The 115,343-nt window shown below is 45.6% G+C and carries 123 protein-coding genes and 1 pseudogene (2 of these 124 running past the window's edge); 32 read left to right on the top strand and 92 right to left on the bottom strand.

Annotated features, from left to right (window positions below; genetic code table 11):
• From ACINLD_RS03630 to ACINLD_RS03600, 7 genes are all read right to left on the bottom strand, one after another.
• Positions 1-1,000 carry the 5' portion of a stage V sporulation protein D gene (locus tag ACINLD_RS03630; protein ID WP_026586864.1) on the bottom strand. The gene continues 962 nt to the left of window position 1, outside the view, so the window shows 1,000 of its 1,962 coding nt (coding positions 1-1,000); its start codon is at positions 998-1,000; the stop codon falls past the left edge of the window.
• A 137-nt stretch (positions 1,001-1,137) separates the two neighbouring features.
• Positions 1,138-3,282 carry a penicillin-binding protein gene (locus ACINLD_RS03625; protein ID WP_026586863.1) on the bottom strand — a complete coding sequence of 715 codons (2,145 nt, stop codon included), beginning with the start codon at positions 3,280-3,282 and terminating at the stop codon, positions 1,138-1,140.
• 8 nt (positions 3,283-3,290) lie between these two features.
• Positions 3,291-3,644: a cell division protein FtsL gene (gene ftsL / locus ACINLD_RS03620; protein WP_026586862.1), complete on the bottom strand. Its 354-nt coding sequence runs from the start codon at positions 3,642-3,644 to the stop codon at positions 3,291-3,293.
• A gap of 31 nt (positions 3,645-3,675) precedes the next feature.
• On the bottom strand, positions 3,676-4,614 hold the full coding sequence (gene rsmH / locus ACINLD_RS03615) for a 16S rRNA (cytosine(1402)-N(4))-methyltransferase RsmH (protein ID WP_026586861.1): 939 nt from the start codon (positions 4,612-4,614) through the stop codon (positions 3,676-3,678).
• Between the two features lie 63 nt (positions 4,615-4,677).
• Positions 4,678-5,109 carry a division/cell wall cluster transcriptional repressor MraZ gene (gene mraZ, locus ACINLD_RS03610; RefSeq protein WP_026586860.1) on the bottom strand — a complete coding sequence of 144 codons (432 nt, stop codon included), beginning with the start codon at positions 5,107-5,109 and terminating at the stop codon, positions 4,678-4,680.
• A gap of 125 nt (positions 5,110-5,234) precedes the next feature.
• On the bottom strand, positions 5,235-6,851 hold the full coding sequence (bshC, locus tag ACINLD_RS03605) for a bacillithiol biosynthesis cysteine-adding enzyme BshC (RefSeq protein ID WP_409444706.1): 1,617 nt from the start codon (positions 6,849-6,851) through the stop codon (positions 5,235-5,237).
• An 84-nt stretch (positions 6,852-6,935) separates the two neighbouring features.
• Positions 6,936-7,817, bottom strand: a complete 882-nt coding sequence (locus ACINLD_RS03600) for a 2-dehydropantoate 2-reductase (protein ID WP_277692739.1) — start codon at positions 7,815-7,817, stop codon at positions 6,936-6,938.
• Between the two features lie 184 nt (positions 7,818-8,001).
• Between ACINLD_RS03600 and ACINLD_RS03595 the strand changes: the two genes are divergently transcribed.
• Positions 8,002-8,481, top strand: coding sequence for an N-acetyltransferase (locus ACINLD_RS03595; RefSeq protein WP_026586857.1), 480 nt, complete (start codon positions 8,002-8,004; stop codon positions 8,479-8,481).
• Positions 8,482-8,519: 38 nt separating this feature from the next.
• Here the strand turns inward: ACINLD_RS03595 and gerR are convergent, their stop codons facing one another.
• From gerR to ACINLD_RS03580, 3 genes are all read right to left on the bottom strand, one after another.
• Positions 8,520-9,125, bottom strand: coding sequence for a sporulation-specific transcriptional regulator GerR (gene gerR / locus ACINLD_RS03590; protein WP_026586856.1), 606 nt, complete (start codon positions 9,123-9,125; stop codon positions 8,520-8,522).
• 153 nt (positions 9,126-9,278) lie between these two features.
• A complete protein-coding gene (rpmF, locus tag ACINLD_RS03585) occupies positions 9,279-9,452 on the bottom strand; it encodes a 50S ribosomal protein L32 (RefSeq protein WP_003181522.1) in 174 nt (57 codons plus the stop codon).
• Between the two features lie 23 nt (positions 9,453-9,475).
• Complete coding sequence (locus ACINLD_RS03580; protein ID WP_026586855.1) at positions 9,476-9,991, bottom strand: YceD family protein; 516 nt, start codon at positions 9,989-9,991, stop codon at positions 9,476-9,478.
• Between the two features lie 216 nt (positions 9,992-10,207).
• Between ACINLD_RS03580 and ACINLD_RS03575 the strand changes: the two genes are divergently transcribed.
• Complete coding sequence (locus tag ACINLD_RS03575; RefSeq protein ID WP_026586854.1) at positions 10,208-11,455, top strand: nucleotidyltransferase; 1,248 nt, start codon at positions 10,208-10,210, stop codon at positions 11,453-11,455.
• 12 nt (positions 11,456-11,467) lie between these two features.
• Here ACINLD_RS03575 and ACINLD_RS03570 read toward each other — a convergent pair whose 3' ends face one another.
• Entirely contained in the window at positions 11,468-12,490 is a 1,023-nt protein-coding gene (locus tag ACINLD_RS03570) for a SepM family pheromone-processing serine protease (RefSeq protein ID WP_409444707.1), read from the bottom strand.
• Positions 12,491-12,728: 238 nt separating this feature from the next.
• On the opposite strand from ACINLD_RS03570, the gene ylbJ reads away from it, so the two are divergent.
• A complete protein-coding gene (ylbJ, locus tag ACINLD_RS03565; protein WP_026586852.1) occupies positions 12,729-13,949 on the top strand; it encodes a sporulation integral membrane protein YlbJ in 1,221 nt (406 codons plus the stop codon).
• Positions 13,950-13,967: 18 nt separating this feature from the next.
• Here the strand turns inward: ylbJ and coaD are convergent, their stop codons facing one another.
• The 9 genes from coaD to ACINLD_RS03520 form a co-directional block, all read right to left on the bottom strand.
• Complete coding sequence (coaD, locus tag ACINLD_RS03560) at positions 13,968-14,453, bottom strand: pantetheine-phosphate adenylyltransferase (protein ID WP_026586851.1); 486 nt, start codon at positions 14,451-14,453, stop codon at positions 13,968-13,970.
• A complete protein-coding gene (gene rsmD / locus ACINLD_RS03555) occupies positions 14,446-15,012 on the bottom strand; it encodes a 16S rRNA (guanine(966)-N(2))-methyltransferase RsmD (protein WP_026586850.1) in 567 nt (188 codons plus the stop codon). Before rsmD ends, coaD begins: the two co-directional genes overlap by 8 nt.
• A 41-nt stretch (positions 15,013-15,053) precedes the next feature.
• Positions 15,054-15,188 (bottom strand): hypothetical protein, encoded by a 135-nt coding sequence (locus tag ACINLD_RS03550; RefSeq protein WP_256860424.1) that lies wholly within the window; start codon positions 15,186-15,188, stop codon positions 15,054-15,056.
• A gap of 109 nt (positions 15,189-15,297) precedes the next feature.
• Positions 15,298-15,570 (bottom strand): YlbG family protein, encoded by a 273-nt coding sequence (locus ACINLD_RS03545; RefSeq protein WP_026586849.1) that lies wholly within the window; start codon positions 15,568-15,570, stop codon positions 15,298-15,300.
• A gap of 68 nt (positions 15,571-15,638) precedes the next feature.
• The gene (locus tag ACINLD_RS03540) at positions 15,639-16,088 is read right to left on the bottom strand and encodes a YlbF family regulator (RefSeq protein ID WP_026586848.1); all 450 of its coding nucleotides are present in this window, start codon (positions 16,086-16,088) and stop codon (positions 15,639-15,641) included.
• Positions 16,089-16,384: 296 nt separating this feature from the next.
• Positions 16,385-16,624 carry a YlbE-like family protein gene (locus tag ACINLD_RS03535; RefSeq protein WP_026586847.1) on the bottom strand — a complete coding sequence of 80 codons (240 nt, stop codon included), beginning with the start codon at positions 16,622-16,624 and terminating at the stop codon, positions 16,385-16,387.
• 14 nt (positions 16,625-16,638) lie between these two features.
• Positions 16,639-17,037: a YlbD family protein gene (locus ACINLD_RS03530; RefSeq protein WP_026586846.1), complete on the bottom strand. Its 399-nt coding sequence runs from the start codon at positions 17,035-17,037 to the stop codon at positions 16,639-16,641.
• Positions 17,038-17,327: 290 nt separating this feature from the next.
• Positions 17,328-18,371, bottom strand: coding sequence for a CAP domain-containing protein (locus ACINLD_RS03525; RefSeq protein WP_026586845.1), 1,044 nt, complete (start codon positions 18,369-18,371; stop codon positions 17,328-17,330).
• Positions 18,372-18,518: 147 nt separating this feature from the next.
• Entirely contained in the window at positions 18,519-18,965 is a 447-nt protein-coding gene (locus tag ACINLD_RS03520; protein ID WP_026586844.1) for a CBS domain-containing protein, read from the bottom strand.
• 172 nt (positions 18,966-19,137) lie between these two features.
• On the opposite strand from ACINLD_RS03520, the gene ACINLD_RS03515 reads away from it, so the two are divergent.
• Positions 19,138-19,497, top strand: a complete 360-nt coding sequence (locus ACINLD_RS03515; protein WP_026586843.1) for a YugN family protein — start codon at positions 19,138-19,140, stop codon at positions 19,495-19,497.
• A 53-nt stretch (positions 19,498-19,550) separates the two neighbouring features.
• On the opposite strand, the gene ctaG is transcribed toward ACINLD_RS03515, so the two are convergent.
• The 6 genes from ctaG to cyoE all read right to left on the bottom strand — a co-directional run bounded on the left by ctaG (position 19,551) and on the right by cyoE (position 25,592).
• Positions 19,551-20,444: a cytochrome c oxidase assembly factor CtaG gene (gene ctaG / locus ACINLD_RS03510; RefSeq protein ID WP_410206912.1), complete on the bottom strand. Its 894-nt coding sequence runs from the start codon at positions 20,442-20,444 to the stop codon at positions 19,551-19,553.
• A gap of 22 nt (positions 20,445-20,466) precedes the next feature.
• Complete coding sequence (gene ctaF, locus ACINLD_RS03505; protein ID WP_026586841.1) at positions 20,467-20,796, bottom strand: cytochrome c oxidase subunit IVB; 330 nt, start codon at positions 20,794-20,796, stop codon at positions 20,467-20,469.
• 1 nt (position 20,797) lies between these two features.
• Entirely contained in the window at positions 20,798-21,421 is a 624-nt protein-coding gene (gene ctaE / locus ACINLD_RS03500; RefSeq protein ID WP_026586840.1) for a cytochrome c oxidase subunit III, read from the bottom strand.
• Positions 21,421-23,289, bottom strand: coding sequence for a cytochrome c oxidase subunit I (gene ctaD / locus ACINLD_RS03495; protein ID WP_077736883.1), 1,869 nt, complete (start codon positions 23,287-23,289; stop codon positions 21,421-21,423). The genes ctaE and ctaD overlap by 1 nt, the downstream gene beginning before the upstream one ends.
• Before the next feature lie 32 nt (positions 23,290-23,321).
• Positions 23,322-24,389: a cytochrome c oxidase subunit II gene (coxB, locus tag ACINLD_RS03490; RefSeq protein ID WP_277692734.1), complete on the bottom strand. Its 1,068-nt coding sequence runs from the start codon at positions 24,387-24,389 to the stop codon at positions 23,322-23,324.
• 276 nt (positions 24,390-24,665) lie between these two features.
• A complete protein-coding gene (gene cyoE / locus ACINLD_RS03485; RefSeq protein WP_077736885.1) occupies positions 24,666-25,592 on the bottom strand; it encodes a heme o synthase in 927 nt (308 codons plus the stop codon).
• 399 nt (positions 25,593-25,991) lie between these two features.
• Here cyoE and ACINLD_RS03480 point away from each other — a divergent pair, with 399 nt between their 5' ends.
• Complete coding sequence (locus tag ACINLD_RS03480; RefSeq protein WP_026586837.1) at positions 25,992-26,906, top strand: COX15/CtaA family protein; 915 nt, start codon at positions 25,992-25,994, stop codon at positions 26,904-26,906.
• A gap of 76 nt (positions 26,907-26,982) precedes the next feature.
• Here the strand turns inward: ACINLD_RS03480 and pyc are convergent, their stop codons facing one another.
• The 4 genes from pyc to glsA all read right to left on the bottom strand — a co-directional run bounded on the left by pyc (position 26,983) and on the right by glsA (position 33,385).
• Positions 26,983-30,429: a pyruvate carboxylase gene (gene pyc, locus ACINLD_RS03475; RefSeq protein WP_277692733.1), complete on the bottom strand. Its 3,447-nt coding sequence runs from the start codon at positions 30,427-30,429 to the stop codon at positions 26,983-26,985.
• A gap of 78 nt (positions 30,430-30,507) precedes the next feature.
• Positions 30,508-31,719: an FtsW/RodA/SpoVE family cell cycle protein gene (locus ACINLD_RS03470; RefSeq protein ID WP_026586835.1), complete on the bottom strand. Its 1,212-nt coding sequence runs from the start codon at positions 31,717-31,719 to the stop codon at positions 30,508-30,510.
• Positions 31,720-32,055: 336 nt separating this feature from the next.
• Positions 32,056-32,337, bottom strand: a complete 282-nt coding sequence (locus tag ACINLD_RS03465; protein ID WP_003181465.1) for a YlaN family protein — start codon at positions 32,335-32,337, stop codon at positions 32,056-32,058.
• A gap of 118 nt (positions 32,338-32,455) precedes the next feature.
• Positions 32,456-33,385, bottom strand: a complete 930-nt coding sequence (glsA, locus tag ACINLD_RS03460) for a glutaminase A (protein ID WP_026586834.1) — start codon at positions 33,383-33,385, stop codon at positions 32,456-32,458.
• Between the two features lie 117 nt (positions 33,386-33,502).
• Between glsA and ACINLD_RS03455 the strand changes: the two genes are divergently transcribed.
• On the top strand, positions 33,503-33,985 hold the full coding sequence (locus ACINLD_RS03455) for a hypothetical protein (RefSeq protein ID WP_026586833.1): 483 nt from the start codon (positions 33,503-33,505) through the stop codon (positions 33,983-33,985).
• A gap of 80 nt (positions 33,986-34,065) precedes the next feature.
• Here ACINLD_RS03455 and ACINLD_RS03450 read toward each other — a convergent pair whose 3' ends face one another.
• Complete coding sequence (locus ACINLD_RS03450) at positions 34,066-35,394, bottom strand: PhoH family protein (protein ID WP_026586832.1); 1,329 nt, start codon at positions 35,392-35,394, stop codon at positions 34,066-34,068.
• A 154-nt stretch (positions 35,395-35,548) separates the two neighbouring features.
• Here ACINLD_RS03450 and ACINLD_RS03445 point away from each other — a divergent pair, with 154 nt between their 5' ends.
• The 4 genes from ACINLD_RS03445 to ACINLD_RS03430 all read left to right on the top strand — a co-directional run bounded on the left by ACINLD_RS03445 (position 35,549) and on the right by ACINLD_RS03430 (position 38,699).
• Positions 35,549-36,160 carry a YhcN/YlaJ family sporulation lipoprotein gene (locus ACINLD_RS03445; RefSeq protein ID WP_026586831.1) on the top strand — a complete coding sequence of 204 codons (612 nt, stop codon included), beginning with the start codon at positions 35,549-35,551 and terminating at the stop codon, positions 36,158-36,160.
• A 125-nt stretch (positions 36,161-36,285) separates the two neighbouring features.
• A complete protein-coding gene (locus tag ACINLD_RS03440; RefSeq protein WP_035428057.1) occupies positions 36,286-36,492 on the top strand; it encodes a YlaI family protein in 207 nt (68 codons plus the stop codon).
• A 141-nt stretch (positions 36,493-36,633) separates the two neighbouring features.
• Entirely contained in the window at positions 36,634-38,130 is a 1,497-nt protein-coding gene (locus ACINLD_RS03435; RefSeq protein ID WP_026586829.1) for a monooxygenase, read from the top strand.
• Positions 38,131-38,201: 71 nt separating this feature from the next.
• Positions 38,202-38,699 carry a MarR family transcriptional regulator gene (locus tag ACINLD_RS03430; protein WP_026586828.1) on the top strand — a complete coding sequence of 166 codons (498 nt, stop codon included), beginning with the start codon at positions 38,202-38,204 and terminating at the stop codon, positions 38,697-38,699.
• A 246-nt stretch (positions 38,700-38,945) separates the two neighbouring features.
• Here ACINLD_RS03430 and ACINLD_RS03425 read toward each other — a convergent pair whose 3' ends face one another.
• Positions 38,946-39,263, bottom strand: coding sequence for a YlaH-like family protein (locus tag ACINLD_RS03425; protein WP_026586827.1), 318 nt, complete (start codon positions 39,261-39,263; stop codon positions 38,946-38,948).
• A 56-nt stretch (positions 39,264-39,319) separates the two neighbouring features.
• Positions 39,320-41,158, bottom strand: a complete 1,839-nt coding sequence (gene typA / locus ACINLD_RS03420; RefSeq protein ID WP_026586826.1) for a translational GTPase TypA — start codon at positions 41,156-41,158, stop codon at positions 39,320-39,322.
• 157 nt (positions 41,159-41,315) lie between these two features.
• On the opposite strand from typA, the gene ACINLD_RS03415 reads away from it, so the two are divergent.
• On the top strand, positions 41,316-41,501 hold the full coding sequence (locus tag ACINLD_RS03415; RefSeq protein ID WP_026586825.1) for a YlaF family protein: 186 nt from the start codon (positions 41,316-41,318) through the stop codon (positions 41,499-41,501).
• 439 nt (positions 41,502-41,940) lie between these two features.
• Here the strand turns inward: ACINLD_RS03415 and ACINLD_RS03410 are convergent, their stop codons facing one another.
• Positions 41,941-42,495 (bottom strand): MFS transporter, encoded by a 555-nt coding sequence (locus ACINLD_RS03410; protein ID WP_277692907.1) that lies wholly within the window; start codon positions 42,493-42,495, stop codon positions 41,941-41,943.
• Between ACINLD_RS03410 and ACINLD_RS03405 the strand changes: the two genes are divergently transcribed.
• Positions 42,431-42,967, top strand: a complete 537-nt coding sequence (locus ACINLD_RS03405; RefSeq protein WP_077736888.1) for an ROK family protein — start codon at positions 42,431-42,433, stop codon at positions 42,965-42,967. The two genes, ACINLD_RS03410 and ACINLD_RS03405, sit on opposite strands and share 65 nt — an antisense overlap.
• 713 nt (positions 42,968-43,680) lie before the next feature.
• On the opposite strand, the gene ACINLD_RS03400 is transcribed toward ACINLD_RS03405, so the two are convergent.
• The 4 genes from ACINLD_RS03400 to ACINLD_RS03385 all read right to left on the bottom strand — a co-directional run bounded on the left by ACINLD_RS03400 (position 43,681) and on the right by ACINLD_RS03385 (position 45,678).
• Complete coding sequence (locus ACINLD_RS03400; RefSeq protein WP_077736889.1) at positions 43,681-43,896, bottom strand: hypothetical protein; 216 nt, start codon at positions 43,894-43,896, stop codon at positions 43,681-43,683.
• 206 nt (positions 43,897-44,102) lie between these two features.
• Positions 44,103-44,567 carry a GNAT family N-acetyltransferase gene (locus tag ACINLD_RS03395; RefSeq protein WP_077736890.1) on the bottom strand — a complete coding sequence of 155 codons (465 nt, stop codon included), beginning with the start codon at positions 44,565-44,567 and terminating at the stop codon, positions 44,103-44,105.
• Entirely contained in the window at positions 44,560-45,354 is a 795-nt protein-coding gene (locus ACINLD_RS03390; RefSeq protein WP_026586821.1) for an inositol monophosphatase family protein, read from the bottom strand. Before ACINLD_RS03390 ends, ACINLD_RS03395 begins: the two co-directional genes overlap by 8 nt.
• A 135-nt stretch (positions 45,355-45,489) precedes the next feature.
• The gene (locus tag ACINLD_RS03385) at positions 45,490-45,678 is read right to left on the bottom strand and encodes a hypothetical protein (RefSeq protein WP_026586820.1); all 189 of its coding nucleotides are present in this window, start codon (positions 45,676-45,678) and stop codon (positions 45,490-45,492) included.
• Between the two features lie 245 nt (positions 45,679-45,923).
• On the opposite strand from ACINLD_RS03385, the gene ACINLD_RS03380 reads away from it, so the two are divergent.
• Entirely contained in the window at positions 45,924-46,565 is a 642-nt protein-coding gene (locus ACINLD_RS03380) for a YktB family protein (protein ID WP_026586819.1), read from the top strand.
• A gap of 25 nt (positions 46,566-46,590) precedes the next feature.
• Here ACINLD_RS03380 and ACINLD_RS03375 read toward each other — a convergent pair whose 3' ends face one another.
• Complete coding sequence (locus tag ACINLD_RS03375) at positions 46,591-46,863, bottom strand: UPF0223 family protein (RefSeq protein WP_026586818.1); 273 nt, start codon at positions 46,861-46,863, stop codon at positions 46,591-46,593.
• 230 nt (positions 46,864-47,093) lie between these two features.
• Here ACINLD_RS03375 and ACINLD_RS03370 point away from each other — a divergent pair, with 230 nt between their 5' ends.
• Positions 47,094-48,566, top strand: a complete 1,473-nt coding sequence (locus tag ACINLD_RS03370) for an aminotransferase class I/II-fold pyridoxal phosphate-dependent enzyme (RefSeq protein ID WP_026586817.1) — start codon at positions 47,094-47,096, stop codon at positions 48,564-48,566.
• A 43-nt stretch (positions 48,567-48,609) separates the two neighbouring features.
• Here the strand turns inward: ACINLD_RS03370 and ACINLD_RS03365 are convergent, their stop codons facing one another.
• Complete coding sequence (locus ACINLD_RS03365) at positions 48,610-48,729, bottom strand: GapA-binding peptide SR1P (protein WP_077736891.1); 120 nt, start codon at positions 48,727-48,729, stop codon at positions 48,610-48,612.
• Positions 48,730-49,290: 561 nt separating this feature from the next.
• On the opposite strand from ACINLD_RS03365, the gene ACINLD_RS03360 reads away from it, so the two are divergent.
• Entirely contained in the window at positions 49,291-49,521 is a 231-nt protein-coding gene (locus ACINLD_RS03360) for a hypothetical protein (protein ID WP_236251229.1), read from the top strand.
• A gap of 91 nt (positions 49,522-49,612) precedes the next feature.
• On the opposite strand, the gene lpdA is transcribed toward ACINLD_RS03360, so the two are convergent.
• The 5 genes from lpdA to ACINLD_RS03335 form a co-directional block, all read right to left on the bottom strand.
• Positions 49,613-51,025 (bottom strand): dihydrolipoyl dehydrogenase, encoded by a 1,413-nt coding sequence (lpdA, locus tag ACINLD_RS03355; protein WP_026586815.1) that lies wholly within the window; start codon positions 51,023-51,025, stop codon positions 49,613-49,615.
• 4 nt (positions 51,026-51,029) lie between these two features.
• Positions 51,030-52,325: a dihydrolipoamide acetyltransferase family protein gene (locus ACINLD_RS03350; RefSeq protein WP_026586814.1), complete on the bottom strand. Its 1,296-nt coding sequence runs from the start codon at positions 52,323-52,325 to the stop codon at positions 51,030-51,032.
• Positions 52,326-52,470: 145 nt separating this feature from the next.
• Positions 52,471-53,448 (bottom strand): pyruvate dehydrogenase complex E1 component subunit beta, encoded by a 978-nt coding sequence (gene pdhB, locus ACINLD_RS03345; RefSeq protein WP_026586813.1) that lies wholly within the window; start codon positions 53,446-53,448, stop codon positions 52,471-52,473.
• Between the two features lie 3 nt (positions 53,449-53,451).
• Positions 53,452-54,567, bottom strand: a complete 1,116-nt coding sequence (pdhA, locus tag ACINLD_RS03340) for a pyruvate dehydrogenase (acetyl-transferring) E1 component subunit alpha (protein WP_026586812.1) — start codon at positions 54,565-54,567, stop codon at positions 53,452-53,454.
• Between the two features lie 402 nt (positions 54,568-54,969).
• On the bottom strand, positions 54,970-55,638 hold the full coding sequence (locus tag ACINLD_RS03335) for a YkyA family protein (RefSeq protein ID WP_026586811.1): 669 nt from the start codon (positions 55,636-55,638) through the stop codon (positions 54,970-54,972).
• A 261-nt stretch (positions 55,639-55,899) separates the two neighbouring features.
• Between ACINLD_RS03335 and ACINLD_RS03330 the strand changes: the two genes are divergently transcribed.
• Positions 55,900-56,034: a YjcZ family sporulation protein gene (locus tag ACINLD_RS03330; protein ID WP_035428051.1), complete on the top strand. Its 135-nt coding sequence runs from the start codon at positions 55,900-55,902 to the stop codon at positions 56,032-56,034.
• A gap of 118 nt (positions 56,035-56,152) precedes the next feature.
• On the top strand, positions 56,153-56,707 hold the full coding sequence (def, locus tag ACINLD_RS03325; protein WP_026586810.1) for a peptide deformylase: 555 nt from the start codon (positions 56,153-56,155) through the stop codon (positions 56,705-56,707).
• Positions 56,708-56,743: 36 nt separating this feature from the next.
• Here def and ACINLD_RS03320 read toward each other — a convergent pair whose 3' ends face one another.
• A complete protein-coding gene (locus ACINLD_RS03320) occupies positions 56,744-57,517 on the bottom strand; it encodes a Cof-type HAD-IIB family hydrolase (protein WP_026586809.1) in 774 nt (257 codons plus the stop codon).
• Between the two features lie 395 nt (positions 57,518-57,912).
• Here ACINLD_RS03320 and ACINLD_RS03315 point away from each other — a divergent pair, with 395 nt between their 5' ends.
• Positions 57,913-58,122, top strand: coding sequence for a DNA-dependent RNA polymerase subunit epsilon (locus tag ACINLD_RS03315; RefSeq protein ID WP_026586808.1), 210 nt, complete (start codon positions 57,913-57,915; stop codon positions 58,120-58,122).
• Positions 58,123-58,126: 4 nt separating this feature from the next.
• Positions 58,127-59,794, top strand: coding sequence for a ribonuclease J1 (gene rnjA, locus ACINLD_RS03310; RefSeq protein ID WP_077736892.1), 1,668 nt, complete (start codon positions 58,127-58,129; stop codon positions 59,792-59,794).
• 36 nt (positions 59,795-59,830) lie between these two features.
• On the opposite strand, the gene ade is transcribed toward rnjA, so the two are convergent.
• The 4 genes from ade to ACINLD_RS03290 all read right to left on the bottom strand — a co-directional run bounded on the left by ade (position 59,831) and on the right by ACINLD_RS03290 (position 64,210).
• Positions 59,831-61,549, bottom strand: a complete 1,719-nt coding sequence (gene ade / locus ACINLD_RS03305; RefSeq protein ID WP_026586806.1) for an adenine deaminase — start codon at positions 61,547-61,549, stop codon at positions 59,831-59,833.
• A 120-nt stretch (positions 61,550-61,669) separates the two neighbouring features.
• Positions 61,670-62,332, bottom strand: a complete 663-nt coding sequence (locus ACINLD_RS03300) for a potassium channel family protein (protein ID WP_026586805.1) — start codon at positions 62,330-62,332, stop codon at positions 61,670-61,672.
• A gap of 70 nt (positions 62,333-62,402) precedes the next feature.
• Complete coding sequence (locus tag ACINLD_RS03295; RefSeq protein ID WP_051290363.1) at positions 62,403-63,734, bottom strand: ATP-binding protein; 1,332 nt, start codon at positions 63,732-63,734, stop codon at positions 62,403-62,405.
• Between the two features lie 188 nt (positions 63,735-63,922).
• On the bottom strand, positions 63,923-64,210 hold the full coding sequence (locus tag ACINLD_RS03290; protein WP_026586804.1) for an AbrB/MazE/SpoVT family DNA-binding domain-containing protein: 288 nt from the start codon (positions 64,208-64,210) through the stop codon (positions 63,923-63,925).
• A 296-nt stretch (positions 64,211-64,506) separates the two neighbouring features.
• On the opposite strand from ACINLD_RS03290, the gene mreBH reads away from it, so the two are divergent.
• The 3 genes from mreBH (at position 64,507) to ACINLD_RS03275 (ending at position 67,037) form a co-directional block, all read left to right on the top strand.
• Positions 64,507-65,514 (top strand): rod-share determining protein MreBH, encoded by a 1,008-nt coding sequence (gene mreBH, locus ACINLD_RS03285; RefSeq protein WP_026586803.1) that lies wholly within the window; start codon positions 64,507-64,509, stop codon positions 65,512-65,514.
• Positions 65,515-65,587: 73 nt separating this feature from the next.
• Positions 65,588-65,716 (top strand): protein YkpC, encoded by a 129-nt coding sequence (locus ACINLD_RS03280; protein ID WP_142246127.1) that lies wholly within the window; start codon positions 65,588-65,590, stop codon positions 65,714-65,716.
• Positions 65,717-65,804: 88 nt separating this feature from the next.
• On the top strand, positions 65,805-67,037 hold the full coding sequence (locus tag ACINLD_RS03275; protein ID WP_410206911.1) for an aminopeptidase: 1,233 nt from the start codon (positions 65,805-65,807) through the stop codon (positions 67,035-67,037).
• A gap of 166 nt (positions 67,038-67,203) precedes the next feature.
• On the opposite strand, the gene ACINLD_RS03270 is transcribed toward ACINLD_RS03275, so the two are convergent.
• Positions 67,204-67,578 (bottom strand): YybH family protein, encoded by a 375-nt coding sequence (locus ACINLD_RS03270; RefSeq protein ID WP_410206910.1) that lies wholly within the window; start codon positions 67,576-67,578, stop codon positions 67,204-67,206.
• Positions 67,579-67,633: 55 nt separating this feature from the next.
• Entirely contained in the window at positions 67,634-69,253 is a 1,620-nt protein-coding gene (locus ACINLD_RS03265) for an ABC-F family ATP-binding cassette domain-containing protein (protein WP_026586800.1), read from the bottom strand.
• Positions 69,254-69,672: 419 nt separating this feature from the next.
• On the opposite strand from ACINLD_RS03265, the gene ACINLD_RS03260 reads away from it, so the two are divergent.
• The gene (locus ACINLD_RS03260; protein WP_026586798.1) at positions 69,673-69,942 is read left to right on the top strand and encodes a hypothetical protein; all 270 of its coding nucleotides are present in this window, start codon (positions 69,673-69,675) and stop codon (positions 69,940-69,942) included.
• A gap of 37 nt (positions 69,943-69,979) precedes the next feature.
• Here ACINLD_RS03260 and lepB read toward each other — a convergent pair whose 3' ends face one another.
• From lepB to ACINLD_RS03205, 11 genes are all read right to left on the bottom strand, one after another.
• The gene (gene lepB, locus ACINLD_RS03255; RefSeq protein WP_026586797.1) at positions 69,980-70,540 is read right to left on the bottom strand and encodes a signal peptidase I; all 561 of its coding nucleotides are present in this window, start codon (positions 70,538-70,540) and stop codon (positions 69,980-69,982) included.
• A gap of 164 nt (positions 70,541-70,704) precedes the next feature.
• On the bottom strand, positions 70,705-72,597 hold the full coding sequence (locus ACINLD_RS03250; RefSeq protein WP_026586796.1) for a fructose-specific PTS transporter subunit EIIC: 1,893 nt from the start codon (positions 72,595-72,597) through the stop codon (positions 70,705-70,707).
• Between the two features lie 13 nt (positions 72,598-72,610).
• Positions 72,611-73,522, bottom strand: coding sequence for a 1-phosphofructokinase (pfkB, locus tag ACINLD_RS03245; RefSeq protein ID WP_026586795.1), 912 nt, complete (start codon positions 73,520-73,522; stop codon positions 72,611-72,613).
• A complete protein-coding gene (locus ACINLD_RS03240; protein WP_026586794.1) occupies positions 73,519-74,274 on the bottom strand; it encodes a DeoR/GlpR family DNA-binding transcription regulator in 756 nt (251 codons plus the stop codon). Before ACINLD_RS03240 ends, pfkB begins: the two co-directional genes overlap by 4 nt.
• Positions 74,275-74,556: 282 nt before the next feature.
• Complete coding sequence (locus ACINLD_RS03235) at positions 74,557-75,204, bottom strand: Yip1 family protein (protein ID WP_026586793.1); 648 nt, start codon at positions 75,202-75,204, stop codon at positions 74,557-74,559.
• A gap of 208 nt (positions 75,205-75,412) precedes the next feature.
• A complete protein-coding gene (locus ACINLD_RS03230) occupies positions 75,413-76,606 on the bottom strand; it encodes an ABC transporter permease (protein WP_026586792.1) in 1,194 nt (397 codons plus the stop codon).
• Entirely contained in the window at positions 76,603-77,292 is a 690-nt protein-coding gene (locus ACINLD_RS03225; protein ID WP_409444721.1) for an ABC transporter ATP-binding protein, read from the bottom strand. Before ACINLD_RS03225 ends, ACINLD_RS03230 begins: the two co-directional genes overlap by 4 nt.
• A complete protein-coding gene (locus ACINLD_RS03220) occupies positions 77,293-78,435 on the bottom strand; it encodes an efflux RND transporter periplasmic adaptor subunit (protein WP_410206909.1) in 1,143 nt (380 codons plus the stop codon).
• 4 nt (positions 78,436-78,439) lie between these two features.
• The gene (locus ACINLD_RS03215; RefSeq protein WP_026586789.1) at positions 78,440-79,117 is read right to left on the bottom strand and encodes a Yip1 family protein; all 678 of its coding nucleotides are present in this window, start codon (positions 79,115-79,117) and stop codon (positions 78,440-78,442) included.
• A gap of 94 nt (positions 79,118-79,211) precedes the next feature.
• Positions 79,212-81,020, bottom strand: coding sequence for an ABC transporter ATP-binding protein (locus ACINLD_RS03210; RefSeq protein WP_077736897.1), 1,809 nt, complete (start codon positions 81,018-81,020; stop codon positions 79,212-79,214).
• Between the two features lie 12 nt (positions 81,021-81,032).
• Positions 81,033-82,790, bottom strand: coding sequence for an ABC transporter ATP-binding protein (locus ACINLD_RS03205; RefSeq protein ID WP_277692725.1), 1,758 nt, complete (start codon positions 82,788-82,790; stop codon positions 81,033-81,035).
• 256 nt (positions 82,791-83,046) lie between these two features.
• Here ACINLD_RS03205 and ACINLD_RS03200 point away from each other — a divergent pair, with 256 nt between their 5' ends.
• Complete coding sequence (locus ACINLD_RS03200) at positions 83,047-83,427, top strand: hypothetical protein (protein ID WP_026586786.1); 381 nt, start codon at positions 83,047-83,049, stop codon at positions 83,425-83,427.
• 28 nt (positions 83,428-83,455) lie between these two features.
• Here the strand turns inward: ACINLD_RS03200 and moaD are convergent, their stop codons facing one another.
• The 6 genes from moaD to ACINLD_RS03170 all read right to left on the bottom strand — a co-directional run bounded on the left by moaD (position 83,456) and on the right by ACINLD_RS03170 (position 87,677).
• Positions 83,456-83,689: a molybdopterin converting factor subunit 1 gene (gene moaD, locus ACINLD_RS03195; RefSeq protein WP_026586785.1), complete on the bottom strand. Its 234-nt coding sequence runs from the start codon at positions 83,687-83,689 to the stop codon at positions 83,456-83,458.
• Positions 83,682-84,179, bottom strand: a complete 498-nt coding sequence (locus ACINLD_RS03190; RefSeq protein ID WP_026586784.1) for a molybdenum cofactor biosynthesis protein MoaE — start codon at positions 84,177-84,179, stop codon at positions 83,682-83,684. Before ACINLD_RS03190 ends, moaD begins: the two co-directional genes overlap by 8 nt.
• A complete protein-coding gene (gene mobB, locus ACINLD_RS03185; protein ID WP_026586783.1) occupies positions 84,140-84,694 on the bottom strand; it encodes a molybdopterin-guanine dinucleotide biosynthesis protein B in 555 nt (184 codons plus the stop codon). The genes ACINLD_RS03190 and mobB overlap by 40 nt, the downstream gene beginning before the upstream one ends.
• Positions 84,661-85,953: a gephyrin-like molybdotransferase Glp gene (glp, locus tag ACINLD_RS03180; RefSeq protein ID WP_277692723.1), complete on the bottom strand. Its 1,293-nt coding sequence runs from the start codon at positions 85,951-85,953 to the stop codon at positions 84,661-84,663. The genes mobB and glp overlap by 34 nt, the downstream gene beginning before the upstream one ends.
• 18 nt (positions 85,954-85,971) lie before the next feature.
• Positions 85,972-86,985, bottom strand: a complete 1,014-nt coding sequence (locus ACINLD_RS03175; RefSeq protein WP_026586781.1) for a MoeB/ThiF family adenylyltransferase — start codon at positions 86,983-86,985, stop codon at positions 85,972-85,974.
• Positions 86,986-87,089: 104 nt separating this feature from the next.
• Positions 87,090-87,677, bottom strand: a complete 588-nt coding sequence (locus tag ACINLD_RS03170; protein WP_077737234.1) for a molybdenum cofactor guanylyltransferase — start codon at positions 87,675-87,677, stop codon at positions 87,090-87,092.
• Between the two features lie 161 nt (positions 87,678-87,838).
• Here ACINLD_RS03170 and ACINLD_RS03165 point away from each other — a divergent pair, with 161 nt between their 5' ends.
• Complete coding sequence (locus tag ACINLD_RS03165) at positions 87,839-88,801, top strand: sporulation protein (RefSeq protein WP_077736902.1); 963 nt, start codon at positions 87,839-87,841, stop codon at positions 88,799-88,801.
• Positions 88,802-88,946: 145 nt separating this feature from the next.
• Here the strand turns inward: ACINLD_RS03165 and rok are convergent, their stop codons facing one another.
• The 17 genes from rok to fadH all read right to left on the bottom strand — a co-directional run bounded on the left by rok (position 88,947) and on the right by fadH (position 101,256).
• Positions 88,947-89,537, bottom strand: coding sequence for a transcriptional regulator Rok (gene rok / locus ACINLD_RS03160; RefSeq protein ID WP_026586778.1), 591 nt, complete (start codon positions 89,535-89,537; stop codon positions 88,947-88,949).
• A gap of 547 nt (positions 89,538-90,084) precedes the next feature.
• Positions 90,085-90,543: a TlpA family protein disulfide reductase gene (locus ACINLD_RS03155; protein WP_026586777.1), complete on the bottom strand. Its 459-nt coding sequence runs from the start codon at positions 90,541-90,543 to the stop codon at positions 90,085-90,087.
• 89 nt (positions 90,544-90,632) lie between these two features.
• Entirely contained in the window at positions 90,633-91,175 is a 543-nt protein-coding gene (gene ahpA, locus ACINLD_RS03150) for a biofilm-specific peroxidase AhpA (protein ID WP_026586776.1), read from the bottom strand.
• 291 nt (positions 91,176-91,466) lie between these two features.
• The gene (locus ACINLD_RS03145; RefSeq protein ID WP_026586775.1) at positions 91,467-91,712 is read right to left on the bottom strand and encodes a YkuS family protein; all 246 of its coding nucleotides are present in this window, start codon (positions 91,710-91,712) and stop codon (positions 91,467-91,469) included.
• 62 nt (positions 91,713-91,774) lie between these two features.
• Complete coding sequence (locus ACINLD_RS03140) at positions 91,775-92,899, bottom strand: N-acetyldiaminopimelate deacetylase (protein WP_077736903.1); 1,125 nt, start codon at positions 92,897-92,899, stop codon at positions 91,775-91,777.
• A gap of 67 nt (positions 92,900-92,966) precedes the next feature.
• Entirely contained in the window at positions 92,967-93,677 is a 711-nt protein-coding gene (gene dapD / locus ACINLD_RS03135) for a 2,3,4,5-tetrahydropyridine-2,6-dicarboxylate N-acetyltransferase (RefSeq protein WP_026586773.1), read from the bottom strand.
• 103 nt (positions 93,678-93,780) lie between these two features.
• Complete coding sequence (locus ACINLD_RS03130; protein WP_026586772.1) at positions 93,781-94,233, bottom strand: flavodoxin; 453 nt, start codon at positions 94,231-94,233, stop codon at positions 93,781-93,783.
• A 31-nt stretch (positions 94,234-94,264) separates the two neighbouring features.
• The gene (locus tag ACINLD_RS03125; RefSeq protein ID WP_077736904.1) at positions 94,265-95,158 is read right to left on the bottom strand and encodes a WD40/YVTN/BNR-like repeat-containing protein; all 894 of its coding nucleotides are present in this window, start codon (positions 95,156-95,158) and stop codon (positions 94,265-94,267) included.
• A complete protein-coding gene (locus tag ACINLD_RS03120; protein ID WP_026586770.1) occupies positions 95,148-95,627 on the bottom strand; it encodes a flavodoxin in 480 nt (159 codons plus the stop codon). The genes ACINLD_RS03125 and ACINLD_RS03120 overlap by 11 nt, the downstream gene beginning before the upstream one ends.
• A 134-nt stretch (positions 95,628-95,761) precedes the next feature.
• A complete protein-coding gene (locus tag ACINLD_RS03115; protein ID WP_026586769.1) occupies positions 95,762-96,637 on the bottom strand; it encodes a LysR family transcriptional regulator in 876 nt (291 codons plus the stop codon).
• 155 nt (positions 96,638-96,792) lie between these two features.
• The gene (gene cbpB / locus ACINLD_RS03110) at positions 96,793-97,236 is read right to left on the bottom strand and encodes a cyclic-di-AMP-binding protein CbpB (RefSeq protein ID WP_026586768.1); all 444 of its coding nucleotides are present in this window, start codon (positions 97,234-97,236) and stop codon (positions 96,793-96,795) included.
• A gap of 180 nt (positions 97,237-97,416) precedes the next feature.
• The gene (gene abbA, locus ACINLD_RS03105) at positions 97,417-97,596 is read right to left on the bottom strand and encodes an antirepressor AbbA (protein WP_026586767.1); all 180 of its coding nucleotides are present in this window, start codon (positions 97,594-97,596) and stop codon (positions 97,417-97,419) included.
• Positions 97,597-97,734: 138 nt separating this feature from the next.
• A complete protein-coding gene (locus tag ACINLD_RS03100) occupies positions 97,735-98,253 on the bottom strand; it encodes a ribonuclease H-like YkuK family protein (RefSeq protein WP_026586766.1) in 519 nt (172 codons plus the stop codon).
• A gap of 53 nt (positions 98,254-98,306) precedes the next feature.
• Positions 98,307-98,453, bottom strand: coding sequence for a hypothetical protein (locus tag ACINLD_RS03095; protein WP_179115733.1), 147 nt, complete (start codon positions 98,451-98,453; stop codon positions 98,307-98,309).
• A gap of 11 nt (positions 98,454-98,464) precedes the next feature.
• The gene (locus ACINLD_RS03090) at positions 98,465-98,707 is read right to left on the bottom strand and encodes a YkuJ family protein (protein ID WP_026586765.1); all 243 of its coding nucleotides are present in this window, start codon (positions 98,705-98,707) and stop codon (positions 98,465-98,467) included.
• A gap of 501 nt (positions 98,708-99,208) precedes the next feature.
• Positions 99,209-100,429: an EAL-associated domain-containing protein gene (locus tag ACINLD_RS03085; RefSeq protein WP_026586764.1), complete on the bottom strand. Its 1,221-nt coding sequence runs from the start codon at positions 100,427-100,429 to the stop codon at positions 99,209-99,211.
• 62 nt (positions 100,430-100,491) lie between these two features.
• Positions 100,492-101,256 carry a 2,4-dienoyl-CoA reductase gene (gene fadH, locus ACINLD_RS03080; RefSeq protein WP_077736906.1) on the bottom strand — a complete coding sequence of 255 codons (765 nt, stop codon included), beginning with the start codon at positions 101,254-101,256 and terminating at the stop codon, positions 100,492-100,494.
• Positions 101,257-101,403: 147 nt separating this feature from the next.
• Here fadH and ACINLD_RS03075 point away from each other — a divergent pair, with 147 nt between their 5' ends.
• The 4 genes from ACINLD_RS03075 to ACINLD_RS03060 all read left to right on the top strand — a co-directional run bounded on the left by ACINLD_RS03075 (position 101,404) and on the right by ACINLD_RS03060 (position 104,936).
• A complete protein-coding gene (locus ACINLD_RS03075) occupies positions 101,404-102,261 on the top strand; it encodes a metallophosphoesterase (protein WP_026586762.1) in 858 nt (285 codons plus the stop codon).
• A 187-nt stretch (positions 102,262-102,448) separates the two neighbouring features.
• Positions 102,449-102,946, top strand: a complete 498-nt coding sequence (locus ACINLD_RS03070; protein ID WP_026586761.1) for a L,D-transpeptidase family protein — start codon at positions 102,449-102,451, stop codon at positions 102,944-102,946.
• 86 nt (positions 102,947-103,032) lie between these two features.
• Positions 103,033-104,334, top strand: coding sequence for an MFS transporter (locus ACINLD_RS03065; protein ID WP_026586760.1), 1,302 nt, complete (start codon positions 103,033-103,035; stop codon positions 104,332-104,334).
• A gap of 140 nt (positions 104,335-104,474) precedes the next feature.
• Positions 104,475-104,936: a YkyB family protein gene (locus tag ACINLD_RS03060; protein WP_026586759.1), complete on the top strand. Its 462-nt coding sequence runs from the start codon at positions 104,475-104,477 to the stop codon at positions 104,934-104,936.
• A 38-nt stretch (positions 104,937-104,974) separates the two neighbouring features.
• Here ACINLD_RS03060 and ACINLD_RS03055 read toward each other — a convergent pair whose 3' ends face one another.
• The 3 genes from ACINLD_RS03055 to ACINLD_RS03045 all read right to left on the bottom strand — a co-directional run bounded on the left by ACINLD_RS03055 (position 104,975) and on the right by ACINLD_RS03045 (position 107,887).
• Positions 104,975-105,889: a chemotaxis protein gene (locus ACINLD_RS03055; RefSeq protein WP_026586758.1), complete on the bottom strand. Its 915-nt coding sequence runs from the start codon at positions 105,887-105,889 to the stop codon at positions 104,975-104,977.
• Between the two features lie 74 nt (positions 105,890-105,963).
• The gene (locus ACINLD_RS03050; RefSeq protein WP_026586757.1) at positions 105,964-107,283 is read right to left on the bottom strand and encodes an MFS transporter; all 1,320 of its coding nucleotides are present in this window, start codon (positions 107,281-107,283) and stop codon (positions 105,964-105,966) included.
• A gap of 76 nt (positions 107,284-107,359) precedes the next feature.
• Positions 107,360-107,887, bottom strand: a complete 528-nt coding sequence (locus tag ACINLD_RS03045) for an RDD family protein (protein WP_026586756.1) — start codon at positions 107,885-107,887, stop codon at positions 107,360-107,362.
• Positions 107,888-108,058: 171 nt separating this feature from the next.
• On the opposite strand from ACINLD_RS03045, the gene ACINLD_RS03040 reads away from it, so the two are divergent.
• The gene (locus ACINLD_RS03040) at positions 108,059-108,211 is read left to right on the top strand and encodes a hypothetical protein (protein WP_179115734.1); all 153 of its coding nucleotides are present in this window, start codon (positions 108,059-108,061) and stop codon (positions 108,209-108,211) included.
• A 197-nt stretch (positions 108,212-108,408) separates the two neighbouring features.
• A pseudogene (locus ACINLD_RS03035) lies at positions 108,409-109,628 on the top strand (aminotransferase A).
• Here ACINLD_RS03035 and ACINLD_RS03030 read toward each other — a convergent pair.
• Positions 109,609-111,420 carry a PAS domain-containing protein gene (locus tag ACINLD_RS03030; RefSeq protein ID WP_026586754.1) on the bottom strand — a complete coding sequence of 604 codons (1,812 nt, stop codon included), beginning with the start codon at positions 111,418-111,420 and terminating at the stop codon, positions 109,609-109,611. The pseudogene ACINLD_RS03035 and the gene ACINLD_RS03030 overlap by 20 nt on opposite strands.
• A 160-nt stretch (positions 111,421-111,580) precedes the next feature.
• Positions 111,581-113,692: a peptidoglycan D,D-transpeptidase FtsI family protein gene (locus tag ACINLD_RS03025; RefSeq protein ID WP_026586753.1), complete on the bottom strand. Its 2,112-nt coding sequence runs from the start codon at positions 113,690-113,692 to the stop codon at positions 111,581-111,583.
• Positions 113,693-114,034: 342 nt separating this feature from the next.
• Here ACINLD_RS03025 and ACINLD_RS03020 point away from each other — a divergent pair, with 342 nt between their 5' ends.
• Positions 114,035-114,829, top strand: a complete 795-nt coding sequence (locus ACINLD_RS03020; RefSeq protein WP_410206959.1) for a CAP domain-containing protein — start codon at positions 114,035-114,037, stop codon at positions 114,827-114,829.
• A 51-nt stretch (positions 114,830-114,880) separates the two neighbouring features.
• On the opposite strand, the gene ACINLD_RS03015 is transcribed toward ACINLD_RS03020, so the two are convergent.
• Positions 114,881-115,343, bottom strand: the 3' portion of a protein-coding gene (locus ACINLD_RS03015; RefSeq protein WP_077736909.1) for an NAD(P)-dependent oxidoreductase. The gene runs 410 nt beyond the window's last position; only the last 463 of its 873 coding nucleotides appear in the window; its start codon lies off the right edge, out of view; the stop codon is at positions 114,881-114,883.

The following is a 115,343-nucleotide window of genomic DNA, read 5'->3' as shown; positions in this document are numbered from 1 at the left end:
TCCAACATTTCAGCCTTGCGCCGTCCACTTCTACAGACCCTTTATCATAAAAATGGTCTTTCTGCAGGTTGACCTTCTCCTCCTCCAAAGCGGCCGCAAGCGTGATGATTTTAAACGTGGATCCCGGCTCATAGGTGCTCCACACAGGCAGATTCCGGTTATAGACTTTTGGATCGATTGATTGATAGTTTGCCGGATCAAAATCCGGTCTGGACACCATGGCAAGGATTTCGCCGTTCTTCGGATTCATCGCCACACCGACCATCCCGTCGGGGTTATACTTCGCTTCGGCGATGTCAAATTCCCGCTCCATGATCGTCTGCACCCTGGTATCGATCGTCAGCTTCATATCAAGGCCGTCTTTTGGCGGTGTATAGTCATCCGCCTCACCGGGCATTCTTTTTCCTTTGGCATCCGAGTAAAACTTCACATACCCTTTTTCGCCTCTGAGTTCTTCATCATAGTAGGCTTCAAGCCCGAGCAAGCCCTGGTTGTCGATCCCGGCGAAGCCGAGCACATGTGACAGATAGCTCCCGAACGGATAGTGCCTGACACTGTCTTCTGCGATATAAACGCCTTTCAAATTCAAATCTCTGACTTCCTTTGCTTTTTCGTGGGAAATTTTCCGGCCTTCGGGATTGATTCTTTCAATCGAGGTTTTCTTTGTGACGTGTTTATACGCTTTTTCTTCCGACATATTCAAGACGCTGGCGAGCAGCTTGCTCGTTTTAATCGGGTTTTCAACCTGCTTGGGGACGACCAAAACGGACGGCGCGCTTTTATTTGTCGCAAGCTTGACCCCGTTTCGGTCAAGGATTTCACCTCTTTCCGGCTCAAAAGGGAGATTCCGGCTCCAGGAGTCCTTTGCTAAATTCGTCAGTTTTTCCCCCATGACAAACTGGACGTAACCGAGCCTTGTATCGATAATCAAAAAGATGATCACACCAAAAAGCAATACAAATATTAACCGTTTTCTGACCGTTACATGAGAAACGCGCAAGAGACCGTTCACTCCTTATTTAGGCTTGTTTTATTTTTATGCCCCGGAGCATTTTAATAGAACGGCAGCGGTTTGTGTATTTTCTCACTGCTAGGACAGAAGGCTACCGGCAGCTGCCGATAGCCTTCCTTTTGACACTATGAATTTTTCAAGCCGACTTTAACGACCGTATTCGTTTTCAGTTCCTTGCCTTCCTTTACGCTCTGGCTTGTCACATAGCCCTGCCCGCTAGTTTCGATATGAATGCCGGCCATGGAACCGAAGCGGAGGGCATCTCGTTTCGACCAGCCCGTCATATCCGGCATTTTGATTTTGCCGTCTGTTTTCAGAAAGACCCGTTCATTCGGAAGAATCTCTTCACCGGCTTTCGGATACTGTTCTCTAACAGCGACCCCCTCACCGATCGTGATGGGAGCAAGGCCTTTTTCTTCGGCTTCTTTGACCGCAGATTCCTTGCGCTTTTGCGTCAAGGCAGGCATCTTGACCTGTTTTTCTTCTGTTTTTTCGTCTTCCGTTTTGCTTTCTTTCGGTGAGATATTTAAATAGAGAAGGCTATTTTTCATGACCGGTTTAAAGATTTTCGACACCGGCTCAGAGCCTGTCTCGGTCGCTTTTAGCTTGGGCTGCTGAACGGCGACATAGACGAGAAGCTCAGGGTCGTCTTTCGGCGCCATGCCCATGAAGGAGAACACGTAGTTTTCCCGGCCGGTCAAATATCTGCCGTCCTCTCCGGCAATTTGCGCCGTTCCCGTTTTTCCGGCGACGTCAAACCCTTCGATCTTATACGGCTGCCCCGTTCCTTTTTCAGATGTGACAACTTGTCGCAACAGCTTGCGCACTTCTTTTGCCGTATCCGCCGATATCGGCTGGCCGACTTGTTCAGGTTTATTTTGCAGAACCGTTTTCTTTTGATCCGGATCAACGACATGATCGATCACATACGGCTTCATCATCTTCCCGTTGTTAGCGATGGCTGTTGCGGCCTGGAGCTGCTGGATCGGTGTTACCGCAGACGCCTGTCCGTAAGCCGTCGACACTTTATCACGCTCATATTTAAAGTTGATTTTACTTGAAGCTTCGTTTGGCAGATCAATGCCTGTTTTTTCGTAAAAATGGAATTTCCTTAAATATTGGTTAAAACGGTCTGTGCCGAGCTTCTCATTGGCAAGGATGGCAAAGGCGACGTTGGAAGAACGCACGACACCTTCGTCAAATGGAATTGTTCCCCAGCCGTTTCCGTTGTTATGGTCTTTAATCGGTTTGTCTTTTTTGGAGACGGAATAGCTTCCCGATTTATATCGATCCTTTCCATTGTAAACCCCTTCTTCGATCGCCGCCGCCAAGGTGAAGATCTTCATCGTCGATCCCGGCTCGAACGGGTAGGAGACGAGGTCGTTATAATAATTGCTCACATTGCGCTTATTCGGATCAAAGCTCGGTCTTTGCCCCATCGCCAGCACTTTTCCTGTTTTTGGATCAACGACCGCCGCCATGATTTTTTTCGGTTTATACTCTTTTTGCACCGTTGTCATGCTGTCTTCCAGGAAAGCCTGAATTTTTTGGTCGATCGTCAGATACACATCGTCTCCGTTATCCGGCGCTTTGATCTTTTCATCGCTGTTCGGCAGGCGCCAGCCCGTTCTGTCGGTATCGTATGACATGTATCCATCCGTTTCCTTCAGGTATTGATCGAGCGTTTTTTCAAGACCCATCACACCTGACATGACACCCGTTTTTGCATTGACTTGGGAAAAGCCGATCAGGTTGGAAGCGAAAATTCCGTTCGGATAGTATCTCTTCGTATCGCGCTCAAAGGCGATCCCCGGAAGATCGAGCTTTTCGATTTTTTCCTTCTGGGTGTATGTCAAATCCCGTCCTGCTGATCCGAATTCGACTTGAAACGCTCCTTCTGCATCTTTGTTGAGAAGATCGAGTATTTTTCCCTCATCCATGCCGATAATCGGCGCAAGTTTTTCCGCCGTCATTTGCTTATCTTGGACATAATCGGGCTTCATCTTTTTGTTCAAAATCGCAACCAGCTTGTAAGTCGCGGTGTCTTCCGCAAGCACTTTTCCGTTTTGATCCAAAATCGACCCTCTGTGGGCTTCAATCGTCCGTTTTTTTTCATATTGCTCGTTCGCCTTTACGGCAAGCACTTCCCCGTTTACTTTTCCCGTCGCTTGAATAAATGCGAATCTTCCTAAAATGACAAAGAAAAAGAGGGCAAAACAAATACTGAGTATTGCCGCTCCTCTGTTCATAAATTTATTCTTTTTCGGCATCATTTGCATCATTCCTGTATGCTTTTTACTTTTTTGTCGCCTAAGTTAAGGCCTCTTTCACGGGCAATTTTCATGATACGGTCAGGTTCTTTCAGCTCGTCAGCCGTTTTTTCGAGGTCATCGACTTTGTTTTTTTCCGCTTCAACCTTTTTTTCGAGCTTTTGAATTTCAATATTGGTCTGATATGCCGCAAAAGCTTTGGAAATCATAAAGATTGATGCGCTGAGCACCGCCAGGGCAAAAAGGACGATCAGCACTTTCTCCCCCAATGTAATGGATGCTCTTCTTCGGATGATAACGGTTTGTTCTGCACTTTGTGTCTGTCTTTGCTGTTTGTCCACCTTATAAGCCAGATTGCTCATAGACTGATGACCTCCTTTTCATTCGTACAGCTCATTCTCGTGCTTTTTCCGCGACGCGCAGCTTCGCTGAGCGGGCACGGTTATTATGTTCAAGCTCTTCTTTTGAAGCTGTGATCGGCTTCTTGTTGACCAGTTTCAGTTTCGGTTCAAACTCCTTGGGGATCACGGGCAAGCCGTGCGGCAGTTCAGGAAGCGAAGCCATTTCTTTAAATGTCGTCTTGCAAATCCGGTCTTCCAGCGAGTGAAATGTAATGACCGATACCCTTCCGCCTGGCTTCAGCACCTCGATCGCCTGCAAAAGCGCTTCTTCAAATACTTTCAATTCATCATTCACCGCGATCCGAATCGCCTGGAAAATCCGTTTTGCCGGATGCCCGCCGCTTCTTCTCGCCGGTGCGGGAATCGCTTCTTTGATGATATCGACAAGCTGGCCTGTTGTTTCAATAGGCGATTTTTCTCTTGCCTCTTCAATCTTTCTGGCTATTTGCTTGCTGAATTTTTCTTCTCCGTATTTAAAGAAAATTTTCACGAGATCCTCATAACGCCACTCATTGACGACTTCCTTCGCCGTGAGCCGGGCCGATTGGTCCATCCTCATATCAAGAGGAGCGTCATGGTGGTAGCTGAATCCCCTTTCCGGCGTATCCAGCTGAGGAGATGAGACGCCTAAATCAAATAAAACACCGTCCACCTTCGCAATGCCGATTTCGTTTAGACGGTCTTTTAAATACCGAAAATTACTTTTGATGAAAACGACTTGTCCTTCGTATCCCGCCAGCTTTTCCTCGGCATGGCGGAGCGCGGTTTCATCCTGGTCAAAAGCGATCAATCTGCCGTCCTTTGACAGCTGGGAAAGCAAATATTCGCTGTGACCCGCACCGCCTAATGTGCAGTCTACATATGTACCGTCTTCTTTTACATTTAAACCGTCGACTGTTTCTTTTAATAGTACTGTTTTATGCTGAAACATGTTCTTATTTAGTCCCACCTTTTTCAAATGAACGAATTTAGAGAGCGACGCCGCAAAGATTCATTATATATCAAAGCCGATCATGTTTTCAGCAATTTCGGCAAATGAATCTTCCTGCTCTTCTACATATTGTTCCCAAATCTCTTTGCTCCACAATTCAATTCGATTTGAAACTCCGATGACCACACATTCCTTCTCGAGCTTCGCATAGCTTAACAGCGGCGATGCGATGTTGATCCGGCCCTGCTTGTCCAATTCGCATTCTGTGGCTCCGGAGAAAAAAAAGCGGGTGAAAGCGCGTGCGTCTTTCTTTGTGAGAGGAAGAGCTTTCAGTTTTTCCTCGATGAGCTTCCATTCGGACATCGGGTAGCCAAACAGGCACTGATCAAGCCCTCGCGTCAGAACGAACTGTTCGCCGAGGCCTTCCCTGAACTTTGCCGGGACGATCATGCGGCCTTTTGAATCAATCGTATGCTGGTATTCACCCATAAACATGATCTCGGCCCCCACTTTCCATCCTCAACTCACCACTATCCACCACTTCTCTCCACATATTCATTTTACACTGTTTTAGAACAAAAAAAAACCCTGAACTACTCAGGGTTTTTTAAAAAATTATTTCAAAGTTTGACAACTTGATGCATATTTTGAAATGAATATGGCAGTTTTTTGTATTTTTCCAAGAAATCCGGACCGTATTTATTCAAATAATACATGATATTCCAAATTCTCTCCTGCGGAGCGCCTGATGGCCTCAGACTCGTTTGAATTTTGTCAAAATCGCGCAGAATGTTGTTTTCCCTTTCTTCTATCTTTCTCAGCACCGCTTTCTCCAAGAATCCCAGCTGATCTTGAATAAAGGCGGCATTCTTCTTTAACAGCGGCTCAAGGCTCCTGTCGATTTCCAGCGCTTCTTGCACCACTGAAGAATGGATGCCTGCAATTTTGTCTTTCGCGCTTTTGACAGACGCGGTAAATTCGCTTGGCACTCTGCTTTGAAAAAACTGGTCTTTCCTTGCAAGAGCTCCCTGTTCAAGGGATTCCCGGAGTTCTATACCCCGTTCAGACAGCTTTTTTTCAATATGGCGCTCAAGAAAGGTGATTTGCAGCCTCGGTACAACAGGAGGCATTTTAAAACCCATCACCTGAAAAGCGCCCTTCAATTCTCCCCAATAATTGATTTCCCCGGGACCTGCTATAAAGGCCAATGTCGGCAGAAGGAATTCCTGCATCAGCGGCCTTGTCACGACATTATTGCTAAAGGCTTCCGGCGTTTTGTCGATCAAATCGAAAAGCTCGGACGGCGTCCATTCAAGGTCAAGTTCTTTTATGAAAAATACATCGTCCTTTTTTTCGATCAAAAACCGCTCTTCCTCATGTTCGTAAAAAAGATTGGCGTGCTGTGCCGCTCCTTCAATGATCGGCGAATAGCCCATTTCCGTCATGAGCGCCTGCTGCCGTTTGACTGACTCAGCGAGCTGATCATTGTTTTTGACCAACTGCTGAAAAAACCCGGCTTCAAGGGCTCTGATTCCCGGATCTCCGGAATTCAGCATAACCAAGCCTTCTTTTTCAAACATATCGGCGACAATGTATTCAAAAAACTCAGTAAAGGAGGATGATTGCCGTAAACATCGCCTTAAATGAGTGAGAAGCCCATTCGTGTATTCCGTCTCTTCAAAAGATGCGAAAATCCCGTTCAGCCATGTTTCGGTTTTGTCTGTGTCAAGCGGGGTGTTGGCAGCCTGGCTTTTTTTCCAGTGGGGCTGGGCCAGCTTATATTTTTTAACATGTCCGCTGTCCGATATAAATAAATGATTGATCTCTTCCAAATCATGGTCTTCTCCCGCGACCCAAAACACCGGGATGACCGGAACGTTCAGTTCTTGTTCTTTTTGCTTTGCTAAAACAAGGATCGAAATGATTTTATGTATGGTATAAAGCGGTCCTGTCAAAAGACCGGCCTGCTGTCCGCCGACAATGACGACGCTTTCGGGATCACGAAGGCGCTCAATCGCTTTGTTCATGTTTTCCGATTGAAATTTGCGATGGTAATCGAGCAGATAATCGACCAGAGCGGCGCGGTTATAAGTCCGGGATGAAAGGTCATTCAGACGGACTTTCCAATCCTCTTTCGTTAAGCCGTAATCAAAAAACGGCCCGATCACGTTGTTTCCATTTATATAGTCTCGTACAAAAGGATTTTGACTTTGTATGGAAAGTTCAGTAAGCTGCATCTTTCGAACTTCCTTTCTCCAATAAATAGTTAGCTTTCCGAAACGAGTATAGCATGTTCAGCGCTTCGGTCAAAAGATTTAGCTTCATCCCTCTTCCGCAGCCTTTATGCTGTCATATAAAAAGGTGAGGTGAGGGGCGTCGCGTCCGGTTTCTTTCGCCCGTTTCAGCAAATAGCCCATAATGGCATCCGCTTCCGTCCGCCTTCTGTTAAGGACATCCGCGAGCATCGAAGAGGTGTTCATTCCTGTCTTCCGGCAGACTGAAAGAACATTTTCCCAAGCCGTCTCCGGGTCGTCAATCGCCAAAATCCGGCTTGCCTCCTCAAACACAAGTTTCATAAATGACAAGTACATCGGCGCCTCTATCAACCTGCCGTTTTTCACCCGCAAAAGAGCTGTCAGCGGATTGATGCAGGCGTTGACAATCAATTTTCCGGCAAGCATTTGATGCCAGTCATCACACCAAGTGAAAGGAAAAGCTTCATGAACGGACGCCAGCTCTTTTTTCAGCCGGTCGGCCGAAAAGGAACGGAATGCGCTCCATTTCACAGCTCCTTTCCCCGTGTGCCGAAATGAACGGTCATCCACCCTGACGGCTCCGTGTTCAACAGCACCGACATAAATCCGGTGGGTCGTACGCCAATTTTCTAGCACTGGAATGTGGGCCATTCCATTTTGCAGAAACACGATATCAAGCGGGGCCGCTTTTTCCAACTCAGGCAAAACAGCAGCCAGCTGATGCTCTTTTACAGCCACGAAAAGAAGGTCATAGCCCGAACCGAGCTCCGCCTTGCCCATGACTTCGGCGGTCTGTTCGTTTCCGTCTTCCACTAGGCGGATTCCCTTTTCCTGAATAGCTTCAGCCTGTTCCCTCCGTCTTGTGATCACCGTCACCTGATGGCGGAAGGAAAAGTAGTATGCAAAAAGAAGGCCGATTGAACCTCCACCAACAACTCCGATTCTCAATTCTCACACCCCGGCTTTTTTCATATACTGTATATCATAGCAGAATTTTAAACAATTGACCCGTAAGTTGTTTCAAATTTTCAGATAACCATTTCCTGTCGTGATATTAGAAAATTTGTATCATTTGGATTTTTGTAAAAAAGCGTTTACAATATAAGTAGATCACTAACAAGGGGGTAACATGATGGTCAAAGTGGAACGTTTGCTGATCAACTATAAAACGCTTGAGGAATTTAAAAAGTTCAGGGAATACGGCCTTCAAGAGCTGTCCATGCTGGAAGACCTTGAAAGCAACATGATTGAAAACGACAGCAATTCACCGTTTTACGGCATCTATTACGGGGATCGGCTCGTGGCGAGAATGAGCCTGTATCAAGTAGATGGAAATTCCAACCAATACTTTGAGGAAGGTGAAGACTACCTGGAGCTTTGGAAGCTTGAAGTTCTGCCCGGATACCAGCGAAACGGATACGGGACGATGCTGGTAGAATTCGCCAAATCATACGGACTGCCGATTCGCACAAGTCCGCGTGTAAAATCATCTGATTTCTGGAGCAAAATGGGCTTTAAACCGGTAAAATACGATATGGCCCGCGACAAAGGGGAAAACCCGCTCGTTTGGCATCCAAACAGCGAAGCAAATCAAAGCTCAGAATCAGCTTAAAACAAAAAAACCGGCCGAAAAGCATAGTGGCCGGTTCTCTATTCCTCCATCCGTTCAAGATTTCCGTTCGGTTCCATTTGAAACTTCACCTTTTTATTTCTCTCATCTTCCTGAAGGACGACCATTTTTCTGGCCCGCTCCATGATTTCAATCAACGCTTTATAATCATCCTCAGTCAATTCCAGCTGTTTCTTCAGCGATTCGTTTTCGCTCCTGAGCTTTTCAACCTCCTGCTTTAATTCATTGACTTCTTCAACGAGCCGTTTTTTCTCTTCGGCGAATTCTTTCTGAGCCGGGGCTTCCTTCAGTTTTTCTAAAAAGCTGATGACATCCTCAATTGTCATGTTTTCCGTTTTGTCTCCAGATATGGTTTTGACGGAGTTCGGCAGATTGGCGGAATGGATGCCGATTTTCTTGCGGAGCTCTTTGCGCTGTTTTTTTGCCAGTTCAATTCCTGATTGATATTGCTTCCTGACAAAGGAATTCCAGCGGAAGCCGCAGGCGGCCGCTGTCCGGCTCAGCGCTTTGCCGACTTCTTCAAACGCCGAAAGCTGTGTGCCCCCTTCCCGAATATGCCTCAATACAACCTCAGCCAGCAATATATCTTCATCTTTTGTCCATGCATCCTGTCTTGTGATTGTCAAAGATATCCCCCTCCATGACTTTATGAATTTACCTCATACATATGCGGCTGATAGAGTAGATAGACTATTTTCTTTTCAGGAAATAAAAGGATGGGGGCGATTTGCATATAAAAAAACACAAGACCTGAAGTCTTGTGTTTTCATCTTGACGAATTAGTTGCTTTTTACGTCTTTTCCTTTGTATGATCCACATGCTTTGCAGACGCGGTGTGAAAGTTTCATCTCACCGCAGTTTGGGCATTCTACCATACCAGGCACTTGCAATTTAAAATGTGTACGACGAAGTCTTTTTTTCGTTTTAGAAGTTCTTCTAAAAGGTACAGCCATTATTCCCACCTCCTTAAAGAGCGTTAAGATTCATCTTCTTGTTTTAAGAGCTTCTCAAGTCCGGCAAGTCTCGGATCGATCCGATTTTTCCGGTCATCTTCTGTAATGACCTGCCAATCCTTGCCTTCTTGGGGAGCACCTTCTTCATTTTGTACAGTTTCACAAAAGATTTGCATAGGGATCTCAAGAAGGATTTCCTCTTTCACGACCGGCGTCAAGTCGATGAGATCGTCTTCCACAATATGAACGTCTTCATCTTCCATCTCATCGGTCTTATGAAATATAAACAGTTCTTTTGTTGAAATACTGAATGGATAACGAACATCAACAAGCGTTCTGGAACAAGGCAAGATCATCTCGCCCGAAATCGTGAAATCAAATGCAGCCTGCTTTGAGCGGATTTCCGCTTTTCCTTTCACCCGAACCGGCGAAATCCGGCGTATATCCGAGTTTTGAGAGAGTTCGCTTAAATCAACTGTTTCATCAAATTCAAAGTCTTTCTTCGGCATTTGATTCAGCTGATGTATCGTCCATTTCATTGTATCACCTCTAAGAGAGCAACAAACATGATTATAGCTTTCATCATGTTTTTTGTCAATATTTTTTCTTTACAGATCACACGCCCGCGTCTTTCGTTCGTTGACATCGCCCGCAACAATTCATACACTTAAAAAAACGCTGCCAAAACAGGCGTCCTAAACACATATGTGTAAATGTATCACATCTATTTCTAGAGATGCAAGAGAGGTGAAAAGATGAAAGCGGTCGGTCTTGTTGTTGAATACAATCCATTTCATAACGGACACTTATTTCATATAAAAGAGGCAAAGGCACAAACGGGAAGCGATGTGGCGGTCGCCGTCATGAGCGGCTCTTTTTTGCAGCGCGGCGAACCCGCCATCGTTTCCAAATGGGCCAGGACAAAAATGGCGCTCATGTCCCATGCTGACATTGTCGTTGAATTGCCGTACGCATTCGCCGTCCAAAAGGCGGAAACGTTTGCGGCAGGAGCTGTCTCCATCTTGAATGAATTAGGGTGCCGCTCATTGTTTTTCGGAAGTGAACACGGCGATATTGACGCGTTCATCCAAACCGTGCGATTCACCGCCGAGCATGGAGATGCGCTTGACGGGGAGGTAAAAAAGCATATTGCGGTTGGACTAAGCTACCCGGCAGCAATGGCAAAGGCTTTTCAAACTGTGGCGGAAAACAGGCCGACACTTGACCTTTCCAAACCGAACAACATTCTCGGGTTCCACTATGTCAAAACGATCTTAGAGAAGCATTTTCAAATGAAGCCTGAGACTGTCAAACGGCGCTCCTCCGGCTATCACGATTCCATTCTTCCTGAAAAAAGCCAAATCGCCAGCGCGACAAGCATCCGCAAATCAATGCTTGAAAACGGGAGCCTTGCCGAAAGCAGCTTCTATCTGCCTGAAGCATCAAAAGATGAGCTGAATGAATATCTGCGGACTTTCGGGCTCTGGCATTCGCCTGAAGATTATTTCCCTTTTTTGAAATACAGTCTGTATACGATGGATACAGAAGAATTGGCCGGGGTGTATGAGGTTGAAGAAGGTCTTGAACACCGGGTGAAAAAAGCCATTCGCAAAGCGGGCTCTTTTATGGAATATATGGAGCTTTTAAAGACGAAACGCTATACATGGACAAGGCTGCAGCGCATGAACACACATATTTTAATGAAAGTGAAAAAATCTGCTGTTCACAGCATCCTTGCCGAAAACCGGCCCGCTTATATCAGGCTGCTCGGCATGACCAAAAAAGGCCAGGCATACCTTGCGTCTCAGAAAAAAAGCTTGTGTGTCCCGCTGATCACCAAGATCGGATCTTTCACACATCCGTCCCTTCAATTGGACATCAGAGCAGGGCGGGTGTACAGCGCACCGCTGAAGGAGCCTGAACAAACGAAGCTGACAGAGCAGGAATATTCGCTTTCACCGATTAGATTTGACGAAGACAGCCGTATATTTTTGCGCAAATGAAAAACACCTTGATCAGGTGTTTTTCACTTTTATTTCCAAATATTCGATCGCATCATCCATCGTGTCGACCGGGACGATTTTCATGTCGGTGTTGATGTCTTTCGCCGTTTTGACCGCTTCTTCATAATTCGATCCTTTTTTCCCGCCTTCATTGGGTGCGAAAAAGATGTCAGCTCCCGCTTTGTCCGCGGCGACGACTTTCTGGCTGATCCCCCCGATCGGACCGACTTTGCCTTCGTCATCAATCGTTCCTGTTCCCGCGATATGATGCCCTTTTGTCTCATCCTTTTTTGTCAGCTGATTATAGATTTCCATTGACATCATCAGCCCGGCCGAAGGTCCGCCGATATTTTCAATATCAAGTTTGACCTCGGGCTTGACTTTGACATCGCGGTCTGTGATAAGAGATACGCCAAGTCCGGCCCGCTTCGGATCCTCTTTAAAGGTTTTAAGCTTCAAGTCATACGTCTTTTCTTTTTGATCCCTTTCAATAGCGACCTTCACCTGATCCCCGGCTTTTTTCGATTCGATATAGCGGACAAGGCTTTCCGCAGAGCGAAATGTTTGACCGTCCACCGCTTTGATTTTGTCTCCGACCTCAATTTTTCCTTCTGCAGGCATGCCTGAGACGACATACATGGCATAGACGCCGTTGAATGTATAGCTGACATCTTTACCCGCCCGCTTGTATGCTGCGATCATCGCATTCTCTTGGGAGTCTCTCATCATTTGCAGCTGCCTTTTCATATACTCCTCATCAGATTCCCCTTGTTGTTTGAAGTTTTCTTCGGGAAGCACTTCATGGTAAGGGCGGATCTTGGCCCACATGTATGTAATCGGATTGGCAGGACCGACTTTAACTGTCATTAAAGAAAAGCTTCCTTTTTCCGAATAGCCGCCGTCGACTTTAATTAAAGGCTTCAATTCTGTCGCCTCGCCCGGCTCAGTGATGTAATATGGCAGCTTGATAAACGAAAGGGCCGCCCCAATGATTATGATCAATAACGCGATACGGATCAATCTTCTTTTTTGCATCAATATGTAACCCTCCATCTTTTTTTAACGGCCGGCCTTTTTAACATTCACGGCTGACTCAAATACTTTCTGCGCTGCGGCTTTTAGGAGTCCGCCTGTTTTGATTCTCATAATGGTGGTCTAAAATCAGGACCAAGCTTCGTATAATGATAAAGAAGTTTTGGGCAAGCTCCAGTTTATTTTATCATGATCCAGTTTCCAATGTGTATTCACAGCCGTAACGCAAGGGGGGTTAGAAATGGACATGTCAAAGGTAAAGACGTTCATCATTGCCGTTTTGCTGCTTTTGTTTACTGCTGCCGTCATTACCCACCCGCAGGAATCATTCGACGCTTCAAAAAGCGGACTTGCCATGTGGTGGGAGGTCGTATTCCCTTCCCTTTTGCCTTTTTTTATTTTATCAGAGCTCTTAATCGGGTTTGGAATCGTCAGCTTTGTCGGGCTGCTTCTGGAGCCTTTCATGCGGCCCGTGTTCCGCGTGCCCGGTGTCGGGGGATTCGTGCTTGCCATGGGTATGGCTTCAGGCAATCCGGCCGGTGCAAAGCTGACGTCACGGCTTAGACAAGAGCGGCAGATTTCCAGGGTTGAAGCAGAGCGGCTTGCTTCATTCACCAATTCATCTAACCCGCTGTTTATTTTTGGAGCAGTCGCGGTTGGCTTTTTTCATAATCCGTCACTCGGAGTCGTTCTTGCAGCAGCGCACTATTTAGGCAACTTCGCGGTCGGACTGACGATGCGCTCCTATGGAAGAAAAGAAGAAAACCGCACCGCAAGAAAAAAGAAGCTCCCCCTGCCTTCAATTAAAGAAGCATTCAAAGCGCTTCACCAAGCCCGGCTTAAAGAAAAACGGCCGCTCGGCAAGCTGCTGAGTGATGCTGTCATTTCCTCCGTGCAAACCTTGCTGATGGTAGGCGGTTTTATCATTCTTTTTTCTGTCTTTAATAACATTCTCTCCGTCATTCATATAACGGACATTCTTTCCAAAGGCACAAGAATGATTTTGACTGCGCTTCAGTTCCCGGCTGCTTTTGACAAACCTCTATTATCGGGAGTGTTTGAGATAACGCTTGGCAGCAAACTGGTCAGCGCGACGGATGCATCATTGCTTGAAAAAGCCGTGATCGTCAGCTTCATTCTCGGATTCAGCGGTTTTTGCGTACAAGCTCAAGTGGCCGGGATTCTCGCAGAAACGGATATTCGCTTCAAACCGTTTTTTATCGCCCGCTTCCTCCAGGGCATTTATGCAGCTGTATTTGTGCTGATCTTGTGGAAGCCGCTTTATACTTCCTTCCATACGCCGGCAGAGCCCGTCTTTTCCCTGATTCCGGACGGGAAAACGGAATCTTTTTTGGCCCAGATGTTAAGCACCATGGCAGAGGCCGGACCGCTTCTGACGATCGGCACCCTTCTGCTGTATGTCATTCTTTACGCAAAAACGTGTGCACCTGCTAAAAAATGAGCAGCCGGATAAGGCCGCTCATTTTTTGGCAAACTTTTGTTCAAGCGCAGATTCGACCGCTTCCGGAACGAGCTCTGCAACAGATCCTTTGTATTTTGCCACCTCTTTGACAATGCTTGAACTTAAGAACGAGTATTGATTGTTCGTCATCATAAAAAATGTCTCAATGTCCTCGTCAAGCACTTTATTCATCGAGGTTCCCTGCATCTCATATTCAAAATCAGAGACAGCCCGCAAGCCGCGCAGGATGACATTGGCCTGCTTGCTTTTGGCATAGTCAATCAAAAGCCCCTGAAAAGATTCAACACGAACATTCTGGATATCCCGCGTGACTTCACGCAGCAGCTCACAGCGCTCTTCCACCGTAAACAGCGGCTTTTTCGCAGAGTTATTCAGAACGCATACATACACTTGATCAAACACTTTCGCCCCGCGCCTGATAATATCCAAATGTCCAAACGTCACCGGGTCGAAACTTCCGGGACATACGGCAATGTTAGCCATCCCCATTCCCTCTCTTTCTGTATATCGTTACACCTGTTAAACCGTATATTTCCTGCCTCGTCATCAGTAGTTTTCCTACGGCTTCCGGAAGTGCGACTTCCTTCGCATGCTCAGTGACAATAAACCCTGTATCGGTCAGCAAATCCGCTTCATCAATCACCGATAAAAGCGCTTCCAGTTTCTGTTCCCGATACGGCGGATCCAAAAACACCGCATCAAAGGTGATGCCCCTTTTCACCAATGCATGCAAGGCTCTTTCAGCATCGTTTCTGTAAACCTCTGCACGCTTTTCTAAACTGAGTGTTCTCAAGTTTCCTTTTACGGTTTGCACAGCTTTAAAATCCCGGTCTACAAAAATGAAGCGGTCAAAACCCCTGGACAGCGTTTCAATGCCCAACCCTCCGCTTCCAGCGTATAGATCAAGGCCGCTTCCTCCGTCAAAATACGGGCCGACCATATTAAATATGGACTCTTTAACCTTGTCAGTCGTCGGCCTTGTTGACGTTCCAGGCACCGCTTTCAAAACACGTCCCTTATACGTTCCAGAAATCACTCTCATACTTCCACCACTTTTTCTTGAAAAAAATCATCACTATCTTATCACAAAGTGTTTTTTGGCACAAACACCCAAAGTGCAAATTCATATGTATAGCGGCCGGACCTCATGGTGATAATAATAGCAACAGCATCGATTGATGTTGTTGCCAACCGCGGAGAAGACTTACGTTTCCCCATAAGTTCTTCCTCCGGTTTCTCCTCTCCCTTTGCCTTCTCCTTAAATCTTTAAGGAATAGAAGGACCCCGCAGGGTTTTTTCTGCGGGGATTTTTTTAAAATGAACCGTGTTAGATTCCTGCTTTATAGTCATATTCCTTTGCTTTGTCCAGCTTGGATTCAAATTCCATTTTCAAAAACGGCTTATAGGATAGGTCCACCTGTTTGACAAAAGAATAAGAGCGAATCTTGGCCATGATGCTCTCGGCCTCTTCCATATTGCAATACACCACCACATATTTCAGCCGTTTTGAAACGTAATGAACATTTCCGAATTTCCTGAGCATTTTCGCCTGCTTCAGCGAATGAAGCCAAACGATCAATCCTTGACGCCTGATATCCAAAATGATCACCTGCCTGTCGCTTCTATTACCTTATGTTCTATGAAAAAGACGAGACTAACAAGGTCTAGTCAGGAAACTTTACAGCCGCAGCTGCCGCCTGATCCGCAGCCGCCGCCGCAAGATGAAAGATTATCAAAATAAGGGTTCCCAGTCGGCACTTTAATATGTTTTGACACCGCCTGGCCGATCTCCACGCTGACCTCATCTAAAATGCTTTGGAGCTCGGTTTCGGCTCTTTTAAATTCGGCCACCGTATCATGCAGGTCCAGCTTCCGTTTAATATCCCTCATTTTTTTTGAAATCTCTTTATAATCAGGATGATACTTTCCAAAACGCTGTACATCCTCATATTGTTCTTTTATTTTGTTAAACAAAGCGATGATGCGCCCAGCCTCTTCATCTTCCCGGAGACGCTTGTAGCACTTTCTGTAATGTTCAGCCGCCTCTGATTGAAGAATCATGCCGGCCAACACATCTGCTTCATTTTGAATCCTGAGCGATTCCATCGTGGCATACATTGACATGCACCTCCAGCTATTAGTGTATCACAAAACAGCCGTTTTCAAAATGTATATGTCAATGCCATACTTTTTTAAATCAACCGAAGGCTTTAGAGGGGTTCATCTTGCTCGAGTCCAGTGATCTGCTCCGACTCTGAGCTCCCCTTTGGCTTCGGTTTATAGGTTGTGCAGCCCGCCAGCAGTATGCACAAACAAAAAATCAGCCAGCATTTCTTCATCTGAATCAACTCCCTCAGCCCTATCTTTTACGAATCGTGACGTTTTTATAATCACAAAAAAAGACTCAGGCTCGGTTAATCCTGAGTGCGCATCGCTTGAAACATCTGCATCATCATGTTAGCCATCTGAATCCCGTTTGAAAACTGGTTGACACGGTGGGGAATCGTTTTTTCATAAAAATTCATCATATCCAGCTGAAAGGAAGACAGATCATTCGGTCTCCGCGAAAGCCTGCGGTACCAGATCGGCTGCTCGCGGATAAACCGGCGGCGCTCCTCATCGGCGAATACAAACTCCTGTACTTCTTTGCGCATACGAATCTCCTTTGCTAATCTTTTCGGAAAGAAAACGGATGCTCGCCGCCACCATGGTTTTCCTGTTTTCCACTTCCGGCCGAAAACTGGTTGAGCAAGCTTTGCAGCGAAGAAATAGACTGGCTCATTTTATTGATCTGCTCATTCATTTGGTTAGCGTCCATCTTCTTTACAGCCTTGACCATTTTCGAAATAAAATCGTTTTTGCCGCCGTCTCCCGATGGTGTTTCTGTTGATGTTTCATGTTCTCTGTACGGCTCCCATATGTCGTCATCTTCCCCTAGCAAAACCCAGTTTTCATACACTTCCTGCCAGCTCTTTTGCTCTTTTCGAACTTCGGAAATCAGCTTAGGATGCCGTTTGATAAACCGTTTAAACTCTTCAATAGAAGATTGCGCGTTTTGATTTGCCAAGTCTACACCCCCTCCGAAAACAAGTGCCTACTATAATGTATCCGTTCCGCGCAGATTTTGTTCGCCTAAATTTTTTCTGTCATTCAAACATAAATCTCTTCCCTGGAGAGCGGCGATGTTGAACGGTGGATGCCTTCTCCCATTTTCCTGCATTCAGATACAGCAATCGGAACCGTCTTGATTTCATTTTTAACTCCATCACCCTCGGTAAACATGCCTAACTGTTAATCAGGGCCGTTGCGCTCCATTGCAAATAAGACAAGCCCGGGATACTCCCGGGCTTGTCAAGGTTATTGCCATTGTTTAATAAAGTTTTGCGTATAATATTTCTCATCCACCCCGACACCGAGATGGGTATAGTCCGCGTTCAGCAGAGCTTTTCTGTGTCCTTCGCTGTTCATCCAGCCTTCTACGGCAGCAGGCCCGTCGACATAGTTGAGCGCGATGTTTTCCCCCGCCTGTTCAAAGTTCACCTTTCCTTTTTCCAGGCGGTCTTTTAATGTTCCATCCGTTTCTGACACATGGGAAAAATATTGATGTTCCTTCATATCGCTGCTGTGGCCGTATGCAACCTTTGAAACGGCTTCATCCCAGTCCAGCCGGGAGAGGCCGCGCCTTTGTCGGATCACATTGGTCAAGTCGAAAATCTGTCTTTCGTTCGCCCTCTCAATTTTCTTCCAATCCGCTTCAGTGAGGGTTTTCGGCTCAATCAGCGCTCCTCTGTATACGACCTCATACGGCCTTTGTTTAATCAATGTCGCTGCGTCAAATGCCCTGACGCTCGACAAAGTGCCGTCAAATTTGTCCATATAAAGCTGAACATAACGGTTGCCCGCTTTCACGGTCGGCCTCGTGTTCATATCCTCTTCGGAAAACTCAAACCGGTATGAATTGCCGTCGTATTTGACATTGACATAAGGTGCAATCTGGGTCGTTTTAAAGACGTCTCTTGACGGCTGACCAATTTTAAATGGCGATACATTGATTCCGTCGCCTGTCGCAAAAAGCGTCACAGCCTTATGATTCTGAATGCCGATTTGCACATACTGCTTTTTCCCTTGATTATAGACCCACCAATCATAATCATATGCTGAAGGGTCCACTCTGTCGGGCTTTCCCAATTTCTTTTCAATCGTTTCGGATGATTTTCCGATAAATGACAGCAAACCAGACGAAGGAATGTTTAACGATTTCTCCTTTTTCGCATCATTGCTGGAAACCTGTGGCTTGTCTTCTTTGACGATCTTCTCGGGATTTGATCCGTATTGAATGAAAAGGGCGTATGAAGCTGCGACGATTAGAAGAATCACAAAAACTCTCAATACATTTTTCAAATTTTCACCTCCGGCTAATCGGTCTGTCTATCCATAAAAAGGATCCGGGTCGGTTCCGTCCAAATGGTCTTTAGTGTCATTTAAACAGAACTGACGCGAATTTTCAATGATATTACAGACTATTACCATGTGGAATCAAATATGTTTTTAATGAAGAAAATCTCCGGACCTCTCTTCATTTTCCGAAATAAACGTCAGCGCGTCCCCTGCCTGACGATTCGATTTTTCATAAGTTGAGACATCTCCGAGGGTGATGATGCCCGCCAGCGTTTTTCCGTTTGTGACCGGAATCCTTCTGATCTGATAATCTCCCATGAGGTCGACTGCTTTTTCAATTGTATCATCTTCACTTAATGTGATAAGCTCTGTTGTCATCACATTTGTCACCTTTTGTGAATTCGGTTTTTTTGCGGCTATTCCGCGCAATACCAAATCCCTGTCTGTTACGATCCCGACGAGTTCAAGATGTTCGTCAAGCACGACCGGAATCGCTCCGACATTTCCGTCTTTCATTTTCACGGCTGCCTCATATACATTGTCGAGAACGGTACAATATAAAATGTCCTTTGTCATGATGTCTTTCACACGCGTCAACAAAAAGACCTCCCTCTTGTCTTTAGACTTTGTTCATATTGTCGTCAAGCCATGCGCGATTCATACTTTTCACAAAAATATTTATATATCGCTCCTGCCAGGATTGAAAGTTTAACGCTTTCATACTATGATTGTCAGTAAAGGTAATTTTTTAAAAAGGGGGCTTTAAGGGATGAAATTTGAAGAATCCGGTATTGAAGGGCTGACTGCTGATCTTAATCGACTGGACGATATCATGGAAAATGAGGGGTTTGTCAGGGCCGGCCAATGGGATTATGAACGGGTGACCTATGACCGCAAATTTGACATGGTGGAAGGAAGATATTATCTGCGGGTTTTCGGATATGCGATTGAAGGCGATGTCGGCGCAAAACGCGCAGTGATTAAGCTGATGACGCCGCTTTTAGGAAAATATTATTATCCGCATGGGGTTGAATACGGAGAAAATGAGCATTTTCCAAAGCAGCTGCTTCAAACAAGCCGCTCTGTTTTAAAAGCCGTCAAGGAAAAAGTTTCCGCGCTCGAAGTGTAACAAGCCTTACATAAAAAGGGTACAGCCGGTTAGGGGCTGTACCCTTTTTCATCTCAATGGACCGTTGATGGAGAGTAATCTTCCAATTCTTCTTCATCCTTTGCCCTTTCCTTTTTAGCCCAGCTGAAGAAGACGATCGCCAAAAATGTTCCATACACAATTTCCTGGATAATTTTCATCACGATTGCTCCGAGCTGCTGATCTTCCAAAACCGGCATGCTGCTGAACATTTCCGGACCTGTGAGAGACATGCCGCTCAGCATATCAAGAGGTACACACAATTTCATCGCTTCCACCCAAGCGGATGGATCAGAGTATGTCGCATACAGAGGCGTACCGCTGAACATAATCAAAGCACAGGCAGGTGTGAGCAATATTCCGTCAGCCATAATGTAACCCATTTTCAAAAGTCCGTTCATTTGCGGAAGCCCCTCGATCCGATGAATCAGCGGCCACCACATGAAAAACCCGGCAATAAAAAGCAAAACCGTTACCGCCGCATGGTAAACAGCATCTGTCTTAATAAAATCAAACACAAACGGAACATGATACATCGAAAATAAGCCGTTAAACACGATAATGGCAATCAAAGGCTTTGTCAAAAACCGAAAGAGCGGTTTAACAACCGGCCGAAAAATGAATTTCTTCCATAACCATGCCGGCACCCCAAGGATGATGAGCGGCGGCACCACCAAGTATAAAATCGCCATCTGTGCCATATGTGCGCTGAACATGATATGTCCAAGCAAATCAAGCGGACTGCCTTTTGACATATAGACAAGAACCATGGCGGACAGAAACAAACTGATTTCTTTTCTTGAAGCCCGTTCGTTTTCAGATCCTAAACGAGTGACCAGAAAAAAATAAAGAGCCGTGACGACAAGGACAGCCCCTAGGAAATAGGGGCTCCAAAGCGCACGAAAACCGAAGATCTCAAGGCTGCCCATCGTGAGCATCCTCCTTTCTGAATTACAACCAGATCAGCGTCATAAAGGCCAAAACGGTAACAAACGCGACCAAAACTCCTGAATAGAGGAATAAAGAAGGCGCTTCATGCCCCCGCTGACTCATATGCATAAAATAATAGAGCTGAAACGCAACCTGAATGATCGCCAGCAGCAAAATGAACGGAACCGTAAACCATATGCCGGCATCTGAAGCCACCGTCAAAAAAGCGACAATGGTCAGACCGATCATCAAACCAAAAGAAATGAGCTGGTATTTCATGTCCTCCGCGTTTTTCTTTCTGCGGTAAGCAAGATCTGTTTTGGGGTTTCCTCTGTTTTCATTATTCACCATTCTATCCCACCATCCCCATCAAGTATACAACGGTAAAGATAAACACCCAGACAACGTCGATAAAGTGCCAGTAAAGACTCGCAACAAAAAATTTCGGGGCGTTGTACAGGCTCAAGCCGCGTCCCATGTTGCGGATCATCAATGTGATGATCCAGAGAAGCCCGAAGGTAACGTGTGCTCCGTGTGTACCGACGAGCGTGTAAAAAGCCGATCCGAGAGCGGAGCTTGTAATGGTAAAGTCATATTCGTGCACGTAATGGTTGAATTCGTAAATCTCCAGTGCAAGGAAGCCGGCGCCGAGCAAAACGGTAATTCCCAGCCAGATCTGCATCTTTTTAAAAGCGAAGTTCTTCATGTGATGCATCGCATAAACGCTCGTCAAACTGCTTGTGAGCAGGAGCATCGTCGCCGCAAACACAAGGCTGATGTCGAACATGTCGCTCGTTTTCGGCCCGCCTGCATTTGACCCTTTTAGCGCGAGATAAGTCGCGAAGAGAGACGCGAACAGTACGGTCTCTCCTCCGAGAAATAGCCAAAATCCGATAAACTTATTTTTTCCTTCTAAAGTTGCTTTTTCAGGAGAAGCCGGGAAGGTTTCAGCCGTTAATTTCTCTTCTGTATGCATTATGCCTTCACCCCTTTGTCATCGTCATCCATCAGATCTTCTTTATGAATATGGTATCCGTGATCATCAATCACAGATCTCAGGAGCATCGACAGGAATGTGATTCCCAGCCCGATCAGGATGACAGGCAGCCCCCAGGCAAACTCCGTCCGATACATAAAGCCAAACGCCGAAACAAACAGCCCAAAGGACATAATGAGAGGAAGAATCGAGCCGTTCGGCATATGAACATCCTGAAGAGGCTCGGCAGCCGTCATCGTTTGCTTGCCGGCTCTTTTCTCAATCCATAAAGCATCAAGACCCCTGACAAGCGGCAGCTGCTTAAAGTTGTATTCCGGAGGCGGAGATGAAACGGCCCATTCGAGCGTTCTTCCGTCTCCCCAAGGGTCGCTTCCGACTTTCTTCCCTTTGGCTGCCGTCACTATGATATTGAACACCAGTATAATGACAGCGGCCGCCATAAACAATGCCCCAATTGAGCTGACCAGGTTCGCCGCGTCAAGGCCCTGATTCGGCAAGTACGTGAATACGCGTCTCGGCATCCCCCACAATCCAAGCCAATGCTGGATGAAGAATGTCAGGTGGAAGCCGATGAAAAAGAGCACAAAAGTAATTTTCCCTAAAGATTCGCTGAGCATTTTGCCGAACATTTTCGGCCACCAGTAATGGGCGCCTGCCAACAGGGCCAAAACGACACCGCCAATGATGACGTAATGGAAATGGGCAACGACAAAGTACGTATCATGGAATTGATAGTCGGCAGGTGCAGCGGCCAGCATAACCCCTGTCACCCCGCCCATGACAAAAGACGGAATAAACGATACCGCATAAAGCATCGGTGTCGTGAACTTAATGCTTCCGCCCCAGGCCGTCAAAAGCCAGTTGAAGACTTTGATCCCCGTCGGAACGGCGATGGCCATCGTTGCCACTGCAAATATCGCGTTTGCCACAGGTCCGAGGCCTGTCGTAAACATGTGGTGAGCCCATACCATGAAGCCTAAAAAGCCGATCAGCACGGTCGCAAAAACCATAGATGAATAGCCAAACAGCCTTTTTCTGGAGAAAACCGGTATGATCTCTGAAAAGATTCCGAACGACGGCAAAATGAGAATATAAACTTCAGGATGACCGAAAATCCAAAACAGATGTTCCCAAATGATCGTATTACCGCCTAATTCAGGATTAAAAAAGCTTGTGCCGAACAATCTGTCAAACATCAATAGCGCAATTCCGACCGTTAAAGGAGGAAAAGCGAACAGAATGAGTGCGGAAGCCACAAACGTCGTCCATGTGAAAAGCGGCAGTCTCATATAGGTCATTCCCGGCGCCCTCATGTTAATGATCGTCGCCAAAAAGTTGATCCCCGCAATCAGTGTACCGATCCCCGATATTTGCAGACCGAGCACAAAGAAGTCGATCCCGTGCCCTTCCGAATTAAGAGAAAGCGAAGCATAAGACGTCCAGCCGGCATCGGGCGCCCCTCCCAGAAACCAGCTTAAGTTCAGGAAAATGCCGCCGAAAAAGAACAGCCAGAACCCAAGTGAATTCAAGAATGGAAATGCGACATCACGCGCTCCGATCTGCAGCGGAACAACGGCGTTCATCAAGGCAAACAGAAGCGGCATGGCCGCCAGGAAAATCATCGTTGTGCCGTGCATTGTCATAATCTCATTATAGACGCCGGCGCTTACGATATCGTTCTGCGGGAACATCAGCTGAATCCGGATCAGCATCGCTTCAATGCCTCCGAGGATAAAGAAAAACCCGCCGGCAACTAAATAAAGTATGGCAATCTTTTTATGATCGACAGTTGTTAAGTAATCCCATAATACAGCCCCAAAACCTTGCTTTTGTTTAAGCGTACTCACAATGTAACCTCCCTCATTCTCCCTTTGAAGCGTTAGTCTTCGGTTTTTAACCCCTTCAAGTATTCAGTCAGTGCATCGAGTTCCCTGTCGTTTAAATCAGGGTATGTTCCGGTCATTTTGTTGCCCGGCTTGATGCTTTCAGGGTCCTTGAGCCATGCTCTCAGGTTTTCATCGTTAAACTCCTTGACACCGGCTATTTTGGACCTTTCTCCAAAGGTCGCGAGATTCGGTGCGGTTCTAGCCGCTTCAGCCCTTTGGTCTTTCGTATCTGTCGCATGACAGCTCAGGCAGTTTTTCTGTTTGAAAACCTTTTCACCTTCGATAGCAAGGTCTGTTGTCGGCTTTGCATCATAGTTTTCCATTTTGCTCATCCACTTTTTGAAATCATCCTTCGAAACCGCTTTAACCTTAAAGTCCATCAAAGCGTGTGAAGGTCCGCAAAGCTCGGCGCACTTGCCGTAAAAATATTCCCCCGCCTTTTTGGCCCGCTCTGAATCGAACGTTAAATAAAATTCGTTTTCATTTTCAGTATTCGTATCAACTTTTCCGCCAACGGCAGGAACCCAGAATGAATGCTTGACATCGGAAGCCTTCAGTTTGAAATAAACCCGTTCATCTGTCGGCACAACCAGCTCCTGGCTTGTCACAACACCGTAGTCCGGATACTCAAATTCCCACCAGTACAGGTTTGCCCGGACATTGACGACCAGCGCTTTTTCCGGGTCTCTGTTTTTCTTATCCATCGGCTTCGTATCAGCTAAATCAAATGTTTGCGCGACAACAGGTACGACAAGGATGAGAAGAAGAAGAATCGGAATAACAGTCCATAAAATTTCTAAATTTCGGTTTCCTTCAACCTGTTTCGGAATGTGGTCTTCACCTAGACGAGACCTTCTGTATTTGACGATGACAAACACGAAGATGAAGCTTACCACGACAACGACAACCACCATGATCAGCGTGCTGAGAACCATCAGGTCATATTGCTTATCCGCCACTTCCCCAGCGGGCGTCAGCGTAGATAAAAACGGTTCTCCACACCCTGTTAAAACGAGCGCCAAAACAGCAAACAGCGAAATCAGACGCCACTTTTTAAACATTCAACCCAACCCCTTTTCAATCAATCCTTTTGGAACTTCCTGCTTAAGCTTTTATAGGACACTCATTCATCCATCTGACTCTACACTTAAAATAAAGCACTTACATTTCCTCTTTTCTTAAATAATGAGTTTTTTTACTCAAAATACCATCTATGTATGAACGTAAAGCCGCCCATATAACATAATCGAAAAATCGATAAGGCGGCTTTTACATGATTGTTGTCTGCTTGAAGTGTTAAGTGACAGCCTTCAATGTGATGAATATAGAGTTTTACTTTATCCAATTTTAAAAAGTGTAAAAACGACCATGGCCACGAAGAAGATGGTCAAGTAATTTAATGAATATACAAACATGAGTGTTGCCCACTTCATGACATCCTTGCTTCTAAATCCGATAAGGCCGCAAACGAGCCAGCCTATATTTAATACTGTTCCCAGAATGACGATCGGCAAACCTAGTCCGCCCAGGAAAAACGGCAGCGGCATCAAGCAGGCGATCCAAATGATGATTTGCCTTTTTGTGATATCAAAACCGTGTACGACAGGCAGCATCGGAATGTTTGCCGCTCTGTATTCCTCCGTTTTCTTAATCGCAAGCGCGAGAAAGTGGGGAATCTGCCAAATAAACATGATTAAAAACAGCACCCATGCCTCAACACCGATCGTGCCTTGGACAGCGGTCCACCCGATCAGAGGAGGAACGGCTCCCGAAATGCTTCCGACAATCGTATTGATCGTATAGCGGCGCTTCGACCACATCGTATAGAGAAAAACATACGTAAAAACACCGACAAATCCTACTAACGCAGCCGTCAATGTGGTCATAAGCAACATGATAAAACCGAGTGCAATCAGCAAAATGCCAAACCATAACGCCTGGGAAGGCTGGATTTTGCCAGTCACAGTCGGCCTTGTTTTCGTCCGCTGCATGAGCTGGTCAATATCGCGGTCATAGTAGTTGTTGATGACGCATGATCCCGCGATAATCAGCGAGGATCCGGCTAAAGTAAACAGCACGGTATCCAGGTTTCCTAAAAAGCTCAGGTTTGATAAATAAAAAGCGAGCCACATACCCGTAAAAGTTGTTATCAGGTTTGAGTAAACAATCCCGACTTTGATAAGGGCGAGGAAATCCTTCCACGCTGTCGTTTCTTCTATTTGTCCATTCATTGCTGTATCAGCTGTAATTCTGGATTCAGCCATAATGTTACCCCCCTTACTCAAACCTTCATCACGTGAAGAGAAGCGGTATATTCATAAAAAACCTACAACTCTATCATACAAGATTACCGGTTGGAAAAAAACAGCCTATTAAATATTAATCGACAAACCGGTTTATATTTGTGAACTTTTTATGACTTTCATTACAGATGAAGGAAATAATGTGAACAAGAGCAGAAAAACATCCTCATTCTAATATAGTTCTATCAAACGACACCAGAATAATCAAGACTTCAAATCCAAGAAAAATGTGAACGCCGTCTATTGCATTTTTGTGAACATTCATGATAATGAATTGCAGAAAGAACACCAATTCGCTTAAACTTGAAGATGGATCATTATTTTAATTAGTCAGTTTGTATTAAAAGGAGAATTAAATGTATGAATAAAGCATTAAAAGGGTTGGGAATTATTACGACCATCGCCATGCTCTTCGTGCTGATCGGCGGCGCCCTCGTCACGAAGACGGGATCCGGAATGGGATGCGGCAGGTCATGGCCGCTGTGCAACGGAAGCATATTTCCCGCCCTCAATCTGGAATCGATCATCGAATGGAGCCACAGGTTTGTCAGCGGAACATCCGGGATACTCGTGCTCGCTCTCGCCATTTGGTCCTGGAGAAAAATCGGCCATGTCAAGGAAACAAAATTTCTCGCGGTTATGTCGGTTGTCTTTCTTATTCTTCAGGCGCTGTTGGGAGCTGCCGCCGTCGTATTCGGATCCTCGGCATTAATCATGGCTCTGCACTTCGGGATTTCGCTCATTTCCTTCGCATCGGTTCTGCTTCTGACATTTCTCATTTTCGAAGCAGACAAAAGCGAAAAAGCCGAGTCTTTTTATATAGGAAAAACCATGCAGTTTCATATGATAGGAACCATTATATACACATATCTCGTTGTTTATACAGGAGCCTATGTCCGCCACACGACATCGAGCCTTGCCTGCCTTGACTTTCCGATGTGCAGCACGGCGAACGGCTGGTTTCCGTCGACCTTTCATGAATGGGTGCAGATGGGCCACAGAGCAGCAGCACTCCTTCTTTTCGCATGGATTGTCGTCGCCATGATCCACGCTGTCAGACATTATCACAATCAGAAGCGGATATTCTGGGGCTGGATCGCATCTCTGATCCTGATCACACTTCAGGCGGTGTCAGGCATTTTGGTCGTCATGACCCGGTTGGATCTGAGTTTTGCGCTTGCACACGCATTCTTTATTTCAGGTGTGTTCGGCATTTTATGCTATTTCCTGCTGCTCGTTGTCCGCTACCGCCGGCAGGCAAAAACTCAAAAATAAACGCTATGGCCCCTGCTTTCATGCAGGGGTTTTTTGATGAAAAAAGCCGCCGACAAAATGTCAGCGGCCTGAAATATCATATTTTTTTCATTTCAATGAGAAGATCACCGGTTTGAATCGCTTCTCCGTTTGCGACATGGATGCTTTCAACCGTCCCTGTAAACGGAGCCTGGACCGTCGTCTCCATTTTCATCGCTTCATTGATCATCAAATGATCGCCTTTATTGACTTTATCGCCTTTTCCGACAAGAAGCTTAATGACCGTACCCGGCATGGAAGCCGCGATATGGTTCGGGTTTGAACGGTCGGCTTTCACCTTTTGGTGAACGGACGATTTAATGCTTTCATCTTTGATGACCACTTCACGAGGCTGTCCGTTCAGTTCAAAATAGACGACCCTTGTCGCATCGGGACGAGGTTCTCCGATTGAGACAAGCTTCACGATCAGCGTTTTTCCTCGTTCAATTTCGACTTCGATTTCTTCTCCGAGCGTCATGCCGTAGAAAAAGGTCGGTGTATCGAGCACAGAGATGTCCCCGTACAGCTCCGACGTTTTAACGTACTCCGTAAAGACTTTCGGATAAAGCGCATATGCGACGACATCCTGATCAGTCAGCTCCACACCGTGGTTTTCCAAGAACTCGGCTTTCAAATCAGCGAAAGAAACCGGTTCAAGCAGCTCTCCGGGGCGGACGGTAATCGGCTCCTGCCCTTTTAAAATCAGCTTTTGCAGCTTCTCCGGGAAGCCGCCGTGCGGCTGGCCGAGATAGCCTTTGAAAAGCTCGACGACTGAATCCGGAAAATCCAGGGATTCTCCCCGTTCAAAAATATCTTTTTCAGTCAGTTTATTTTGTACCATATATAGCGCCATATCGCCAACCACTTTGGAAGACGGCGTAACTTTTACGATATCTCCAAACAGATGATTGACCCGGCTGTACATATCTTTTACTTCATTCCAGCGGTCGCCGAGGCCGACTCCTTTAGCCTGCTGCTGAAGGTTGCTGTACTGTCCGCCAGGCATTTCATGTTTATAAATTTCGGTATGAGGTGCGTTCATTCCGCTCTCAAACTCATTGTAATACTTTCTTACAGACTCCCAATATTGGGACAAAGACTCGACTGCATCGACATTTAAACGCGGACGGCGCTCATCGCCTTCAAGCGCGTGATAAAGCGAGCTTGCACTTGGCTGTGACGTTAATCCGGCCATCGAGCTGACCGCTACATCGACGATATCGACGCCAGCTTCAATCGCCTTTGCATACATATAGATTCCGTTTCCGCTCGTGTCATGCGTGTGCAGATGGATCGGGATGTCGATTGTCTCTTTCAATGCGGACACCAGTTCATAAGCCGCCTGAGGCCTCAATAGTCCGGCCATGTCTTTAATGCCGAGAATATGGGCTCCGGCCGCTTCAAGCTCTTTGGCCAGCGAAGTGTAATAGTCAAGGTTATACTTTGTTCTGTTCGGATCAAGGATGTCACCCGTGTAACAGATTGCCGCTTCAGCGAGCTTACCTGAATCGCGCACCGCGTCTATCGCAAGCGTCATGCCTTTCACCCAGTTCAGACTGTCAAAAATACGGAATACATCGATTCCGGCTGCCGCCGATTCGCTGACGAACTTTTTAATCAGATTGTCCGGGTAGTTTTTATAGCCGACAGCGTTTGATGACCTCAGGAGCATTTGAAACATCGTGTTCGGAATCTCTTTCCGCAGCTCCTCAAGCCTTTTCCAAGGGTCTTCTTTTAAGAAACGGTATGCCACGTCAAACGTAGCCCCGCCCCACATTTCGAGGCTGAACAGTTCAGGCCAGACCGCTGCTGTCGGATTGGCGATTTTCTTCAGATCATTCGTCCTCACCCTTGTGGCGAGCAATGACTGGTGGGCATCGCGGAATGTCGTATCGGTAAGAAGCACTTCTTTTTGCTCCTGAACCCATTTGACAAGACCTTCAGCTCCCCGCTCGTCAAGGATCTGTTTTGTTCCGGAGGCAATCGGCTGATCGACATCCGTTTTGATGATCTGCGGCTTGTCAAATTCAGGCTTCTTCCCTTTATCGATTCCAGGAAAGCCGTTTACCGTGACATTGCCGATGTACGTCAGCATTTTGGTGCCGCGGTCTTTTTGTTTCGGAAACACAAAAAGCTCTGGCGTTGTATCGATAAAGGATGTATCGTATTGTCCGGTCAAGAATTTTTCATGTTTGGCGACATTTTCGAGAAACGGAATGTTGGTCTTAATGCCTCTAATCCGGAATTCCTGAAGATTTCGCACCATTTTAGCCGCGGCCTGTTCGAACGTCAGCGCCCATGTTGACAGCTTCACGAGCAGTGAATCGTAGTAAGGCGTAATCACGGCCCCCTGGAAACTGTTCCCCGTATCAAGGCGAACCCCGAATCCCCCTCCGGAGCGGTAAGCCATAATTTTTCCGGTATCAGGCATGAAGTTGTTTGACGGATCTTCTGTCGTGACCCTCGACTGGATCGCATATCCGTGGAGCGTGATGGCATCCTGGTTCGGAATGCTGATCTCACTGCTTTTCAGACTGAATCCCGCGGCTATCAGAATCTGTGTCTGCACGATATCAACACCTGTCACCATTTCCGTGATGGTATGTTCAACCTGAACGCGCGGATTGACTTCAATAAAGAAAAATTCATCGTTTGCAACTAAAAATTCGACCGTTCCGGCATTGATATAATTGACGTTTTTCGCAAGCTTGACGGCGGCTTCGCAAATTTCTTCCCTGAGTGAATCGGAAAGTGAAACGCTCGGCGCTATTTCAATGACCTTTTGATGACGCCTTTGCACAGAGCAGTCCCGATCATATAAGTGCACCACATGGCCTTCTTTGTCTCCGATCACCTGAACTTCGATATGCTTCGGCTTTTCGATCAGCTTTTCAACATAGACTTCATCATTTCCAAAAGCGGCTTTCGCCTCTGATTTCGCACGGTTATAGGATTCCTGAAGCTCAGACTCTTCTCTGACAATCCGCATGCCGCGGCCTCCGCCGCCAAGGGACGCTTTAATAATGAACGGATAGCCGTATTCTTCGGCAAAGCGTTTGACATCCTCTATTCCCGCTACAGGTCCGTCGCTTCCCGGTATGACAGGGATTCCGGCTTTTTCAGCCTGCTCGCGGGCTTTGACTTTGTCTCCGAACATATCCAAGTGCTTTGAAGTCGGTCCGATAAAAATGATCCCTTCTTCTTCACAGCGCCTGGCAAACTGTATGTTTTCAGATAGAAAGCCGTATCCGGGATGGATGGCGTCAACATGGTTGCGCTTGGCAATCTCAATAATCCCTTCAATATCGAGATACGCATCGATCGGTTTTTTCCCTTCGCCGATCAAATATGCTTCATCCGCTTTATATCTGTGATATGACCCGCTGTCTTCTTTAGAATAGACCGCAACCGTGCGGATATTCAGTTCTGTACATGCGCGAAAAACGCGGATGGCGATTTCCCCTCTGTTCGCGACAAGTACTTTTTGTATAGACTGCTGTGACATGTCGTTCCCCCTTATCCGCTTGTTTTAAGTATGTATCTATTCTAAATGAATCCAGCATCACTGTACACGCTTAGTTTTTTAAAAATTTATACTTTTTTTATATTGATTTTCTTTCGTTTTTGTAGTATTAACAGGCTGTTTTCGTTTGTACCGGTCAAAATAGTCGTTGAACATGCTGATATTGACCAATATCCCCGCGCTTGCCATGAGGACAACAAGAGATGAACCTCCATAGCTGATGAATGGAAGCGTTACACCTGTCAAAGGAATCAGGCCGGAGATGCCGCCCAAGTTGATAAATGACTGAATGGCGATCATGCTCGATATTCCGATCGCCAGCAGGCTGCCGAACGGATCATCGCATTTCCTGGCAATATAAAAGCCTTTCAGGACGATGAAGCCGAGCAGCAGCACGACAAACAAGACACCAAAAATCCCGAGCTCCTCGGCGATGATCGCCATAATAAAGTCGGTGTGTGATTCAGGCAAATATCCATACTTTTGCACACTCTCGCCGAGACCGAGGCCAAACAGCCCTCCGGAACCGATCGCAAGGTAGGAATTTACGACCTGAAACCCTGAGCCTTTTGAATCTAAGAACGGGTTTTGGTAGCTTTCAAACCGGTTCATCCGCCCTTCCGTTAAAATGTCATCCAGATTTAAAAGAATCAGCGGACTGACCAGCACAAGAACAATACCTGTCAATAGGACGAGCTTAAGCAATGTTTTTCCGCTGAATCCCGAACACAGAATGATGCACAAAGCGATCAGTGCGATGATGGAAGCCGTCCCGAAATCGGGCTGAACGGCAACCAAAGCGCAAATGACGAGCGTGATGATCGCAGGGGGGGCGATTCCCGCTCCCAAGTTGTCAATATAGCTTTGTTTTTTGGCATAGACGGAAGAAAGATACAAGATGACGGTCAGCTTGACAAACTCCCCCGGCTGGATCCCGTAATCGGAAATCCTGAACCAGCTCTGGGCATTCCCGGCCACATGACCGACAACAAACAGCCCGAACAAGGCGATGACGGAAACAAGCAGTAACATCTTTTGGAATTTTTGATTGGCGAACGCCTTATACGGAAATATGGCCGCGAACAAAAAGATGACCGTTGCGAACGCCAGGAACATGAGCTGCCTGTCAAAAAAGAAATCGCTGTCCTTTCCATATCTTGTTACCGCTGTGATCATGCTTGAGCTGTATACCATGACGAGGCCGAAACCGCAGAGAAGGAATACAGCAAAGATTAGTGAATAATCATAGGATTTGAGCATTCTTTTTAACATATTATCCTCTTCCTTACTTGCCTTTCAAAATAGTTGTGATGGCTCCTTCGTTATTTTACTACACTTTCTTAAAAAGAACGAAGGATACCCTTTTATTAAAACTTCGAGCTTCCCGGAAAAGAAAAGTCCGTCTTTTTCGAATTAAAGCTTTAGTTTTTTTATCGGCTAAGTATGTGTCTTCGTTTATTCGTCATGAACAATGCTCATTCCTCCAAAAAACGTAAAATGAATGCATTGATAGTGCCGAATATAATAAAAAAAGCCTGCCGGCAGTCTGCTTTCACAGACACATCATCGACAAGCTGACTCAGGCTACAGTAGATCCTGAGTATTCATTTATTTTTTTGTAAATGCATCATGCAATGCAGACAATTCTCGCTCCAGCCTGTAAAGCAGTTCTTTTCCCTCTTCTTCGTCTACTAATCCAAGGCGGACAGCAAAGTCAATTTCACGAGAGAGTCCGAACATTTGTGTATCTAAAACCTCTTCATAAAGAGGACATTGAGGCATCGTTAAGTTGTCCATTTGCACTTGAATCAGCTTTAAAATTTTATCCGCATCACGTTTTAACAGGGCAAGTGCTTTTTCACGATGGTCGACTACAATCTCAGACGCCAAAAGTATCCCTCCGTTCCCCAGGCGAGTACCTAATTCTTTTATTTATAATAAAGCCTAAGCGGAAAAAAAGCAAGCTATTTCTGTCGTTTCACTGTATTGTTTCTGAGGCGAAAGCCTCTCAAAAAATGCTTAAGCTGTAATTCGCGGACAGAAGTTCGAGCAGCCGGATTCCGGCAATGCTGTTTCCTTTTTCATCCAAAGCCGGACCGAATATGCCGATGCCAAAGCGGTATGGGGACAGTCCCATGATTCCTCCTGACACACCGCTTTTCGCCGGTATTCCGATTTTTATCGCAAATTCTCCGCTGGCATTGTACATACCGCAAGTCACCATGAATGTTTTGCAGATTCTCGCGATATCTTTCGGAATGATCTGCTTCCCCGTTTCGGGATGCTTGCCGTTCAAGGCAAAGACACAGCCGATTTTCGCCAGGTCAAGGCTGTTCATTTCAATGGCGCATTGCTTTGTATAAACATCCATGACATCTTCGACTTCCGCCTGAAAAATGCCGTGCTCTTTCATATAGTAGCACATCGCCCGATTGACCATCGACGTTCGAAACTCCGATTCTGCGACCTTCTCGCAAATGGTAATGCCCCTGTTGTTGGCAAGCGTTTTGACAAAGCCGAGGAGATGCCCGATTTTTTCGGATGTTGTCGCTCCTTTAATCATGCTTGTCACCACTAATGCACCGGCGTTTATCATCGGATTCAGCGGCTTTCCCGGGTTGACGGTTTCAAGTTTGATGATGGAATTAAACGGGTCACCTGTCGGCTCCTGCCCCACGTAGTGAAACACTTTTTCCGGGCCGTGGTCCATCAGCACAAGAGCGAGGGACAGCACTTTTGATATACTTTGGAGCGTGAATTTTTTTTCTACATCTCCCGCCGATACACACGTCCCGTCAGTAAAATAGACAGCTGCTGACAAATCATCTTCAGATATTTCAGCCAAAGCCGGGATGTAAGATGCCACTTTCCCTTTTTCAGTTACTTTTTTTGCTTCCGCGACAAAATATTCGAGCTCCTCATTATGCCGGCAATTCACGTTCTTTCCCTCCATCCCAGGCGTCTTTTCTTTAGCTTTCCCTGCAATAGGCGCTGTTATGAGAAGTGACAATTCCAAAGAAAGCGCTTATAATTTCTGTGAGGGAGTGGTAGAGAAATGAATATCGTGACGATTACAGGGAAAGTCAAATACCCGATTACACTCGATCCAAGCGTTTGGATTTTTGATGACCGAAAATTCGAGCTGGATCAATTTTTTTCACATCTCGGAGCGGTTCCTGAGGAAACCAGCGACCTGGAGATTGACCGGGAGCGCCTGATCAGGGAGGGAGCGGTCTCACCTCCGACATTAAAATCAGAGAAAAAATATGAAAAGGAAAAGCTGCTTGACGGGACATTCGCGATCAAGCTTGAACCGTTTTTAAAAAACGCGGAAGCGTCCGACTCCGCCAGTGAGTGCGTCTTTGTCACAGAAAACGATGAGGTTTCCATCCCGATTAGCGAAGCTTACGAAGCGCTTCTCTGTTTCAGTAAAAAAGGAAAACCTCTGACGGAAGACGGGCCTGTACACGTTTATTTTGCGGACGGATCAAACCGTGCGAATCCGATTAAACATGTCAAAAAAATCCGCATCAACTAATTGAAAAAAACCCCCGCCAATCACCGGTGAACGCAGGGGACAAGCCACAAAAACCTGGACGCTATTCCAGGTTTTTTTCGTTACAGCAAATCAGCCGCAAGCCTTGCCAGTCCGGAACGCTCCCCTTTTAACAGCTTCACATTCCCGGAAATTTTTTGCTCTTTAAAGCGCTCTACAACATAAGCCAAGCCGTTATTCATCGCATCCAGGTACGGATGATCAATTTGTTCGGTATCGCCCATTAAGACGATTTTGCTCCCCTCCCCGACTCTGGTTAAAAGCGTCTTTACCTCATGCTTGGTCAGGTTTTGGGCCTCATCGATGATGATGAACTGATCAGGAATGCTTCTCCCCCGAATATATGTGAGCGCCTCAACTTGAATGGAGCCCATCCCCGCTAAAATATCGTCAAGCTCTCCCGGCTTTTTGGCGTTGAACAAATATTCCAGGTTGTCAAAAATCGGCTGCACCCAAGGCCGAAGCTTTTCTTCTTTTTCCCCCGGGAGATAGCCGATATCCTTTCCGACAGGTACAATCGGCCTTGTGACGACCAGCTTTTTAAAATGGCCCAAGTCCTCCGTCTGCAAAAGACCTGCTGCCAGGGCCAACAGCGTTTTTCCCGTTCCGGCTTTCCCGATGAGCGTCACAAGCGATATGTCTTGTCTTAAAAGAAGCTCAAGCGCCATCGTCTGCTGCACATTCCTCGATCGGATGCCCCAGACCTGTTCCTGATCAAAAATCAGCTTTTTAACGGCTTTTCCGTTTTGATCAACGATGCCGAGCGCAGAGGAAGAACCGCCGAGCGCATCCTTCATGACGACGAACTGATTGGGGCAAAGCGGCTCACGGCTGATCTCTTCAAGGGGCAAGCAGTTGTTTTCATAAAATGCATTCATCTGGTCGGCATTGATAAACAATTCGGTAAATCCGCTGTATATATCATCATGATCAACCACCCTGTCATGCAGAAAGTCTTCGGACAATAAACCGATCGCATCGGCTTTGACGCGGATCAGCATGTCTTTTGAGACAAGGATGACCGGGCGCCCGCCTTCTTTCGTTTCTTCTTCAAGGCTCAGGTTTTTCGCCACGGCCAAAATACGGTTGTCGTTTGTTTTTTCAATGAAAATTTCCTGAAGCTGCTGAAATGAGCGGTGGTTGAGCTCGATTCTGAGGCTTCCTCCGTTTGGAAGAGGCACGTTTTCATACAGCCTTCCTTTTAAACGTAAATCATCTATCAGTTTAGATACGCGCCTTGCATTCCTCCCAATTTCATCCATATAACGTTTCTTTGAATCGACTTCCTCCAATGCGACAGCGGGGATGACAACCTCATTATCCTCGAAAGAAAAGATTGAATTCGGATCCTGCAATAACACATTCGTATCTAGCACATAAATTTTACTCAATCTTTCGCCTCCTGATCAGGATTTTTAGCCTTTTATTCTTATGCGGGTTAAAAGCTGATGGAGCGCCCGCTAAAATATATGTTTTTGTGAATAAAGATAGAAGGTTAATTCAACAATAAAAATAATGAAAGCATTTCTAAGGAGGCAACCTCAAGTGCGAATTTTCTTTTTGATCTTCATTCAAACCGTTATGCTGCTTTCAGCCTGCGGCATTCAAAATAATGCTCAAAACGAGGCAAATGAACTGCCGGGCAACAAACCGATTCATGTGAAAAACACCGCCCAGGAGCCTGTGAACAGGGAAGACGGACAAGCGATTTCAAAGCGTCTCGTCAAAATCACCGAGCGTGTTCCAGGTGTCAATGACGCGACAGCCATCGTCCTCGGGAGGCTCGCCGTCGTCGGCATTGATGTCGAAGATAATTTGGAGCGCAGCAAGGTCGAATCGATCAAATACTCTGTCGCCGAAGCTTTGCAAAATGATCCTTACGGCGCAAACGCGGCCGTTGTCGCAGACCCCGACACCGTGAACCGCCTCAGGACAATAGGAAAAGAAATTCAGGCGGGCAGACCTGTGAAAGGCATCCTTGATGAGCTGGCGGCAATTGTCGGACGCGTTATGCCGGAAGTACCGAATGATGCAACAGATGATCAAAAAACAAATCCGACAAAGTCAAACAATGACCAGCTGAACGGCAACCGGCAAAAACAGCTTGAAAAAGAGCAGAATGATCAATCAAACAAACATATGAAAAACAGACAGTAAAAGCCATAAAAAGCTTGTGCCTTTACCTTTCTTGACGGCATGAGCTTTTTCCTTTGTTTCGCCTTAAGAAAATGTAATTGTACCTTTCATTCGTGATATAATGATCTTTAAGCGAGGTGAACGATGTGAGGGTAAAATGTTCATTGTGCGACAAAATCGACAAAATCGATGATGACACACTCATTGCCAAACGGCTTCGAAACCGGCCCATACATACGTATTTGTGCAACGACTGTTACGAACGCATCAAAGTCAAAACCGAGAATCGGATCAAAACGGGCCGTTTCAAACTATATCCGCACAGAAAAGATAAAGAACAGGTCAAAACATAAAAAAGACATGGACAAACGTTCCATGTCTTTTTTGTGTTTTTTGTTACAAACGAAACAAAATATTGAAATTTTATTGATAAAAGTTATCATTTATAGTATTTTTAAATTGTTTCATACGTAACAAAAAAGGAGTGATTTGTAATGGATTTTGATGTTATGATCGTTGGAGGCGGCCCGGTCGGTCTGATGACGGCTTGCGAATTGGCGCTGGCCGGCGTGCGTACGTGCATCGTTGAACGCCTGAGGCAGCCTTCTCCCCATTCAAAAGCGCTGACGCTTCATCCGCGGTCAATCGAAATTTTGGAGATGCGCGGCCTGTTTGATCTGTTTAAAGAGCGGGGGAAACCGCTGCCGTACGGACATTTCGCAGGTCTTGACACGGCATTGGACTTTTCTGCACTTGACACCGGCACCAGCTATACGCTGTTTCTTCCTCAGACCGATACCGAGGAATTGCTTGAAAAGCATGCGTACAGCTTAGGCGTCTCTATTCTTCGCGGTCATGATGTCCTGGCCGTCCGGCAAAACGATGACCATGCAGAGCTCGTCGTCCAAGGCCCTGACGGCATGTCCTTTTTAACGGCAGCCTACATTGTCGGTGCCGACGGAGCGGGAAGCACCGTCCGCAAACAGACGGGAATCGCGTTTCACGGAAGCGATGCAAGCCTGACCGCCGTGCTTGGGGATGTAGCCCTTCACTCTCCGCCTAACTCCAGTTTTTATACGTGTATGAATGAAGAAGGCGCCGTCGTCATCGTTCCTTTGTCACCCGGTGTTTACCGCGTGCTCATCGTGTCGCCGCACAAACCTCAGCGCCTATTGCATGAACCGGTGACATTGGAAGAAATACAAAAAGGCCTGATACAGGTTTGCGGCACCGATTTCGGCACATACGATCCGGTTTGGATGTCCCGGTTCGGCAATGCGAGCCGATTGGCGGAACGCTACAGATCGAAAAGAATCTTCCTGGCGGGGGATGCAGCGCACATTCATTTTCCTGCCGGCGGACAAGGGTTAAATGTCGGTCTTCAGGATGCGATGAACCTCGGCTGGAAGCTTGCTTCAGCCGTCAAAGGCAGGGCTTCCGAATGGCTCCTGGACAGCTATCACACGGAAAGGCATCCCGTCGGCAAAGAACTTCTCCGCAATACGCAAATCCAGACAAAGCTGTTTGATTTTACCCGGGAGGGACTGTATTTGCGCGAGCTGCTTTCAGACCTTCTCACATTCCCTGAGGTCAATCGCTATCTCGCAGAGCAAATCGCCGCCCTGAGCATCAACTATCCGGCAGATGAAACGATGCCGAAGCACCAACTGAATGGAAAGCGGCTGCCCGACCTGGAGATTACGCTGAAAGACGGCTCAGCTAAGCAGCTCTATTCGTTTCTTCATTCCGCAAGCTTTTTATACATCGCATTTGAGGAAGAGCAAACATCCCCCCATTGCCATCCGCATCTGAAAACGGTAAAAGCAAAAGCTGTGCCGGAGCGGCCGGAATGGGACGATGTCAAAGCAGCATTGATCCGTCCGGACGGCCATGTTGCCTGGGCCGTCAGCAAATCGCACCAAGACCCGGAAGCGCTCATATCACAAGGCATTCGCCGCTGGTGCGGAAATGTTCAAATGCCCTCCTTATAATCATTTTGTTTCAACTGAAACAAAATGATATAATAAAGCAGGAAATCGACCAAAAGGAGACTGTTTTCTGCATGGAACATTTGACATACGCCAAACATGAGATTTTTGACATGTACATTGCACTCATCCATCAGCAAGAACAGCAGGAAAGCGCGATGAAGGAGCGAATATCGGCCGAAATCGAGATCATGGAGCAGGAATTGGGCTCAGAGCTGAATTTGACCATGTCTGACATTCATACCATCGCCTGCATTGGGGATCACGAACCGATTAATGTCACATCAATCGCAGGGAAGATGAACCTGTCAAAAGCGACCGTGTCAAGAATCACAGCGAAGCTGATCAAAAAAAACCTCACCGGCAAAACCCAGCTTAGCGACAATAAGAAAGAGATCTATTTTCGCTTAACAGGGAAAGGAAAAACCGTCTATGCCATTCATCAGCGGGAACACGAAAAAATTGAAAGACGTTTTAAAGCATTTTTAGACCGCTACTCAGCGGAGGAAATCCTTTTTGCCAGACGGCTGTTCAACGACTTGCTCATGAATGACTTTTTGGCGGAACCGTAAAAAAGACACAGCTAAGGCTGTGTCTTTCAGATTATTGACAAAATCGTAAAACGGTTTAAAGTTTTACGATTTTGTCATCCTTTCAGCGTGATTGAAAACCCTTGCAGTCTAGGAAGACCGAGCATCGGAGCACAGCGAATGTTGCAATTCGTGAGCACCGAAGCGCAGGCCTGACAACGAATGCGAAGGTTTGTCGACACGCTGAAAGACACAGCTAAAGCTGTGTCTTTTTACGTACCGAACCGATTATGTTCCGGTCTCCTGTCCTTTTTTAGAGCGGTGCAGCCGGATCTTGTAGATCGTCAAAATAAGGACCGCGACGATCAACCCTTCCCCGACCGGCAGAAACACCCCGAAAAACGTCAGAAATGTACATCCCAAAGCGAGAAAGAAATAAATAATCGCACTTTTTAACATCGGCAGCCGTTTGGCAAACCCCAGTTTAAAAACGATGGCAGACAGAAGCAAGATGGTGGCATAAAGCCACCACATTCCCGCTTCGGGATGCTGATCCACTTTATAAAGAGCGGCAAAAAATGAAAGCCGTTCACTTACATCAGGCAAAAAGATCCCCCTCCCCTTTATCTAGTTGGGTTGCTCTTTTTTAAGTTCTGCAAACTTTACGACAATCCTGCCAACTTCTTCTTTTTCGCTGCTTTTTCGCGTTCGTTTTTATCAAGAATTTTCTTTCTCAGCCTGATCGATTCAGGCGTTACTTCGCAATATTCATCTTCGTTCAAGTATTCAAGCGACTCTTCAAGCGACATGATGCGCGGTTTTTTCATGCTGACCGTTTGATCTTTTGTCGCTGAACGGACGTTTGTTTGCTGCTTCATTTTGTTGATGTTGACGACAAGATCGTTTTCGCGGTTGTGTTCGCCGACGATCATGCCTTCATACACTTCTGTCCCCGGCTCAACAAAAATGACGCCTCGTTCCTCAACGCCTTGAATACCGTAAGCTGAAGCTTTTCCTGTATCCATTGAGACGAGGACCCCTTGACGGCGGCCGCCGACTTGCCCAGGCTCAACCGGCTGATAGCTGTCAAACGTGTGATTCAAAATACCGAATCCGCGTGTAAGGGAAAGAAACTCTGTTGAGTAGCCGATTAAACCGCGAGAAGGTACATTGAAAATCAAGCGGACTTGCCCGTTTCCGCTGTTGATCATGTCGATCATCTCGCCTTTGCGCGCACCCATCGATTCCATGACAGATCCAGTATGCTCCTCAGGCACATCGATTTGAACACGCTCGACAGGTTCACAGCGGACACCGTCGATTTCTTTGATGATGACTTCAGGTTTTGACACTTGTAATTCAAAGCCCTCGCGGCGCATGTTTTCAATTAAAATCGACAAATGAAGCTCACCGCGCCCTGAAACGATCCAAGCATCCGGAGACGGCGTCGGGTCGACCCGCAGACTCACATCGGTCTGCAGCTGCTGTTCAAGACGTTCTTCGATCTTTCTTGCCGTCACATATTTGCCTTCGCGTCCTGCAAACGGGCTGTTATTCACGGCAAATGTCATCTGAAGCGTCGGCTCATCAATACGAAGCACAGGGAGCGCTTCCTGATGATCGATCGGACAGACCGTTTCGCCGACATTGATGTCTTCCATTCCGGACACCGCGACGAGATCCCCTGCTTTTGCTTCTTCAATCTCGACTCTTTTCAATCCTTGGAAGCCGAAGATTTTTGTGACGCGGAACGGTTTGGCGGAGCCGTCTAGCTTCATTAAAGCTACTTGCTGTCCGACCTGCATCGTTCCCCTGAATACGCGGCCGATCCCGATACGTCCGACATAGTCGTTGTAATCAAGCAGTGCCACCTGGAACTGAAGCGGCTCTTCACGGTTGTCGACAGGACTTGGGATATGGTTGACGATCGCTTCAAATAAAGCCTCCATATTTTCATCCTGCTGCTTTGGATCCGCTGATGCCGTGCCATTGATCGCTGAAGCATAGACCACCGGGAATTCCAGCTGTTCTTCATTTGCATCAAGCTCAATGAAAAGATCGAGCACTTCATCGACGACTTCTTCGGGACGGGCGAAATCGCGGTCGATCTTATTGACGACAACGATCGGCGTCAAATTTTGCTCAAGCGCTTTTTTCAATACAAACCGCGTCTGCGGCATGCAGCCTTCATAGGCGTCAACGACAAGCAGAACGCCGTCAACCATCTTCATGATCCGCTCTACTTCACCGCCAAAATCTGCGTGTCCTGGAGTATCCAAAATATTAATGCGTGTATCTTTATAGTTAATCGCTGTGTTTTTCGCTAAAATCGTAATGCCGCGCTCTCTTTCCAAATCGTTGGAATCCATGGCGCGTTCCGCCACATTTTCATTGGCACGGAATGTACCGGCCTGATGGAGAAGCTGATCCACAAGCGTCGTTTTTCCATGGTCAACGTGGGCGATAATAGCGATATTGCGAAGATCTTCTCGAAGTTTCACGTTTTCATCTCCTAAAAAATTTAGATAATCTTTCATATTATAACTGAGGAATGAAGTTATTTCAATTTGTTTCCGCATTTCAAGCTGTGAAAGCCCTTTATCTTCCCGGCGTTTTTCTGTAAACTAACAGTAGACTGAAAAAGGGGATGTCAGACGAATGAAACAAATCAAATGGATGTTCTTATTGCTCGCATTAGCCGCGGTTATCAGCATCATGATGGTCGGAGTGGCCATCGCCGAAAAAAGCCTGCTCGGGGTCGGGCTCGCCTTTGCGATTCTCATTGTTATCATGGGAACCGGATTCACCCTCAAAAAACGAATGCGCGAAAAAGGCGTACTTTAGTAAACGCGAAGCTCCTTTACGGCTAAAGGAGCTTTTTTCCTGACGAAAAACCGACCATTTTTTAGCCTGATGATAAAATGATTAGAACAAACGGTAGCCCGTTTTTATCTTTTTGCCCAGCCGGCCCGGCAAGCACTATCGGATCATGGTATCACTCTTCCTTTCCCCTATTTTTTCTCGAATTTTCTCTCGTTATCATTAAACTGCAGCAAAAAATTCGGAGGGAGAAGCGCGGCCTCAGAACTTGAAATCAGATTAAAAAACCGGCGGCCAAGCCGCCAGTTTTTTTAAAGAAGGAAAAGATAAATGAAAAGCATCAGAAAGTACCCGCCGCCAAACAGTGCAGCCCCGGTGAGGATCAGCCGCCGATAGTATGTCTTCCTAAACTTTTGTTCTTCATCATCCCCTGTCTCCTTCACTACATTACCGTCATCGTGAATCATGATGGGACAGCTGGATATTTAACAACAAGACTATCCTTATAATGAGGATCCAATGCAAAATCATGTAGAAATGGATTCCCAAAAGTATTAGTAATCTGGAGTGCAGCTCCTAACAGCATCGCAAAAAGGAAAAAGATAGCCATATTCTTTTGTTTAAATAGGACGAAAGCATCAATGCCTAAAAGACTAACAAGCGACTTATCCTTCTTCGCTTTCGATGTCGGACAATCTTGGAGTGTCAATGAATACAGCGCAAGTAAAAGTGAAGCACCAGAAGCAACATATAACTGAATGTTGCTCAATTCAAGCTTCAAAAAACTAATCGTCCACATTGCAAGAATAAAACCGACTGTTCCAAAAACACGAACAGGCGGGAAGTCTTTTACTGTATCGAGCCCTGTTTTTTCTAAAGAAACGTAAGAAATGACATTAGATAAAGCAATTGTTGGCATATAAACGATTGCATTAAAAAGCATAACCCAAAACATGATGATAGGATCTGAAATCTGTGCAGCTACAAATAATGCGACAGCTCCAAAAAAGTGGCAAATCCCGTATAATCTATTTGCTTTTATCCAGCGCGATCTGCATGGTTGTCTACAAGCGTATAGCAGTTTGCCAGCTATTCGTGATGAAGTAGTCCGACGAATGAAGCGTGGTCATGTTTCTTTACTTGAAGATAAAATTCATGATGTAGAAGATATAGATTTTCACCATATTTTAAATGGAATAGAGAAAGAAGACCCTCTTTGTCTGGAAGTCGTTAAGGAAGCAGCTTATTTTTTTGGTATCGGTCTTAGTAATTTGATTTTCCTTTTGCGCCCAGATATTGTGATATGTGGAGGAACCTTAGTTCCAAAACCTCTTTTTTATGAAGTAGCCTCTGAAACAGCACAAAAGCGACTCATACACTTTCCAAATAATCATGTTCAGATTGTTAAGTCAACCGCAGCTTACAATATCGTAGCACAGGGAGCGGGATGTATGATACTGGATTATTTCACTGAAGAGAACTTACCATAGGAAGCTGTTCGTATTTGTGACTGACACCATTATAAAACCGGTATAAAACAACGTGTGTCCGTATGTCGTTGATGAACTTGATTTTCCGTCCTCATTTGCACATTATATCCAGATTTTAGTTGGCCGTTTTTCGTATGATCTTCTTTCATTCGCATAAAGCGGCATCATGGGCTGTTTTGGAATAGCTGTTCCTATCGGCAAATATACTGTTTTGTTTCTATAATTTTCTCGAATCAGCTTCAAAGATTTCTTCCATTGACTGCGTTCTTGGCGCTTCTCTTTGCGAATCTTTGTGTCTGTTTCCTCATCTATTTTGTCTGTTAATCGATCTACTTTTTCTTCGATTTGACTCCACTGTCTCCAGGTTTTCTTAAGTCTCTAGATGTTGTGCTTTTTCTTCTGTCCAGATTCTAATTGTGTGAGTTCATGAATGTGCTGAAAGGCTTCCTGAATCCTTTCTTTTAACTTTGCTTCCCATGTCGCAGTAGACTTTTTCCATACGAAAGAATACTTGTTGGCATTGGCTTCGATTTTGGTACCATCTAAAAAGCAGTTTTCCATTGTCACTTATTTTTGTTCGATCAGTTTTAACATCATCGCTTCAAATAACGCATTCATGAGTGCCTTCATTGGTACACCACGGAATTCATTGATTGTGCGAAAATCAGGTTGTTGCAGGGCAGCCAACCATATAGCAGGGATGTTTTCTTTTGTTATTTCTCAATACCTCGGCAAGAATAGACTTTTTGGAAATAACCAAATTTAAGCATCATTTTCGGATGAAAGGAACTTCGGCCTCCACCAGTATGATGAGAAAACAGTTGCTCATCTGGAACAGCTTCGACCATTTCGTCTACCACACGTGCCACATGATGTTCTGGAATGAGTTGTTCAAGGTCATAAATCGCTTGAATTTGACCGATTGTCATAAGGTTTGAACGTAGGAGCCAATTGTCTTTTAGACTTCTATTTTTCCTTTATGTCTGGCAGAAGTGTCATTTGCGTGTTATTTCGTAAATGTGTTCTGGCAACTCCATTTTACTAAAAGGACGATTTTTTTGTATTTTTTCAAAAAATAAAAAGGCTATTAGAAAGTCAGCAAAAGCTGACTTTCTGGACAGCCCCCTCTTTCGTATCATTTCCCAGGAGCTAGGGGTAAAACCATAATCAGATATTGTTCCCCCTTCTCATCTTGTTCTGCTTTCAATTGTTCAAATCCTGTACGAGCCAGCATGTTCAGCCATCCGTCCCTCTCATAAGGCACAGCGGCAAAAAGCGCTTTATGTCCCTTTTCATACAAGTGTTCTCCAATTGCTTCAATCACTTCTTTGGCCCGGCCTTTTTGGCGGAAATCGGGATGAACCAGCAATGTTCCAAGCCACGGTTTGCCATTGGAAGGCGCCCAGTCGAGGTGGAAGCTGACAGCCGCCGGGCGGCTGCCCTCTTCCCAAATGAGCCAGTGTCCGCTGTACATCTGATAGGAGCGCATATATTGTTCAACGCTTTGTCCGTTCAGCTCTTCTTCGGCCCATTCCGGACTTTCTTCAATCACCTCTTCAAAAAACGCCGCATCGGCGGGGGAAAACGGCCTGCTATGCATGCGGCAGATAGTCTTTGAAAATCGTTTGGTGACAGACCGGGTTGCCGGCGATGATGCTGTTGTTTTCGAGAAAGTTGATCGGTTTTCCGTCAAGCGTTGTATATGTTCCCCCCACTTCATCAAGCAGGACGCAGCCGGCAGCATAATCCCAAGGGGCAAGTCTCATCGTCACATAGGCATCCATTCTTCCAGCCGCCACATAAGCGAGCTCTAGCGCCGCTGATCCGTATGAGCGCGTCCCTCTGACACGTTTAACGAGCGGAGATAAAACGCTTGGATCAATCCGTCTGTTTTCTGTGATCCAAGTCGCATTGATCGCAAGAATCGCTTCCTCAAGCGGCACGTCTTTCATCTTGCCAAGCTTTGTATCATTCATATAAGCGCCCTCGCCTTGGAACGCATGGTACAGCTCATCATGTGTCACATCATAAATCAGGCCGATTTTGCCTTTCCCGTTTTCAAAAATACCGATCGAAATCGCAAAATTACGTTTTTGGTGAATAAAATTCATGGTTCCGTCGATCGGATCGATGATCCAGACGATCCCGTCCAATGACGTGAGCTTGTCTCCCTGGCCTTCTTCGCCGAGTATACGATGATCAGGAAATACCGATTGGATTTTGTCAATAAAAAAACGCTCTGTCTCTTTATCAATGTTTGTCACAAGGTCATTAGGATTTGATTTTGTTTCAATCGTCATCTTTTCTTTCATCGACTGTTTGATTTTCTCGCCTGCTTCTTTCACCCAGCTTTTCGCCAGGCGGTCGATTTCCTTCCAGTTCGTCATCACACAACCTCTTTTCTATGTATACCTATTGATTTATTCATAGCATACTGATTTTAAACGGGGAAAATCAAGAAAAAAAGCCCAGGACGCTCAGATAAAAACGAACCTGACTGACGGTTCGTTTTTATTATGGTTTCAACCATGTAATCTGATCCATTCTTTTCTTAAGCGTTCCAGCTTGCGTTTACTCAGCTCAATTTGGGTTTCATCGTTTTGTTCCATAGCTTCAAAAAGCGTCGCCAATTCATAATCAACCTCAAGCCTCCAGACAGCGGCCCGATTGTCCTTTTCTTCCTTCATCCCCTGCTTCACGATTGGTTTCATTTGCCTACGCTCCTTCCAGAGAAAATTGATTTTTAGGAGACATCCTTCTGGTCATAGCTCCCCGCGGCATTTATATTAATTTTCTTATTCATATCGTATGAATCGCTAAACCATTCGTAACATCATTCGCAAAATTGTGTGTTTACCTAACGATTCCCGAAAAACCTTATGTTGAAACGTATTTTTTTGTTTAAAAAAGCAACTGTGATAAAATATCATTACTGATCGGATCAAGGAGGAAAAACATGAACAATCTGCGTTTTACTGAAGAAGATTTTAATACATTTACAATAGAAGGTTTAGATGCGCGGATGGAGGTTCTGAAAGAGACGGTACGCCCCAAGCTTCAGGGGCTTGGAGATCATTTTGCGCCTGCTCTGTCCGCTCTGACAGGTGATGAAATGTTCGTTCATGTTGCAAAGCATGCGCGCCGTTCAGTCAATCCGCCAGATGACAGCTGGGTCGCTTTTGCAAACAATAAGCGGGGCTATAAAAAGCTGCCCCATTTCCAAATCGGCTTATGGAAGACCCATGTTTTCGTCTGGTTTGCACTGATTTATGAGTCTCCGCTCAAAACGGACTACGGACGGCTTTTTAAAGAACATCTGGATGACATCAAGAACCGGATTCCTAACAGCTTTGTCTGGTCGCCGGATCATACGAAGCCGGAAGCGCGCAAAGCGTCTGATATGACAGACGAAGACCTAAAACAGCTGTTTGACAGGCTGGTCAATGTCAAAAAAGCCGAAGCGCTCTGTGGAATTCAGCTTTCCAAAGATCAGGTGCTGCAAATGAGTGAAGATGAATTTCTATCAGAAATTGAAGCTTCTTTTGAAAAGCTTGCTTTTCTTTACAGGCTGACGCAAAAAGCAGGAGAATCGGTTTAAAAAGGGATGCGGAGGTATTCCCTTTTTACATTTTAATTTTCTGATCCTCCGCTTGTTCTTTCGCTTTTTTTACGACTTGATACGGAGAATAATGACTCGCTTCTTCAAACTGGCTGCACAGCTTTTTTTCTTCCGCCTTTCCCGGAACAATTTCTTTAAAGCGCCGGTATGCGCTCAATAATACATCGCGTTCAATGCCTTTCTCATATGCCAGTTCAACCGTTTGAAAAAACGAAATGACATCTATCGCTTCCTCTGTCGTCCAGTCTTCATTCATCGGATATTGATATCCTTCCATTTGACTCATCTCCTTGTACGTTCGCCATCAGACGGCTTTTTGTTTAGTATTCGTTTTCTTTTTTTCGTCTATCCCCGGGCGGGAAAGATCATAAATTGTACTTTACATTCTTTCAAGATCATAATATAATTCATTTGTTTTATGCCATCAAGGAAAAACTGAAAAATAACCCGACGAATTTTGATAAACAATAGACATTAACAGGCATTTTAATGAAGGTGGGAAATTAATTGTTGCAGCAGGAAACACCCCTATACACAGGATTAAAGAAGCACGCCGCCCGAAATCCGATTCAATTCCATATTCCCGGCCATAAAAAAGGATCCGGGATGGACCCTGAATTCAGAAGCTTTATCGGAGAAAACGCTCTAAGCATAGATTTGATCAATATTGAGCCGCTTGATGATCTGCATGCTCCAAAAGGAATCATCAAAGAGGCGCAAGACCTGGCTGCCGAAGCGTTCGGAGCCGATTATACGTTTTTTTCCGTCCAAGGAACAAGCGGCGCCATCATGACGATGGTCATGGCTGTCTGCGGGCCTGGAGACAAAATTATCGTACCGAGGAACGTCCATAAATCGGTGATGTCCGCGATCGTCTTTTCAGGAGCCGTTCCCATTTTCATTCATCCGGAAATCGATGATGAACTGGGGATCTCACACGGCATTACGCCCGAATCCGCGAAAAAAGCGCTCGAGGAGCATCCGGATGCCAAAGGTCTTCTCGTCATCAATCCGACTTACTTCGGTATTGCTGCCGATTTAAAAAGCATCGTAGAGCTCGCCCATTCATTTGACGTCCCTGTGCTCGTTGATGAAGCACACGGTGTTCATATCCATTTCCATGAAAAGCTCCCCCTATCAGCCATGCAGGCGGGGGCCGATATGGCGGCAACGAGCGTCCATAAACTCGGAGGTTCGCTTACACAAAGCTCAGTGCTGAATATCAGAGAAGGACTTGTATCAAAAGAGAGGGTTCAATCGATTTTAAGCATGATGACGACAACATCAACATCCTACTTACTTCTCGCTTCCCTCGATGTCGCCAGAAAGCGTTTGGCGACGGAAGGGCACGAATTAATTGAACAGACGATCAAGCTGGCCGAAGAAACAAGGAAGCGCATCAACGGCATCAAAGGCATCTTTTGTGTGGGCAGGGATATTCTCGGCACTAAGGCAGCTTATGATTATGATCCGACAAAGCTGATTATTTCTGTCAAAAATCTTGGTTTGACGGGACACGATGTGGAAAAGTGGCTGCGCGAGTCGTATCATATTGAAGTCGAACTTTCCGATTTATACAACATCCTTTGCATTTTTACGCCGGGAGACCGCAAAGAAGACGCAGACGTACTCGTTCAAGCGCTGACCGATATCGTTCATCAGGCGGTTTCATCTCAAGAAAGTAAACGTACACCGGAGGTGCTGCTGCCGAATATACCGGCGCTCGCCATGACACCCCGTGATGCGTTTTACGCCAACACGGAAGTCGTACCGTTCAAAAAAGCGGCCGGAAGGATTATCGCCGAGTTTGTCATGGTATATCCGCCGGGGATTCCGATTTTCATTCCGGGAGAAATTATTACAGAAGACAATATCAACTACATTGAAAAGAACCTTGAAGCGGGCCTGCCCGTTCAGGGGCCGGAAGATGACACACTGCACATGATTCGCGTCATCAAAGAACAGCAAGCCATCCTTTAAAAATGAAAAGCATGCGGCCGTTTAAAAGCCGCATGCTTTTTTTCTACTCCTTCTCTTCCAAATGGCAGTTGCACTTTCCACACGTACCGTAAAGGATCGTCACTTTCTCATCTTCAAAATGCTGAATCGGCTCATTACAGTCCTGACAAACGATCGTGCCCATTTTTCATTCCCCTTTTCGTTTCAAAATGGAAGCGGTTTATCTCTTTGGTTACTTTTATAATATGATGTCACATTGTCGTTGTCAACGGTAAATTGTATAACACATTTATATTATTTTGCTCATTTTTCAAAAAACGGGCAGACAGGAAAATCGCTCCTTCCCTCAATCAAGTGTATTCAACACATTTTCTTTTAGGAGAGCAATTTTCAGCCGATTTGACGAGTAAGTCTTTATTCCTATAAGCAAACCTCATCTGTGTACGGATCAAGAAAAAACAAGAGTTTTCATTTATGTAACAAATGGGTAACAAGTGATCATTTTTTAGAGGATCAATGATAAAATAGGAATTGTTTACTAATGAATGGAAATAACAGAACCAGGAAAATCGGCTTGCATTTTATAGAGAGGTGAAGAAACGTCATGTTGTTTCGAGCTATTTTCACCGCCATTTGTTTCTTATGTTTCATGAGCGGATGTTCGTTTTCCCAAGACACTGAAGACGAACATCAAAGTGACGAACAGCCTCACGTTAAACTGATCTTTTTTTCCGACGATGAGCATATGGATCGTGAAATTGCTTATTATGATGCACTGATGGATTTAAAAAAAGAATATCCCAAGCAGGTTGCAAATATGGAAATTTTAGAGGAGAAGGGAAAGTGGAAAAAGGACGTTCATATATTTCCATGTTTGCTGCTTGTCAATGATAAAAAAGTACTAGTTAAAATTGAAGGAAAAATCAAAGATAAGGAAAAAATCGTCAAGCTTCTTAAGGAGCAATTAAAACCATAAAAGCGCTGTTCTGTTTCAGGGAATCTCCGGCCTCCGGCGGTACATCTTCTTCAAACAAAAATCCCCCGTTTAACGGGGGATTTTTTGCTGCTTATTTTACGACGTGAATCGGCATTCCAATAGCTACTTCCGCAGCTTCCATTGTGATTTCTCCCAATGTCGGGTGAGCATGGATCGTCATCGCAATGTCTTCTGCAGTCATTCCTGCTTCGATTGCCAAGCTCAGCTCAGAAATCATATCAGAAGCGCTGGCACCGGCGATCTGCGCACCGATGACAAGTCCGTCTTCTTTGCGTGTCACAAGTTTAAGGAAACCGTCAGTTTCATTTAATGACAGCGCACGTCCGTTAGCTGCAAATGGGAATTTGGCAGCTGTCACTTCAAGGCCTTCTTCTTTAGCCTGTGCTTCAGTGTAGCCGACTGATGCCAGCTCAGGCTCAGAGAAGACAACTGCTGGAATTCCGAGATAATCGATTTCCGCAGCTTCTCCGGCAATCGCTTCAGCAGCAATTTTGCCTTCATAAGATGCTTTGTGGGCAAGCGGCGGTCCTTCGATGATATCGCCGATTGCATAAATGTTGGAAACGTTTGAACGGCATTGTTTGTCTGTTTTGATGATGCCGCGGTCTGTCATTTCAATGCCGACTTGCTCAAGACCAAGCTCATCTGTGTTCGGCACGCGTCCGACCGTTACAAGTACGTAGTCAGCATCAACGGTTTTCTCTTCACCTTTGACTTCAAACGTCACGCTTACGCCGTCTGCTTTTTCTTCGACGCCTTTTGCCATCGCATTTGTATGGATCTCAACATTGCCTTTTTTCTTAAGGTTGCGTTTGACAAGAGAGCTCATTTGCTTCTCAAAGCCTGGGAGGATTTCGTCTCCGCCTTCAAGAACAACCACTTCTGTACCGAAGTTGGCATAGGCTGTTCCAAGCTCTGTACCGATGTAGCCGCCTCCGATGACAACGAGCTTTTTAGGAATTTCTTTCAGCGCCAATGCACCGGTTGAATTCAAGACGCGGTCGCTATATTTAAAGTTTGGCAATTCAATAGGACGTGAACCCGTTGCAATGATCGCATTTTTGAATGTGTAGGTTTGAGCTGAATTCTCATCCATCACGCGAACAGAATTGCTGTCTACGAAATATGCTTCACCTTTTACGATATCGACTTTGTTGCCTTTCAGAAGGCCTTCAACACCGCCGGTAAGCTTTTTCACAACAGAGGCTTTCCATTCTTGAACTTTTGTAAAGTCTACTGTTACGTTTTCAGCCGTGATCCCCATATCTTCAGAATGCTTTGCATTCTCATAACGGTGGCCTGCATTGATCAGCGCTTTTGAAGGGATACATCCGACATTCAGACATACGCCTCCAAGATTGCCTTTTTCAACGATGGTTACTTTTTGTCCAAGCTGAGCGGCGCGGATGGCAGCTACATAGCCGCCAGGACCCGCACCAATGACGAGAGTATCTGTTTCAATAGGGAAATCTCCTACTACCATGACATTACGCCTCCATTAAAATTAGTTGTGGATCGTTCAGTAAACGCTTGATGTGATTCAACGCGTTTTGTGCAGTTGCCCCGTCGATCATACGGTGGTCAAAGCTTAGAGAAAGAGCCAGAACAGGTGCAGCGACAATTTCGCCGTCGCGCACAATCGCTTTTTCAGCGATACGGCCGATTCCAAGGATCGCAACCTCAGGATGGTTGATAACCGGTGTGAACCATTGGCCGCCGGCAGAACCGATGTTGGTGATTGTGCAAGAAGCGCCTTTCATTTCAGCAGGAGCAAGCTTGCCTTCGCGCGCTTTTGTCGCAAGTTCGTTGATTTCATTGGAAATCTCAAACACAGCTTTGCGGTCCGCATTTTTAACAACCGGCACAAGCAGTCCTTTGTCGGTGTCTGCTGCAATACCGATGTTGTAGTAGTGCTTCTGAATCACTTCATCTGTATTATCGTCGATTGATGTGTTAAGTACAGGATATTTTTTCAGAGCTGATGTTAAAGCTTTTACCACGTAAGGCAGGTAAGTCAGCTTAATGCCTTGGTCAGCCGCAACTTGTTTAAACTGCTTGCGGTGTGCGACAAGGTTTGTTACATCGACTTCATCCATTAGTGTAACGTGTGGAGCGGTATGTTTGGAATTCACCATAGCTTTTGCGATGGCTTTGCGGATTCCGCTCATTTTTTCGCGTGTTTCAGGGAACTCGCCTTCCGGAACTTGTACTGCAGCTTGCGGCTGTTGAGCAGGTTCTGCTTTCTCTTCAGCTTGAGCAGCTGGAGCTTCTACTGCTGCACCTCCGTTTAAGAAGCTGTCGATATCTTCTTTGAGAACCCGTCCGTTTTTGCCGGAACCGGCAACCTTCGCGATATCAACGCCTTTTTCACGAGCATATTTGCGAACGGAAGGCATTGCGATGACGCGTTTATTCGGATCTGCGTCTGCATCATCCTGCTTGGCTGCTGTTTCTTGTGCAGGTGCTTCAGCTTCTTCTGCTTTAGCCTCTTCAGTTTTAGCTTCTGATGATTCGTCGCTACCTTTAAATTGAAGATCTTCGTACCCTGGTGCATCAAATGTAATGATTGTCTGCCCGACGGTTGCGACTGTTCCCTCTTCAACTTTTAATTCTAATACTTTTCCCTTAACAGGTGAAGGAATTTCTACAACAGCTTTATCGTTTTGCACCTCTGCCAAAACGTCATCTTCGTTTACCTCATCGTTTGGCTTGACGAACCATTTTACGATTTCGCCCTCGTGGATTCCTTCCCCGATATCCGGAAGTTTAAATTCAAATGCCACAGTTTTCGACCTCCTAAGATATTTACGTAGTTGTTATTGTTTCACAGACTGTCAGTTATACGGCTGAAAATTCCCGCCTGACTGTGGAAATACATGAAGGGAAAAGACAAACGTCAACTTTCCCCTTCCTTCATATCTGATTAGATTAAAATTCCAATACTTTTTTTGCAGTTTCAAGCACGTCTTTATGGTTTGGAAGCCAAACGCCTTCAGCTTGAGAGAATGGGAATACAGTATCAGGCGCTGCCACGCGAAGCACCGGTGCTTCAAGGCTTAAGATGGCGCGGTCATTGATTTCCGCTACAACGTTCGCTGCAATACCTGCTTGTTTTTGCGCTTCTTGAACAACGATTGCACGGCCTGTTTTCTCAACAGATGCGATGATTGCGTCAATATCAAGCGGGCTGACTGTGCGAAGATCGACAACCTCAGCTGATACGCCTTCTTTTTCAAGTTCTTCAGCTGCTTTTAATGATTCGTGAACCATCGCTCCATACGTGATGATGGAAAGATCTGTACCTTCACGCTTCACATCGGCTTTTCCGATTTCAATTGTGTATTCTTCCTCCGGAACCTCCTGGCGGAATGAACGATAAAGCTTCATATGCTCAAGGAAGACGACCGGATCGTTGTCGCGGATCGCGGAAATCAAAAGTCCTTTTGCATCGTACGGAGTTGAAGGGATCACGACTTTAAGTCCAGGCTGCTGTGCAACAAGTCCTTCCAAGCTGTCCGCGTGAAGCTCTGGTGTATGAACACCGCCGCCAAACGGGGAACGGATTGTAACAGGAGAAGTCCAGCGGCCGCCGGAACGGTAGCGCATCCGCGCCATTTGGCCGGAAACTGAATCCATTACTTCATACACGAATCCGAAAAATTGAATTTCCATTACCGGACGGAAACCTTGTAAGCCCATACCGAGTGCAAGACCGCCGATACCAGATTCGGCAAGAGGAGTGTCAAATACGCGATCCTCACCAAACTCTTTTTGCAATCCTTCAGTCGCACGGAACACGCCGCCGTTAACACCGACGTCTTCTCCGAAAACTAAGACATTTTCGTCATTTTTCAGTTCTGTGCGTAACGCATCAGTGATTGCTTGAATCATTGTCATTTGCGCCATGGCTTACTTCGACTCCTTCTCTTTATAAATTTCCTTTTGTTCTGCAAGGTTGTAAGGAAGCTCTTCATACATGATGTCGATCAGGTCGGTCACTTTTTGCTTCGGCTCTTCGTCGGCTTTCTTGATCGCCTGTTTGATTTCTTCTTTTGCTTCTTCGATTACTTTGTTTTCTTCCTCTTCAGACCAGAGGCCTTTGTTTTCCAAGAACTTGCGGAAACGTACGAGCGGATCTTTCTGCTCCCACTCATTCTCGATTTCTTTCGTGCGGTATTTCGTCGGGTCATCGCCCGCCATTGTATGAGGACCGTAACGGAAGCAAAGCGTCTCAATCAGTGTCGGACCTTCGCCGTTAACAGCGCGCTCACGAGCTTCACGGGTAGCAGCGTACACAGCAAGCGCATCCATTCCGTCAACTTGAATGCCGACGATACCGGCGGCCGCTGCTTTTTGAGCGATGGTTTGTGCTGCTGATTGTTTTTCTACAGGTGTAGAAATCGCATAGCGGTTGTTTTGGACGACGAAGATAGCCGGAGCTTTATAAGCACCCGCAAAGTTGATTCCTTCGTAGAAATCCCCTTGTGAAGCGCCTCCGTCACCTGTATAAGTGATCGCTACTGCTTGTTTGCCGCGTTTTTTCAGACCGAGGGCCACACCGGCTGTCTGAATGTACTGCGCACCGATGATGATTTGCGGTGAAAGCGCATTAACATCATCCGGCATTTGATTTCCCCGGAAATGTCCGCGGGAGAACAAGAACGCCTGATAAAGCGGAAGCCCGTGCCAGATCAGCTGCGGAACGTCACGGTAGCCCGGAAGGACGAAGTCTTCTTTCTCAAGCGCAAAATGCGTTGCTATTTGAGAAGCTTCCTGTCCGGCAGTCGGCGCATAGAATCCGAGGCGGCCTTGTCTGTTCAGAGAAATAGAACGCTGATCCAGAATTCGCGTAAACACCATGCGGCGCATTAATTCTTTTAATTGATCGTCTGATAAATCAGGCATTGCCGTTTCATTTACGACTTCGCCTTCTTCATTCAAAATTTGAAACGTTTCGAACTGCTTTTTAATGGCATCAAATTGCTTTTTGCTATCAACGATTGCTTTTTTCGTTTTTGCAGCCATATTCAAGTCACCTCTTCCTTTCTTTTAACAGTCATAGACGTTTATCCCTTATACATACAAAATTAGGGTGTCCTAAATTGACGGGCGCAACTCATATTTATTTCATATTAGCCGCTTTGATGGTTGTCGAAACTTTTATGTAAGGACAATACAACGCGTTCTAAAACTGTATCATTTATCTTTTGCAACAAACTAATACAACAAGTTCCACCAAGGCTAAGTTTACACCAGCGAATGTGACACGTCAATCGATTTCATTCCCGAATTTCAATAAATGTATTCGCTTTATTCAATTCCCGTTTTAACGGTCTTCAGAACGGGATAAAACTGTGCTAGTATAGATAAGAATCTGTATTACAATAGCAATACAGATTTTGTCAAAAAAAGGAGAGCCGATTCAAATCAGCTCTCCTTCACATTAAATCCTGCCGCCTTGTAAAACTCTTTTTTGGCTTGATTAAAATCTTTTGTATAAGCGTTGAAGTCTTTGCTCCGCTTCAATACATCATCATACGATTTGTTGATTTTCTTCAGCTGGGCTTCGAGTTTGCTCAGTTCGAGATCCTTATTTTGCAGGAGCTTGTACAATTCTTTGTCAAGTCCGATGGCGCTTTTATATGCTGCATAAAGCGTCCCGTACGCCTTGTAGCGCTTCTCCATATAAGAAGCGGCATTCTCCGCTTTTTTCCTCACCTTTTCATCGCCGATCTTTTCGGCGGTCTCTTTATTCGCTTCAAATTCGCGCTTTGCCTTTTCAATGCTTTCCTTTTCCGTTTGTAAATGCGCTTCGCGTTTGTCTGCGTTTTTCAGCGCCTGATTGGAAAGCTTCACAACCTGATCAAAATCATCCATATTCAGCCTGATCATTTCTTCATAAAGCTTCGATTCGTTTTTTTCCAAGCTTTTCAGAGATGCCTGCTCCTTTTTAAACGGCTTTTCCAATTCGACGATCTTTTCCAGAGAGCCGTGCAAAGAACTTACGGGATCTTTCCATAAGCAGCCCGCCAGTAAAAATATCGCCGCACAAAAAACGGCAAGGACGGCAGGCACACGCAATGTTGATGATTTCACTCTGACTTTCCCCCAATCTAGACAAATTCCACTATAAAGTTTATTCGTATGTTTGACAACAAAAAATCCCGGTGTTTTTGGACATGCCGATACAAGATCGGTATGTATGGAGGGACGGTTTTAGAACAAAAACAATTTGGGAAATTTACGTGATGTTGGGCATTCGACTATACAACCATCCGACTTTTACATAATTTATATTAGACGCTATGCCTACTAAAGAAAAAAGGCTTTGCGTAAAACTACGGAGGAGGTCTTCATATGTACGGTTATTGCTGCCCTGGATACGGGTACGGCGGCGGATACGGTGGATATGGCTACGGCCGCACATTCGCTTTGATCGTTGTTCTCTTTATATTGCTGATTATTGTAGGTGCGGCTTATTTAGGCTGCTAGTTCAGTGAAATCAACAAGACCAGCCGCTTTTTTGGCTGGTCATTTATGATGCAGAGACATTGCACGCCGGGGAGAACATCCGCTATACTTTACATATTAATCAGTGGGAGTGAAGAAGTTGATTACAATGGAAAACATTGTCCGCGACGGTCATCCCGCTTTGAGAACCGTCGCCGAAGAAGTGCAATTGCCAGCAAATGAAACGGAGATAAAGCAGCTGACTGAAATGATCGAGTTTGTCAAAAACAGTCAGGATCCCGAGATCGCTCAAAAATACAATCTTCGTCCAGGAGTGGGCCTCGCCGCTCCGCAAATTAATGTCAATAAAAGAATGATCGCCGTCCATGCCGAAGGCGAAGACGGCACATTATACAGCTACGCGCTTTTTAATCCCCGGATTGTCAGCCACTCCGTCCAGAAAAGCTACTTGACAAGCGGTGAAGGCTGCCTGTCGGTTGACGAGCCGATCCCGGGCTTCGTCCCGCGCTATGCGCGGATCAGAGTAAAAGCGACGACGCTTGAAGGCGAAAACATTGACATCCGTTTAAAGGGCTACCCTGCGATCGTCTTCCAGCACGAAATCGATCACTTAAACGGCATTATGTTCTATGACCATATCGACAAAGAAAATCCGCTGAAAGAGCCAGAAAACGCAATACCTGTCGGCAGATAGCGGCAAAAAGCGGATCGAAAGTTCGATCCGCTTCAGCTATTTTAAAAGGCCAAGCGCTTCAACCGCATATGCAATCCCATCTTCATCAACCGGTTTCGTGACGAAGTCGGCGATCTTTTTCAGCTCTTCGACAGCGTTGCCCATCGCAACTCCCGTCCCCGCAAATTCGATCATTTTCAGATCGTTCAGACCGTCTCCAAACGCATATGTATCCTTTCTTGCAAACGGCAGCTTTTCGATGACCTTTTTGATCCCTTCCGCTTTTGAGCCTCCAGCAGGCAGAACATCTGTCGAACGCTCGTGCCAGCGGATGAAATTGAATTCCCGAAACCGGCGGTACTGCTCTTCATCCTTCTCATCACAGAAGAGAAGCACTTGAAAAATGTCCCTTCCTTGATAATAGGAGCGGTCAGGCTGCGGAGGTGCCACTTTTAAGCTGCCGATCCCTTCAAGAATAGAGGGATGATCCCCGATCGAAGCGCGCATTCCCTCTTCTCCCATAAAAACGATCGGGTGGCCGCATTGATCCGAATGTTCCAGCAAACTTTCCAGGGAGGCGGCAGATAGCGGGTTTTTATAGATGACCTCACCTTCGAATACGACATACTGTCCGTTATATGAGACAAATGAATGGATGTCCAGTTCTTCGAGAACTTCACCAACCATGAACGGAGCCCTTCCTGTCGCGATGAAAACATGGTGTCCGTGCGCTTTCAAATCGGAAATGGCCCGTTTTGTACTCGCGGGAATCTTTTTATCATGATCATAAATGGTTCCGTCGATATCAAAAAAAATCAGCTTTTTATCCATGATTGCAGGTCTCCTTAGCTTGTATCATTTATCGTTCTCCTGTTCCATCATACAAAAACTAACGTCCAGAGAAAACCTTTTCACTTGAAAACCAAAACAAAATCCACATGCCAATAATAACCATGTAACAATAGACAAATTCATCATATAATAGAACTAAAGAAACAAGACCGGCATGGGGACAAGTCAGAGAAAGGAGGAAACCGAATGCTTCGCCGTCTGCGGAAGAAATTAAAAAAACAGCTGAATGGTATGATGCGCAGAAAGTCGATTGCTTAAAAAGGACCTTCACACATGTGGAAGGGTCCTTTTTTTCTCAGGCGCTTTTCTTATAAAGCAATTTCGCATATAATAGAAAGATGAGTCTAACAATCGGCAGTTAAGGAGAGATTTGGATGATTTATAAGGTATTTTTTCAGGGCAGTAATGACGAAGTACCTGTTCGTGAAAAAACAGATTCAATTTTTGTGGAAGCTCAATCTGAACGTGAAGTCAGATCTAAATTAAAACAATACAATTACAACATTGAGTTTATACAGGAAGTTGAAGGCGCTTTTTTAGAATACGAAAAGCAAAGCGAAAATTTTAAAGTATTGGAGTTATGAATGAATGAAATTTGTTAAAAATGACCAAACGGCTGTATTTGCCCTTGGCGGACTTGGGGAAATCGGCAAAAACACGTACGGTGTACAATTTCAGGACGAGATTGTGCTGATCGATGCAGGCATTAAGTTTCCCGAGGACGAGCTTCTCGGAATCGATTATGTCATCCCAGATTACACTTATTTAGTCAAAAATGAAGAAAAGATCAAAGGCCTTTTCATTACGCACGGACATGAAGACCACATCGGAGGCATCCCATACCTTTTGAAACAGGTCAACATCCCTGTTTACGGCGGACAGCTGGCGATCGGCCTCTTGAGAAAAAAGCTTGAAGAACACGGCCTTCTGCGCCAGACAAAACTTCATATTATTGAAGAGGTCGATATTGTCAAATTCAGAAAAACAGCTGTTTCTTTCTTCCGGACGACCCACAGCATTCCTGACTCATACGGGATCGTCGTCAAAACGCCGCAAGGAAACATCGTACATACCGGTGACTTTAAATTTGATTTTACTCCGGTAGGCGAACCAGCCAACTTAACCAAGATGGCCGAAATCGGCAAAGAAGGCGTACTTTGTCTGCTGTCTGACAGCACAAACAGTGAAATCCCTGACTTCACCATGTCAGAACGCAAAGTCGGTGAAAGCATTGATGATATTTTCCGCAAAGTTGAAGGCCGGATCATCTTTGCGACCTTCGCTTCAAACATTCACCGTCTGCAGCAGGTGATCGAATCGGCTGTTGCCAACGGGCGAAAAGTTGCCGTTTTTGGACGAAGCATGGAGAATGCCATTGAAATCGGACAAACACTCGGATATATTAAATGCCCGAAAAACACGTTCATTGAAGGGAATGAAATCAACAGGCTGCCTGCCGGAAAGGTAACGATTCTCTGTACCGGAAGCCAAGGTGAACCGATGGCCGCGCTATCACGGATTGCAAACGGCACCCACCGGCAAATCTCCATCAACCCCGGGGATACGGTCGTATTTTCATCTTCTCCGATCCCGGGCAATACGATCAGTGTCAGCCGCACGATCAATCAGCTTTACCGGGCGGGTGCAGATGTCATCCATGGAGCCGTGACGAATATTCATACGTCCGGACACGGCGGGCAGGAAGAACAAAAGCTGATGCTTCGTTTGATCAAGCCGAAATTCTTCATGCCGATTCACGGTGAATACCGAATGCAGAAAATGCACGTGAAACTGGCGACAGATTGCGGGATTCCGGAGGAAAACTGCTTTATCATGGATAATGGTGAAGTGCTTGCTTTGACAAGTGATGAAGCATCTGTCGCGGGAAAAATCCCTTCCGGCAATGTTTATATTGACGGAAGCGGCATCGGCGATATCGGCAACATTGTGCTTCGCGACCGCCGCATCCTTTCTGAAGAAGGGCTCGTCATTGTCGTAGTCAGCATCAATATGAAAGAATTCAAAGTGTCCGCAGGACCTGACTTAATTTCAAGAGGCTTTGTCTACATGAGGGAATCAGGCGATTTGATTAATGAAGCGCAAGACCTGATCGCAAGCCACCTTCAAAAAGTGATGGAGCGCAAAACAACGCAGTGGTCTGAAATCAAAAACGAAATCACGGACACACTCGCACCTTTCCTATACGAAAAAACGAAGCGCCGCCCAATGATCCTGCCGATCATTATGGAAGTGTAAATAATAACGGATACACCAATAGGTGTATCCGTTTTTTTAGGATTGAATCGGAATATGCTGAAAGGCCTTCACATCAAACAGTCCTTCCGTCGTCATCTTGATATCGGGAATGACGGGAAGCGCCAGAAATGAAAGGGTTAAAAATGGATTAAAATCACCTGAAAACCCGGTTTGCTGCAATGCTTCATGAAGTGACAGCAAGCTTTCATTGACGGTGTCAATCGGCTTGTCGGACAATAGCCCCGCTATTGGCAGGGCGACGGAATGAAGTTCTTTCCCTGCTTTGGCCACGGTCAAACCTCCGCCGATTTCCCCGAGTCGTTCGATCGCTTTCAACAGATCCCGATCGTTTGTCCCGACAGCAATCAGATTATGAGAGTCGTGGGAAATGGTCGTCGCAATCGCCCCTTCTTTTAATCCGAATCCTTTGACAATGCCAAGACCGATTTCCTTTTTGCCGCTGTGACGTTCTATCACCGCGATCTTCAGCAAATCGTTTTCTGTATCGGCCTGAAAATTCGGTTCTTCATCCGGCTTGGTCAAAAAAAGCCTTGTTTCAAGCTGGTTGGGAATAATTTCGATGACACGGATATCCCTGTCTTGAACAATCGGAATCTCAAGGTCGCATAGCTCGAACTTGGGCAGGTGCACGGATTGAAGCAAGGCGGCGTCAAGTTTGCTGCTGGAAAGGCATGTATCGGCTTCTTTATAGATCACACCGCCGATCATCGTCTGTGTGATGTCCACATTTGTTAAGTCGCTGATGAACAGAAGGTCTGCATCATAACCGGGGGCAACAGCTCCCTTCGTTTTCAAGCCGTAGCATTCCGCTGCATGAAGACTTCCCATTTGATATGCGAGAAAAGGATCAAGTCCGGATTGAATGGCCAGTTTAACCTGATGATTGATACTCCCTTCATCAATCAGCTCATCCAAATGTTTGTCATCCGTACAAAAAAAGAAACGCCTTGCATTTTTCTCATTGACCGCAGGCAGTACATGCCGTACATTCTTAGCAACAGACCCCTCTCTGAGCATGACGTACATTCCCCTTCTGATTCTTTCAAGCGCTTCTTCCGGGGTTGTCACCTCATGATCGGTCAGCACGCCTGCGGCCCTGTAGACGTTGACAAGCTTGGGCGGAAGACCGGCCAGGTGCCCGTCGATCCGCTTGCCGGCGAGATGAGCGTCAGCAAGCTTTTGCGTCATATCGCTTTCGGCCGCCTCCACCGCAACATAATCCATCACCTCGGCAAGGCCGAGCACTTCATTGCGGTTGTAAAAAGGCTTCAGATCCTCTGCATTCAACACCGCTCCGGACTTTTCAAACGCTGCAGCAGGAACGCATGAAGGAAGCATAAAATGAATGTTCAGCTTCGTCCGGCGGGCTTGTTCCATCATAAATGTCAGCCCTTTGATTCCTGAGACATTGGCGATTTCGTGGGGGTCTGTGATTACGGTTGTGACACCATGAGGAATCACCGCTTTGGCAAATTCGGCCGGCGGCACCATCGAAGACTCGATATGAACATGTCCGTCAATAAATCCGGGAACAATCATCTGCCCTTTTGCGTCAATGATGTTCTCTCCCTCATAATCGCCTAAACCGACGATGGCTCCGTTTTCAATGGCAATGTCCGTCTCCAACCATTCCTGATTGAAAACATCCATGATTTTTCCGTTTTTGATGACTGTATCAGCTTTTTTGCGATGACTGGCAGCGCCGAGCCGATTGATGAGCACCTCTTTATCCAAAGGTTGATAACCCCTCTCTTTTTCTGATGTATATGGTTCAATATCGTAGCCGAATCGCTCTCAACAGTCAATGAAAAGATAAAAAAAACCGTAAGCGCAAAACGCTTACGGCTTGTTTGATCATCGTTGAAACACCTTTTTTTCAAACCTTTCAATGTCGGGGTTCGAGCCGATGACGATTAAGATATCGTCTTTTTGAATCTCCTCCGTTGCAAGCGGGGAAACAATCACTTCTTTCTCGCGCTTAATCGCGACGATATTAATGCCGTACCTGGCGCGAATATCAAGATCAAGCAGCGTATTTCCGGCCAGTTTGCCGTTCGCCGCGATTTCGACGAGACTGTGTTCATCTGAGAGTTCAAGATAGTCGAGCACATTGTTGGAGACGATATTATGAGCAATTCTTTTGCCCATTTCACGCTCCGGATGAACGATCCGGTCGGCTCCGATTTTGGACAGCACCTTTTCGTGGTAGTCATTTTGCGCTTTCACCGTGATCATTTTAACGCCGAGCTCTTTTAAAATCAGCGTCGTTAAAATGCTCGCCTGAATATTTTCCCCGATTGCCACAATAACATGATCAAAATTGCGGAGTCCGAGGTTTTTAAGCACAGATTCGTCAGTTGTATCTCCTATTACAGCATGTGAAGCGATTTTGGCGTATTCGTTCACCCGATCCTCATCGACATCGATCGCCATCACTTCTAAGCCTTCCTCGCTCAGCGCCTTGCAAATGCTGCCGCCGAACCGGCCGAGTCCAATTACTGCAAATTCTTTTTTCATCGGTTATTCCTCCATCGGTCAATCTTTAACAAATTCTATCATACGACATCATATTTTTCCTCTATTATTTTTACGTCGTGTGACCGCAATATGTTTCCTCAGCATACTGCTTGTCAAGCGGTTCATCTTTATCGATCGGCAGCAGAATGTGGAAGGTGCTCCCCTCACCCAATTTGCTGTCGATCTTCATTTCCCCGTTATGAGCACCGATGATGTTCAGGCAAATTGTCAGACCGAGTCCTGTCCCTTCTTCTTTCGTAGAAAAGAAAGGTTCGCCCAGCTTTGCCAAATCGGCTTGGGAAATGCCGCCGCCCTCATCTTTGATGCTCACCTTTACGAAATCATCTTCCTGTTCAGTGGAAATGGTGATTTTCCCTCCATCAGGCATGGCTTCAATTCCATTTTTGATTAAGTTAATAAACACTTGCTTAATTTGATTTTCATCACCGTTGATTTCCCATTCTTTCCCGTTTTCAAACGTTTTTTCGATTTTGATGCGGGAAAGCACGGCATTGGTTTCAAGCAAGGTCGCGACCTGACGAAGCACTGAATTGATTTTGATTTTCTTAAATTGAACCTGATGGGGTTTGGCCAGCACAAGCAGTTCGCCAAGCACACAGTCGATTCTTTTGATCTCGGAAAAAATAATGTCAAAGTAGCTGGATCTGTCTGGATACTCGGTTTTCATCAATTGCAAAAAACCGTTAACAGAGGTCAGAGGGTTCCTGACTTCATGGGCGATCCCGGCGGCAAGCTGCCCCGCCATCGCAAGCTTTTGCGACTGCATGGCAAGCCGCTGATTTGATTTAAACAGCTCCATTTCGGCTTTTTTCCGCTCTGTAACATCTGTCAGCGTCCCCAGGCTTCCCGTAAATTGGCCGTTTGTATAATATAATTTATAGTGGACTTCGCCCCAAAACTTGCTTCCGTCTTTTCGATGATATAAGACTTCGATTCTTCCTTCATGCTCCTTGTTCTTCAGCTGCTGATTCAGATGATTTGAAATGCGCTCTTCATGATCAAAGTAATCGTTATACATCGTCCCGAGGCTTGATTCGACACTGTAGCCTGTCAGGGTGGTCCACGCCTGGTTCAAAAAGGTGATGATCCCTTTCCGGTCGGTCTGAAAGACGATCTCCTGCAGGTTATCCATGATACGGTTGGTTTCTGCTGATAGCTGTTTGTATTTTTTCTCGCTTTCCTTCAGCTTATAGACGAGCTGATTCGACTCATCGATGTAAAGCGTAAGCCACCATACACTGATTAATGTCACCAGTGTAAACAGCACATCAACCGTCCAGTTAATTTTGTTTCCCAATACTCCGTAAAATAAATAATTCCAAAACATAATGAAAGTCATTGCCAGTACGGTTGAAATGATCCGTCCTTGATACCTTTTCATGCCCCCACCTGCCACTTCTATTTCTCAGTCAATTGTAACATTCTTTACAGCATCTTTGAGAGGATTGTTCGAAGTATTTATCGTCTAAAATTGATGAATCTTTCAGGTGATAGACGGATTCGTTTTGTGAGAGGGCTTTTTTTCGACAATGATGAAAAAAAACCCTTCTGTAAGAAGGGCGCTTGATGTTAAGCTTTCTCCTGATTCAATTTGGTTTTAATTTCCTCCAACAGCAATTCAGCACCCTCAGGGCTGAGCGTAATGTTCCCGTTTCCGTATGCGCGGTTTTCAGAGGTTATCTCACCGGTAATCAAGCAGACGCCGTGCGGTTTATACTTTTGCAGGATGATTTTATCCTGATCGACGAAGAATTCAATGCTGTCCTTGATCGAGATATCAAGAGCCCTTCTCAATTCAATCGGCATCACGATGCGGCCGAGTTCGTCCACTTTTCTTACAACTCCTATTGCTTTCAAAACTTTCGCCTACTTCCTCTTTGTTTCTATTTTTCTAAGATAATGTCTTAGTATAACGATAGACGTACAAAAAGCATGAAAGGTTTCCCTGTTTCACCTTTCTTCAGCAAAAAAATTAGACACAAAAATGAAATAATGTTCTTGTGATGTAAATATGAGGTCATCATTTTACAGGTTGTTTTCAAAACCGTCACAAACCCCCATAAATCGATGATTTCATGAGAAAATTTAAATGAAATTCTTTTTTCAGCACGAAGATTTTCGAAAAAAATTTTAAATAGAGATTGGGTGAAAACATGTTTCAAACGACCGAGATCGGAATTGATCTAGGAACAGCGAACATATTGGTTTACAGCAAAAATAAAGGAATCATTTTAAACGAGCCTTCCGTTGTCGCCGTGGATACGGAAACAAAGAACGTGTTGGCGGTCGGCACCGAGGCTAAAAACATGATCGGAAAAACGCCGGGCAAAATCGTTGCGGTACGCCCAATGAAAGACGGCGTTATTGCCGATTACGACATGACGACAGACCTTCTCAAACAGATCATGAAAAAAGCGGGCAAAAATATCGGCTTTACATTCAGAAAGCCGAGTGTTGTGGTGTGTACGCCATCCGGTTCCACCGCTGTTGAAAGACGGGCCATCAGCGATGCCGTGAAAAATTGCGGAGCCAAGCAGGTGCATTTGATCGAAGAGCCTGTCGCTGCGGCGATCGGCGCTGATCTGCCCGTTGATGAGCCCGTCGCAAATGTCGTCGTCGATATTGGCGGGGGAACGACAGAGGTGGCCATTATTTCTTTCGGAGGCGTGGTATCCTGTCATTCTATCCGGATCGGCGGCGATCAGCTTGACGAAGACATCGTGACATTCGTCAGAAAAAAATACAACCTGCTGATCGGAGAACGGACGGCAGAGGAAATCAAAATTGAGATCGGCTACGCTCTGATCGAGCATGAAACAAAGACGATGGAAGTCAGGGGGCGCGATCTTGTCACAGGCCTGCCGAAAACGATTACCCTTGAATCAAATGAAATCCAGGCTGCCATGCGCGAATCCCTTCTTCACATTATTGAAGCCATCAGAGCTACTCTTGAGGACTGCCCTCCTGAGCTGAGCGGGGACATCGTCGACCGCGGCGTGATTTTAACGGGAGGCGGTGCTCTCTTAAACGGGATCAAAGAATGGCTTTCACAGGAAATCGTCGTTCCGGTGCATGTCGCCGCAAATCCGCTTGAATCTGTCGCCATCGGGACAGGACGTTCGCTTGATGTGATTGATAAACTGCAAAAAGCCGCAAAATAATTTTGTTTTCCACGTCTTTTTTGCCGGCTTCCTTCATATCGTGAGGAATGGATAAACGATAAGGAGGAAAAACATGCTCAGAGATTTGGGAAGACGCGTGGCTATTACCGTCATTTTAAGCGGCATCATTCTCGGGGGAATGAGCATTTCGCTCATGCATATGCCATCCCCTCCTGAACAAACAGCCAAATTAAACCGCTAAAAAAATTCGCAGCCCTGCCGCTGCGTCTTTTTTTCTTTTCAATTCAATTTTTGGTATGATGTTTACGACAATAAAGGAGGTTTTGCCAATGAATTCGTTTACCGATAAACTGAGTAAATACGCACAGCTTGTCACAGAAGTCGGCGTCAATGTCCAAAAGGGCCAAAAGGTCGTGATCAACGCTTCGACGGAAGTCCGCGATTTTGCCCGTCTGCTTGTGAAAAGCGCCTATGAGCGAGGTGCAAAGCATGTGACAGTCCGCTGGCAGGATGATGAAGTCACAAGGCTGAAATACGAGCTCGCCCCTTTCGAAGCGTTTGCAGAGTATCCGGAATGGGAAGCCAAAGGGGTGGAGACGATGGCTAAGGAAGGCGCTGCCTTTATTTCGATTGTCTCATCAAGCCCGGACCTCTTAAAAGGAATCGATTCGAAGCGAATTGCAGCACAGCAGAAAGCGGCCGGAAAAGCTTTGCATACATACAGGCAAATGATTCAGTCCGATAAAGTCAGCTGGACCGTTGTGGCTGCCCCTTCACCTGCTTGGGCGCAAAAAGTATTTTCGGACATGAGCGAAGAAGAAGCGGTTCAAAAGTTATGGAATGAAATTTTTAAGACGACGCGGGTCGACCGCGATGACCCTGTTCAGGCGTGGAAAGACCACGACCAGATGCTCCGCGAGAAAGTAAGTGTTTTAAATGACAAACACTATAAGGCCCTTCACTATCAAGCCGACGGGACCGATTTGACCATTGAGCTTCCTGAAAAACATCTGTGGGTCGGAGCCGGCAGTGTCAACGAACAAGGCGATGAGTTTATGGCCAACATGCCGACGGAGGAAGTCTTTACCGCACCGAAAAATGACGGTGTGAACGGAACCGTTTCCAGCACGAAACCGTTAAGCTATGGCGGCAATCTCATCGACGGTTTTACACTGACATTTGAAAACGGCCGGATCACCGATGTGAAAGCCGAACAAGGCGAAGAGATTTTAAAAGAGCTGATCGAAACGGATGAAGGCTCGCACTATTTAGGTGAAGTCGCTTTGGTCGCGCACGATTCACCGATCTCCAAATCCAATATTTTATTTTATAACACGCTGTTTGACGAAAATGCGTCAAACCATCTCGCCATCGGAAGCGCTTATGCCTTCAACATCGAAGGCGGCAAAAAGATGACGCGTGAAGAGCTTGCAAAAGAAGGTTTAAATGAGAGCATCACACACGTTGATTTTATGATCGGCTCAGGAGAAATGGATATCGACGGCATCACGGCCGACGGAAAGAGAGAGCCGATTTTCAGAAACGGCAACTGGGCGATTTAAGATCCGCCTAAAAAGGACCTCAGAAAGTCTCTGAGGTCCTTTTATATGGTATCGAAGACGGAATGCCCGCTCCCAAAAACTTCCGACCCTTGCACGCTTCAGCCGGTGACTGTAACGGCTAAAAAAAGCGTCCAATGATCCCGGCAAATAACACGCCTCCGGTTCATCACGATTTCGGCAAGCTGCTTAAATGCTCGTGCTTCAGCTTCCAGCTTCCCGACTCGTCCTTTATAAATACGTTTGTCGCACGGCCTGCCCCGGAAACCGGTTCGCCTTGATAATACCCTTTCCATTTGTACATATACAGACAAACGGCCTGTTCGTCTGTTTCTGTGATCCAGCTGACATCCTCGGCACTGTATACTTCGTTTTCGATTTGCTTCCAGGCGTTTTCAAAGTAACGCTGAATCTCCTCAAAGCCCGAACACGTTTGATCCGAAAACCAATACACCGCGTCGGGGTCAAGAAGCTTTTTGACATTTGCAAACTCATGTGTGTTCGTTGCTTGAATATATTGCTCAAGAGCCTTTCGGCATGACATAGCGACCATCTCCTTGATATAAGAAACCCCGCTTTTTCAGGCGGGGTTTCTGGAATTATGCGTAAAGTTCGGCAAGCTTGTCCTGTACCGTTTTATCTTCCAAAAACTCGTCATAGCTCATTTGTTTATCGACGATGCCGTTTGGTGTGATCTCGATGATCCGGTTGGCGATCGTCTGGACAAACTGATGGTCATGAGATGTAAACAGCATGGCGCCTTTAAAGCTGATTAAGCCGTTATTTAAAGCTGTAATCGATTCAAGGTCCAAATGGTTTGTCGGCTCATCCAGCATTAACACATTCGCTCCGGAGAGCATCATTTTCGACAGCATGCAGCGGACTTTTTCTCCCCCTGAGAGGACGCTTGCTTTTTTGAGCACTTCTTCTCCGGAGAACAGCATTCTGCCTAAAAATCCGCGCAGGAAGCTTTCGCTTTGATCATGCGGGGAAAATTGGCGGAGCCAGTCGACAAGGTTCAAATCGCTGTTTTCAAAATACTCGCTGTTGTCTTTCGGGAAAAACGCCTGGGATGTCGTCACACCCCACTTAAATGTCCCGCTGTCAGGCTCCATTTCCCCGGCGAGGATTTTAAAGAGCGTTGTGGCAGCAAGCTCATTGCGTCCCGTAAACGCGATTTTATCATCCTTGTTCATCATAAAGCTGACCGAATCAAGAACTTTGACACCGTCGATCGTTTTGGACAGGTCTTTGACGACAAGCACATCATTTCCAATCTCACGCTCAGGCGTGAAATTGACGTAAGGATACTTGCGTGACGACGGTTTAATATCATCCAGCGTAATTTTCTCAAGCAGTTTTTTTCTTGATGTCGCCTGCTTTGATTTGGAGGCATTGGCGCTGAATCTGGCGACGAACTCCTGAAGCTGCTTGATCTGCTCTTCTTTTTTCTTATTGGCTTCCTGTGCCATTTTCAAAGCGAGCTGGCTTGATTCATACCAGAAATCATAGTTTCCGACATAGATTTGGATTTTATTAAAATCCAAATCAGCGATATGTGTGCAGACTTTATTTAAAAAGTGACGGTCATGCGACACAACGATCACCGTATTCTCAAAATTGATCAAGAACTCCTCAAGCCACTGGATCGCCTGAATATCCAAATGGTTCGTCGGCTCATCGAGAAGGAGCACGTCAGGCTTTCCAAAGAGCGCCTGGGCAAGAAGCACTTTCACTTTATCAGATCCGCCGAGATCGGCCATTTTTTTCGTATGGAGCTCTTCAGGAATGCCAAGCCCCTTTAATAATATCGCCGCTTCTCCTTCCGCTTCCCAGCCGTTCAGCTCGGCAAACTCGCCTTCCAACTCGGCAGCGCGAATCCCGTCTTCATCGGAAAAGTCCGGCTTCATGTAAATGGCGTCTTTCTCCTGCATCACTTCATAAAGGCGCTTATGGCCCATGATGACCGTTTTCAGCACTTCATATTCTTCATACTCAAAGTGGTTTTGCTTCAGAACGGCAAGGCGCTCGCCGGGGCTCATATGAACATCGCCTGTTTGCGGCTCAATCTCCCCTGACAAAATTTTTAAAAATGTAGATTTCCCGGCGCCATTGGCCCCGATCAGCCCGTAGCAGTTTCCGGGCGTAAATTTAATGTTGACATCTTCAAATAACTTCCGGTCTGCAAACCGCAAGCTTACATTATGAACAGCTATCATTTAATATCCTCCATATTCCTTCATTAAAAAGAGTATAACACGAATGACCTATAAGAGAAATGCTCTGGTATGATGAAGCTATAAAGCGCAAAGCCGACATGCGCTTTTTTTGTATGTTCATTGTGACAATATGTTACAATTAATGAAGAATGGGGGAAGGATAAATGAATATAAAAGATGACCCGGATATTATCAGATGGGTAAACACAAGGCCCCGGCACGCGGCTTTTCTATCACTCACCATGGTCATCGCTACGTTGGCGATCGGGTTTTTCAAAGGATATAATATGTGGACTTTTGATTTTTTTGTATTCGCATGTCTTTTGATAGGGTTCGGCCTTCTTGTAGGATGGCTGCAAAAGATATATTATAAAAAGGTGATATTTGAAGAAAACACGGATCGTTAGACGGAGGAAAACATGAAGCTTATCACTCTGACAGAATACTGCATGTTTATTTTTTTTGCCGGTGTATATCTGGCAGTAACCGGTTTTACAGCGCGTGATTTAGGCCTTTACATCGGGATTGCTCTGATTTACGCGTTTGTTCATATCTATGCCAAAAGAATCCTTGCGAAAAAAGGAAAAGAAACCGCGCAAATCAAAACCCTTTACAGCGTTCTTCTCATCATGGCGTCAGTGTTCGTCACCGTCCTGTTTATCGCGGTGCTGGCGTCCGTGATGTCTTAAAAAAAGCCTGACCGTCCCGGGGGACGTCAGGCTTTTTTTAGTCTGTTTTTCGGATTTCATTAAACGGGAAAAACACGAATTGCGATGTTCCGACAACCCGTTTTTTATCGATCAGCCCGAGTCCGTTGCGGCTGTCCATCGATCTCTGCCGGTTGTCCCCCATCACGAAATACTTGCCTTCCGGAACTTTAACAGGGCCAAAATCACCCGTCAGTTTGACGCCGACCGCTTTCGCCTCTTTTCTGTTTTCCGCCAGATACGGCTCGGCGACTTTCTTCCCGTTAATATAAAGCGTGTCATCTTTCATTTGCACGGTATCTCCCGGCAGACCGATCAGACGCTTAACATAGTGGACATTTTTTTCATCTCCGTCAATGATGACGATATCCCCGCGTTCAAACTCCCCAATGTATTTAACCGTTTTATAAACGAACAAACGTTCCCCGTCATGCAGTGTCGGATCCATCGAAGTGCCTTCAACTAAATACGGTTCAAATAAAAACGCCCGGATCAATAAAGCCAGAGCGACTGCGATAATGATGGCTTTTACCCATTCAAAGAGAGAATTATTCTTTTTCTTGGATTTTTCTTCAGTCAAAACGCTTCCTCCTAAAAACAGTCTGTTGCAATGTACAAGTTGAAAATAAAGCTTTCCTATACTTTATCACAAGTCTTGGGAGAATTCATAATCAGTGTACGCCCAGACCCGAAAACAGGAAAAAAGAAAGTGCCGCAAGGTTTCCCCCGTGGCACTTTCAGCATTTATTTTTCAGTTGGAACCGGCTTTTTCAAAACGCCGAGAATCAAAGCTGTCACAACCGCACCAATCAAGATACTGAGGAGATACAGCAGCGCATGATTTGTGGTAAAGAAGAGAACGAATATTCCGCCATGCGGTGCTTGCAGTGTGACATGGAAAAACTGGGATAAACCGCCAGCGACTGCTGACCCAATCATACATGCAGGGATGACGCGGGCCGGATCTGCCGCCGCAAACGGAATCGCACCTTCAGTGATAAATGACAGTCCCATCACATAGTTGGTAATTCCAGCTTCACGATCACGTTTTGAGAACTTATTTTTAAAGAATGTTGTCGCAAGCGCGATTCCTAGCGGAGGCACCATACCGCCAGCCATGATTGCCGCATGCGGTCCAAAGTTTCCTGCTTCAATCATCGCGATACCGAATGTGAAGGCCGCTTTATTGATCGGTCCTCCCATATCAATCGCCATCATACCGCCTAAAACAATACCCATGACAACAAGGTTTCCTGTACCAAGCCCTTCAAGCCAATGTGTCATGCCATCCATGATCATCTTGACAGGCGTGTTGACAACATAATGCATAATGACTCCGGTAAAGAAGATCCCAAACAGCGGATAAAGTAACACAGGCTTTAAGCCGTCAAGCACTTGCGGAAGTCCGGCAAATACTTTCTTCAAGAGAACAACGATATAACCAGCTAAGAAACCGGCAATCAGCCCGCCTAGGAAACCGGCGCCAGCTTGCGTCGCCATGAAACCGCCGACCATACCAGGCGCAAATCCAGGACGGTCTGCAATACTCATAGCGATAAATCCGGCCAATACAGCGACGATTAATCCAAGGGCATTGGTTCCGCCAATATTGTTTAAAACAGCTGCAAACTCATTATAAGTAGGATCTCCCGGTTTGGTTGCGTTAATTCCCCAGAAGAATGAAAGCGCAACTAAAATCCCGCCCCCGACGACGAATGGCAGCATGTTGCTGACACCGCTCATCAGGTGTTTGTAGAAGCCGCCGCCTTTTCCTTTGGCAGCTCCGTCTTCAGAATCGGATGCAGCGCCGCCTTTCGCCTGATAGATTGGCGCATCTTGCTTCAAGGCTTGCTCAATCAATTCTTTCGGGCGTCTGATTCCCGCTGTCACAGGTACTTCAATGACGTGTTTACCTTGGAAACGATCCATTTCAACCTGCTTGTCGGCGGCGACGATGATCGCAACCGCATCTTCGATTTCCTGCGCTGTCAGACCATTTTTAATACCGCTTGAACCGTTCGTTTCAACTTTGATATCAACGCCAAGCTCTTTCGCTTTTTCCTTCAAAGCATCGGCAGCCATGAACGTGTGGGCGATCCCTGTCGGGCATGCTGTCACCGCAAGGATTTTTCCTTTGGCTGACGGCGCTTGAGGCGTTTCCCCTTGCTCTTCATCTTCATCGTCTTTATCATGCTCGTTGATAATATCGATGATTTCTTCTGCTGATTCCGCATCAAGCAGCTGTTTGCGGATTTCTTCCCTCATCAATAGAGTGGATAGTCTTGAGAGCGCTTCAAGGTGTGTGTTGTTTGCGCCATCCGTTGCAGCGATCATGAAGACGAGATGGCTCGGCTGTCCGTCCAGAGATTCGTAATCGACACCTTCTTTTGAACGGCCAAATGCGATGGCCGGCTCTTTAACGCTCGCCGTTTTCGCGTGAGGAATGGCAATCCCTTCGCCGATTCCTGTCGAGCTTTGTTTTTCGCGATTGATCACGGCGTCTTTGTAGCCTTCTTTATCATTTAATTTTCCGGCCTGGTCCAAAACGGTTACAAGCTCTTCAATCACGTTTTCTTTCTGGCTGCTCTCAAGGTTTAACTTGATCGTATGCTTCGTTAGTAGCTCTGTTATTTTCATAACCTTTCCTCCTTTATATCGCTTTGACTTGAACTTCCGGAAGAAGTTTGTGAACCAGCTCTTCTGTTCCGAGCTCCTCAGAAAAAGCTGTCGCACTTCCTGAGGCAACGCCTAAGCGAAAAGCTTCTTTGATGTCGAGCTGTTTTTCAATGCCTGCGAGAAAACCGGCAACCACCGAATCCCCTGCTCCGACAGAATTGACGAGCTTTCCTTTAGGGACATTCGCATGATATACGCCGTCTTTTGTGAATAAGAGAGCGCCTTCGCCCGCCATTGAAACGATCGCGTTTTCCGCTCCTTGTTCAATCAGTTTTTTGCCGTATGGCACCGCTTCCTCTGGAGTGGTAATCGTCGTTTGGAACATTTCTCCCAGCTCGTGATGGTTCGGCTTCATTAAAAGCGGGCGCATTTGAGCCGCTTTCAAGAGGGCCTCGCCTGAAATATCAAGGACGACACGGACATGTTGCCGGCTGCACGCTTCGGCAATTTTTTCATAGGTGTCCTGAGGCATTGAAGCCGGGATGCTGCCTGCCAATACGACGATATCTCCTTCTTTCATCGCGGAAAATCGGGCTAAAAACGCCGCGAAATCGTCTTCACTGATGACAGGGCCTTGTCCGTTGATTTCCGTTTCATCACCGGTCTTTAATTTGACATTGATTCGGGTATCCCCGTTTACTTCATTAAAGGCCGTCTCAAGTTTTTCTTCTTCCAAGAAAGATTTGATGTAACCCCCTGTAAAACCGCCGATAAAACCGAGAACTTTAGAAGGCACATGGTGTCTGTTCAGCACCCGCGAGACATTGATTCCTTTGCCTCCAGGGTATTTCGTGTCATAAGCTGAACGATTTAACCCGCCTAAAGTAAATTCTTCTACGTGAACGATGTAGTCGACCGATGGGTTGAGTGTTACAGTGTATATCATGTTTTCACTACCTTTACGACAGTTTTTTCTTGATAGTTATCAAATGAATGTTTTGCAGATCCTGCTGTAATGATAGTTGCTTCGTCTAAACTTGCAAAGGCAGAAAAAGACATCTCTCCGAATTTGGAAGCATCAGCGAGTGCAAAAGCTTTTTTTGCCTGTTTGACAGCCTTTGTTTTCAAGAGCGCTTCTTCGGGATCGGGGGTTGTAAATCCCGCTTCTGTATGAATCCCGTTCACACCGATAAAGCTTTTGTCAAACCGGTACTGGCTGATGGCCGATAAGGCGGAGCCTCCCACGATCGCCCCGGTTTTATGCTTCACATATCCGCCCAATAAATAAAATGGAATCCCTTTTTTCATTAATGCCTCAATGTGCATAACTCCGTTCGTAACTACGATGATATCCTTCTCTTGATCGATAAAATCGATCATTTGCAAAGTAGTCGTTCCGGCATCAAGGAAAATGCAATCGCCTTCTTTAAGCAGAGAGGCGGCTTCCTGGGCGATTTTTCTTTTTTCATGAAGGTTTTTGGATGATTTTTCAAGCATGTCCGGCTCCATTCGAATGTCGGACAGCTTTGATGCTCCTCCATGAACGCGCTTTAAATATCCGCGGGCTTCGAGCGTCGACAAATCTCTTCTGATCGTTGACTCTGAGGCATTTGTTAAATTCATTAAGTACTGGATTTTCACGACATCATGCTTTTCGATTTCGTCGATGATCAGCTGATGCCGTTCAGGAGTCAACACATTATCACCCCTTTTTTTGAAAACGCCTTCATTCAACTTACAATTTCATTGTAAACGCTTTTTCGACAAAACTCAACAAAAATCTTTCAAATTCATTCAATAACCATCAAAATCTTTCACATTTCAACATCTTAACGTGATATGTATCATTTGTAAACTGTATAAACGATAAAAATCCGCAAAAATATGTGACATTATTATTATCTATTCGATGAATATTCATTCGAACCAAAAAATAAAACCCCATGCTCAGATGCATGAGGTTTTTCATATCTGTTCCGCTTAGTTCGGAAGGTTTTGTAAAAATAAAAAAAACAGGCCTAATAGATAAGAGAACAAAAGAAATACTACAAATAAAACAGAAACGCCGATCCATGCCGCCCGTTTTGAAGCGCCGGCTGCTTTTTGCAGTCCGATAGCAACCAATACAAACGCCCAGATTGTAAAGATGTCAAACAACGCCAGGACACTCGATAACGGCTCCTCTGCCGGAATGTATCCATCAAGGGATGAGAACGAAAACGCGATATCTGAATTTGTAAAATAGTAAATCAAACTGATGATGACATCTCTGATAACGACGACAAACGTACCAAATACAGACAATGAGACCATGCAGGCAAAATTGGTTTTTCCGCCGCCGATTTTGGCGATCAGCCACAATACCAATCCGCTGAGGACATAGAAGATGATCGATCGAAAAATATCGCGAGCAGCCAACATTCCAGGATTAAATTCAAAAAGCAACTCCTCATTCAGTTTCCAATAGCTCAAGTAAACAGAAAAGGCTGATAATGCCAGCGAAATGATCAGCGCCAGCCAAATGGCTGGTCTTTCTCTCATCCTCTCAAACTGCCGGACAGGGCTTATGATGATGCCGAGCAGTGACGGCTTTTTTTGTTTCTGTACTGTTTCTACATTTGCTTCCACTTTTTAAATTCCTCCATTTTTTCAAAATTACACAATGTCAAGTTTACCATTTCGCATACTTAAGGTTGATTAAAATTAGCTTAAATTTTTACCAAACTGGAAAGGAAGTAAATAAAAAAGACCGATATCAAATCGGTCTTTAGATTGAAACCACCACATGACCTTGGGTTCACAGCATCCCAGCCAAACATTTTTGCAAATGACAAATCTATTCATAGCGCAATGCATCGATCGGATCCAAGCGGGCCGCTTTGTTGGCCGGAAGCATGCCGAAAATGACTCCGATCACCATGCTGAATAAGACCCCGCCAATGACAACCTGCCAGGATACAAGCGACGGCCACCCGGCTATGACAGACACAAGCGATGCTCCGCCGTACCCGAGCCCGATTCCGATAAGACCGCCAATCAGTGTCAAAACGACGGACTCAATTAAAAATTGCAATAAAATCTGCCCCCGCGTAGCCCCCAGCGATTTTCTGATCCCGATTTCTCTTGTGCGTTCGGTCACAGAGACAAGCATGATATTCATGACGCCGATTCCGCCGACCAATAGAGAAATGCCGGCAATGGAACCGATGATCATCGTCATAATCGTTGTGACTTGGCCGATGCCTTTTGCAATTTCCTCCATGTTCATCACCTGATAAGAATCTTCGGTGTCATGATGATCATTCATCAGTTGAGCAGCCTCTTGCCCTACCGCCTTCATATCATCGGCCGATTCAACCTGAAGGGAGACCGTGCTGTAGTTGCTGCTGCCAAAAGACGATCTCATCATCGTAAATGGCAGATACATTTCACTTTGCTCAAGCGAAAGCAGACCGGTTTCTTTTTCGAGGATGCCGATGACTTCGACCGGCTGTCCGTTGACCCATACAACTTGGCCGAGCGGTGATTTTTTGTCAAATAGCTCTTCAGAGAATTTTTCGGAAATGACCCCCGCTCTTTTTCCGGACAGAAAATCATTTTCAGTGAAGCCTCTGCCTTCTTTTATATGTAATGAATTGACACTCATATAGCCGCTGTTGATGCCGATAATTGATGAATCGGTTTCCTCTTTTCGGTACCGGGCCGTCATATTTTCCGTTGTCGAAGCGACGACCTGCTTCACACCTTCGATTTCTTTCAAACTGTTAATATCAGCTTCGGTAAAGTTCGCTTCTTCATAGGCGTTGGGATTTTTGGCAAGCTCTTCTTCACTCGGAGAGTAAAATAATTCGACTGTATTGCCGGGACCGCTGATGGACTGCTTGAGCATCTGCTCCCCGCCTTGTCCTACCGCCACGACGACAATGACTGAGCCGACGCCGATGATGATGCCGAGCATCGTTAAGATCGACCGCATTTTATGGGCTAAAACAGAGCTGAGAGCCATCCGCAGATTTTCCAACAGGCTCATTCCCCCACACTCCTTTGCCTTTCAGAAGCAACGATCTCACCGTCACGCACCATAATGACACGATTCGTATAATCGGCAATTTCCGGTTCATGAGTGACCAGCAGAACGGTTGTCCCTTCAGCGTTTAATTCGGAAAATTGCTCCATGATCGAAATGCTCGTTTTCGTATCTAATGCTCCGGTTGGTTCATCAGCCAAAATCAGCTTTGGTTCATTGACAATCGCGCGGGCGATGGCGACCCGCTGTTTTTGCCCGCCGGAAAGCTCGCTGGGCATATGCAGCATTCGGTCTTTCAGCCCGACCTTTTCCAAAGCCCGTTCGGCCCGTTCTTGCCGCTCTTTTTTGCCGATGCCTGCATAAATCATCGGAAGCTCGACATTCTTTTTCGCGTTCAGTCTCGGCAAAAGCTGAAACTGTTGAAACACAAAGCCGATCGATTGATTTCTGACCGCCGCCAGCTCCTTATCATTGTATGAAGAAACATCCTCGCCGTCCAGTTTATAGATGCCTGATGACGGGCGGTCAAGGCAGCCGATGATGTTCATGAGCGTTGATTTTCCGGAACCGGACGGCCCCATAATGGACAGGTACTCGCCGCGTTCAATCACAACATCAATGGAATGAAGGACATCAAATGTCTCTTTTCCGATCTGATAGCTTTTTTTCACTTTGGAAAGCTGAATCATTTAAGCTTTCACATCCGTTCCGTCGGTTATATCGTCTGAAGGATTTAAAATCACCTGGTCATCGCCTGAGAGGCCTTCCTTGATTTCCATCTGATCATCCGCCGTTTCGCCGATCTTTACATCAACCCGGTTTGCCTTGCCGTCTCTTATTGTATAGACATAATACTGGTCGCCGTCTTTTTTTACAGCTTTCTGCGGCAGTGTCTTTGCTTTTCTCTTATCTGTTTCAATGTCCATGATCAGCTTGAATCCCGGCTTGCCCTGTGGAAGCTTGCCGGCAATTTTGACTTCGAGCGGATACTGCACGGCCTGCTCCGCGGTTGATGCAGCCGCCGCTGCTGTTTCGGCTTGCTGGTCAGGGACAAGCCCGACCGATGAAACGGTGCCTTTCCATGTTAAATCCTGTATCACGTCTGATGTCAATGTTACTTTTTGACCTTTTTTCACCTTCAACGTATCGTATTCAGACAGCATCCCTTCAACGATGAGATGATCCGTATCGCCAATATGTATGACCGGTTCCTGAATATCGGATTTGGCAGATGCCGCTTTTTGGTCGACTGAAATGACAGTGCCTTCAATATCGCTTTTCACTTCGAGACGATCCAGTTGATGTTCAAGCGATTTTTCCTCAAGCAGCGATTGCTTGAGTTCGAGTTGCGCCGTTTTTTCCTCCATGTCAAGCTCCGACCGCTCGGATTCAATTTGCTCGCGTGCTTTTTGTTCTCCAAGTTCTTTCTGAAGCTCTTTTTCCTTGTTGTTTAACGCCTTTTTCTTGTCGCTGATTTGCTCGATTTTTAAGCGGTTTGCTTCTAAAGCCAGTTCATTTTTCTCTTGTTCAAGCTTTAACTGTTCATTCGCATAGGTGAGTAAAACCGTCCCTTTTTTCACTTTATCGCCCGGTTTTACTTCCACCTTATCAAGCTCGCCTTTTTCTGATTCATAATAGACAGATTGCTCGTTTTTGAATTTTAGCTTTCCGGGAACCATAACGGTTGCCGCTATTTCCTTTTCTTCCAGTTTTCCGACTTTCACATCGGTGATTGCGCTGCCTCCTGTTTGAGCAGCGGACCGGTACAAGTTGATTCCGATAAAAAGAACGATAATGAGGACAATGCCAATTCCGATCCATATTTTTTTCATGTTGTTACGCACCTGCCGCACCTAACAATCCGGATAAAAACGAGAACAACAGCACAATGCCGAATAAGACAGCCGTGCTGATCCATGCCGCTTTTTTAGAAATCCCGCCCGCCTTTTCAAGACCGATGGCTAAAAGAACATAACTCCAAATGGAGAAAACCTCAAAAAGATTCAATACATTGACAAGAGGCTGATCAGCCGGAATCAGGCTCGCAAGCGATGTCACATTATACGCTGTGGACGAATGGGTAGCATACACGAAAATTCCGTTGATCAGCGTGCCGATGCTTGAAATGAATGTCATGAACAGGGTCATCGACAGCATTTTTGGATATGTCGTTTCCCCGCCGGATATTTTCACACAGAGCCAATAAATCAGCGGTGCAATAAAAATCGTCGCGAGCACAAAAATAATTGTGCCAAATATCGCCAATCCGATGGCAAGCGACTTGGCGATTTGCAGTTCGTCAGCGGACTGTAATCCTGTCTCTTTCAATACGGCGTCATAATTGATTCCAAACGCCGTTAATACAGCGCCGATCACAGTTAAAACGAGCACCAAAAACAGCGGCCCCCATATAGAGGGCTTTTCTCTGATTCTTTCAAACTGCACGCCTGGACTTGTCATCACCCCAAATATAGAGGGTTTTGTGACTGCATGTTTTTCTAAATTTGTTTCCATTGTTTAAAAAACCTCCAATATATGTTCTGGTTGTCAATACGATTCGTTCAGATAAAAGGTTTCATTTTCTTACACGAATATGATCCGGCTTTCATCAGCGGCTTGACTGCTTCTTGATCAAGCCGTAATAGATCCCGCGCTTCTCCATTAGCTGCACATGACTGCCTTCCTCCATCTTTTTGCCGTGATCCAAGACGATGATTTGATCGGCATCCCTAATCGTCGAAAGTCTGTGGGCGATCATAATGGCCGTGCGGCCGTGAAGCAGTGTTTTAAGCGCAGTCTGAATCTTGACTTCCGTCTCCGTGTCAATGCTTGCCGTTGCTTCGTCAAGGATCAGAATGCGCGGATCAGCCAACAGCGCCCTTGCAAACGAAATCAGCTGGCGTTCCCCCGCTGATAAAATGTTGCCGCGCTCCTCCACCTCTGTGGCATAGCCGTTCGGGAGCGCTGAAATGAAAGAATCGGCACCGACGGCTTTAGCCGCTGCGACGACTTCTTCATCTGTTGCGTTCGGGCGCCCGAAGCGGATATTTTCCAAAATCGTTCCTGAGAAAATAAATGTATCCTGAAGGACGATGCTGATTTGCGAACGGAGATCGGCAAGCGAGATATCGGTAATCGGAATTCCGTCGACTTTCACCGTTCCGCCTGTCGCGTCATAAAAGCGGCTGATCAGGCTCGCAATCGTCGTCTTGCCGGATCCCGTATGTCCGACAAGCGCAAGCGATGTCCCCGCCGGAACCTCAAACGAAACCTTGTTGAGCGCTTTCCGCTTCCCGTCGTAAGAAAATTCAACCTCGTCAAATTCAATCCAGCCTTTTAATTCTTTGATGTTGACCGCATTTTCTTTATCGGCAACAACCGGCTTTTCATCAAGAAATTCAAAGATTCGTTCAGATGAAGCCATCCCCATCAGGAGCTGATTATAGACCTGGCCAAGCCTTGAAATCGGCTCCCAAAACATCCCGAGGTAAAAAGCGAAGGATACAAAAACACCGATCGTGATCGTCTCATTGATGATCAATGTAGAGCCGTACCATATTAAAATGGCTGTGCCGACAGCGTTTGTCATTTCCACCAGCGGACGAAATGTCGCATTTTTTTTCGTCGCTTCTTTCCACGCTTCATAGTTCTCGCCATTGACACCTGCAAAATACATCATGTTTTCTTTTTCCTGGGTAAACGCTTGCGTCACCCTTATGCCCTGAATGCTTTCATTCAAATGGGAGTTCAGTTTCGACTGCTTCAGACGGACTTTTTGCCATGAACGGCGGATTTTTCTTCGAAGATTGGTAGAAATAAAGAACATGACAGGCAATGTGACCATGATCGCGATGGTCAATTCCGGGCTGAGCGAAAACAGAATCACAATAATCCCCAAAAGCAAAAGGATATCCATCAGCAAATTGATGACTCCGCTCGTAAACAGCTCCTGCAGAGAATTGATATCATTCATAATGCGGACGAGAATCGAACCCGCCGAACGTTCGTCAAAAAACCGGTGTGACAGGCGCTGGACATGCGTAAACAAATGCTGCCTTAAATCGTAGATCACATGCTGTCCAAGCTTGTTCATCCAGCGGATCCTCAAGACGTTCGCAATGTAATTTGCCAAATACATGATGCTGATCACGATGATTAATGTGACCAAAAGGTTCATATCTTTTCCCGCGATGGCTTGATCAAGCGCATACACCCCGATCAATATCGGCACCGTCAGCCGGATGGCCGCACCGATGATCACCGTTAAAAAGGACAGCGGCAGCAAATTTTTCCGATACGGCTTTAAATATTTGAGCAGCCGCCACATTTGCGCCCAGTTAAACGGCTTTTCAATGATTTGGTCTGAGGTGTAAAAAAACCGGTTCATCAATGTTTGTTTTTTGGCTTCCTGTTCCATGACAACAGCCCCCTATCCTGCAAAATGCGGTTCATTCAGCAATTGCTGGTCTTTGTACTGCAAATCAAAAATCCGTTTATACAAACCGTTTTTCTCGATTAACTCTTGATGTGTTCCCCTTTCTTTTACCTTGCCGCCGTCCAAAACGAGAATTTCGTCGGCATGTTTCAAAGACGAGATTCTGTGGGCGATAATGAAAGTCGTCCGATCCCGCATGACTTCCTTGAGCGCAAGCTGGATGCGGTGTTCGGTCTCCATATCGACGGCGCTTGTCGAATCATCCAAAATCAGAATGCTCGGATTGAGGCAAATCGCCCGCGCGATTGCAATCCGCTGTTTTTGGCCTCCCGAAAGCCCGAGCCCCCTCTCGCCGAGCATCGTCTCATATCGGTCTGGAAGCTCCATAATAAAGTCGTGGGCCTGCGCCCTTTTCGCGCTTTCAATGATGTCATCCATCGAGGCATCCGGTTTTCCATATGCAATATTCGAGCGGATGGTGGATGAAAACAAAAACGATTCCTGAGGCACGATACCGATATTGGAGCGCAGCATCTTTAATGAATAGCTGGAAAGCGGCTTGTCATCAATCGTGATCATTCCCGCTGTCGGTTCGTAAAAACGGCTCAACAATTGAATAATGCTGCTTTTCCCGGAGCCCGTCGCCCCGATTAAACCAATCGTTTTCCCGCGGGGAGCTTGGAAGGAAACGTCATGCAAAGCTTCCGCGTTATCCTTTGTATATCGAAGGGATACATTGCTGAATACGACATCCCCATTCAGCCGTCCGCTTTGTTCCGGTTGGCCTCGGTCGGTGATTTCCTCGTCTTCGTCAAGAATTTCCAACAAGCGTTCTGCTGACGCTTTTGCTTGTGAAAACAAGTTGATCACATATCCAAGGTTCATAATCGGCCACATCATATAATTAACAAGACTGAAAAAAGCGACGAGCTCCCCCGGGTTTAACCGATTTTGAATGACAAGCCAGCCGCCGAACGACAACAGAGCAACCAGACAGATATTGCCGATAAACTCCATCAAAGGGAAGAACTTTGACATGATATATGAAGCATGTAAATTTTTCGTTCGAAAGTGTTCGTTTGAATGAGTGAAATTCTGAATTTCAAAGTCTTCTTTTGATAGGGATTTGACGGTGTTGATTCCGCTGATGTTTTCCTGAACTTTTGTGTTTAAACGGGCGAATGATTTTCTAATTTTTCGAAAAGCAGGATGCACTTTTTGATCAAACCGGTAAACCGCAGCGCCGAGAAACGGCAGCGATGCGATTGTTACGAGCGTAAGGGGCACAGAATAAGAAAACATAACAGAAAGGCTCAAGCTGACAAGCAGGATGAAGCGAATCGCTTCTGCAAAGCCGAAAGATAAAAAGAATCTGATTCCTTCGACATCTGCGGTCAACCGCGACATGAGATCCCCTGTTTTTGCGCTGTCATAATATTTAAACGAGAGGCGCTGCAGCTTCGCATACAGCTCTTTTCTCAAGCTGTAGACCGAGCGGATGCCGAACATATCACCGAGATATTGATGAAAAAAAGTAGCTGCCCCCTTAACCGTCATGACTGCGATAAATCCTAAGCTAATCCACATGACCAAGCCGTATTCGCCGCCGAGTATCACTTCATCAATCGTCAGCTGCAGCATAATCGGATAAATCACAGTGATCGCGGTCATTAAAAGCATTGAAACGAGCGACAGCACAAACATTTTTTTATAAGGCCAATAAAAGGATTTCAGTTTTTTAAGAGACTCCATTCGCACCAGCACCTTTCCAATTCATGTAAAACTAGGACACATCATTTAATATATCGATTTCCGAAATAAAATTCCACCGATTTTAAAAAATTCAGACTTATTATGGAGACTTTGCACCTCTCACGTTTGAAATTTACCTCTCTTGACATCTTAAAAAATATGAAGCTTATATAAAGGAAATTTTTTGATGAATGAAGGAATTTGATGTAAAATAATAGAAAATGTTATCAAATTATGAATGACGGAGTTGATTGCAATGTCGAAAAGAGAGGCTTTGAAAAAACGGCTTCTCCTCTTAGGTGAATTGGAACAGAAAATCTGGAAAGACATCAGGAAAGAGCGTGAAGGGATCTATGAAAGATTGGGAGAACTCGACAGGCAGATCCAGCGACATAGACGTTCCAATAAAGAGTATTATGCTGCACATTGCGTAGACATTATTAAACAGCAAAAAGGAAAAATTGTCACAACGAAAGAACTGAAGATGAAGCTCAAGGAAAGAACCAACTTCAACGTTCACCGTATTAGTGAGCTTTATGAGCTCATTCAAAAATTAGAACCAAACATTTCAAAAGAAAGGCGCGGGTGTTTTCTCTATCTCGGAAACAACTCAGACAAAAACGGCAGCCGGTTATAGAACAAGCTATAACCGGCTGCCGGCTGTTTCACCCTCCGCTGACCGGGGGTATGAAAGCAACTGTGTCACCTGATTTCACTTCACTGTTGCCCCTTGTATACACCTCATTGACAGCGATCATCGCCCGGTCTGTTCCTCTGAGGCTGTATGTTTCCTTCAAAAACTGCCTGATTCGGTCTGTCGTTGTTTCCTCTGCGTCCAGATCAATGCTTTGTGCGCCCGCCTGTTCCGCAAGGTGGGCAAACAGCAATATTTTAATCATGTTCAGCACCTCTTTTATCGTTTGAAGCAGCAGCTTCAATGTCTGGTTTTCCCTCCGGGTATGCAGTTGTTTCAAGCTGGTCGCCGATCCAGGATTCACCGTTTTCCCAATGCTCTTTTTTCCATATTGGCACGATTTGCTTGATTCTTTCAATCGCATATTCGTTCGCTTCATAGGCCGCTTTCCGGTGAGGGGAAGAAACCGCGATGACAACAGCAGCTTCCGATATTTCCAGCCTTCCGATCCGGTGGGTAATGGCTGCCTCTGCCCCCGGCCATTTTTGCTTGATTTCTTCTCCTATTTGAGCGAGCATGCTGACTGCCATCGGAACATAGGCCTCATATTCCAGATAGAGCGTCCTCTTTCCTTTTGTCCATTCTCTGACTGTACCGATAAATGTCGTAATAGCTCCGGCTTCTCTTTTCTCGACTTTTTTGACGACATCTTCGATCACAATCGGTTCTTGGGTGATGACGAATCGTTCAGACAAACGCCTTCCTCCTTTAAGTGGTTTAATATATACGACATTGCACCGGGATCCGCAATATGAAAGGATGGTACACCGTTCGGCACTTCACGCGGCTGACTGTCCCGGTAAATGACGGCGATGGTGCCCGACAATTGTTCAAGCAGATGGCCGTCTGCTTCATTTCTGACCATGACTACTTTTGGGAAGGCCGCTTGTTTAAACCCTTCGATCAGCAGGCAGTCAATCGGCATGAGGCTGTATAGTGCAATCAGCTTCTCCAGCGTCCAATCACCTCGGGCGCTAAGCTGAAGCACCCCCGCGCCTTCAACACCGGAAACCGCTGCACCGGCGCGCCAAAACCGGTCGGAATCCTTTCCCTCTGTCAAAGCTTCCGGTTCACCTCCATGACCGTGGTGTTTCAGGCAGCCGACCTTCACACCGGAATGTTCAAGCTTGTCAGCAAGCATTTCCACAAACGACGTTTTCCCGCTGTTTTGATACCCTACGATCTGGAGGATTGGAAAATGTGCGGCCATAGCTGGTCACTTCCGTTCTCATCGCGAAATAAAAGCACATGTGCCCGCATTCCCGCTTCATAGCCTCTTGTTCCTCCTGGCAAGACCAGGAGGGCATTGGCATCAGCTAGCGATGTGACAGCACCCGATTTATCGAGGCCGACCGGTTCGGCGTGAAGTGTCCCTTCTTTGATGGAGACAACAGAACGTACAAACCTTGCAAACGGATTCGGTTTCGGAAAATCTTTGGTCAGAACCGCTTCTGCACACAAAGGATACGGTTTCGGATCAAGCAGCGTGGTTTTTATGGATGGCTTCACAAACAGCTCAAAACCGACGAAGCAGGCGGACGGATTTCCTGACAGCCCAAAAAGCAATTTTCCGTTTAATTGGGCGACTGTCGTGACGCTCCCGGGGCGCATCGCCACTTTATTGAACAGCACTTTAGCGCCGAGCTTCTCATAAATGGCCGGCAGAAAATCAAAATCACCAACGGATACTCCGCCGGTTGTCACCAGAAAATCAACCTTATCCAAAGCGTTTTCAACGGCTTCAAAGCTTTCATCAAAATGATCTGAGATCTTTCCGAAATAAAGCGGCCGCCCTCCCGCTTCTTCCACTTGAGCAGCGACCATGCTCGCGTTGCTGTTGCGGATTTTTCCGGGAACGAGGGGATCGCTGACGTTCAAGAGCTCTGTTCCAGTGGCGATAATGCCGACCACAGGCTTCTTGATCACGGGAACACAGGCATATCCAAACGTCGCAAGCAAAGCGACAACCCCCGATGTAATCCGCGTTCCTTTCGTTAAAAGAACAGAGCCTTTTTCCGCGTCTTCTCCCATTTTTGAAATGTTGTCCCCAGGCTTAAATGAACGCTTCAGCTCCATGTAGTTCCTGCCGCCTTCTGTATATGCCTTCGTCAGCTCGAGCATGACAACCGCATCCGCACCTTTTGGGATCTGCGCTCCCGTCATAATTCTGACGGCTTGAAAAGGACCGAGTTTCTTTTCAGACACTGCCCCTGCTCCGATATGATCAATGACTTCAAATTTGAGCGGATGTTCCCTGGCAGCGCCGGCAGTATCGGCCGCACGGACGGCAAAACCGTCGTATGGCGAACGGTCAAATGCCGGGACATGGTGGTCGGCCAATACATCTTCAGCTAAATATCGATGCAGGCTTTCTTCAAGGTGAACCCACTCCGTTTCCCCCTGTTTTTGAAACTGTGAGACAAGCTGTGCAGCTTCATAGACGGCGATCGGTTTTCTTTTTTCCAACATTCAAAAGACCTCCTGTTTCTACATTCCGATGACTCGCGCCAATACTGAGTTGGCTTCTTTAATATCGTTTGTGCCGTGAACCAGAGCCCTTCCATCGTGAAAAATGACGATCCGAAACGCTTCATATGCGACATGAAGCAGATAGTCATTCGCCTCAACCTTTCCGATCCCGGCAAGTCTTTCTTTAAGCTCCTGCTTCGGAATACGCTTCAGCATGTCGCTGCGAATCTGGACGGTTTCCCTTCCGCAAAGCACAGCCGCTTTCTTTTGGCTGGCGTCCTGAATAAAGGGATAATCCGGCGTTTTGCCGCATGACGGGCATTCCTCATTCCTGTCTATCTTCATCTTAAAATGAGTGTTTGCCCATAAATCGAACGTGACAAAATTAGTTTGGAGAGCTTCATGGCGACCCGTCAACATCTTTAATACTTCAGCCTGCTGAAAGGCCGACACCATTTGCACGGCAGGGGAAATAATGCCCGACGTATCGCATGTCGCTCCCCCAATCGGTATTTCCCCGAACAAACAGGCAAGACATGGCGTGCTTTTCGGAACGATCGTCATGTACATGCCCTGACTGCCGACACAGGCCCCGTAAACCCACGGCGTGTCCGTCAACTGTGCCAAGTCATTAATGACCATGCGCGTCTCAAAATTGTCTGTTGCATCAATGACGGCATCGGCCTCTTCAATAAGCGGCTTCAGCGTCTCGGGGTTGCCGTCTGCAACATATGTATAAAGCCTGACATCTCGATTTATTTTTGAAAGCCTCTTTTTCGCCGCAATCGCTTTAGGCAGCCGTTTTTCCGCGTCTTGTTCAGCATAGAGCGACTGTCTTTGCAGGTTGCTCCATTCGACATAATCGCGATCGATGATGGACAACGCGCCGACACCCGCCCGGGTAAGCCCTTCGGCAGCTGCTGTGCCGAGCGCTCCGGCTCCGACAATCAAAACATGGCTTTTCCTTATCTGATCCTGCCCCGCTTGGCCGATGTTTTGATATCTGATTTGCCTCGAATACCGTTCATGCATCAGGATAAACTCCTTTACTTCCTTTTCTAGTATCATATCATGTTTTGCCGCGAACATCCTTTCCCGCAGCCTTTAAAAACGCCTGCAATCTATGATAAAACATTTCATTCCGGAAAAAACGCTTCTATCTTTTTTAAATCCGACTTTTTATTGACATTTAGAAATTCCCAAGATTCTGCGCCGATCGCTTGTGCTTCAATATACTTGACACGAATGCGGTCGAGGAAGCTCTTGATCTTCAGCTCATCTTGCAGAAGCTGTTCATATATGATGTGTTTGATCCGTTTGTGGTAGACGGCCGCAAGCGGCTGCGCCCTTCCGTCTGCAACCGCGACAACGGCGTCGCTCTCAGGCGTCAGCTGTTCGGTTAAAGCCTTGATTGTCGCGTGGCGGATAAGGGGTGTGTCACAGGCCAACACAACATATATGTCCCCTTCCTCATGCTCCATCGCCGTATATATGCCGGCGAGCGGGCCTTTCCCTCTGAAAGGCTCTATATCTTCCCATACTGTTTTTTCTCCGTACGACTTGAACCGTTCGGTCAGGCCGGGATGGCTCAATATCAGCGCTTCACCGCCAACTGCCTGTTTGCACCATTGATAAAGAGGCTTATTTTTCCACATTGCAAACGCCTTCGGTTCTCCAAACCGGCGTGATAATCCGCCTGATAAAACAACATAAACGGGCTTCATTTCTTTCACAGCCTTTCTTTTTCAAAGCAACAACCCTCTTCAAAAGCATAGCAAAAGTGCGGAAAGACGAACAAGTTTACAAAACGGATTTTTTGGGGAGACATGATCGGTCCGGCTTTTGCATATTGTAGTTGTAACATTTTTAGGAGGCTAAAATCACCATGAAAAAAACACCGGGTTCACTGCCTTACTTTCATGATTTATCACAGGAAAATCTCTTTTTAAAAGCGGAGCTGGCCAGGTGCCATCAATTGATTCACGAGCTTGAAGCAAGCTATTTTCACCAAAAAAACCATAAGCTCAATCAGGAAAATGCCGCAATGAAGGAGAAACTGCAGCAGCTGACACTGGAGCTTAAACGGGTTTCAGCCAACCGGGAGGAAGAGTCGGGGGATGCACTCAGCCGCATCAAGAGCGAATTATTGAATAAAATCGTTGTGCTCCATGAGCTTCTTCAAACAGAAACGTTTAAGCGGAAACAAGAAATCGAAGAAAAACACCGCCTTCACTTGGCAAAAATCAAATCCGAAGCGGAGAAAAAAGGCTTACATAAACAAATAGAAAACGAGAAACTCAATGTAGAAAAAGAAAGAAAGCTCAGGGAAACAACCGAAATCAACTTGAAAAATATCGCTGAAGAAAATAGCAGACTGAAAGATGAACTTCATGCTAAAAACCTGCAGCTGAAGGAGATTGAATCCGATGTGGCTTTATTAAAAGAACGGGTGGCAGCAACGAAAAAGCGTCTGTTGGAAGCCGAAAAAACGAAAGAAGCATTGTTTTACGAAACGATTCTTTCCTACAAAAGGCAGCTTGATGAAAGCGATAAGTGGATTGCTTCTCATTTTGCTGATATTGACACCTTCCGGGAAACGGAGCAAGCGCTTGAAAAAGACAAAGTGAGTGATGTATTCGCACGTTCAGAACAGGTGGAGACGGTCCTGCAATCGGTAACAGAGCAAGTTGACATGCTGCAAAAACAGCTGAGCCTCATTCAAGCCAATGACGCTAAAATGGAGCAAAAAATCGAAGAGTGGAAAAACCAGACGAAAGAGGAAAGTTCCCCGCAAAATTGGGTCTACAAAATCAGCAGAAAAGACAAAGAATCAAAACCATTAAATTAAATACCACTTTAAGTAAAAAAATGGTTTTTACAAAAAAACTGCTTGAGACGTTTTCTCAAGCAGTTTGGTCAGACGGCGGATCGACAATCGACCGCCGTTTTTTTTTGAAAATGCAAGCGCTATCTGGAAAAAGCAAGGATTAAATCTATTGCTGTTCAGTCTCAGTCTCGGTAGAGATTTCGCCCTCTAGTATATATTGTCCGCGGTATGGTTTTTTGACTTCCGGGTACATCTTGATCAAGCTTTGCATGAAGGTTGTCATATTCGGGATCTCAAGTCCGCTTTCTTTTTCAATTTCTTTTTGAAGTTCGGAGCTTTTGATTGCCGCATTGTGGCGTTTTAATGTTTTAATCGCCGCTTCACGCAGTTTTGCAGCCTTTGACCCCGGACGGGCTGTTCCCCTTCTGCGCCTTGTCGTTCCGTCTGGAATTCCGGCAGGCAGTGCGGAGGCTTGCGGAGAAGTCTGCTGCTGGTTTTTTTGAGATGTATGGGGCTGCTGTTGCTGCTGGTAGCTTTTCATCTCTTGTGCAGCCAATTCAGCTAAAACCGGGAGTGATTCGCTTTTTCGCTCTGTTCGAAAATCTTTTTTTGTATCGTTAAAGCTGGATGGGCGATCCAATTCGCGCAGCTTGGCATAAATATTATCACGCTCGATTTGATACTCCCTAATGACCTTAATCTCAGCCTCATTCAGCTGCTCTAATCTTAAACGCAATGCTTCCCTCTCGTTAAACATACCGTTTATACCCTCCTATCAGAATAAATAAACCTTCTAATAAAAATATTAGATTACCAAACTAATTTTATCAATTATTTTTTCGTTTTTCTACTGCTATTTCCCGTTAAGAAAATAGAACTAAATTTCCACAAAAGTTAGAGCCGCGGGAGTTTTTGAAGCATTTTGACCTACTCTACACCTTGTGTCGAATTATGGTAAATAATGAAGAAACCTAGAAAAATACTTTTTACAAGAACATAATTTAAAGGTTGAAGGTTTTGCCCAACATTAATGGAAAGTGTGAGAAATCGCTGATCATTCCGGCTTATAAATCCAGAATATTCAAAATTGGCAGATTTCCTCTGTCGAAACAGGGTATATTTATGCGGGAAAGCGCGCCGGAATTCTTTTTAGTGAAAAGCGGGACGTTAGGCTTATCCTAAGAAAGAAACAGTGTCTTATGGTCTATTTATAGAGAGGGGCGGAAAGCGGAAATTTTTTTGATTTTTTTTTTGAAAGGGCCGCCCTGCTAAATAAAAAACCCCCGGCAAAGGGGCTTTTGATCTCATTCGGCAGATTGTTCTGTTTCAGAAAGAACGCGGTTGACGCGTTTTTCGAGCATTTTCATTCCGCTGCCTCCGGCTTGAAAATGGCGAAGCTGGCCGGTCTTGTCAAATACATAATAAGCAGGGACATATTCATTTTCAAAAGCATCCGTTAATTTATGTTCGCTGTCAACAAAAATCGGCTGTGTAATATCGTGCTCAGCCGCTACCTCTTTAATTTTGTTGATGTCCAGGTCATCTTCTGAACGCGGCATATGAACGGCGACAACGTTCAGTTTATCACTATATCTGTCGCGGAATTCGTTGACTTGCGGCATCGCCTCTTTGCACAGGTGGCAGCTGATTGACCAAAAATGGATCAATGTCGGCTTTTCGCCGATCAGCTGTTCCTTTGTCACTTCTCCGTTTAACCATTCCTTTGCGCCAGTGAGCTCTGGCATAGGCTGACGTAGTTTCATGTTTTTTCCTCCATTGTGATTGTAGTCGATGAAAAAGGCCTAACAAATGTTAGACCTTTCCAATCTCGTTTCATCTATAAGAGACGAAATTAAAGCGTTGCTTGACCAGGTTTCCAGTTTGCAGGGCAAAGTCCGCCTGTTTGCAGCGCCTGCAGAACGCGCAATGTTTCATCAACATCGCGGCCAATGTTGTTATGGAAAACAGTTTGATATTGCATTTCGCCTTCCGGGTTAATGATGAACAATCCGCGGAGAGCGACGCCTTCTTCCTCGATCAGCACACCGTATTCACGGGAAACTTCATGGTTTGTGTCGGCTGCAAGCGGATATTTCAGCTGGCCAAGACCGTTTTCTTTGCGGTCTGTGTTGATCCAGGCAAGGTGAGTGTGGATTGTGTCGGTTGATACGCCGATCACTTCCGCATCAAGGTCTTCAAACTCGTCATAGCGGTCGCTCATCGCTGTGATTTCTGTCGGACACACGAAAGTAAAGTCCATCGGATAGAAGAAAAGCACAGTCCATTTGTCATTTTTCATGTTTTCTTCCAAGCTAACTTTACCGAATTCTTTGTTTGGAAGCACAGCTTCCATTTCAAAACGAGGCGCTTGTTTTCCTACCATGCGTTCTGCCATTTTATGTATCCCTCCAATAATATTTTTGGGTTCTGCTACCCATATCAAAATGAGAATCCAAATTAAAAATTCTCACTTAGTTAATAACATCACATATTTAATTATAATGGTTGTCGTTTTTTTAGTCAATATTAATTGATAATGAATTTAAATTAGTGGCATCTTTTTTGCTAGATCTTGACATTTCATTTTCTAAAAAGAGTGTACCACGCCTCAGGAAAGGAAACAAATCATTAGCTTCTGCACGTGAACAAGTTAAAACCGAAGCTTGAACTTCGGTTTTATCCCTGATTAATGTAGTTTTTGCTCAACCTGCTGACAAATTTCATCGGCTGTCAAACCGGTGGCCTGAATGACGGATGCCCCGGTCATCGTATCCGAGATCCCGAGCATGTCGTGATCAAGGCCTGTGACAACACAGCAGTCGCAGCCTTTAGCATCATCTTCGGTTTTCATCAAGACAACCTCATACCCTTTTTCCTTTAATGCAGCCTCAACATCTGAAAGAGATTGTTCGATTCCGATTTTTTTCGACATGAAGAAACACCTCCATCATTTAAGATGCCACATTTGCCTGGATTTTATACCAGTTTGTGCATCTAATTGGCGCGTGCTGAGAAATAAGCGGTCATCACGCGGACGGCTGTCTCAAGGGCTTCTTCTTTCGGTTGGAGTTTGGCATGATGAAGCCCGTACGGAGAATCGACACCGAGCCAAAACATAAAGCCCGGATATTTTTTCAGCATATAGCCAAAATCTTCGCCCGTCATCGCTTCTTTGGAACGGATCACTTCAGCCAGTCCGTTTTCTGAAACAAACTGCATGAAGTCTTCGACCAGTTCGCTTGAATTATAAACCTGATGATATGCCGCGGGATAGCTGACTTTTCCTTTGCAATGGTAGGCAGTCTCCAGACCTTTTACCATCGCTTCGATCCTTCTTTTCACCTCATCCATTGATGCGGGTGAAAGCGTCCGGATCGTACCTTCAAGCTTTGCTTTTTGGGCGATGATGTTTTGCGCAGATCCTCCCGTGATCGTCCCGATGGTGATCACCGCACTGTCCAACGGGTCCACGTTTCTGGCGACGATCGACTGCATTTGCGTGACAAGCGAACTGGCGGCCACCACCATATCCTCGGCAAGATGCGGATATGCCGCATGCCCGCCCTTTCCTTCAAGCTCGATGACAAGCTCTGACGTATTGGCAAACAGAAGCCCGCTTTTTGTCCCGATCGTTCCGACAGGAAGCTCAGGTGCGATATGCAGCGCCGTTATCATGCTCGGCGCCCACTTTTTAAACGGATCGCTTTCAAGCATCGGCTCCGCTCCCCCGGGACCTTCCTCGGCCGGCTGAAACAAAAACAGAAGATCCTGTTTGACCGGATGATGGACGAAGTGATCGATGATGCCAAGCGCTATCGTCATATGGAAATCATGTCCGCACGCATGCATGTTTTGCGGATGAACGGAAGCGAAGGAATATCCCGTGTCTTCTTCGATAGAAAGCCCGTCCATATCCGCTCTGTACGCTAAAATCTTGTCAGGCGCGGTTCCTTTAATCTTCACAAACAAGCCGGTCTTCCACTTTTCAATCTCAAGCCTGTTCTCGGGATACTTTTGCAAAAGGTTCAGAAGGTAGGCCTGTGTTTTATATTCCTGAAATCCGAGTTCCGGAATTTGATGCAAATCTCTGCGAATGGCTGATAGCTGCTCCAATTTCATTTTCTTAACCTCCCGCCTATACGAAAAGGCGTGGATTTTCAATCCACGCACTTTTTGATGCCGCTGATTAAAGCTGGCGCAATTCCTGTTTAATTTCTGTTTTGCCTTTTGTTTTTTCGTCGATATCTTTGATTTTTTTCGCAGGTGTTCCAGCGACTACCGTGTACGGCGCAACATCTTCGACAACGATCGCGCCGGCAGCGACCACCGCGCCTTTTCCGACTGTCACACCTTCAAGGACAACCGCGTTTGCGCCGATGACTACGTCATCTTCAATGACGACAGGCTTTGCGGAAGGAGGCTCGATTACACCGGCAAGCACAGCCCCGGCTCCGATGTGGCAGTTTTTGCCGACAGTGGCTCGTCCCCCGAGCACGACGTTCATATCGATCATCGTGCCTTCGCCGATCACAGATCCGATATTGATGGAAGCGCCCATCATGATCACGGCATTGTCGCCGATTTCCACTTGATCGCGGATGATCGCGCCGGGCTCGATGCGCGCTTTGATGTTTTTCAAATCAAGCATCGGAATCGCTGAATTGCGGCGGTCGTTTTCGACGACATGGTCTTCGATTTTGCTTTTGTTCGCTTCAAGCGCAGCTTGAATCTCGTCCCATTCTCCGAAAACAACGCCCGTGTTTCCCGTAATAAAAGTTTGTGCGGAAGCACCGAAATCGATTCCTTCAAGATCGCCTTTCACATACACTTTGACAGGTGTTGATTTCTTACTATTTTGAATAAATGAGATAATCTCATTTGCATCCATCATTTTCATTATGTAAGTCCTCCTTCTTTTTTTCTCTCATTACTGTATCAAAGGAAAGGTGTAAAAACAAGAAAAAAAGGAACCGGCGGCTCCGTTTCCTTTTTGCCTCTTATCAAGCCGGCACCTCGCACTTTTTTGCAAATTCCCTGCCGAAATCCAGCAGCTGATTTTCTTCTTCGCCCTCCGGGTTCATCTCGATTTTGACAGACGGAATCACGATTTCTCCGCCAAGCTCCTTGATTTTTTCTTCAAGGATGTCGACCGCCCCGCAAAAATGTTCGTAGGATGTATCACCCGACCCGAACACGGCAAACGTCTTGCCGCTGAAGTCCAGGCCTTCCATATCTTCATATATATCCAAAAACTCATCTGGGAGCTCTCCGTCCCCCCAAGTATAGGCGCCGAAAATCATATGCTCATAGTCATTAAAAAGCGCCGCGTCAATATCCATTGCTTCATGGCGGTCAACATCGGCCTTTCCTTCCAAAAGGCCTTTCTCAATTAAATCCGCCATCGCTTCCGTGTTTCCGGACATGCTTGCATAAACAAGTAAAACTTTCCCCATGGTGATGATTCCTCCTAAACACAATGTAAGTTCAGTGAGCTGCTTGAGGCTCCTCATACGGTCTGACAAATTTGCATTCATAGAGTCCCGCGCAAAAGAAATTTTCCTTCTGATTGGCCACTCTGAAGCCGTGCCCTTTAATGGTGTCAAACCATTTCAGCTCTTTTTCAAAAAAGTCAAGCTGATAGATTCTTGAGAATCCGTCCCGATCCTGGGCTGATGTGACATAAATGATCCCGTTGTCCTCCGATACATCAAGAAAGGTTTCTTCTTTATCATCGATGTCCGGTCTGATGCGTATCTCCTCATGTGTGTGGATATTGAGCATGTCGACAGCTCCATGCTTTCCTTTTTTTGATCCCATCGCACAAACCAGCCATTTTCCGCCGATGGCGATCATGGATGCAGTCATCCGCTCCGCTTCCTTTTTCACTAGAAAAGCGGTGTCTTGATTGAAATCATAGGCCCATACACCGCCGTGAAGCTCATGGATTCTCGTGCCGATGAACAGACGGTTTTCATGGAGACAAAGCGAACGGATCACCGGCGGATTATACAATTCTGAAAACGGCTTGACGATCTTCCAGGACACTCCGAAATCATCGGATATGTAGATGCAATGTTTGCCGTGAGCACACACAAATCCGTCATTCCGCCCTGTAATGGACCATATCGTTGCGTTTGTCGGAAAACTCGACAAAGACCATGTCAGCCCCTGGTCAGACGATCTGATAATAGTGCCGGATTCCCCAACACCAAACAAATAATCGCCGATATAGGTGATCGAACAGATTTTGCGTTTCAAAGGAAAAAGCTTTTTCCAGCCGTGTTCAAAAGAATAATGAAAAATCCCTTCCCGTTTAATGGCGACAAAATAGCCCGAATGTTTTGCGGATGCGACGGCTGTAGCCCCTTTATGAAACATGTGGCTCAGCCTGCCGCTTTTGATGTTCCGCCCATCTGATAAAGCCTGCTGCAAATTCTCTGCAGCACTCTTTGTCTTCAGCTGTTTCAGGGGCCAGCTCACATTTTAAGGTTTCGGCAAAAAGGTCGGCTCCCGTCTGTTCAAGCATGCTGTAAAATGTGTTTACCGCCTCGCAGAACTGCGGATATGCATAGTCCCCTGAACCAAAGCAGGCCGCTTTTTTCCCTTTTAAGTCCATGGCTGAGACCTCTTCATAAAACGCTTCGGCCTCATAAGGAAGATCACCGTCCCCCCATGTGTATGAGCCGATTAAAATGTAATCAAATTCAGGCAGTGAATCGATGTCGACATCATCCATCTCCTGACAGGAGACGTCAAGGGAATGCTCTGTGAACACATCCCGGATGATCATCGCGATATCTTCTGTATTGCCAGACATACTGGCGAATGCAATCAATGCTTTAGACAACTGAACCACCTCAGAGTAATTGATAATGATTTTCATTATTATATAGATACACTTTAAATGATAATGATTATCAATGTCAACAAAAGATATCAAAAAGGCAGCCTTCCTTAAGGAAGCACTGCCTTTTTGATGGTTTATTCCATTGATGAACAAGCTTTGACAACCTCTAAAAACGCCTGAACTTGTTTAAGCTGAAATGCCGGTTCATATCCCAACAGCCACGTATCCCTTCCGATAGCCTGTCCCTTCGAGTCAAGCAATGGCATTTTATGAACATGGCTTCCGCTGCCAACAAGTGTTACGGAAGGAAGGATCGCATAGCCGATTCCGTGAAAAGCCATTTGTTTACAGGTTTCAATTTGATCGACAATGATCGTCTGCTTCGGTGATGTTTTAAATTTTTGATGCCACCAATGCTGAATTTCCTGGTAGTAGGTGCTGTCGCTTTTAAACTGAATAAAGGGCCGCTCGGTTTTGGCGATATCCTCAATGTTTTGGATTTCCGTGTCAACGAGGTACAATTCGTCTCTCATCACATAATGCTTCGGTCCTTTCCACTCGGGATTCCCTCTGATAATCCCGATGTGAACGTGGTCTTCATAAAGGCTTTTCAGCATTTCGCTGCTCCAGCCTGTGATAAGCGAAATTTTAACGTTCGGATATTGTTTGACATACGTTTTTAAGACTTTGGGAAGCCAGTGCTGGCCGATAATAGAAGCGGCTGCCAGCTTCAGTGTGCCATGAATTTCCCCTTCCAGCTCATCAATATTTTCCTTGACCTTTTCCTGTTCCAGTGTCACGTCTCTGGCAAACTGGATGATTTTTTCTCCTGCGCTTGTGACGGTGAGGCCTTTTTGCGATCTTAAAAAGATTTTCGTCCCCCATGACTTCTCGATCGTCTGCAGCCGCTGTGAGAGAGCAGGCTGGGAAACAAACAAACGTTCAGCCGCCTTTCTCATGTTTAATTCCTCCGCCAGTACGACAAGCATATAAAGTTCCTGAAGCTGCATTGACACTCCTCTTTTCAATAAGTTTTTCTTATCATTCATTTTACGCAAATGGCTGTTTCTTCATCAAGCAGGAAAAAACACTTTGGAAATATTTGCGGGGGAAATGGTGGGGAGTGAAAAAACCTTGCAAATGAAAAATAGGCTGCTTTTCGCGCCTATTTATTAAATGTCCGAAGGTGTTTGTTCAACTGTTTTAAAACGACCCGCCGCGTAAATATGCCTTCAAAAACCTGATCCTCATTTTCAACACAAACAAACGCATGGTTGATCACCAATCCGAACCCTTTTAAGATCGGATCATCTGTCTTCAGGCGGGGAATGTCTGTCAGCATCACATCTTCAACATGCATTTGATCAAGCTTTTCAAATTCGATTCTTTCGAGTCCGAAAATTTTATCCATGATCATGTTGGTCCCGATTAATCCATGGAGACGGAAAGACGCATCAAGTACAGGGATGGCTGTATAACCGGTTTTCGTCAGAACGAGGAGGGCGTGTTCCAGGTTGTTTCCGACTTGAACATGGGCTACTTTATCAGCATCAATCATATATTGACCCACTGTCGCTTCAAGAAGCTCATCTGATTGCAAACTAATCATGATTTTTCGACTCCCTTTCAACTGTAATCCATCAACGCATGTTTTCCCTATACTACTATAATATAAACATTATCAGTTTTTGTCGAAAACTTTCCTTTTTTCAAAGATCAGTTTCCCACTTAAAAACGCGCTATGAAACAAAAAAGATACTCAGATGAGTATCAATTGATATAATTTGGCCTAATTGTCAGACCGGACACGGTCATATAAGGTTACCAGCTGTTTATATGTGTGGCTATCCACGTTTTTTGTACCCGTCTCTATATCATTGATCTCACTGCTTAACAGCTCTACGGCGTATTCATGGTTCAACAGTACGTTCAGCAACAGTTTTCTCTCTTCTTCTGAAAAGCGTTCCATTCTTAACCAGCCCCCTAATTGATTTAGCTAGAGTCAGAAGCTATATCTTCTCTCTAGTTTCTATAGGGCTAGAATATGAAATAAAAATTTAATCGTCAACCGCACATTTCGACATCTGTGCGATTTTCTTGCAAACAATTATTTTGTATATCGGTTTGCATAACTGGAAGCTGTATAGGAGTCGGGTTTGATTTTGGCGCAGATTCCCATCGAGGTGATCCGCCCTGTCATTTCCTGAATTAAATCCTTCGTCATCCCTTTTTTTCCGATATCCAAATGAACTTCAAGGGTCAAATCTGCTCCCTCGTCTGTAAACGGAAGAAGCAGATCCGTGATTTCGGTGAAATAGTCATTCAGAAGATATGCGGCAATTTCCTGACTGTAAGCCGTTTCCAGCGATATTTTCTCTCTGAGGCTATGTATCGGTCTTTTCACAATGGTGTTTTTTAAACAGCCCCATGCACCTTTGCCTTTGCGGTGCAAATGAATGGCAGTGATGAACTTCGTATAGTCCTGATGGATCTGAGAGTCCGTTCCGACCGACAGCAGATAGATTGAGCGCGGGTCATGAAGAATGAACGTCTTGAGCTTTTCGATCACTTCAGGAAAAGTCATTTGATCTTCAGAAAGATTGTAAAAAAGAAAAGAATCCGCCATTGGAATGCCCCTTTTCAATTATGATCTGAACCGAAGATGAACGTTAAAGCCTGCTACCCTTTTTTCGTCGGTATATTTTTCAAGCTGAATCCGCAGCTGTCACATTTGTATATGAGATTTTGATTGGACTGTGCTGTCAGGACCTGATCCATATGCTGCACGCTGTGGCAATGCGGACAAATAACGCCTGGAAATTTCATTCATATCCTCCTTATGCTTGAAGCAGTTCGAAGATCTCGATTGAAATCATATCGATATTGTCGAACGGAAACGTTGTAGGCTTATCTCCTTGTTGGTAAACTGTCAGCTCAAACGTTTGGTTTTTTTCAAAGTATTTTACACTGCATATTTTTTCCCCGTTTACTTCGAAATAGCGCTGCGTCGGTTCGCCGGCAGCCTCCGCAGTCTCTTGAAGGCTCTGCAGTCTCGTGATGATACCCATTAATTGTGACATTCTAAAAAAGACTCCTTTCAAAAAAACAACTTCAGGATCAACAAGTATTAATTATAATACAAGTTCTACACGCATCATACCACAAAGTATCAGGCGATGGCATTTTTCCTTTTCCTATCAGAAAAAGAAAACCGCTTTTTATAGTTTGAGTTTTCCTTTGAATGTCATACATAAAAAAATTTTGCAGACGAATCAGGCAGCATATTTCCGTTTTCGGGTGTCATCATTTATTTATTGACCATGCGGGTTGTTTTATTCCAAACCCAGAATTTTTCGCGCAAATAAAAAACTTGGCGGGGGCAGCGCCAAGTTTTTTAAATCTTGATCTGATAGAGGGGTTGGGGAACAGAGAGGTTTATCTCTCTATGGTTAAATGATAATGATTATCACTATCATTGTCAACTGTTTTCTGCGAATTTTTTTTAAAATGTGAAAGTCCAGCACTCCTCACGCGGACTCTCAAGCACAGAGTGCAAAAAAAGCGGCTCTCTCGGCCGCTTTTTAAATTAAACCATCCTGTTCATATAAATAGGAGTAAGGCAGATCAATAAACAGATACAGCTCTTCATCCATCGGATAGGAAAACGTTCTGATCATTTCTCCCGTTTCGATGTCGCTGTACAAATCACTGAAAAACCCTTTCCTCATCGTCCGCATTCTCATAATGTTCTCAAGAAAATACGGACGCCAGCTCCAGTTCTTGCCGATGTACTCCGGCTGAAACAGCCATGTTCCATCATGTTTATACACGTTTTTTGTCAGCTGAAAGCCGTCTTCATTGCACATGTAGATTCTGAAGCTGCAGTCGGTCAGCTCTTTTCCAAGGTGCAAGAGAAAGTCATCATCTGTTTGACTCGTTTTTTTCAACGATGTCACAAGCTGATGCACCCTTTTATAAAATTGTTCCGAGTGGTCATACAACACTTCGAGCTTCTTTTTCTCATGGGCGATGAATTGATGAAATTCAGCCTGAAGCCGGTCCTTCAATAAATCCCGTTCAACAAACTGCGGCCTCGGCAACTGTAAATACTGCCCCTGAAAATAGCGGCCTCCGTTTCGCCATGCGTACTGAAGCTGAAAGTTCGCTTCGATATCTTCGTACAGCAAGGCTGCGCCGATTTTTCTCGCTAAGAGCGATATGCTGTAAAGTACATATTCATAGGAAGGCGAAGGCGAGGACATCTTGAGCGGCTGAAGGTCAATCTTTAACAAATCCGGGGAAAGCAGGGCGATTCTGTCGAGATTGCTGCTTTCTTTTCCGATGTTGTCAACAGCGACTTTAATGCCGTATGTACGGTAATACGTCAGCAAATGGTGCAGCTGCTCAATATCCCCTTCAAAATGCTGCTCCGTGATTTCAATGACGAAGCGGTTCAGTTCGAGCCCTTTATCGCGATACTCCATCAAAAGCTCGAGGAACGATTCTCCGTGATCCATCATCAGCACATTGGCGTCTTGATTGATAAAGATCAAAAGGTCCGGGTCGCTGTCTAAAAAATGGTCAAGCGCCTGGCGGATCACTCTGAAATCAACCTCTGTTTTATATTCTTCAGGAATTGATGGATCAGAGAAAAAAGGCCCGAGGCTCTGAACATCGGATTCAACCTCGATTCGCCCCAGCACTTCATAGCCGATGACCTTCTGCTCTTCAGCGCTGAAGATTGGCTGATAATAAGGAATGACATTTTCAATGTTTGTTAAAATGTCGAGTGGATCCAACATGGCATATCACCTGCTTCTCATCTTTGTATGATTATACCATACCGCATCACACCTTGACATCGTTAAAACGGACGGGGGTTGAGCCATTGACCGCCGTCCATTGTCACACACTCTCCGTTTATATATGCGGCATGTTCGGACAGCAAAAATGATGCAAGCCCCGCGATTTCCTCAGGCGTTCCCAGCCTTCCAAGCGGAACGCTTTTGATCGTTGAAAGCGCCGCTTCTTCTGATTCAAACAGTTTTTCCGCACCGCCCGTCCTTTCAATCGGCCCCGGAGCGATCGCATTAACCCTGATCCCGTAGGTTCTCCCCCATTCGACGGCAAGCGTTCTTGTCAATGAGAGGACACCCGCTTTGGCCGCAGCGGAATGTACGACACCCGCCCCGGCTCCCCATGCATAGGTCGCCACCATGTTTAAAATCTGGCCTTCTTTTTTATGTTTCATCCAATATCTCCCGACCGCCTGACTGCAATAGAATGTCCCGTTCAACACGATGTCAATGACAGCCTTCCAGCCGTTGACGGACAGCTTTTCTGCCGGACAAATAAAATTGCCGGCCGCATTGTTCACGAGAGCATCTATCGTCCCAAAGCGGGCCGCCGTTTCATCAATCATGTGTTCCACATGTTCAACCGACCTGACATCCATCTGACATATCGCTACCTGCCCGGCGAATGTTTCGATCTCTTCTTTGGCCGCCAGAAGCGTTTCTTTTGTTCTCCCGGTAATCATCACATTCCAGCCCTGTTCGGCCTGCTTTCTGGCAATTGCTTTCCCCATTCCGCTTGATCCGCCGGTCACGATCACAACTTTTCTGTCCATTTTCCATCCCCCTTTTTCGTGAATGAGCATTCATTCAATAGACAGTTTACCATATCCGTTAAAAAAAATTAACAAAACTCGCAGATTGTCCTGATTTCCTTGGACGGATGATATAATGTAAGGATTCCTAAAAAAGGTTGGTTGATCATGAAAAAGCTTTCCAGAAGACAATTTTTAAAAGGGGTGTTGGGTCTTGCCGCGGCTGGTGTTTCAACAGCGGCGGGAGGCTACGGGTATGCCCGCTACCTTGAACCGCACAGCTTAGAAACAAATTTCATTCCGATCAGACATGCCCTTATCCCTAAAGGATTTGACAAATTTCGGATCGTCCAGTTCAGCGACACCCATTTGAGCGAGTACTTTACTGCAGACGAGCTTTTACATATCGTCGGACAAGTGAATCACCTCTCGCCTGATTTGATCGTATTCAGCGGAGATCTCATTGATAAACCTCATCTTTACAAAGATCATAACCGGGTTGTTTCAGCCTTGAAAAAGCTTAGCGCCCCTTACGGAAAGATTGCCATCTACGGCAACCATGATCATGGGGGCTACGGAACAAAAGTCTATCAGACGCTTATGGCTTCAGCCGGATTTAACGTGTTTCGAAACCGTTTTATGAACCTTGAGCTGATCGACGGCAGCAGGATTGAACTGGCTTCTCTCGACGACTTAATGCTCGGCCGTCCCAACTATGAAGCCGTCCTCTCCAACCTCAGCGAAAAGGCCTTTTCGATTTTGCTGGTCCATGAACCGGATGCCGCGTTAACGGCACAGAATTATCCCGTCAACCTGCAAATCTCGGGACACACCCACGGAGGCCAGGTTCAGCTCCCGATATTCGGCCCTCTGATCACCCCTCCGTACGGTGAAATTTATACGGAAGGAATGTACGAGCTGAACGGGATGAAAATTTACGTCAATCGCGGCATCGGGACAACAAGGCTGCCGCTCCGTTTTTTGTCGAAACCTGAAATCACCGTATTTCAATTGGAATCAAGATAAATCGCTCCGGTCTTTTGGCTCAAAAAAGGAAACATTTGCATACATTAAGACAAATAGAAAAAACGCCCGCTCCTTTTCACCTCATTCCAAACTCAGGAAAACGAAACTTCCACAGCCTCTTTCCGTCTAATATAAAGCAGCGGAAAAGGCTCCTTTTTCGTTTTAAAAAGGAGATGTTCATAAGACATTGCTGATGTATCAAGTAAAGCCGGGAGAAACATGGGAAAGCATCGCCCGCGATTTTAGAACGTCGCGCACGGCGCTGGTTCAGGCAAATCCAGGTTTGAACGGCGGCCCGCTTTATGCTGGTCAGACCATCGTGATCCCGGGAATCAGAAATCCGGACACAATCCCTTACCGGATTGTCGTGTCGCTTAGCGCCAAAACCCTGCAGTTGTTTGATCGGGGACGATTGATCAAAACCTATCCGGTTGCAGTCGGTAAAATCCTCTCACAGACGCCGAGAGGCGAATTCTATATTGTCAATCGGCAGCCGAACCCGGGCGGGCCGTTCGGTGCCTATTGGTTAAGCCTGTCAAAAATACACTACGGCATCCACGGAACGAATAACCCTGCCTCAATTGGCAAAGCTGTTTCAAAGGGATGTATCCGCATGCACAACCGGGATGTTCTGGAACTAGCTTCGATCGTGCCAAACGGAACCCGAGTGTCCATTACGCCATAAACAGTACATTCCAGACAAAACAAATTTGAACAATATACCGTATTGTATTAAGATATAGTAGGACCTTTAGGGTAAGGAGCGTATATATGGATCTTTTTAAAAATCGTAACTTCGTCCGACTTTTTTTCGCAGCTTTCGCTTCTCAAATGGGAACGACAGTTGGAAATATGGCTTTCGCTTTTTTCTTGCTCGACCGGTTCAGCAGCCAGCCGGCTTATACGACGATCGCCGAGCTCATGTACTCGTTGCCGACGGTCTTTGTGTTCTTTATCGTCGGTGTGGTCGCTGACCGTTTTGACCGCAAGAAAGTGGCCGAAAACTGTGATTGGATCAGGGCGGGACTGACCGTCGTTCTCTTTTTTGTTTTATATCTGAAAATCATACCGCTTGTGTTTTTCGTTCTGTTTATCAGAAGCGCGGTGACAAAATTTTTCTATCCTGCCGAAGCAAGCTTGGTTCAGGCGATATTAAGAAAGGACCAATATGCCAAAGCGGCCGGGCTCAATCAAATGCTGTTCAGCCTGTTTCTCTTATTCGGCGTAGGACTGGGAGCTTTTATGTATAAGACGATCGGCCTGCATGGAGCGATCGCTCTCGATTTTATCAGCTTTATCATTTCAGCCCTTTTAATCCGTTCCTGTGATATTTCCCTCGAAGCGAGGAAACCAAACGGTGAAAAAGGCTGGAAAAACGTCACGGTCAAAAATTCATTGCACGATTTTAAAGAAGGGATCGTGTACATTTTAAAAAACAAATTGCTCGCTTCCCTCGTATTCGGATATTTTGCGTTTGGACTTGTAAGCGGCGGACTGAGTGTTCTGCCGATGTTTAAAATGAAGTATGAACTGTCCCCCGACAGTTACGAGTGGCACACATCGCTCTTTACAGTCGTTCTCGGCATCGGACTTTTGACAGGGATCGCCGTCGGCGCTCTGCTTGAAAAAAAAGTGAAGCCGGAATACCTGATGTCCGTACCGATCTTTATTGCAGGAGTGTTTATCATTCTGCTCGGGTTTACGGACCAATTGCCTGTATATTATGCGGCTGCTTTTTTGGCCGGGATTTGTCTCGGCCCAGTCAATACCGCTCTTGGAGGCTGGATTCCTAAAATCGTCCATCCAAGGCTGATGGGAAGGGTCAGCGGCTGGACGGATCCGCTCACAATGCTCGCCCAATCCTCGGCGCTCGGGATGATCGCTGTTTTATTTCCAGCATTTATTGCCAAGGTTGATTATATATATTACGGTTTGGCGGGAGTTATTCTGGTGACCGCCCTGTATTACTTTATCGCCTTGCCTAAATTCAGCGCCCAGACGGCTGAAATCGACGTCCAAGCGGAATTGAGAAGACAAAAAAATACAAAAGCGAAAATAAACTCTGTTTTATAAAGGTGAAAACGCGCGATTGATTAAAAATTCGCGCGTTTTTTCTATGATATATTTGCATTTTCTCTTCTATTTCGTATAATTTAGACATAAGCCTTACATCCTTAGGAGGTGGTAAGGAAAGAATGAATAGGAGAGAAAAAATGGACGACCATAATCATACGAAAGACATAAAACCAACGATCGAGAACCTGTCAAAAGCGATTTATACAGTGAATCGCCACGCGAAGACCGCGACTAATCCCAAATACCTGTATCTCCTGAAAAAGAAAGCTTTGCAAAAGCTCGTCAATGAAGGAAAGGGTAAAAAGATAGGACTTCATTTTTCAAAAAATCCAAGATTCAGCCAGCAGCAGTCAGATGTGCTCATTTCTCTTGGAGACTACTTTTTTCACATGCCTCCAACTAAAGAAGACTTCGTCAACCTTCCGCACTTAGGTACATTAAATCATACGTATCGGAACCCTAAAGCTCATATGTCTTTGAATATAGCCAAGCAGCTTCTGCAAAACTACACGGGGCTGAAAGAAAAGCCGCTTGTCACAAACAAAAAGCGCCCTTCTCAAAAACCCGTATTCAAAAAGCTTGGTGAAAGCTATTTCTGATCAGACAAAATAAAAAAAGCCTCATAAAGGGGCTTTTTTTATTTTTGGAAAATATACTTGTCCAGCTTTTCAATCAGTTCGTTAAGCTCAGGTTTGCTGATTTGTTCGTCCGCGCCGACCCTTTCCCCTTTATGGCGAAGGTCATCTGTAATCAGCGAAGAGAAAATCAATATCGGCAGATCAGAGCTTAACGGGTTGTCTTTCAGGAGCTTTGTCAGGCGATGCCCGTCCATCTGCGGCATCTCGATGTCTGTGATCATCAGGTCGACTTTTTCGCGAAGAGCGGTGCCGTCTTCCATCAGCTGAAGCATGTGGTCATACGCATCTTTTCCATTTTCAAACGAATCGATGTTATTGTAGCCCGCTTCATTCAGCTTTTCGACCAGAAGGCGGAGCAGCAGAGGAGAATCTTCAACGATGACAAGCTTTTTGTCGGTGCGCCTCTCGTCAAACTTCTCATTTTTCATCTGAAAAGGATCGATGCCTGATGCCGATTCAAGATCAAAAATAATTTTTTCGTAGTCAGGCAGGAATATCATTAGGCCGTTAAGCTTAATGATCCCGGTCATATGCCTTTCCATCCCTTGATTCAAAGCTGTCGGCTTTTCAATCTCCTCCCATGACACCCGGTGGATCTGTGAAACCGGGCCTGTATGGAACACGATTTTCCGCTTATTGAATTCAGTGACAATGTATTTCTCCTGGTTTTTTTCTTCTCCATGCTCCACTCCAAAGAAAGAGAAAAGATCAATAACGGGAAGAATCTCCCCGCGCAGCGTGATCATTCCTTCCATATGCTGATGGGAATGAGGCACTTTCGTAATCTCGACCGGCTGAATAATTTCTCTGACCTTCATTACATTTATGCCGAAAATGTTGTGACCAACTTCGAACTTTACGATTTCTAATTCATTGGTTCCGGAACTTAATAAAATTTCCTGGTTTAAAGACACTGATATCCCTCTCTATCCTAGATGATATTGTATCTTTTATATCGGCGTCTTTCATGAAAAGTTGATGTTCTAAATCAAGCTTTTACTTTTACAAATCGGTGAATGATCAGTCCGATGACAGCCAGTATCATCAGCGATCCGAAGGCCATCCTGCTCGCGACATTTCCCATGTCTTTAAACACCAGTGTGATCGATCCGTAAAGGACCGGTCCGAAGATGGAAGAAATTTTTCCTGACAAAGCGAACAAGCCGAAAAACTCGCCTCTTTTATGCTCCGGTGTCAGTTCAATAATCAGTGTCCTTGACGCGACCCATGTTCCGCCAAGCGCGATTCCAAACAGGCTGCCCGCCACCCAAAACAATGCGGCTGATGTCGTAAACACAGCGATCGCAAGCGCGGTAATCAAAATGACGGCCACAATGCTGACCGCTCTTTTGGCCCCGACCCGCTTTGTTACATAGCCGAGAATGAATGAACCGATGATGCTTGATAAGGTGGAGACAAGATAAAGGATAAGAAACTGCCCTTTCGTAAAACCGATAATGGCTGTTGAATAGACCGACATCATCGCCACCGTCGTCGAGATGGAATCATTGAGAAAAAAGTATGCGATCATAAATAAGAAAACCGGGCGGTACAAACGAATATCCTTAAACGTCTCGGCAATTTCCTTGTATCCGCTGAAAAACGATTTCTTCTCTATTGCCTCGGGTTTTCTGCGCTCTTTTGTGAAGATAAGGTAAGGAAGGGAAAAGATCAGAAACAACAGGGCGGACGGGATGAATGCTTTATGAAAATCATGATTACCAACCAGCAAATAGACGGTTAAACCGGCCAATGTGCCGATATACCCGACCGCAATGCCAAATCCGGAGAGCAGCGGGATTTCATCTTTTGTTCCTAAATCAGGCAAAATCGTATCGTAAAACACAAGGCTTGAATGATAGAAAAACTTTGCTGTCACAAATAAAACGACAACGAGAATCAATGATAAAGGAAGGCCGTAAACCTTTTGCTGAAAAGAAGCGCCCGCAAAAACCCCCATTAAAATGGTGCAAGCCACACAGATCATCGTAAACAGGCCGATATATCTCTTTTTCCTTCCTGTACGGTCGATCAAAACCCCGAATAATGGCGTAAAAATGACGAGCAAAAAACTTGCCGCAGCATTTGAGTATGAAATAAATGTGCTGGCCACCTGGTTCATAACATCGCTATCACCGACCGCCTCCTGTAAATAATAAGGAAAAAAGATCGTCACGATATTTGACGAAAAAATCGTATTGGCAAAATCGTATAAAGCCCAGGAAATGATCGGCAATGTCAAAAACAACTTGATTCCATTTCTCTGCGCCCGCTTTAAAGCTTGTTCCTGTTCCGGCTGAATATCCATATGGATGTGCCTCCTCATGTTTTTTTGCACAAGACAGCACGCATTCAAGCTGAAAGCGTGCTGTCTTTGTCATCCGTTAATTTTTTACGACGATGGTACCGGCTAAGAGATCATGAAGCGCCTGCCGCTTCTCTGTGAAAAACGCCAAAATATAGCCGATCATTAATATCGGAGATAAGAAGCTTCTGGCAAAAAATCGTCCGGCTGCACGGCCGAATGAGATTCTTCCGCCCTCAGCTTCCGCTTCCACAACCTGAATGCCCATGATTTTCTTGCCCAGCGTCGCCTGCCATTTGGATGATTCCATCAGTGTGAAATACAGAAAATAAACGATAAATGAGAGGGCTGCCATAATCCCCGCGACTTTAAAAACCGAGGACAAAACAGTGAAGAATTCCTGGTTTGTGACCTTCTCGGGATCTCTTTCAATAATGCTCATGAATTCAACATCCCCCATGAACAATTGAATAGAAATCACAAGGGTGACGATATACATCGGAATACCAAGAATGATACTATCGATAAAAGAAGCCAAAAAACGCGAACCGATTCCGGCCAAGTTGCTCCCGGCTGCAGGAGCTGTTTCATGTTTGCTTAATTCCAAGGTATTTCCTCCTAACATCTGACTTCTATATACTACTAAGACATGCCGAATGTTATCAATATGAAATGCGCTTTTTTAAACTTAAATTAATGTACAGATCACAAGCTTTTCATTGACTTTCAGGTTTATCGTGTTACAATGGTCAAGGATTTTAGAAGAAAGGTGTTAACGATGGGAACGATTGTGCTGATCAAAAATCATGAATTGACCGTTTTAGAGGACGTAAGCAAAGCTGATTTTGAAGAAATGGAAAAGAACGTTTCAGATAGTGATCACGTTTACATATCTTGGAAAGAACATCTTGATTCAGATTATGGATATTGAGCTGATCTTTCGATAAGGCAATCTGTGGGATTGTCTTATTTTTCTATTCAAAGAAAAGCCGGCAGCCTGTCTGCATGTCATTCCAGCCGGCCGCATATACTGGTTTTAGAATCAAAAAATTGATTGATTAAAAGATGACAATTCATCTGATGATGGTAAAATAAGATAAACCATAACATTTCTAAGGTGATGAAAACATGGAACATTTGCTTAATCCGAATGTGAAAGAAATTGAAATTTCAGGAATCCGCAAATTCTCAAATCTTGTCTCTCAGTATGAAAATGTAATCTCTTTAACAATCGGCCAGCCTGACTTTTTCACGCCTCATCATGTCAAACAAGCTGCCAAAAAAGCGATAGATGAAAATCATACAGCTTATACCCACAATGCAGGGTATCCGGAGCTGAGACAGGCAGTCCAGCTGTACATGAAAAAAAAGGCCGATTTAAATTATGATGCAGAAAGCGAGATCATTGTCACAACGGGAGCCAGCCAGGCGATTGACGCCGCTTTTCGGACGATTTTATCACCCGGTGACGAAGTGATTCTTCCAGGTCCCGTATATCCCGGATATGAACCGATCATCAAACTGTGCGGTGCATCGCCTTTAATCATCGATACGACGTCTCACGGCTTTAAGCTGACAGCAAAATTAATCGAAGAAGCCCTGACGCCAAAAACAAAGTGTGTCGTTCTCCCTTATCCGTCAAATCCGACGGGAATGACGCTTTCAGAGGACGAACTGAAGGAAATCGCTTCTCTTTTAAAAGGGCGAAATGTGTTTGTTCTTTCTGACGAAATATACAGCGAACTGACCTTTGACAGACCACACCATTCAATCGCATCCGTTTTAAGGGATCAGACGATTGTCATCGGCGGACTGTCCAAGTCCCACAGTATGACCGGCTGGCGAATCGGTTTCCTATTCGCTCCAAAGGAAATCGCCAAACATATTTTAAAAGTTCATCAGTACAACGTATCATGCGCTTCTTCCATCTCCCAAAAAGCGGCTTTGGAAGCCGTCACCAATGGGGTTGATGATGCGCTGATCATGAGAGAGCAATATAAAAAGCGGCTTGATTACGTATACGACAGGCTCGTGACAATGGGGCTCGATGTCATTAAACCGTCGGGGGCATTTTACATCTTCCCTTCTATTAAATCGTTTGGAATGTCTTCCTTTGAATTTTGCACTCGCGCTTTAGAGGAAGAGGGACTGGCGATTGTGCCGGGCAGCTCGTTTTCTGAATATGGGGAAGGCTATGTGAGGATCTCTTACGCATATTCTCCCGATACACTGAGGGAGGGACTGGACCGGCTGGAGACGTTTGTGTTCAATAAGAGGCAGTCGGTTCAAACCACATAAACAACGGCTTTTACGCCGTTGTTTTTTATTTTATTTCGGAAAGGAAATGACAAATGTTGTGCCTTTTTCCATTTTGCTGTCCACCTCGATTGTTCCATTGTGATTTTCGATGATGTTAAAGGTGACCATCAAACCGAGACCCGTTCCTTTTTCTTTCGTCGTTAAAAAAGGCTCGCCGATTCGTTCGAGGACGTGTTCCGGTATTCCTTCTCCTTCATCTTGAACCTCGACTGTGACAGACTCATCCGTTTCCTTGACGCTCAAATGAACAGTGCCTCCATCAGGCATTGATTCGACAGCGTTTTTAATCAGGTTGATAAACACTTGTTTTAGTTGGTTCGGGTCCCCTTTGATATGAATTTTGTCATTTGGCAGATTGGTATGAATCATAATGCCGTTCAAATTGGCCTGTGTTTCTAGAAGAGCCGTGACTTCGCGAATCAGCCTGATCAGATCAAGCTGTTCACTCAGAGCGTTCTGCTGCGGCTTGGCGAGCATCAAAAGCTCGCTTAAAATCAATTCGATTCTGCTTAATTCGGAAAAGATAATATCAAAATAATGTTCATTTTCTTCCATCGTCGGCTTCATCAGCTGCAAAAACCCTTTAATCGCTGTCAGCGGATTGCGGATTTCGTGGGCGATTCCGGCTGCGAGCTGACCGGCAATCGACAGCTTTTCCGAGCGCACCATCAGCTCTTCCGTCTGCTTGCGCTCCGAAATATCCCTCAAAATGACCTGTACAGCTGTCTCTCCGAAAAATGTCGTCGGAATGCAGACCATTTCCGTATAGATGAGCCGCTTTTCAAATGTGTACCACGTTTGTTTGATGATTTCTGAATCAGACTTGCGGTCGGTGATCCGTTTCAGCCTGGCTTTCACATTTTCATGATCACAATGATGGAGATGTTCATAAATATCCTTGCCGATGAGGTCTTCATATGTTTTCGCCTCAAACAGACGAATCCCTGATTCATTCATAAAAACCCATCTTCCGTTATGAATGACGGCGATGGTGTCGATAGAATTTTGAATCAGGAGCTGGTAGCGTTCTCTGCTTTTTTGCAAAATCGTCTGGAATTTTTTTCGCGAAGAAATATCAATAAGCAGCAGAAGTTCGGCTTTTTGGTTTTGATAGATGGTCGGCGCTGATTTCACCTCAAGATGGATTTGTGTGCCGTCCAGCTTTTTCCACGTCTGCTCAATCATCCCGACTTCAAGCCCCTGCTGCATTCTTTTAATGCGGTTCTTGACGATGTCATGGTATTCTTTCTCAATAAAATCATAGGAATACTTTCCGATAATTTGCTGTTTATGCTCTGCCCCGAGCAGGGTGACCATGGCATCATTCACATAAACGATTTCCCCTTGAACGCTGATACACAGAGGATTTGGCAAGCCTTCCACCATCGCTTTAAATTCCTCATTCGCCGGCGGCTCGGCCGCTTTTTTCAAATCGCTTTCCTCTTTTTTCGAGCTGCTCTTCTTAGAGGGACGGTCTTCAAAAACTTTCATTTTGAGTACAATTTCCCGTTCTTTTTCTCCAACATGGGTCGTAACAAAATCAATCGATGCCTCGACCCAGATCATTGTGTAATCCTTTTTCACAAATCTGAAGGTGCATGGCAGCAAATGATGTTCATTGTAAAAATAGCTTTCTACCAGAAAAAGATCGTCTTCGTGCAAATAGTCCTTCAAATACGTACCGATCAGCTCACTCTGCTGATAGCTCAACAGTTCTTTGCAGTTTGCAGATATGTATATAAAGCGGCCGTTTGCTGAAAGGACTGCCTGTAAATTCATATGAGGTTTATATTGCTCAAAACGCTTTGTTTTCTGTTCCATCATATCCCTCCTTTATACCCTATTCATCACCAGCATTCTTTAAAACGATTTTGTTTAAAAAGATTCGCTAAAATGCGAGGAATCTCCTTCAAAACATCTAGCATTCGTCAAATTTTGATAACAAAAAAAGAACGCGGAAAAAATCCGTGTTCTTTTTTGTCTAATCCTTGTTATATTTTTTTTGCAACTCGACGTAGGCTTTGACGATTTTGGCTGAGATGTTTTTGTTGATTCCTGTTTTATCGTTGATGACGGATGGAACGACAACGCTGAACGCGATTTCCGGTTTTTCTGAAGGATAGTAGCCCGCAAAGGTTAAGTTGTAGGTATCATTTCCCCACCAGCTTCTATTTGTGCCGTAATATTTCGTTTCAGCAGTTCCGGTTTTGCCCGATACGTCAAGCGAACCGAATGTCCCGGCGGCAGTTCCCGTCTGGGTTACTCTTTTTAATCCCCGCTTGACGATTTCGATGTCACTTTTCGAGTTGTTGATTTGATTCAGCACATTGGCGGATCGTTCCTCAATGACAGGTCCAAGCTTTTCGCTCTCAGGCTGGCGGATGCTTTTCACGACCCTTGGCTGAACCCTGTACCCGCCATTTGCAATCGCAGACATATATTGAGCGAGCTGCAAAGGTGTATACGTATCATATTGTCCGATGGCTTCATTGAGGATCAGCCCTCCGACTAAATCCGGGGTCGTCTGCATTCCGGCCGACTCCTGCGGTAGATCTATGCCTGTTTTCACGCCCAGCCCGAACTGGCTGTAGTAATTTCTCATTTTATTCAAGTCTTCCTGATCCGCCGGAAGGGCGCCATGCGGTTTATAGGTAACACCTGCAATATACATCGCAACATGGAACATATATACGTTCGAACTTTTTTCAAGAGCCCTGACTTCATCGGTCCAGCCAATGCTGTTCCCTCTGTAGGATCCTGTTTCAACACCGCCTGCAAAGTATAACTTTGTGTCTAAATAGTGTTGCCCGTGCGGCATGCCGCTTTGGTATCCGGCAAGCACTGTCGCGCCTTTGACCGCCGACCCCATTTCATACTGGGTCGTAAACGTACCGATGGCGTAATCGGTTATTTTGCCGTCGACGATCCGTTTGCCGGCCATTGACAGAATGTCTCCGTTATTCGGGTCCATCATGACGACGAACGCCCTGTCAAGCATGTAATTTGAACCGCGGAATGTGTTGAGTTCATCTTCAATGATCTTTTCGACTTTCTTTTGCAGCTCCATGTCAAAGGTCAACTGCAGGTCGTAGCCGCGCCTTCCTTCATCAATTGTTTCCTGGCTGATGACTTCGCCTGAGCGGTTTTCCGTATATTGAACCTTTGCTTTTTTCGGATTTAAATATTCTTCATATTGATACTCGAGGTAGCTTTTTCCGACTCTGTCATTCCGGGCATATCCCCTTGTCAGGTAGAAGTCCTCCCTATCCTTGATGAGTCCTTGTTCAGGCGTTGTGACGCCTCCGAAAATAGAGTAAAGCGTCTTTTCATAAGGGTATTTGCGGGTCCAGTCCATGATGACATCGACCCCTGGCAGCTCTTCCAAATGCTCGGATACCCGGGAGACTTCCTCATAGGTCAAATCGTTGGCAGGCAGCTGTTTTGAATCTTTTTCATCCAGCAGCTTCGCATCGTCTTTCGAAGCGGTTTTCGGATTCATGGCTTTAACGATTTGCGGCTCATAGGCATAGCCGCCGGAAAATCTTCTGAAAATAGCGGCGACTTCAAGCTCCTCTTTATCCCTTTCGAGCGCTTTAATCTCTTCTTCTGGAACACGGTCGACCTGAAGCTTGTATGTTTTGTCAGACTTCAAGGTTTTTTCTCCGTCTTTCAAGAGAGCAGCCGCCTTTTTCGGATGTTTGGCAAGCCAGTAATCTTTCAAATCTCTTTCTTTCAGAAATGATGTATCGATATTGATCAATTCTGCAAGCTTTTTGGCTGTTTTGATTTTGTCTTCCGTCTTGGTGCTCGTCATCACCGTATATGTGATCGCGGGTACGCTTTGGTTGTCGACAACCACCCGCCCGTATCTGTCATACATTTTGCCCCGCGGTGCAGGATAAGACGCGATTTTGGCTTCTGTTTTTGAAGCCTGCTGCTCATACTCTTCTCCTTTGACGATTTGCACGAGGCCCAGCTTGACAATCAGTGCCGCGAACAGGGTGAACACCGCAAAGAAATACAGGTTGATCCGCCACATCCGTGATCGTCTGCTTTTTTTCACTTCAGCCGGATCATGTCGAGATTCTGTCACTGAAACATTCTCTCCTCTCACAATATTCAATTTTCACATTAATTAACCGATCATATTGTAACACTTTTGTAATGGTTGTTACAATCTAAAGTTATATAAAAAGCTGTCAATCTCTTTTTATATTAAAATTTAACTAACATATTTAAAATTTGGTACGTTTATGACAAGACGTGTAAAATAGAGGTTTGGTTACACCTTGATAGCAAAGGTTTTTTATTTTTTTATGTCAAAATTAACAACAATCGCTTGTCAAAGGAAATTACTGGTTCAATTATTTCAAAAAAGCCGTGTTATGATGCTAGTGTACGAAACAAAATACAACATTTAGGAGGAAAACAGTTTATGAAAAAAGCTTTTCTTTTATCAGCAGTTGCCGCTGCATCGATCTTTACTTTCAGCGGTGTTCAACAAGCAGACGCCAAGGAACAGCAGCCAATTCAAGTGAAAGCCTTCTATTCTAATATAAAAATTTCTAATCTTGCAGATCAATTGAATGTTCAAAATCTGAACAAGCTTTCTCAAGCTGATCAGGAAAAAATTCAATCTCTGCTTCAATCATATATGAAACAAGCAGGTCAGCAGTCTAAGGCTTCTGCGCCAAAAGCAGATCAACCTAAAGCTTCTGCGCCAAAGGCATCTCAGCCTAAAACGTCAAAACCTGAAAACACTCAAACTCAAAAACAGGAAGCTTCAAAACCTGCTGCTTCAAAAGAGCAGACAACTGAGAAAAAGGAAAACTCAACTCAAGCTTCTTCTTCAGTGAGCGCATACGAAAAAGAAGTCGTTGAGCTGACAAATGCCGAAAGAAAGAAACAAGGGCTAAAACCGCTGACATTGGACGAAAACTTGAGCAAAGTAGCCCGCACAAAATCTCAAGATATGAAAGACAACAATTACTTTGATCACAACAGCCCGACTTACGGTTCTCCGTTTGATATGATGAAGAAATTCGGCATCACATACCGTACAGCCGGTGAAAACATCGCGAAAGGTCAAAGAACACCTCAAGAAGTTGTCAAAGCTTGGATGAACAGTGAAGGTCACAGAAAGAACATTATGAATCCTAACTTTACACATATCGGTGTAGGTTATGTGAAAGACGGCAACTACTGGACTCAGCAGTTCATCGGAAAATAAGCTTGATCAAAAAAACCACTTGCATTCATTGAAATGCAAGTGGTTTTTTGTTTACCGGTATTCGGTCCAAAGCTTGTATAAGCTTTGGGTGCCGCTGTTTTCTTCACCTTTTTCCGCAAGCGTGTCATACAAGGTTTTGGCGAGTTCAAGGCCCGGCATTTTTTCACCCATCAGCTCCGCTTCCTCAAGGGCGATCCCCATATCTTTAATGAAATGCTTGACATAAAAGCCCGGTTCGAAATCGCCTTTCAGCATTCTTGGCGCGAGATTGGACAGCGACCAGCTTCCCGCAGCTCCGGTTGTAATGCTTTTTAAAACATTCTCCGGATCAAGCCCCGATTTTTTCGCGTAAGCCATGGCTTCAGCAACACCGATCATTCCGGCGGCAATCGCAATCTGATTACACATTTTTGTATGCTGTCCGCTTCCTGCCGGCCCTTGATATTGAATATTTTCTCCCATGATTGAAAAGATCGGCAAGCACTCTTCGAACGCTTCGCGTTCACCGCCGACC

The organism is Bacillus sp. z60-11 (assembly GCF_046464135.1).
Classification (GTDB): Bacteria; Bacillota; Bacilli; order Bacillales; family Bacillaceae; genus Bacillus; species Bacillus sonorensis_A.
This window is presented reverse-complemented; position numbering and strand designations above follow the sequence as displayed.

Coding starts and splice junctions, on each gene's coding strand:
- ACINLD_RS03625 (WP_026586863.1), bottom strand. CDS start 3,282: ATGCCGAAAAAGAATAAATTTATGAACAGAGGAGCGGCAATACTCAGT.
- ftsL (WP_026586862.1), bottom strand. CDS start 3,644: ATGAGCAATCTGGCTTATAAGGTGGACAAACAGCAAAGACAGACACAA.
- rsmH (WP_026586861.1), bottom strand. CDS start 4,614: ATGTTTCAGCATAAAACAGTACTATTAAAAGAAACAGTCGACGGTTTA.
- mraZ (WP_026586860.1), bottom strand. CDS start 5,109: ATGTTTATGGGTGAATACCAGCATACGATTGATTCAAAAGGCCGCATG.
- bshC (WP_409444706.1), bottom strand. CDS start 6,851: ATGCAGCTTACTGAACTTTCCATACAAAGTCAAAATCCTTTTGTACGA.
- ACINLD_RS03595 (WP_026586857.1), top strand. CDS start 8,002: ATGGTCAAAGTGGAACGTTTGCTGATCAACTATAAAACGCTTGAGGAA.
- rpmF (WP_003181522.1), bottom strand. CDS start 9,452: ATGGCTGTACCTTTTAGAAGAACTTCTAAAACGAAAAAAAGACTTCGT.
- ACINLD_RS03580 (WP_026586855.1), bottom strand. CDS start 9,991: ATGAAATGGACGATACATCAGCTGAATCAAATGCCGAAGAAAGACTTT.
- ACINLD_RS03575 (WP_026586854.1), top strand. CDS start 10,208: ATGAAAGCGGTCGGTCTTGTTGTTGAATACAATCCATTTCATAACGGA.
- ACINLD_RS03570 (WP_409444707.1), bottom strand. CDS start 12,490: ATGCAAAAAAGAAGATTGATCCGTATCGCGTTATTGATCATAATCATT.
- ylbJ (WP_026586852.1), top strand. CDS start 12,729: ATGGACATGTCAAAGGTAAAGACGTTCATCATTGCCGTTTTGCTGCTT.
- coaD (WP_026586851.1), bottom strand. CDS start 14,453: ATGGCTAACATTGCCGTATGTCCCGGAAGTTTCGACCCGGTGACGTTT.
- rsmD (WP_026586850.1), bottom strand. CDS start 15,012: ATGAGAGTGATTTCTGGAACGTATAAGGGACGTGTTTTGAAAGCGGTG.
- ACINLD_RS03550 (WP_256860424.1), bottom strand. CDS start 15,188: ATGGGGAAACGTAAGTCTTCTCCGCGGTTGGCAACAACATCAATCGAT.
- ACINLD_RS03540 (WP_026586848.1), bottom strand. CDS start 16,088: ATGTATGCCACGATGGAATCGCTCAGGATTCAAAATGAAGCAGATGTG.
- ACINLD_RS03535 (WP_026586847.1), bottom strand. CDS start 16,624: ATGCGCAAAGAAGTACAGGAGTTTGTATTCGCCGATGAGGAGCGCCGC.
- ACINLD_RS03515 (WP_026586843.1), top strand. CDS start 19,138: ATGAAATTTGAAGAATCCGGTATTGAAGGGCTGACTGCTGATCTTAAT.
- ctaG (WP_410206912.1), bottom strand. CDS start 20,444: ATGGGCAGCCTTGAGATCTTCGGTTTTCGTGCGCTTTGGAGCCCCTAT.
- ctaF (WP_026586841.1), bottom strand. CDS start 20,796: ATGGTGAATAATGAAAACAGAGGAAACCCCAAAACAGATCTTGCTTAC.
- ctaE (WP_026586840.1), bottom strand. CDS start 21,421: ATGCATACAGAAGAGAAATTAACGGCTGAAACCTTCCCGGCTTCTCCT.
- coxB (WP_277692734.1), bottom strand. CDS start 24,389: ATGTTTAAAAAGTGGCGTCTGATTTCGCTGTTTGCTGTTTTGGCGCTC.
- cyoE (WP_077736885.1), bottom strand. CDS start 25,592: ATGGCTGAATCCAGAATTACAGCTGATACAGCAATGAATGGACAAATA.
- ACINLD_RS03480 (WP_026586837.1), top strand. CDS start 25,992: ATGAATAAAGCATTAAAAGGGTTGGGAATTATTACGACCATCGCCATG.
- pyc (WP_277692733.1), bottom strand. CDS start 30,429: ATGTCACAGCAGTCTATACAAAAAGTACTTGTCGCGAACAGAGGGGAA.
- ACINLD_RS03470 (WP_026586835.1), bottom strand. CDS start 31,719: ATGTTAAAAAGAATGCTCAAATCCTATGATTATTCACTAATCTTTGCT.
- ACINLD_RS03455 (WP_026586833.1), top strand. CDS start 33,503: ATGAATATCGTGACGATTACAGGGAAAGTCAAATACCCGATTACACTC.
- ACINLD_RS03435 (WP_026586829.1), top strand. CDS start 36,634: ATGGATTTTGATGTTATGATCGTTGGAGGCGGCCCGGTCGGTCTGATG.
- ACINLD_RS03430 (WP_026586828.1), top strand. CDS start 38,202: ATGGAACATTTGACATACGCCAAACATGAGATTTTTGACATGTACATT.
- ACINLD_RS03415 (WP_026586825.1), top strand. CDS start 41,316: ATGAAACAAATCAAATGGATGTTCTTATTGCTCGCATTAGCCGCGGTT.
- ACINLD_RS03405 (WP_077736888.1), top strand. CDS start 42,431: ATGATGATAGGATCTGAAATCTGTGCAGCTACAAATAATGCGACAGCT.
- ACINLD_RS03400 (WP_077736889.1), bottom strand. CDS start 43,896: ATGACAATCGGTCAAATTCAAGCGATTTATGACCTTGAACAACTCATT.
- ACINLD_RS03395 (WP_077736890.1), bottom strand. CDS start 44,567: ATGCATAGCAGGCCGTTTTCCCCCGCCGATGCGGCGTTTTTTGAAGAG.
- ACINLD_RS03390 (WP_026586821.1), bottom strand. CDS start 45,354: ATGACGAACTGGAAGGAAATCGACCGCCTGGCGAAAAGCTGGGTGAAA.
- ACINLD_RS03385 (WP_026586820.1), bottom strand. CDS start 45,678: ATGAAACCAATCGTGAAGCAGGGGATGAAGGAAGAAAAGGACAATCGG.
- ACINLD_RS03380 (WP_026586819.1), top strand. CDS start 45,924: ATGAACAATCTGCGTTTTACTGAAGAAGATTTTAATACATTTACAATA.
- ACINLD_RS03375 (WP_026586818.1), bottom strand. CDS start 46,863: ATGGAAGGATATCAATATCCGATGAATGAAGACTGGACGACAGAGGAA.
- ACINLD_RS03365 (WP_077736891.1), bottom strand. CDS start 48,729: ATGGGCACGATCGTTTGTCAGGACTGTAATGAGCCGATTCAGCATTTT.
- ACINLD_RS03360 (WP_236251229.1), top strand. CDS start 49,291: ATGGATCGTGAAATTGCTTATTATGATGCACTGATGGATTTAAAAAAA.
- lpdA (WP_026586815.1), bottom strand. CDS start 51,025: ATGGTAGTAGGAGATTTCCCTATTGAAACAGATACTCTCGTCATTGGT.
- pdhB (WP_026586813.1), bottom strand. CDS start 53,448: ATGGCGCAAATGACAATGATTCAAGCAATCACTGATGCGTTACGCACA.
- pdhA (WP_026586812.1), bottom strand. CDS start 54,567: ATGGCTGCAAAAACGAAAAAAGCAATCGTTGATAGCAAAAAGCAATTT.
- ACINLD_RS03330 (WP_035428051.1), top strand. CDS start 55,900: ATGTACGGTTATTGCTGCCCTGGATACGGGTACGGCGGCGGATACGGT.
- ACINLD_RS03320 (WP_026586809.1), bottom strand. CDS start 57,517: ATGGATAAAAAGCTGATTTTTTTTGATATCGACGGAACCATTTATGAT.
- ACINLD_RS03315 (WP_026586808.1), top strand. CDS start 57,913: ATGATTTATAAGGTATTTTTTCAGGGCAGTAATGACGAAGTACCTGTT.
- rnjA (WP_077736892.1), top strand. CDS start 58,127: ATGAAATTTGTTAAAAATGACCAAACGGCTGTATTTGCCCTTGGCGGA.
- ACINLD_RS03300 (WP_026586805.1), bottom strand. CDS start 62,332: ATGAAAAAAGAATTTGCAGTAATTGGACTCGGCCGGTTCGGCGGCAGC.
- ACINLD_RS03295 (WP_051290363.1), bottom strand. CDS start 63,734: ATGAAAAGGTATCAAGGACGGATCATTTCAACCGTACTGGCAATGACT.
- mreBH (WP_026586803.1), top strand. CDS start 64,507: ATGTTTCAAACGACCGAGATCGGAATTGATCTAGGAACAGCGAACATA.
- ACINLD_RS03280 (WP_142246127.1), top strand. CDS start 65,588: ATGCTCAGAGATTTGGGAAGACGCGTGGCTATTACCGTCATTTTAAGC.
- ACINLD_RS03275 (WP_410206911.1), top strand. CDS start 65,805: ATGAATTCGTTTACCGATAAACTGAGTAAATACGCACAGCTTGTCACA.
- ACINLD_RS03270 (WP_410206910.1), bottom strand. CDS start 67,578: ATGTCATGCCGAAAGGCTCTTGAGCAATATATTCAAGCAACGAACACA.
- ACINLD_RS03265 (WP_026586800.1), bottom strand. CDS start 69,253: ATGATAGCTGTTCATAATGTAAGCTTGCGGTTTGCAGACCGGAAGTTA.
- ACINLD_RS03260 (WP_026586798.1), top strand. CDS start 69,673: ATGAAGCTTATCACTCTGACAGAATACTGCATGTTTATTTTTTTTGCC.
- ACINLD_RS03250 (WP_026586796.1), bottom strand. CDS start 72,597: ATGAAAATAACAGAGCTACTAACGAAGCATACGATCAAGTTAAACCTT.
- pfkB (WP_026586795.1), bottom strand. CDS start 73,522: ATGATATACACTGTAACACTCAACCCATCGGTCGACTACATCGTTCAC.
- ACINLD_RS03230 (WP_026586792.1), bottom strand. CDS start 76,606: ATGAGCCTGTTGGAAAATCTGCGGATGGCTCTCAGCTCTGTTTTAGCC.
- ACINLD_RS03225 (WP_409444721.1), bottom strand. CDS start 77,292: ATGATTCAGCTTTCCAAAGTGAAAAAAAGCTATCAGATCGGAAAAGAG.
- ACINLD_RS03220 (WP_410206909.1), bottom strand. CDS start 78,435: ATGAAAAAAATATGGATCGGAATTGGCATTGTCCTCATTATCGTTCTT.
- ACINLD_RS03215 (WP_026586789.1), bottom strand. CDS start 79,117: ATGGAAACAAATTTAGAAAAACATGCAGTCACAAAACCCTCTATATTT.
- ACINLD_RS03210 (WP_077736897.1), bottom strand. CDS start 81,020: ATGGAACAGGAAGCCAAAAAACAAACATTGATGAACCGGTTTTTTTAC.
- ACINLD_RS03205 (WP_277692725.1), bottom strand. CDS start 82,790: ATGGAGTCTCTTAAAAAACTGAAATCCTTTTATTGGCCTTATAAAAAA.
- ACINLD_RS03200 (WP_026586786.1), top strand. CDS start 83,047: ATGTCGAAAAGAGAGGCTTTGAAAAAACGGCTTCTCCTCTTAGGTGAA.
- moaD (WP_026586785.1), bottom strand. CDS start 83,689: ATGATTAAAATATTGCTGTTTGCCCACCTTGCGGAACAGGCGGGCGCA.
- mobB (WP_026586783.1), bottom strand. CDS start 84,694: ATGGCCGCACATTTTCCAATCCTCCAGATCGTAGGGTATCAAAACAGC.
- glp (WP_277692723.1), bottom strand. CDS start 85,953: ATGTTGGAAAAAAGAAAACCGATCGCCGTCTATGAAGCTGCACAGCTT.
- ACINLD_RS03175 (WP_026586781.1), bottom strand. CDS start 86,985: ATGCATGAACGGTATTCGAGGCAAATCAGATATCAAAACATCGGCCAA.
- ACINLD_RS03170 (WP_077737234.1), bottom strand. CDS start 87,677: ATGAAGCCCGTTTATGTTGTTTTATCAGGCGGATTATCACGCCGGTTT.
- ACINLD_RS03165 (WP_077736902.1), top strand. CDS start 87,839: ATGAAAAAAACACCGGGTTCACTGCCTTACTTTCATGATTTATCACAG.
- rok (WP_026586778.1), bottom strand. CDS start 89,537: ATGTTTAACGAGAGGGAAGCATTGCGTTTAAGATTAGAGCAGCTGAAT.
- ACINLD_RS03155 (WP_026586777.1), bottom strand. CDS start 90,543: ATGAAACTACGTCAGCCTATGCCAGAGCTCACTGGCGCAAAGGAATGG.
- ahpA (WP_026586776.1), bottom strand. CDS start 91,175: ATGGCAGAACGCATGGTAGGAAAACAAGCGCCTCGTTTTGAAATGGAA.
- ACINLD_RS03145 (WP_026586775.1), bottom strand. CDS start 91,712: ATGTCGAAAAAAATCGGAATCGAACAATCTCTTTCAGATGTTGAGGCT.
- ACINLD_RS03140 (WP_077736903.1), bottom strand. CDS start 92,899: ATGAAATTGGAGCAGCTATCAGCCATTCGCAGAGATTTGCATCAAATT.
- dapD (WP_026586773.1), bottom strand. CDS start 93,677: ATGAAAATGATGGATGCAAATGAGATTATCTCATTTATTCAAAATAGT.
- ACINLD_RS03130 (WP_026586772.1), bottom strand. CDS start 94,233: ATGGGGAAAGTTTTACTTGTTTATGCAAGCATGTCCGGAAACACGGAA.
- ACINLD_RS03125 (WP_077736904.1), bottom strand. CDS start 95,158: ATGTTTCATAAAGGGGCTACAGCCGTCGCATCCGCAAAACATTCGGGC.
- ACINLD_RS03115 (WP_026586769.1), bottom strand. CDS start 96,637: ATGCAGCTTCAGGAACTTTATATGCTTGTCGTACTGGCGGAGGAATTA.
- cbpB (WP_026586768.1), bottom strand. CDS start 97,236: ATGATTAGTTTGCAATCAGATGAGCTTCTTGAAGCGACAGTGGGTCAA.
- abbA (WP_026586767.1), bottom strand. CDS start 97,596: ATGGAACGCTTTTCAGAAGAAGAGAGAAAACTGTTGCTGAACGTACTG.
- ACINLD_RS03100 (WP_026586766.1), bottom strand. CDS start 98,253: ATGGCGGATTCTTTTCTTTTTTACAATCTTTCTGAAGATCAAATGACT.
- ACINLD_RS03095 (WP_179115733.1), bottom strand. CDS start 98,453: ATGAAATTTCCAGGCGTTATTTGTCCGCATTGCCACAGCGTGCAGCAT.
- ACINLD_RS03090 (WP_026586765.1), bottom strand. CDS start 98,707: ATGTCACAATTAATGGGTATCATCACGAGACTGCAGAGCCTTCAAGAG.
- ACINLD_RS03085 (WP_026586764.1), bottom strand. CDS start 100,429: ATGTTGGATCCACTCGACATTTTAACAAACATTGAAAATGTCATTCCT.
- fadH (WP_077736906.1), bottom strand. CDS start 101,256: ATGGACAGAAAAGTTGTGATCGTGACCGGCGGATCAAGCGGAATGGGG.
- ACINLD_RS03075 (WP_026586762.1), top strand. CDS start 101,404: ATGAAAAAGCTTTCCAGAAGACAATTTTTAAAAGGGGTGTTGGGTCTT.
- ACINLD_RS03065 (WP_026586760.1), top strand. CDS start 103,033: ATGGATCTTTTTAAAAATCGTAACTTCGTCCGACTTTTTTTCGCAGCT.
- ACINLD_RS03060 (WP_026586759.1), top strand. CDS start 104,475: ATGGACGACCATAATCATACGAAAGACATAAAACCAACGATCGAGAAC.
- ACINLD_RS03050 (WP_026586757.1), bottom strand. CDS start 107,283: ATGGATATTCAGCCGGAACAGGAACAAGCTTTAAAGCGGGCGCAGAGA.
- ACINLD_RS03040 (WP_179115734.1), top strand. CDS start 108,059: ATGGGAACGATTGTGCTGATCAAAAATCATGAATTGACCGTTTTAGAG.
- ACINLD_RS03030 (WP_026586754.1), bottom strand. CDS start 111,420: ATGGAACAGAAAACAAAGCGTTTTGAGCAATATAAACCTCATATGAAT.
- ACINLD_RS03020 (WP_410206959.1), top strand. CDS start 114,035: ATGAAAAAAGCTTTTCTTTTATCAGCAGTTGCCGCTGCATCGATCTTT.